Origin of the sequence: Clostridium sp. UBA7503, assembly GCF_002477055.1 — a bacterium.
Lineage (GTDB): Bacteria > Bacillota > Clostridia > Clostridiales > Clostridiaceae > Clostridium_J > Clostridium_J sulfidigenes.
In genome coordinates, this window is sequence record NZ_DLNT01000017.1 from 314 (window position 1) to 115,656 (window position 115,343).

General features: G+C 30.2%; 111 protein-coding genes, 2 pseudogenes, 1 riboswitch and 2 other annotated features (1 of these 116 cut by a window edge). Of the genes and pseudogenes, 7 read left to right on the forward strand and 106 right to left on the reverse strand.

Going from position 1 to position 115,343, the window contains the following annotated elements; translation table 11 throughout:
- Window positions 1-150: 150 nt before the first annotated feature.
- The 4 genes from codY to B3630_RS03970 form a co-directional block, all read right to left on the reverse strand.
- On the reverse strand, window positions 151-924 hold the full coding sequence (gene codY / locus B3630_RS03955) for a GTP-sensing pleiotropic transcriptional regulator CodY (RefSeq protein ID WP_346895722.1): 774 nt from the start codon (window positions 922-924) through the stop codon (window positions 151-153).
- Between the two features lie 236 nt (window positions 925-1,160).
- Entirely contained in the window at window positions 1,161-3,245 is a 2,085-nt protein-coding gene (gene topA, locus B3630_RS03960) for a type I DNA topoisomerase (RefSeq protein WP_346895724.1), read from the reverse strand.
- Between the two features lie 181 nt (window positions 3,246-3,426).
- A complete protein-coding gene (gene dprA / locus B3630_RS03965) occupies window positions 3,427-4,506 on the reverse strand; it encodes a DNA-processing protein DprA (protein WP_346895726.1) in 1,080 nt (359 codons plus the stop codon).
- Between the two features lie 18 nt (window positions 4,507-4,524).
- Entirely contained in the window at window positions 4,525-6,048 is a 1,524-nt protein-coding gene (locus B3630_RS03970; RefSeq protein WP_346895728.1) for a YifB family Mg chelatase-like AAA ATPase, read from the reverse strand.
- Between the two features lie 163 nt (window positions 6,049-6,211).
- On the opposite strand from B3630_RS03970, the gene B3630_RS03975 reads away from it, so the two are divergent.
- Window positions 6,212-6,574, forward strand: coding sequence for a YraN family protein (locus tag B3630_RS03975; RefSeq protein ID WP_346895730.1), 363 nt, complete (start codon window positions 6,212-6,214; stop codon window positions 6,572-6,574).
- A gap of 67 nt (window positions 6,575-6,641) precedes the next feature.
- Here B3630_RS03975 and B3630_RS03980 read toward each other — a convergent pair whose 3' ends face one another.
- The 19 genes from B3630_RS03980 to pta all read right to left on the reverse strand — a co-directional run bounded on the left by B3630_RS03980 (window position 6,642) and on the right by pta (window position 23,978).
- Window positions 6,642-7,388 (reverse strand): ribonuclease HII, encoded by a 747-nt coding sequence (locus tag B3630_RS03980; protein WP_346895954.1) that lies wholly within the window; start codon window positions 7,386-7,388, stop codon window positions 6,642-6,644.
- Between the two features lie 67 nt (window positions 7,389-7,455).
- On the reverse strand, window positions 7,456-8,319 hold the full coding sequence (ylqF, locus tag B3630_RS03985) for a ribosome biogenesis GTPase YlqF (RefSeq protein WP_346895732.1): 864 nt from the start codon (window positions 8,317-8,319) through the stop codon (window positions 7,456-7,458).
- Between the two features lie 122 nt (window positions 8,320-8,441).
- Entirely contained in the window at window positions 8,442-8,786 is a 345-nt protein-coding gene (gene rplS, locus B3630_RS03990) for a 50S ribosomal protein L19 (protein ID WP_035132767.1), read from the reverse strand.
- A gap of 112 nt (window positions 8,787-8,898) precedes the next feature.
- Window positions 8,899-9,624 carry a tRNA (guanosine(37)-N1)-methyltransferase TrmD gene (gene trmD / locus B3630_RS03995; RefSeq protein WP_346895734.1) on the reverse strand — a complete coding sequence of 242 codons (726 nt, stop codon included), beginning with the start codon at window positions 9,622-9,624 and terminating at the stop codon, window positions 8,899-8,901.
- Entirely contained in the window at window positions 9,624-10,121 is a 498-nt protein-coding gene (gene rimM, locus B3630_RS04000) for a ribosome maturation factor RimM (RefSeq protein ID WP_346895956.1), read from the reverse strand. Before rimM ends, trmD begins: the two co-directional genes overlap by 1 nt.
- Before the next feature lie 260 nt (window positions 10,122-10,381).
- Window positions 10,382-10,609, reverse strand: a complete 228-nt coding sequence (locus tag B3630_RS04005) for a KH domain-containing protein (protein WP_035132761.1) — start codon at window positions 10,607-10,609, stop codon at window positions 10,382-10,384.
- 29 nt (window positions 10,610-10,638) lie between these two features.
- Window positions 10,639-10,881 (reverse strand): 30S ribosomal protein S16, encoded by a 243-nt coding sequence (gene rpsP / locus B3630_RS04010; protein WP_035132758.1) that lies wholly within the window; start codon window positions 10,879-10,881, stop codon window positions 10,639-10,641.
- Between the two features lie 39 nt (window positions 10,882-10,920).
- Entirely contained in the window at window positions 10,921-12,282 is a 1,362-nt protein-coding gene (gene ffh, locus B3630_RS04015; RefSeq protein WP_346895736.1) for a signal recognition particle protein, read from the reverse strand.
- A gap of 11 nt (window positions 12,283-12,293) precedes the next feature.
- A complete protein-coding gene (locus tag B3630_RS04020; RefSeq protein WP_346895738.1) occupies window positions 12,294-12,641 on the reverse strand; it encodes a putative DNA-binding protein in 348 nt (115 codons plus the stop codon).
- A 70-nt stretch (window positions 12,642-12,711) separates the two neighbouring features.
- Window positions 12,712-13,623 carry a signal recognition particle-docking protein FtsY gene (gene ftsY / locus B3630_RS04025; protein ID WP_346895740.1) on the reverse strand — a complete coding sequence of 304 codons (912 nt, stop codon included), beginning with the start codon at window positions 13,621-13,623 and terminating at the stop codon, window positions 12,712-12,714.
- Between the two features lie 11 nt (window positions 13,624-13,634).
- Window positions 13,635-17,192 carry a chromosome segregation protein SMC gene (gene smc, locus B3630_RS04030; protein WP_346895742.1) on the reverse strand — a complete coding sequence of 1,186 codons (3,558 nt, stop codon included), beginning with the start codon at window positions 17,190-17,192 and terminating at the stop codon, window positions 13,635-13,637.
- 217 nt (window positions 17,193-17,409) lie between these two features.
- Window positions 17,410-18,495 carry an elongator complex protein 3 gene (locus B3630_RS04035; RefSeq protein WP_346895744.1) on the reverse strand — a complete coding sequence of 362 codons (1,086 nt, stop codon included), beginning with the start codon at window positions 18,493-18,495 and terminating at the stop codon, window positions 17,410-17,412.
- The gene (gene rnc, locus B3630_RS04040; protein WP_346895746.1) at window positions 18,488-19,186 is read right to left on the reverse strand and encodes a ribonuclease III; all 699 of its coding nucleotides are present in this window, start codon (window positions 19,184-19,186) and stop codon (window positions 18,488-18,490) included. Before rnc ends, B3630_RS04035 begins: the two co-directional genes overlap by 8 nt.
- 115 nt (window positions 19,187-19,301) lie before the next feature.
- Window positions 19,302-19,532, reverse strand: coding sequence for an acyl carrier protein (gene acpP / locus B3630_RS04045; RefSeq protein ID WP_346895748.1), 231 nt, complete (start codon window positions 19,530-19,532; stop codon window positions 19,302-19,304).
- 139 nt (window positions 19,533-19,671) lie between these two features.
- On the reverse strand, window positions 19,672-20,664 hold the full coding sequence (gene plsX / locus B3630_RS04050) for a phosphate acyltransferase PlsX (RefSeq protein ID WP_346895958.1): 993 nt from the start codon (window positions 20,662-20,664) through the stop codon (window positions 19,672-19,674).
- A gap of 100 nt (window positions 20,665-20,764) precedes the next feature.
- Window positions 20,765-20,947 (reverse strand): 50S ribosomal protein L32, encoded by a 183-nt coding sequence (gene rpmF / locus B3630_RS04055; protein WP_035132741.1) that lies wholly within the window; start codon window positions 20,945-20,947, stop codon window positions 20,765-20,767.
- A 2-nt stretch (window positions 20,948-20,949) separates the two neighbouring features.
- Window positions 20,950-21,450, reverse strand: a complete 501-nt coding sequence (locus B3630_RS04060; protein WP_346895750.1) for a DUF177 domain-containing protein — start codon at window positions 21,448-21,450, stop codon at window positions 20,950-20,952.
- Between the two features lie 243 nt (window positions 21,451-21,693).
- Window positions 21,694-22,890 carry an acetate kinase gene (locus tag B3630_RS04065; RefSeq protein ID WP_346895752.1) on the reverse strand — a complete coding sequence of 399 codons (1,197 nt, stop codon included), beginning with the start codon at window positions 22,888-22,890 and terminating at the stop codon, window positions 21,694-21,696.
- An 86-nt stretch (window positions 22,891-22,976) separates the two neighbouring features.
- Window positions 22,977-23,978 carry a phosphate acetyltransferase gene (pta, locus tag B3630_RS04070; protein ID WP_346895754.1) on the reverse strand — a complete coding sequence of 334 codons (1,002 nt, stop codon included), beginning with the start codon at window positions 23,976-23,978 and terminating at the stop codon, window positions 22,977-22,979.
- A gap of 176 nt (window positions 23,979-24,154) precedes the next feature.
- Here pta and B3630_RS04075 point away from each other — a divergent pair, with 176 nt between their 5' ends.
- Window positions 24,155-25,375, forward strand: a complete 1,221-nt coding sequence (locus B3630_RS04075; RefSeq protein WP_346895756.1) for a nucleotidyltransferase — start codon at window positions 24,155-24,157, stop codon at window positions 25,373-25,375.
- Between the two features lie 166 nt (window positions 25,376-25,541).
- Window positions 25,542-26,720: a sporulation integral membrane protein YlbJ gene (gene ylbJ, locus B3630_RS04080; RefSeq protein WP_346895758.1), complete on the forward strand. Its 1,179-nt coding sequence runs from the start codon at window positions 25,542-25,544 to the stop codon at window positions 26,718-26,720.
- Here ylbJ and B3630_RS04085 read toward each other — a convergent pair.
- From B3630_RS04085 to B3630_RS04110, 6 genes and pseudogenes are all read right to left on the reverse strand, one after another.
- Complete coding sequence (locus B3630_RS04085; protein WP_346869517.1) at window positions 26,717-27,268, reverse strand: ATP synthase F0 subunit B; 552 nt, start codon at window positions 27,266-27,268, stop codon at window positions 26,717-26,719. The two genes, ylbJ and B3630_RS04085, sit on opposite strands and share 4 nt — an antisense overlap.
- Complete coding sequence (gene coaD, locus B3630_RS04090; RefSeq protein WP_346895760.1) at window positions 27,268-27,762, reverse strand: pantetheine-phosphate adenylyltransferase; 495 nt, start codon at window positions 27,760-27,762, stop codon at window positions 27,268-27,270. The genes B3630_RS04085 and coaD overlap by 1 nt, the downstream gene beginning before the upstream one ends.
- Window positions 27,763-27,765: 3 nt before the next feature.
- Window positions 27,766-28,320 carry a 16S rRNA (guanine(966)-N(2))-methyltransferase RsmD gene (gene rsmD, locus B3630_RS04095; RefSeq protein WP_346895762.1) on the reverse strand — a complete coding sequence of 185 codons (555 nt, stop codon included), beginning with the start codon at window positions 28,318-28,320 and terminating at the stop codon, window positions 27,766-27,768.
- A gap of 17 nt (window positions 28,321-28,337) precedes the next feature.
- Window positions 28,338-30,349 (reverse strand): annotated as a pseudogene (recG, locus tag B3630_RS04100) (ATP-dependent DNA helicase RecG).
- A gap of 46 nt (window positions 30,350-30,395) precedes the next feature.
- Window positions 30,396-32,042, reverse strand: coding sequence for a DAK2 domain-containing protein (locus tag B3630_RS04105; RefSeq protein ID WP_346895764.1), 1,647 nt, complete (start codon window positions 32,040-32,042; stop codon window positions 30,396-30,398).
- Window positions 32,043-32,055: 13 nt separating this feature from the next.
- Complete coding sequence (locus B3630_RS04110; protein WP_147519512.1) at window positions 32,056-32,406, reverse strand: Asp23/Gls24 family envelope stress response protein; 351 nt, start codon at window positions 32,404-32,406, stop codon at window positions 32,056-32,058.
- 221 nt (window positions 32,407-32,627) lie between these two features.
- On the opposite strand from B3630_RS04110, the gene rpmB reads away from it, so the two are divergent.
- Complete coding sequence (gene rpmB, locus B3630_RS04115; RefSeq protein ID WP_035132719.1) at window positions 32,628-32,819, forward strand: 50S ribosomal protein L28; 192 nt, start codon at window positions 32,628-32,630, stop codon at window positions 32,817-32,819.
- A 156-nt stretch (window positions 32,820-32,975) separates the two neighbouring features.
- Here the strand turns inward: rpmB and B3630_RS04120 are convergent, their stop codons facing one another.
- The 61 genes and pseudogenes from B3630_RS04120 to B3630_RS04420 all read right to left on the reverse strand — a co-directional run bounded on the left by B3630_RS04120 (window position 32,976) and on the right by B3630_RS04420 (window position 95,788).
- On the reverse strand, window positions 32,976-33,131 hold the full coding sequence (locus B3630_RS04120) for a hypothetical protein (protein WP_198028577.1): 156 nt from the start codon (window positions 33,129-33,131) through the stop codon (window positions 32,976-32,978).
- 119 nt (window positions 33,132-33,250) lie between these two features.
- Window positions 33,251-33,886, reverse strand: a complete 636-nt coding sequence (locus B3630_RS04125; RefSeq protein ID WP_346895766.1) for a thiamine diphosphokinase — start codon at window positions 33,884-33,886, stop codon at window positions 33,251-33,253.
- Window position 33,887: 1 nt separating this feature from the next.
- On the reverse strand, window positions 33,888-34,538 hold the full coding sequence (gene rpe / locus B3630_RS04130) for a ribulose-phosphate 3-epimerase (protein ID WP_346869523.1): 651 nt from the start codon (window positions 34,536-34,538) through the stop codon (window positions 33,888-33,890).
- Window positions 34,535-35,398, reverse strand: a complete 864-nt coding sequence (rsgA, locus tag B3630_RS04135) for a ribosome small subunit-dependent GTPase A (protein ID WP_346895768.1) — start codon at window positions 35,396-35,398, stop codon at window positions 34,535-34,537. The genes rpe and rsgA overlap by 4 nt, the downstream gene beginning before the upstream one ends.
- A 71-nt stretch (window positions 35,399-35,469) precedes the next feature.
- Window positions 35,470-37,443, reverse strand: a complete 1,974-nt coding sequence (gene pknB, locus B3630_RS04140; protein ID WP_346895960.1) for a Stk1 family PASTA domain-containing Ser/Thr kinase — start codon at window positions 37,441-37,443, stop codon at window positions 35,470-35,472.
- Entirely contained in the window at window positions 37,440-38,171 is a 732-nt protein-coding gene (locus tag B3630_RS04145; RefSeq protein WP_346895770.1) for a Stp1/IreP family PP2C-type Ser/Thr phosphatase, read from the reverse strand. Before B3630_RS04145 ends, pknB begins: the two co-directional genes overlap by 4 nt.
- 6 nt (window positions 38,172-38,177) lie before the next feature.
- Window positions 38,178-39,212: a 23S rRNA (adenine(2503)-C(2))-methyltransferase RlmN gene (rlmN, locus tag B3630_RS04150; RefSeq protein ID WP_346895772.1), complete on the reverse strand. Its 1,035-nt coding sequence runs from the start codon at window positions 39,210-39,212 to the stop codon at window positions 38,178-38,180.
- Window positions 39,213-39,220: 8 nt separating this feature from the next.
- Window positions 39,221-40,552, reverse strand: coding sequence for a 16S rRNA (cytosine(967)-C(5))-methyltransferase RsmB (rsmB, locus tag B3630_RS04155; RefSeq protein ID WP_346895774.1), 1,332 nt, complete (start codon window positions 40,550-40,552; stop codon window positions 39,221-39,223).
- A gap of 45 nt (window positions 40,553-40,597) precedes the next feature.
- A complete protein-coding gene (locus B3630_RS04160; protein ID WP_346895776.1) occupies window positions 40,598-41,293 on the reverse strand; it encodes a zinc metallopeptidase in 696 nt (231 codons plus the stop codon).
- A gap of 32 nt (window positions 41,294-41,325) precedes the next feature.
- The gene (gene fmt, locus B3630_RS04165; RefSeq protein ID WP_346895778.1) at window positions 41,326-42,261 is read right to left on the reverse strand and encodes a methionyl-tRNA formyltransferase; all 936 of its coding nucleotides are present in this window, start codon (window positions 42,259-42,261) and stop codon (window positions 41,326-41,328) included.
- An 11-nt stretch (window positions 42,262-42,272) separates the two neighbouring features.
- On the reverse strand, window positions 42,273-42,713 hold the full coding sequence (gene def, locus B3630_RS04170; protein WP_346895780.1) for a peptide deformylase: 441 nt from the start codon (window positions 42,711-42,713) through the stop codon (window positions 42,273-42,275).
- 12 nt (window positions 42,714-42,725) lie between these two features.
- Complete coding sequence (priA, locus tag B3630_RS04175; protein WP_346895782.1) at window positions 42,726-44,915, reverse strand: primosomal protein N'; 2,190 nt, start codon at window positions 44,913-44,915, stop codon at window positions 42,726-42,728.
- Between the two features lie 125 nt (window positions 44,916-45,040).
- On the reverse strand, window positions 45,041-46,228 hold the full coding sequence (gene coaBC / locus B3630_RS04180; protein ID WP_346895784.1) for a bifunctional phosphopantothenoylcysteine decarboxylase/phosphopantothenate--cysteine ligase CoaBC: 1,188 nt from the start codon (window positions 46,226-46,228) through the stop codon (window positions 45,041-45,043).
- Window positions 46,229-46,289: 61 nt separating this feature from the next.
- Window positions 46,290-46,511 (reverse strand): annotated as a pseudogene (rpoZ, locus tag B3630_RS04185) (DNA-directed RNA polymerase subunit omega); the annotation flags it as partial.
- Between the two features lie 5 nt (window positions 46,512-46,516).
- A complete protein-coding gene (gmk, locus tag B3630_RS04190) occupies window positions 46,517-47,116 on the reverse strand; it encodes a guanylate kinase (protein WP_346895786.1) in 600 nt (199 codons plus the stop codon).
- Window position 47,117: 1 nt separating this feature from the next.
- Window positions 47,118-47,390 carry an extracellular matrix/biofilm regulator RemA gene (gene remA, locus B3630_RS04195; RefSeq protein WP_035132703.1) on the reverse strand — a complete coding sequence of 91 codons (273 nt, stop codon included), beginning with the start codon at window positions 47,388-47,390 and terminating at the stop codon, window positions 47,118-47,120.
- 16 nt (window positions 47,391-47,406) lie between these two features.
- Window positions 47,407-48,285, reverse strand: coding sequence for a YicC/YloC family endoribonuclease (locus B3630_RS04200; RefSeq protein WP_346895788.1), 879 nt, complete (start codon window positions 48,283-48,285; stop codon window positions 47,407-47,409).
- A 257-nt stretch (window positions 48,286-48,542) separates the two neighbouring features.
- Window positions 48,543-49,898 (reverse strand): NCS2 family permease, encoded by a 1,356-nt coding sequence (locus B3630_RS04205; RefSeq protein ID WP_346895790.1) that lies wholly within the window; start codon window positions 49,896-49,898, stop codon window positions 48,543-48,545.
- 70 nt (window positions 49,899-49,968) lie between these two features.
- Window positions 49,969-50,068: riboswitch (purine riboswitch) on the reverse strand.
- 86 nt (window positions 50,069-50,154) lie between these two features.
- Window positions 50,155-51,138: an asparaginase gene (locus tag B3630_RS04210; protein WP_346895792.1), complete on the reverse strand. Its 984-nt coding sequence runs from the start codon at window positions 51,136-51,138 to the stop codon at window positions 50,155-50,157.
- Window positions 51,139-51,404: 266 nt separating this feature from the next.
- A complete protein-coding gene (spoIVA, locus tag B3630_RS04215) occupies window positions 51,405-52,883 on the reverse strand; it encodes a stage IV sporulation protein A (protein ID WP_346895794.1) in 1,479 nt (492 codons plus the stop codon).
- 137 nt (window positions 52,884-53,020) lie between these two features.
- Entirely contained in the window at window positions 53,021-53,971 is a 951-nt protein-coding gene (locus tag B3630_RS04220) for a M15 family metallopeptidase (protein WP_346895796.1), read from the reverse strand.
- A 135-nt stretch (window positions 53,972-54,106) separates the two neighbouring features.
- Window positions 54,107-55,108 carry an NAD(P)H-dependent glycerol-3-phosphate dehydrogenase gene (locus B3630_RS04225; protein WP_346895798.1) on the reverse strand — a complete coding sequence of 334 codons (1,002 nt, stop codon included), beginning with the start codon at window positions 55,106-55,108 and terminating at the stop codon, window positions 54,107-54,109.
- 98 nt (window positions 55,109-55,206) lie between these two features.
- Window positions 55,207-56,526, reverse strand: coding sequence for a ribosome biogenesis GTPase Der (gene der, locus B3630_RS04230; RefSeq protein WP_035132691.1), 1,320 nt, complete (start codon window positions 56,524-56,526; stop codon window positions 55,207-55,209).
- A 1-nt stretch (window position 56,527) separates the two neighbouring features.
- Entirely contained in the window at window positions 56,528-57,862 is a 1,335-nt protein-coding gene (locus B3630_RS04235; protein WP_346895800.1) for a DUF512 domain-containing protein, read from the reverse strand.
- A gap of 208 nt (window positions 57,863-58,070) precedes the next feature.
- Window positions 58,071-58,724, reverse strand: coding sequence for a phosphate signaling complex protein PhoU (gene phoU, locus B3630_RS04240; protein WP_346895802.1), 654 nt, complete (start codon window positions 58,722-58,724; stop codon window positions 58,071-58,073).
- Window positions 58,725-58,784: 60 nt separating this feature from the next.
- Window positions 58,785-59,534, reverse strand: a complete 750-nt coding sequence (pstB, locus tag B3630_RS04245; RefSeq protein WP_346895962.1) for a phosphate ABC transporter ATP-binding protein PstB — start codon at window positions 59,532-59,534, stop codon at window positions 58,785-58,787.
- A gap of 29 nt (window positions 59,535-59,563) precedes the next feature.
- A complete protein-coding gene (pstA, locus tag B3630_RS04250; protein ID WP_346895804.1) occupies window positions 59,564-60,388 on the reverse strand; it encodes a phosphate ABC transporter permease PstA in 825 nt (274 codons plus the stop codon).
- 1 nt (window position 60,389) lies between these two features.
- Entirely contained in the window at window positions 60,390-61,298 is a 909-nt protein-coding gene (gene pstC, locus B3630_RS04255; protein WP_346895806.1) for a phosphate ABC transporter permease subunit PstC, read from the reverse strand.
- Window positions 61,299-61,382: 84 nt separating this feature from the next.
- Window positions 61,383-62,252, reverse strand: a complete 870-nt coding sequence (locus B3630_RS04260; RefSeq protein ID WP_346895808.1) for a phosphate ABC transporter substrate-binding protein — start codon at window positions 62,250-62,252, stop codon at window positions 61,383-61,385.
- Between the two features lie 204 nt (window positions 62,253-62,456).
- Entirely contained in the window at window positions 62,457-64,190 is a 1,734-nt protein-coding gene (locus B3630_RS04265; RefSeq protein WP_346895810.1) for a HAMP domain-containing sensor histidine kinase, read from the reverse strand.
- Entirely contained in the window at window positions 64,180-64,890 is a 711-nt protein-coding gene (locus B3630_RS04270; protein WP_346895812.1) for a response regulator transcription factor, read from the reverse strand. The genes B3630_RS04265 and B3630_RS04270 overlap by 11 nt, the downstream gene beginning before the upstream one ends.
- Complete coding sequence (gene pgeF / locus B3630_RS04275) at window positions 64,890-65,624, reverse strand: peptidoglycan editing factor PgeF (protein WP_346895814.1); 735 nt, start codon at window positions 65,622-65,624, stop codon at window positions 64,890-64,892. Before pgeF ends, B3630_RS04270 begins: the two co-directional genes overlap by 1 nt.
- Before the next feature lies 1 nt (window position 65,625).
- The gene (nrdR, locus tag B3630_RS04280) at window positions 65,626-66,081 is read right to left on the reverse strand and encodes a transcriptional regulator NrdR (protein ID WP_346895816.1); all 456 of its coding nucleotides are present in this window, start codon (window positions 66,079-66,081) and stop codon (window positions 65,626-65,628) included.
- Window positions 66,082-66,166: 85 nt separating this feature from the next.
- On the reverse strand, window positions 66,167-66,424 hold the full coding sequence (locus B3630_RS04285) for a YlmC/YmxH family sporulation protein (RefSeq protein ID WP_346848320.1): 258 nt from the start codon (window positions 66,422-66,424) through the stop codon (window positions 66,167-66,169).
- Between the two features lie 90 nt (window positions 66,425-66,514).
- On the reverse strand, window positions 66,515-68,077 hold the full coding sequence (locus tag B3630_RS04290; protein WP_414632994.1) for a ClC family H(+)/Cl(-) exchange transporter: 1,563 nt from the start codon (window positions 68,075-68,077) through the stop codon (window positions 66,515-66,517).
- Window positions 68,078-68,586: 509 nt separating this feature from the next.
- Entirely contained in the window at window positions 68,587-69,360 is a 774-nt protein-coding gene (gene sigG, locus B3630_RS04295) for an RNA polymerase sporulation sigma factor SigG (protein WP_346869547.1), read from the reverse strand.
- A 73-nt stretch (window positions 69,361-69,433) separates the two neighbouring features.
- Window positions 69,434-70,144, reverse strand: a complete 711-nt coding sequence (gene sigE / locus B3630_RS04300) for an RNA polymerase sporulation sigma factor SigE (RefSeq protein ID WP_346869567.1) — start codon at window positions 70,142-70,144, stop codon at window positions 69,434-69,436.
- A gap of 41 nt (window positions 70,145-70,185) precedes the next feature.
- Window positions 70,186-70,989 carry a sigma-E processing peptidase SpoIIGA gene (spoIIGA, locus tag B3630_RS04305; protein ID WP_346895818.1) on the reverse strand — a complete coding sequence of 268 codons (804 nt, stop codon included), beginning with the start codon at window positions 70,987-70,989 and terminating at the stop codon, window positions 70,186-70,188.
- A 314-nt stretch (window positions 70,990-71,303) separates the two neighbouring features.
- Entirely contained in the window at window positions 71,304-72,416 is a 1,113-nt protein-coding gene (ftsZ, locus tag B3630_RS04310; protein WP_346895820.1) for a cell division protein FtsZ, read from the reverse strand.
- Window positions 72,413-73,672: a cell division protein FtsA gene (ftsA, locus tag B3630_RS04315; protein WP_346895822.1), complete on the reverse strand. Its 1,260-nt coding sequence runs from the start codon at window positions 73,670-73,672 to the stop codon at window positions 72,413-72,415. Before ftsA ends, ftsZ begins: the two co-directional genes overlap by 4 nt.
- A 305-nt stretch (window positions 73,673-73,977) precedes the next feature.
- Window positions 73,978-74,976, reverse strand: a complete 999-nt coding sequence (locus B3630_RS04320) for a type IV pilus twitching motility protein PilT (RefSeq protein WP_346895824.1) — start codon at window positions 74,974-74,976, stop codon at window positions 73,978-73,980.
- A gap of 274 nt (window positions 74,977-75,250) precedes the next feature.
- On the reverse strand, window positions 75,251-75,952 hold the full coding sequence (sigK, locus tag B3630_RS04325; protein ID WP_346895826.1) for an RNA polymerase sporulation sigma factor SigK: 702 nt from the start codon (window positions 75,950-75,952) through the stop codon (window positions 75,251-75,253).
- 128 nt (window positions 75,953-76,080) lie between these two features.
- Window positions 76,081-77,745, reverse strand: a complete 1,665-nt coding sequence (locus B3630_RS04330) for a penicillin-binding transpeptidase domain-containing protein (RefSeq protein ID WP_346895828.1) — start codon at window positions 77,743-77,745, stop codon at window positions 76,081-76,083.
- Window positions 77,746-77,835: 90 nt separating this feature from the next.
- Window positions 77,836-78,462, reverse strand: coding sequence for a uridine kinase (gene udk, locus B3630_RS04335; RefSeq protein ID WP_346895830.1), 627 nt, complete (start codon window positions 78,460-78,462; stop codon window positions 77,836-77,838).
- Window positions 78,462-79,688, reverse strand: coding sequence for a U32 family peptidase (locus tag B3630_RS04340; protein WP_346895832.1), 1,227 nt, complete (start codon window positions 79,686-79,688; stop codon window positions 78,462-78,464). Before B3630_RS04340 ends, udk begins: the two co-directional genes overlap by 1 nt.
- Window positions 79,639-80,337: a class I SAM-dependent methyltransferase gene (locus B3630_RS04345; protein ID WP_150843621.1), complete on the reverse strand. Its 699-nt coding sequence runs from the start codon at window positions 80,335-80,337 to the stop codon at window positions 79,639-79,641. Before B3630_RS04345 ends, B3630_RS04340 begins: the two co-directional genes overlap by 50 nt.
- A gap of 167 nt (window positions 80,338-80,504) precedes the next feature.
- On the reverse strand, window positions 80,505-81,488 hold the full coding sequence (gene mltG / locus B3630_RS04350) for an endolytic transglycosylase MltG (protein WP_346895834.1): 984 nt from the start codon (window positions 81,486-81,488) through the stop codon (window positions 80,505-80,507).
- 24 nt (window positions 81,489-81,512) lie between these two features.
- Complete coding sequence (typA, locus tag B3630_RS04355) at window positions 81,513-83,336, reverse strand: translational GTPase TypA (RefSeq protein WP_346895836.1); 1,824 nt, start codon at window positions 83,334-83,336, stop codon at window positions 81,513-81,515.
- 213 nt (window positions 83,337-83,549) lie between these two features.
- Complete coding sequence (locus B3630_RS04360; protein ID WP_346895838.1) at window positions 83,550-85,217, reverse strand: ribonuclease J; 1,668 nt, start codon at window positions 85,215-85,217, stop codon at window positions 83,550-83,552.
- A gap of 176 nt (window positions 85,218-85,393) precedes the next feature.
- Window positions 85,394-85,837: a Fur family transcriptional regulator gene (locus B3630_RS04365; RefSeq protein ID WP_035133257.1), complete on the reverse strand. Its 444-nt coding sequence runs from the start codon at window positions 85,835-85,837 to the stop codon at window positions 85,394-85,396.
- Window positions 85,838-85,876: 39 nt separating this feature from the next.
- Entirely contained in the window at window positions 85,877-86,140 is a 264-nt protein-coding gene (locus B3630_RS04370) for a DUF1292 domain-containing protein (RefSeq protein ID WP_346895840.1), read from the reverse strand.
- Between the two features lie 123 nt (window positions 86,141-86,263).
- Complete coding sequence (gene ruvX / locus B3630_RS04375) at window positions 86,264-86,677, reverse strand: Holliday junction resolvase RuvX (RefSeq protein ID WP_035133253.1); 414 nt, start codon at window positions 86,675-86,677, stop codon at window positions 86,264-86,266.
- 416 nt (window positions 86,678-87,093) lie between these two features.
- Window positions 87,094-87,345, reverse strand: coding sequence for an IreB family regulatory phosphoprotein (locus B3630_RS04380; protein WP_035133250.1), 252 nt, complete (start codon window positions 87,343-87,345; stop codon window positions 87,094-87,096).
- Window positions 87,346-87,407: 62 nt separating this feature from the next.
- Window positions 87,408-90,053 (reverse strand): alanine--tRNA ligase, encoded by a 2,646-nt coding sequence (alaS, locus tag B3630_RS04385; protein ID WP_346895842.1) that lies wholly within the window; start codon window positions 90,051-90,053, stop codon window positions 87,408-87,410.
- A gap of 88 nt (window positions 90,054-90,141) precedes the next feature.
- Window positions 90,142-90,311 (reverse strand) — a binding site (T-box leader).
- A 123-nt stretch (window positions 90,312-90,434) separates the two neighbouring features.
- On the reverse strand, window positions 90,435-91,469 hold the full coding sequence (locus B3630_RS04390) for an AI-2E family transporter (protein WP_346895844.1): 1,035 nt from the start codon (window positions 91,467-91,469) through the stop codon (window positions 90,435-90,437).
- Window positions 91,456-91,974, reverse strand: a complete 519-nt coding sequence (locus B3630_RS04395; protein WP_346895846.1) for a PRC-barrel domain-containing protein — start codon at window positions 91,972-91,974, stop codon at window positions 91,456-91,458. The genes B3630_RS04390 and B3630_RS04395 overlap by 14 nt, the downstream gene beginning before the upstream one ends.
- Window positions 91,975-92,077: 103 nt before the next feature.
- Complete coding sequence (gene nifU, locus B3630_RS04400; RefSeq protein ID WP_346895848.1) at window positions 92,078-92,482, reverse strand: Fe-S cluster assembly scaffold protein NifU; 405 nt, start codon at window positions 92,480-92,482, stop codon at window positions 92,078-92,080.
- A gap of 140 nt (window positions 92,483-92,622) precedes the next feature.
- On the reverse strand, window positions 92,623-93,702 hold the full coding sequence (gene mnmA, locus B3630_RS04405) for a tRNA 2-thiouridine(34) synthase MnmA (protein WP_346895850.1): 1,080 nt from the start codon (window positions 93,700-93,702) through the stop codon (window positions 92,623-92,625).
- Window positions 93,703-93,715: 13 nt separating this feature from the next.
- Entirely contained in the window at window positions 93,716-94,144 is a 429-nt protein-coding gene (gene nifU, locus B3630_RS04410; RefSeq protein WP_346895852.1) for a Fe-S cluster assembly scaffold protein NifU, read from the reverse strand.
- Between the two features lie 2 nt (window positions 94,145-94,146).
- Complete coding sequence (gene nifS, locus B3630_RS04415) at window positions 94,147-95,355, reverse strand: cysteine desulfurase NifS (protein ID WP_346878606.1); 1,209 nt, start codon at window positions 95,353-95,355, stop codon at window positions 94,147-94,149.
- Window positions 95,348-95,788, reverse strand: a complete 441-nt coding sequence (locus tag B3630_RS04420; protein WP_346895854.1) for an Rrf2 family transcriptional regulator — start codon at window positions 95,786-95,788, stop codon at window positions 95,348-95,350. Before B3630_RS04420 ends, nifS begins: the two co-directional genes overlap by 8 nt.
- A gap of 148 nt (window positions 95,789-95,936) precedes the next feature.
- On the opposite strand from B3630_RS04420, the gene B3630_RS04425 reads away from it, so the two are divergent.
- The gene (locus tag B3630_RS04425) at window positions 95,937-97,280 is read left to right on the forward strand and encodes an aminotransferase class V-fold PLP-dependent enzyme (RefSeq protein WP_346895856.1); all 1,344 of its coding nucleotides are present in this window, start codon (window positions 95,937-95,939) and stop codon (window positions 97,278-97,280) included.
- Between the two features lie 189 nt (window positions 97,281-97,469).
- On the opposite strand, the gene trpB is transcribed toward B3630_RS04425, so the two are convergent.
- A complete protein-coding gene (gene trpB, locus B3630_RS04430; RefSeq protein WP_346895858.1) occupies window positions 97,470-98,636 on the reverse strand; it encodes a tryptophan synthase subunit beta in 1,167 nt (388 codons plus the stop codon).
- A gap of 161 nt (window positions 98,637-98,797) precedes the next feature.
- Window positions 98,798-99,065 (reverse strand) — a binding site (T-box leader).
- A 243-nt stretch (window positions 99,066-99,308) separates the two neighbouring features.
- Here trpB and B3630_RS04435 point away from each other — a divergent pair.
- On the forward strand, window positions 99,309-99,692 hold the full coding sequence (locus B3630_RS04435; protein ID WP_346895860.1) for a DUF5658 family protein: 384 nt from the start codon (window positions 99,309-99,311) through the stop codon (window positions 99,690-99,692).
- A gap of 80 nt (window positions 99,693-99,772) precedes the next feature.
- Here the strand turns inward: B3630_RS04435 and msrA are convergent, their stop codons facing one another.
- The 9 genes from msrA to B3630_RS04480 form a co-directional block, all read right to left on the reverse strand.
- Window positions 99,773-100,246: a peptide-methionine (S)-S-oxide reductase MsrA gene (msrA, locus tag B3630_RS04440; RefSeq protein ID WP_346895862.1), complete on the reverse strand. Its 474-nt coding sequence runs from the start codon at window positions 100,244-100,246 to the stop codon at window positions 99,773-99,775.
- Window positions 100,247-100,294: 48 nt separating this feature from the next.
- Window positions 100,295-102,100, reverse strand: coding sequence for an FUSC family protein (locus B3630_RS04445; RefSeq protein ID WP_346895864.1), 1,806 nt, complete (start codon window positions 102,098-102,100; stop codon window positions 100,295-100,297).
- 117 nt (window positions 102,101-102,217) lie between these two features.
- A complete protein-coding gene (locus tag B3630_RS04450) occupies window positions 102,218-102,553 on the reverse strand; it encodes a DUF2085 domain-containing protein (RefSeq protein ID WP_346895866.1) in 336 nt (111 codons plus the stop codon).
- Window positions 102,554-102,589: 36 nt separating this feature from the next.
- Window positions 102,590-102,892 carry a zinc-ribbon domain-containing protein gene (locus B3630_RS04455; RefSeq protein WP_346895868.1) on the reverse strand — a complete coding sequence of 101 codons (303 nt, stop codon included), beginning with the start codon at window positions 102,890-102,892 and terminating at the stop codon, window positions 102,590-102,592.
- 128 nt (window positions 102,893-103,020) lie between these two features.
- On the reverse strand, window positions 103,021-103,698 hold the full coding sequence (locus tag B3630_RS04460) for a pseudouridine synthase (RefSeq protein WP_346895870.1): 678 nt from the start codon (window positions 103,696-103,698) through the stop codon (window positions 103,021-103,023).
- Window positions 103,699-103,813: 115 nt separating this feature from the next.
- Window positions 103,814-104,653 (reverse strand): carboxylating nicotinate-nucleotide diphosphorylase, encoded by an 840-nt coding sequence (gene nadC, locus B3630_RS04465; RefSeq protein ID WP_346895966.1) that lies wholly within the window; start codon window positions 104,651-104,653, stop codon window positions 103,814-103,816.
- Window positions 104,631-105,953 carry an L-aspartate oxidase gene (locus B3630_RS04470; protein WP_346895872.1) on the reverse strand — a complete coding sequence of 441 codons (1,323 nt, stop codon included), beginning with the start codon at window positions 105,951-105,953 and terminating at the stop codon, window positions 104,631-104,633. Before B3630_RS04470 ends, nadC begins: the two co-directional genes overlap by 23 nt.
- Window position 105,954: 1 nt before the next feature.
- Window positions 105,955-106,863 (reverse strand): quinolinate synthase NadA, encoded by a 909-nt coding sequence (gene nadA, locus B3630_RS04475; protein ID WP_346895874.1) that lies wholly within the window; start codon window positions 106,861-106,863, stop codon window positions 105,955-105,957.
- Between the two features lie 123 nt (window positions 106,864-106,986).
- Entirely contained in the window at window positions 106,987-107,910 is a 924-nt protein-coding gene (locus B3630_RS04480; protein WP_346895876.1) for a serine hydrolase, read from the reverse strand.
- A 223-nt stretch (window positions 107,911-108,133) separates the two neighbouring features.
- Between B3630_RS04480 and B3630_RS04485 the strand changes: the two genes are divergently transcribed.
- The gene (locus tag B3630_RS04485; protein ID WP_346895878.1) at window positions 108,134-108,925 is read left to right on the forward strand and encodes a lipid II flippase Amj family protein; all 792 of its coding nucleotides are present in this window, start codon (window positions 108,134-108,136) and stop codon (window positions 108,923-108,925) included.
- Window positions 108,926-108,997: 72 nt separating this feature from the next.
- Here B3630_RS04485 and B3630_RS04490 read toward each other — a convergent pair whose 3' ends face one another.
- The 6 genes from B3630_RS04490 to B3630_RS04515 all read right to left on the reverse strand — a co-directional run.
- The gene (locus tag B3630_RS04490; protein WP_346895880.1) at window positions 108,998-109,891 is read right to left on the reverse strand and encodes a class I SAM-dependent methyltransferase; all 894 of its coding nucleotides are present in this window, start codon (window positions 109,889-109,891) and stop codon (window positions 108,998-109,000) included.
- Window positions 109,892-110,127: 236 nt separating this feature from the next.
- Window positions 110,128-112,113, reverse strand: coding sequence for an ABC transporter permease (locus B3630_RS04495; RefSeq protein WP_346895882.1), 1,986 nt, complete (start codon window positions 112,111-112,113; stop codon window positions 110,128-110,130).
- Window positions 112,103-112,873, reverse strand: a complete 771-nt coding sequence (locus B3630_RS04500; RefSeq protein WP_346895884.1) for an ABC transporter ATP-binding protein — start codon at window positions 112,871-112,873, stop codon at window positions 112,103-112,105. Before B3630_RS04500 ends, B3630_RS04495 begins: the two co-directional genes overlap by 11 nt.
- A 94-nt stretch (window positions 112,874-112,967) precedes the next feature.
- Window positions 112,968-114,026, reverse strand: coding sequence for a sensor histidine kinase (locus B3630_RS04505; protein WP_346895886.1), 1,059 nt, complete (start codon window positions 114,024-114,026; stop codon window positions 112,968-112,970).
- A gap of 39 nt (window positions 114,027-114,065) precedes the next feature.
- Window positions 114,066-114,737 carry a response regulator transcription factor gene (locus tag B3630_RS04510; protein ID WP_346895888.1) on the reverse strand — a complete coding sequence of 224 codons (672 nt, stop codon included), beginning with the start codon at window positions 114,735-114,737 and terminating at the stop codon, window positions 114,066-114,068.
- An 89-nt stretch (window positions 114,738-114,826) separates the two neighbouring features.
- A protein-coding gene (locus B3630_RS04515) for a histidine phosphatase family protein (protein WP_346895890.1) crosses the window boundary here: on the reverse strand, window positions 114,827-115,343 show its 3' portion. The gene runs 38 nt beyond the window's last position; only the last 517 of its 555 coding nucleotides appear in the window; the start codon falls outside the window, past its right edge; its stop codon occupies window positions 114,827-114,829.

Here is a 115,343-nt window from a genome sequence, read left to right on the forward strand (position 1 = left end):
AAACTCCCTCTGAAGCAAAGACCTTTGATTATATGTTTTCCTAGAAAACTTTTAAAATACATGTGAGCAGTGAAAGAATCTTCTATATTAAAAATAAAAATCCTTTATCAGGACTTTTATTTTTAATATATTTCTACATATTGTATTAAATTATTTAAGCTTATTTAATTCATCTATTAATTTCTCATTTAGAATCTTTATGTGAGTACCCTTCATTCCTAAAGATCTAGATTCTATAACTCCAGCACTTTCAAACTTTCTAAGAGCATTTACTATAACAGATCTAGTTATTCCAACCTTATCTGCTATTTTAGATGCAACTAAAAGTCCCTCACTACCATCAAGTTCGTTAAATATATGTTCTACGGCTTCTAACTCTGAATAAGATAATGTTCCTATTGCTAATTGAACTATAGCTTTTTTTCTTGCTTCTTCTTCTATTTCATCAGTCTTAGCTCTTAACATTTCCATTCCTACAATAGTACCACTATATTCTGCAATAACTAAATCATCTTCAGTAAACTGGTTAGAAAATCTTGATAACAATAAAGTTCCCAATCTCTCTCTATTCCCATTAATAGGAACTATAGTTGATAGCATATCTTTGAAGTCACATTGAACTTCTCCATTAAATACACAAATACCACTGCTTGGCATATTTGCCCTTGTCTCATCTATATTTAGCAGTTTAGCATTATATTGCTCTGGAAATCTTTTATTTTCAACTACTTGTTCTTTAACTTTATCGCATTCAAATCCATAGGAAAGATTATATCCTAAAACTTTCCCCTTTCTACTAATAACATATACATTACAATCTAACACTTCACTTAGAAGTTCACATATATCATCAAAAACTACTGGCTCTGAACCTGACTTTTGTAAAATCTTGTTTAATTTTCTTGTTTTATCTAATAATGACATCTCTATTCCTCCTTTTTTCTTTTTTCATTTTTCATAATGCTATTTATCACTGCAACTTTTTAAATAATTCAAAATATTCTTTTCTTTCACAAATTTTAGAATTGTTTCGTTGCCATATATCATCATAACATATAGAATTTATTCTATCAACATGTTTTTTATTAATTTTCGACATATTTAGCTTATTTTTAAATTAAATTTTACTTCAAGGTAATTTTTAACTAATATAAACCATTTTATTTATTATCTGTTAACTCTTTATGCTTGCATTCTGAGTTAATACACTCTAAATAATCACCTTTTGCTTTGCTATATCTTTTAGCCATTATACTTCCACACTGAGGGCACTTCTTTTCTGTGGGTTCATGCCAACTTACAAAATCGCATTGAGGATAATTTCCACATCCATAAAATATCTTACCTTTTTTGCTTCTTTTTTCTAAAACATTTCCTCCACACTTAGGACACTTTACATCTAATTCTCTAGCCATGGTCTTTGTATTTTTACACTCTGGATATCCTGGACATGCGAGAAACTCACCAAATCTTCCCTGTTTTATCACCATAAGTCTTCCGCATTTATCACATGGTATGTCAGATACCTTATCTTCTATAGTTATCTTAGCTATTTCTTTTTCGGCTATTTCTATAGCTTCCTTTAGTGGTACAAAGAATTCTTCTACTACGGATTTCCAATTTGCATTTCCTTCTTCGATTCTATCTAATTTACTTTCCATTTCTGCAGTAAATTCTACATCAACTATTTGTTTAAAATATTCGCTAACTATATTATTAACTATAAATCCTAATTCTGTAGGAAATAATACCTTCTTTTCTCTATCTACATATTTCCTGCTTAATAAGGTGGTAATTGTAGGTGCATAAGTACTCGGTCTACCTATTCCATTTTCCTCTAAAGTTTTAACTAAGGATGCCTCTGAAAATCTTGCTGGAGGTTGAGTAAAATGTTGCTTACCATCTACAGATTTTTCTATTAACTTTTCATCTGTATTTAATGTTGGTAATTTTGCATTTCCATCCTCATCTTCATTATCTGTAGCATAGATTTTAGTAAACCCATCGAATCTCACCTTAAATCCTGAAGCTTTAAATAAATAATCCCCATTGCTTATTGAAATTGATGTACTATCAATTATTGCAGACTCCATTTGGCTAGCTACGAATCTATTCCAAATTAAAGTGTAGAGTTTTAATTGATCATTGCTTAAGGTTTCCTTAGCAATTTCTGGAGTTATCTCTACATTAGTGGGTCTTATAGCTTCGTGAGCATCTTGTGCTCCCTTCTTACCCTTGTAAGCTCTTTTAACCTTTGGTGCATATTTATCTCCATAGATATTTTTTATAAATTCAAGAGTAGCTCCCTGAGCCTCCTCTGATACTCTTACAGAGTCCGTTCTCATATAAGTTATAAGACCGATAGTTCCATGTCCTTTAACTTCTATACCCTCATACAACTGTTGTGCTGTTGACATGGTTTTTTTAGTTGAAAAGTTTATTTTTCTATAGGCATCTTGTTGAAGAGTACTAGTAGTAAATGGTGGTAGTGGATTTTTAGATTTAGCTGTATCTTTTATATCTTTTACCACAAATTCACCCTGCTGCACAACTTTTATAATATTATTAGCTTCTTCTTCCTTATTTATAATAATTTTTTTTCCTTTTTTACTGTGCAGTTTCACTGTAAAGGTTTTTGTTTCTGCTAATTTAGATATTTTTGCTTCCACAGTCCAATATTCTTCTGGTACAAAAGCTTGAATTTCCTTTTCTCTATCGCATATTATTCTAAGAGCTACAGATTGTACTCTTCCAGCACTTAATCCCCATTTTATTTTTCTCCAAAGTATAGGACTTATCTCATATCCTACTAATCTATCTAATACTCTTCTCGCCTGTTGAGCATCAAATACATTTTCATTTATCTTTCTTGGAGATTTTATGGCATTTTTTACAGCACTTTTTGTAACCTCATTAAACTCTATTCTACATGACTCTTCAGTGTCTATCTTTAATATGTTAGCTAAATGCCACGATATAGCTTCCCCTTCTCTATCAGGGTCCGTAGCAAGATATATTTTTTCACTTTTTTTAGCTTGTTTCTTAATCTTATCTAAAAGTTCTCCTTTACCTCTAATAGTTATGTATTTGGGTTCATAATTTTTTTCTATATCTACCCCTAACTGACTTTTAGGTAAATCTCTTACATGACCCATAGATGCTTCTACTACATAATTTTTTCCTAAATACTTCTTTATGGTTTTCGCTTTTGCTGGCGACTCAACTATGACTAATTTTTGCCCCATTCTAACCCCTCCATTATAGCTTATAATTTTTTACTTTATTACATATTTATAAGCACCATGCAGATTTCTCATAATCTTTTTATTATATATAAAATTCTACATCCTACTATATTTTAAAATATTATTATCTCATTGCAAGTCATAATATACAAACATTATTAAATATTTCATAAATTTTTAACTATTTATTAATTCTAACATAAAAGTTTCCACTTAAACATAAAATCTCCTCTTTTACTTGCAACTCAAATAATAACTTATATAATCGATTAATGTCAACATCAACTAATTTAATTATTTTATCAATGTGTATAGGATTATCATCTATAACTTGATATATTCTTTCCTCTAGTTTGCTTTTTACAGTAGTTATATTTCTATTATCCATGGAAATTCTAGAAATATTCAATAAATTTAACACATCTTCTATGTCTGTATAAACATAAGCACCATCTTTTATTAATTTATTAGTTCCTCTACTTTCACTGGAGAATATACTCCCTGGCACAACAATTATATTTTTCCCTTGCTCTAAAGCTGCTCCTACAGTAATTAGTGTCCCACTTTTCTCTCCGCCTTCAGTGACAACTAACAATTCACACATACCACTAATAATTCTATTTCTCATTGGAAAATTTCTACTTAAAGGCGGTGTTCCCAAGGGAAACTCGCTAATTATACAACCACCTTTTTCTAAAATTTCATGGTATAGTCTATAGTTTTCTTTAGGATATATAACATCAATGCCACTACCTAAAACTGCAATTGTATTAATGTTGTTCTTTATTGCAGCCCTATGAGCGACAGAATCAATACCTTTAGCCATACCACTTACAATATTTATTTCATAAGGGCTTAACTGTTCTACTATACTATTAGTTACGTCTATCCCATACCTAGAACACTTCCTAGAACCCACAATAGAAATATTCTTTTTTTCATTAATCATTGAAATATTCCCCTTGTAAAACATACCAAAAGGTGCATCCTCATACCGCAGTAAACTTATAGGATAATCTATATCATACATAGTACAAATATGTATATCCTTAATGGATTTACATTCTTCAGCAGCTAACTCTTCAATTTTTATATAAGACTTTTGAAACCTTTCTACAATTTTTTTAGGCAATAGTGTCATATTACCATTAATCACAATTTTTCTCAATGTATCAAAATCATGATATTCATCATAAACGTATTTTTTCATATTATTAGATACTTCCGTAATAATAATCCATAATTTAAATAAATCAACCATCTATACTCACCCAATTCTTTATATTATATCTTCTCTTATATACTTCCTATATTGAAGTGCTTCAATAATATGATTTTCTTCTATAGATTTATTTCCATCTAAATCCGCAATAGTTCTAGCTACTTTTAAAATCCTATTATAAACTCTAGTACTAAGTCCATATTTTTTATAGGTATATTCAAGAATCCTATTAGAACTCTCATTAAGCTTACAGTATTTTTTTATATGACTAGAAGACATATTACTATTGTATTTTATATGTTCATTCCTAAATCTTTCACTTTGTATTTCCCTTGCCTTTTCTATCCTAAGGGCCATAACCTCTGATTTTTCTTCTTTTTTATCATTATTTATAGTCTCATAGGATATGGAATTTACTGAAGCAAAAATATCTATTCTCTCTAATAAAGGTCCAGATAATCTAGATAAATATCTTTTCACTTCACTATCGCTACATTTACACAACCTTGTTTCACTTCCATACATCCCACAGTTGCAAGGATTCATAGCTGCCACAAGCATAAAATCTGCTGGATAAGTTATAGTTCCATTTACTCTTGATATTCTTACCCTCTTATTCTCTAAAGGTTGCCTTAGAACTTGAAGAGCTCTTTTATCAAACTCTAATATTTCATCTAGGAATAACACTCCATTATGAGCTAAAGATACTTCTCCTGCTGAGGGGTTTCTACCACCACCAATTAAAGCAGTACTAGTAATAGTATGATGAGGATTTCTAAATGGTCTATTTCCCATTAATCCTTCTTCTTTAAGTTCTCCACTAATACTATATATCTTCGTAACCTCTAGAGCTTCGTCATTAGTAAGAGGTGGCATAATAGAAATAACTCTCTCTGCCAGCATGGTTTTTCCCGATCCTGGAGTTCCATACATAAGTACATTATGATTTCCTGCTACCGCTACCTCCAATGCTCTTTTAGCTGCTTGCTGTCCTATGACATCTTCAAAATCTAATGAACAATTATTATTTTTATTTTTCCCTCTATTGGTAAATGTATAGGGTTTTACATCCTTATAAGTAAAAAGATGAATTACTTCACTCAAATTTTTGATAGGATATATATTGGCTTCTTCAATACAAGCACACTCATCTTTATTTTCCATAGGCACTATATAGTTCTTTACACCATGTTTTATACCTTCAATTACAATAGGAAGAGCACCCTTAATTTTATTTATATTTCCATTTAAGGACAACTCACCCATAAATATAAAATTATCTGGCTCTTCTAAGAAAAGTTGATTAGTTGCTAAAAGAATTCCTACTGCTATAGGTAAATCATAGTGGGAGCCTTCCTTTCGTATATGAGCCGGAGCTAAATTTATAGTTATTCTACTAATTGGAAAATCTAAAGAAGAGTTGGTTATAGCCGATCTAACCCTATCCTTAGATTCTTTTACAGCAGTATCCCCTAAACCTACAATATTAAAATTAGGTAACCCATAGGTAATATCTACCTCTACATTAATTAATATACCTTCTACTCCTGAAAAGGCTGCAGTTTTTATTTGAATTGACATAATTTCACCCTCTAAATATAAATTTCCAACTTTACTAGTGTAAGTATTGACCATTGAATTTAGAATAAATCAACTTTGTAAAAATTTTAATTAAATCAAAGTTTAGCTTTGGATTATATTGTCTAAAATGTAGGCATAGTTCTTTGCATTAAAGGGGTTTTAAATGAAGATTTTAAATAAAACTATAGGTAATTATGGAGAAAATCTAGCTAGAGAATATATTGAGAAAAAGGGATATATAATATTAGAAGAAAATTTTTTATGTAAGTTAGGGGAAATTGATATTATAGCTAAGGATAATAATTATATTTGCTTTATAGAGGTAAAAACTCGATATAGCAAAAGATACGGCACTCCATTAGAAAGTATCACTAATACTAAGAAAAGAAAATTGTATAAAACTGCACAATATTATATTTGTTTAAAAAATATACATAAATCTTATTTTAGATTTGATGCCATAGAGGTAACACTTATTTCTTCTGGTGAACCCCCTAATATTACACTCATTAAAAACGCTTTCTGAAAAGTAAATACCTGAATAAAAAAGTAATTAGATAACTTTTTTATTCAGGTATTTTTTATTTTATTAATTATTTGTTAAGTATATTTTTCAGAAAACTTTCTCTATGAATTGGACAACTACCATGACAAATTATTGCATCTATATGTTCTTTGGTACCATATCCTACATTATTATCAAAGTGGTATTTTGTATATTTCTTACTATACTCTTCCATTAAATTATCTCTATATACTTTAGCTATTATAGAGGCACATGCAATGGCAGCACTTTTAGTGTCTCCTTTAATTACAGCTTCATTTCTAAATTTAAATTCTCTTATAGTATATCCATCAGATAATACTATATCAGGAGTAACTTTTAGTTCTCCCACAGCCATCTTGAAAATTTCATTGTTACAAAACCCTATGCCTTCTTTATCTATTTCTCTGTTGGTTTTTAGGGCTATAGAATAACTTATTGCTTCTTTTTTTATTATATCACTTAACTCTTCTCTTACTTCTTTAGTTAACTTCTTAGAATCATTTATTCTTAATATTAAATCCCTCGAATTATTGTCAAGAACTACTGCAGCAGCAACTATAGGACCTGCTAAGGGGCCTCTTCCAACTTCATCTACACCAGCTACAATATCATGTCCATAGCTTTTATCAAAATTATATAATTTTTCTACTCTAGCATATTCATTTTTATAATGCTCCACATATTTTCTTAGGGTTTCTCCTAAAGCTCTTACATTTTTCCTATGATCATTGTTTAATAATTGATATATAGATTCATAATCTGCTTCATGGCTTCTTACCTCTTTTAATGACATAAACCCACGGACAGAAGATTTTATATCGTTAAATCTCATAGTTTTAATTTCTTTTAAAAAATTTATACTACTCATATTTATTTTCTGTATCAGGTACCTCTAGTGAAATAGGACCTAACTTCCCCCCCCTAAATTCATCTAATAGCATTACAGCTACTCTATTATAATCTATGTTGCCACCTGAAATTATAGCACCTCTTTTTTTACCTATGTTATCCATATTATTAAGAGGATTCTCATCTAATTCTTTAAGCTTATATCTCTCCAACAGCCTTGATCCATGGGTATTTTGAAGTCTTTCTATAAGCTTTAATGCCAGTTCCTCAACATCCATTATTTCATCCTTTATAGCTCCAGTAAATGCTAAATTAAGCCCTACTGTATCATCTTCAAATTTAGGCCATAAAACCCCTGGAGTATCCATAAGTTCTATACCCATTTTTGTTTTTATCCATTGTTTACTCTTTGTAACACCAGGTCTATCTCCAGTTTTAGCAGCACTGTTTTTTGCCATCCTATTTATAAATGTAGATTTTCCTACGTTAGGTATTCCTACAACCATTACTCTGGTAATAATATTTACTACGCCTTTACTTTTAAGTCTATCATGCTTCTCTTTTAAAAGCTCTTCTAGAGTGGGTTTAATCTTGTTAAGCCCTGATCCTGTAAGGCAGTTAACAGACAATACTCTAGTTTTATCGTCTGATAATTTATTTACCCACTTCTTTGTTACATATTCTTCACTAAGATCGCTTTTATTAAATAATATTATTCTAGGTTTCTCACTACAGATATCTTCAATATCTGGATTAGAACTTGAATAAGCTATTCTTGCATCACGAATCTCTATTATTGCATCTACTAACTTTAAGTTTTCCTTTATTTCTCTTCTGGTCTTTGCCATATGTCCAGGAAACCAGTTTATACTCATTTATCTCACTCCTAAGAATTTTATAATTAGATATATTAAATTAACTATTTTAGTATTTACCACATTTACAATAAATACTTCTATATATGTAATAAAAAAAGGGACTATCTAGCCCCATTTTCTTACATTCTCTCTTTTACTTTAGCAGCCTTACCTACTCTATCTCTTAAGTAGAATAATTTAGCTCTTCTTACTTTTCCTCTTCTAACTACGTCAATTTTTTCTATAACAGGCGTATTTATTGGGAAAGTTTTTTCAACTCCAACTCCTGATGCAAATCTTCTTACTGTAAAAGTTTCTCTAGCTCCACCATTTTGTCTTTTAAGAACGGTACCTTCAAATATTTGAACTCTTTCTTTGTTACCTTCTTTAATTCTGATGTGAACTTTAACTGTATCTCCTACATTGAACTCAGGTAAGTCAGTTCTTAATTGTTCTGCTTCTATAGCTTTTATTATATCTAACATTGTGCATTCCCTCCTAAAATTTATTATGACGTTCTTACTCACATTTAGTGACAGAGGACCGCCCGTACTAGCACAATCCTCATTTTATCACATAATATTTCAATGTGCAATATTATTTATCCTTTTTATGATGATTCTCCAGCAGCTTTTTATCTTCTTTAGTCAGTTCTACATTTTTATATAAATCACTTCTTCTCTCCTTTGTAATCAGTAATGATTTAAGCCTTCGCCACTTTCTTACATTTTCGTGATGTCCAGATATTAATACCTCTGGAACTTCATGTCCTTCAAAGGAAAAAGGCCTTGTATATTGAGGATATTCTAATAATCCTTCATAAAAGGATTCTTCTTCATAACTCTCATTACAGGATAAAACTCCTGGTATCATTCTAGCAATGCTATCAACTACAGGTATGCAAGCCATTTCTCCCCCAGTTAAAACAAAATCTCCTAGAGAAATTTCCATATCTATATATTTATATACTCGCTCATCTATACCTTCGTAATGACCACATAAAAATATTAACTCCTCCTCTTTGGCAAGTTTTTTACATAACTCTTGATTTAAAGTCTTACCTCTAGGACCTAAAAATATAACTTTTCCTTTATTATTTTCTCTTAGATGTTTTATGGAGTTTACAATGGGTTCTGGGGTCATTACCATGCCTGCTCCACCTCCATAAGGGTAATCATCAACCTTTTTATGTTTGTTAGTAGAGAAGTCTCTTATATTAGTAGTATTTATAGATAATATTCCTTTTTCCATAGCATTTCCTATGATACTATGATTAAATACCTGAAACATCTCTGGAAATAAAGTTAAAATATCTATCTTCATTATTCAGACCATACCTTCACTGGCTTTATTACAATTTTATTATTTTCTATGTCTACTTCTTCTACAATTGTCTTTAAAGCAGGAACTAGCACGTCTTCTTTTCCTTCCGATTTAACCCAATATACATCATTACTTCCCGTTGCAATAACATCATATACTTTTCCTAACTTTTCTCCATCTGTATCATAAACATAACAATCCATTAAATCTGCAACATAGTAGCTACCCTCTGGTAATTTTATAGCATCTTCTCTTTTTACTTCAAGATATTTATTTCTATAAAGTTCGGCTTCTTCAATAGAGTCAATTCCTTCTATTTTTAATATAGCTCTATCCTTTTGAAGCTTAACTGATGTAATTTTTATTTCTTTATCATCTATATATACCTTATCTAAGCCTCTAAATCTTTCTAAGCTATCTGTTAGTGAAAGCACCTTAACTTCTCCTCTTACTCCATGGGGCTTAGTTATCTGACCAACGCTCATCAATTCCCTCATCATATATCTCCTCACTATTTAATTACTTAATATTATTAGCACAAAATTTTTTCATAAACATTTATTCATCCGATGACTATCAGCTCTANNCTTCTTCAAAGTGGGAGTAAATAGCTACTACATCCCTGGATAACGATTTCTTTGCTTCAGTAGGAGTAAAAACCTCCTCTGAAGCAAAGAACTCTGTTTATTATAATAATTTTTTGTAATTCTTGTCAACTACAATATATAAAAAAATAAGAGCTAGGTATTCCTAACTCTTATATTATTTCTACAACAACTCTTTTATTTTCTTTAATCGCTGCTGCTTTAACAACAGTTCTAATAGACTTAGCTATTCTTCCCTGTTTTCCAATTACTTTCCCCATATCTTCTTCAGCAACCTTTAATTCTAAAATTATAGAATGCTCTCCAGCAATTTCATTTACTTGTACTGAATCAGGGTTATCAACTAATGACCTTGCAATAATTGTAAGTAATTCTTTCATGGATTGCGCCTCCAATCAATTAAACTTTCCTATTTTATTCCTGCATTGTTGAAAAGTCTTTTAACTGTGTCTGTTGGTTGAGCTCCATTTTTTACCCATTTAACTGCTTTCTCTTCATCGATTTTAACAGTTACTGGCTCTGTAGTTGGATTGTAGTATCCAATCTCTTCAACAAATCTTCCATCTCTTGGAGATCTTGAATCAGCAACAACTATTCTGTAGAAAGGAGCTTTTTTAGCACCCATTCTTCTTAATCTTATTTTTACTGCCATTATATTTTCACCTCCTTCAAAGGTTATGTGTATTTGAACTTAGAAAGGTAATTTTCCAAACAAGCCTTTTTTACCAAATTTACCAGCCTTGCCTCCCATGCCCTTCATCTGTTTCATCATTTTTTTCATCATCTCGAAGTCTTTTAAAAGTTTATTCACTGCTTGAATGTTAGAACCTGAACCATCAGCTATTCTCTTCTTTCTAGATGGTGAAGAAGATACTATACTTGGATTTTTTCTTTCCTTAGCCGTCATTGAATGTATTATTGCTTCCATTTTTCCCATGGCCTTTTCACTTTGTGAAAAGTCTACGCCCTTTAATTCTTTTGCATTAAAGCCTGGAATCATTTCAACTAACTTGCCCATAGGTCCTAAATTTTTCATTTGATTCATAGTTTCTAAAAAGTCCTCAAGATTGAATTCTTGATTCATCATTCTGTTACCGAGTTCTGTAGCTCTCTTCTCATCGATAGCTGATTGAGCTTTCTCAATTAAAGAAAGTACATCTCCCATACCAAGGATTCTTGATGCCATTCTCTCTGGGTGGAAGATTTCTAAATCTGTCATCTTCTCTCCCATACCTACATATTTTATAGGCTTTTCAGTGATTGCTTTAATTGATAGTGCAGCACCACCCCTAGTATCACCATCTAACTTGGTAACGATAACTCCTGTAATATCTAGTGTATTATTAAAGATTTCAGCTACATTTACTGCATCTTGACCTGTCATAGCATCTACAACTAATAAAATTTCTGATGGATTTATTGAAGCTTTTATATCTTCAAGTTCTCCCATTAGTGCTTCATCTATATGCAGTCTTCCTGCCGTATCCACGATAACTACATTAGCTCCAATGCTTTGAGCATGTTCAATGGAAGCTTTTGAAATATCCACTGGGCTATTTTTATCTCCCATGGTGAATACAGGTACATCTATTGACTTTCCTACAACTTGTAGTTGTTTTATAGCTGCTGGTCTATAAACGTCACAGGCTACTAATAATGGCTTTTTATTGCCTTTTCTAAGATTTAGAGCCAACTTTCCTGCCATGGTAGTTTTACCTGCGCCTTGGAGACCAACTAACATTATCATTGTTATTCCATTATTGACAAATTCTATTTTCTTTTCAGTGGTTCCCATTAATTCAGTTAATTCTTCATTAACTATTTTAACTACTTGCTGACCTGGTGTTAAACTTTCCATAACTTGATCACCAAGACATTTTTCACTGACAGACTTTACAAAGTTTTTAACAACTTTATAATTTACATCGGCTTCTAAAAGAGCAAGTTTTACTTCTCTCATAGCCTCTTTAATATCTTTCTCTGAAAGCTTACCTTTACCCTTTAGCTTTTTTATGGTCTCTTGTAATTTGGAAGATAGTCCTTCAAAAGCCATATGAAAACCTCCTATACATTCTCTTCTATATCTTTAATTATATGGTCTATTTCTTTTTTTATATTTTCTTCAGAAGTAGTACCTTTTAATCCTTTTAATTTGTTAATAATTTCAGTCTTAGAGTTTTCTATAGCTAAGGTTTTTTTCATTAAGTTAAGTTTACTTTCATACTCTTCTAAAAGATTACCACATCTTTTAATTAAGTCATGAATTGCTTGCCTACTAGTATTATTAACTTCTGCTATTTCTGATAGAGATAAGTCATTATTATAATATAAATCCATAATATCTCTTTGTTTATCAGTAAGTAATGAGTTATAAAAATCTAGTAAAATTGATATTTCAACTCTCTTTTCCATATAATCACCCAACTCACAAAACTTATATTAACAAATTAATTTTAAGCTGTCAAGTATTTTTACTTAACAGTTAAAATAAAGCTTCTACAAAATCTCTAGAATTAAATTCTTGAAGATCATCTATACCTTCCCCTACCCCTATATATCTAACTGGAATATTTAAAGTATGTTTTATAGAAATAACTATACCACCCTTAGCTGTACCATCTAGCTTTGTTAGAATTATACCATCTATAGGACATACTTCCATAAATTGTTTTGCTTGAATAACTGCATTTTGTCCAGTAGTAGCATCTAAAACTAGTAAAGTCTCCTTTTTAGCTTCTCCATACTCTCTATCGATAACTCTATTAATCTTTCCAAGTTCATCCATAAGATTTTTCTTGTTATGAAGTCTACCTGCAGTATCACAAATTAACACATCAACTTTTCTAGCCTTTGCAGCCTGTACTGCATCGTATATAACAGCTGCTGGATCTGAACCTTCTTGATGTTTTATCATATCCACATTAGCTCTATTACTCCAAACTTCTAATTGATCTATAGCTGCCGCTCTAAAAGTATCTGCTGCTGCTAATAAAACCTTATAATTATTATTTTTTATTCTAGAAGCCATTTTTCCAATGGATGTAGTTTTACCTACTCCATTAACACCAATGACTAATCTTACTTCTGGTGTTGATTCAGGTATTATTGAGGTTTCATAGTCTCCTAACATATCCATAATTATAGATTCTATAGCTGGAAGTATCTCTTCAGTATCATTGATTCTTTCAGAAACAACCTTTTTTCTAAGCCTTTCAATAATTTCTACTGAGGTTTCTACCCCTATATCGCTAGTTATTAATACTTCTTCTAGTTCTTCATATAAATCATCATCTATAGTAACTGCAAGCTTTAATACTTGAGTCACTGCATCATTTATAGTATTTCTAGTTTTGCTAAGTCCCTGTTTTAACTTATCCAAAAATCCTCCAAACATATTAAGCCTCCTTATTTCTTATTAAATTCCATAGATACTACCTTAGATACACCCTTTTCTTCCATAGTAACTCCATAAATCATATCACTGGTTTCCATGGTTCCTTTTCTGTGAGTTATTATTACGAATTGTATGTTTTCAGAGAATTTTTTTAAAAATTCTCCATATCTAAGTACATTAGCGTCATCTAACGCTGCCTCAATCTCATCTAGTATACAGAATGGAGTTGGCTTCATCTTTAGTATTGCAAATAGTAGTGCAATGGCTGATAAAACCTTCTCTCCTCCTGAAAGTAGATTTATATTTTGAAGTTTTTTTCCTGGTGGCTCTACATCTATTTCAATCTTACAAGTTAGTTCATCATCCCCTTGAAGATTTAAATCAGCACTTCCCCCCTTAAATAACTCCTTAAAAGTCTCATTGAAGTAAATCCTGAGTTGCTTAAAATTCTCCATAAACACATCTCTCATCTTTTCAGTCATCTCGCCTATGAATTCAATTATTTCTTCCTTAGACTTAACTAAATCTTCCCTCTGTATGCTCATAAAAGTATACTTTTCATTTACTTCTTTAAATTCTTCTATGGCTCCTAGGTTAACTACTCCAAGATCAGTTATTCTCTTTTTCAATTCAGCAACTTCATTCTTTAATATAGCTATATCATAACCCTCTAACTTAAAACTTAATCCTTCTGCAAAGGTAAGATTGTACTCTTCATTAAGCTTCTTCAATAGAGCTTCTTCTTCTGATTCAATTTTAGCCAAAGAAATCTGATTTTTATGAATTTCTTTTTCTAGCTTATCTAATTGTAAATCAATATCTTCAATTTTTGAAGTTATAACTGGAATTTTATCTTTTATCCTTAACTTTTCTACTTGAGTTTCTTCAAAAAACTGCTCTAACTCCTTAAGTAACTTAATAATTTCCTTAGTATTATCAGTACTTTTAGATATATTTATTCTATATTCTTCCTTAGCTAAAGTGGATGTTTCTATATTTTTTAAATTGCTTTCAATTAGCCTTTTCTCTATTTCTACTGCCTGGGTCATCCTATCTAATTCTTGAATATTATTACTTATAACTTCTAAAAGCTTTGCTTTATTTATTTTTATAGAGGTTAATTCATCTTTAATGGTATCTATATATAAATTTTTCCCTTTAGTTTTATTGTTATGCTCATCATATTGACCTTCTAATTCAATTACTTTATCTTTAAGCTGAGTTAATTCCTGCTGTGAAAAAGTTAATTTAGCTTTTAAGGCTTTAATTTTCTCCTCTTCCTTACCCAGATTTTCGCTAGCTTTTTGAAGTTCTCGTTTGTTTCTTAGTTCCTCTTCTGTAACCCTGGATATTTCACCCTTAATCTTTGTTATATTAATACTCTCATAATGTATTTCATCTCTTAAGTTAAGACCTCTATCATCTAGTTCTTTAATCTTAACATTAACTGATGTTATTTCTTCATTTTTATGAGCAACTACTCCGTGACTTTCTTCTAATTCCTCGGTTAATTTTTCAATTTCTCTCTTTCTACCAATTACGTTAGCATTTTTAGAATAACTTCCTCCCGTTAGTGAGCCCCCCGGATTAAAGACTTCTCCATCTAAAGTAACAATTCTATATTTATAGCCACAAACTTTAGATATATGTAGTCCATTATCCATAGTATCACATACAATGGTTTTGCCTAAAACTTGATCAACTACACCCTTAAATTTATCTTGAAATTCTATAAGTTCACTAGCTATGCCTATATATCCCTTAGTATCCCTTACAATTTTATCTATCACTAAGTTCTTACCCTTTACTATATTTATAGGCATAAAGGTTGCTCTTCCTATTTTGCTACTTTTCAAGTAATTAATAAGATTTTTTGCTATGTGTTCATCCTTGGTGACAATATTAGATATGCTAGCTCCCATAGCAATCTCTATTGCTCTTTCAAACCTCTCTGGAACCTTTATTATATCTCCAAGTACATAGCAATCCTCATTTGCTTTATAATCTTTACTATTCTCTATGTGTTGCATTAGAAGTTTTACAGATCTATTATATCCTTCATAGGAATTCTCTAGAGTTACCAAAGCATTTAACCTAGCTTCTTTATTTCCTTGCTCTCTCAATATTTCTTTTAATTTTTTCTCTAAGATTTCTAAGTCATGCTTACACTTAGATAGTTTTTTTCTATTTCCCTTAACTTCCTCTTCATATTTATCAATATTAATACTAGCCTTATTCTCTTCTTCTATTAAATGATTCTTGGTCTTGTTATTTATTAATATAGAATTTTTAAAAGTTTTAACATCTAATATTAAATTTTCTATATTTCCACTACTAATTTCGATATTATTTTTCAAAATATCTATTTCACTAGTTTTAGAATTAATATTATTATAAAACTTAAATTTTATCTCTTCTAATTCCTTCAATTTATTATTATCAGTAGTTACACTATTTAATACATTTGTCAATTCTATTTCTTTTTTTTCTATTTTATTATTTATGTCAAATTCTTCTTCTTTTAAGGCAGCTATACTTTTTCTTTGATTTTCTATTTTTAAATATGCCTCTTCAAGATATTGATTTTTTTGCAGTATTTCACTATTTAATCTATTTATACTGTCTTCTAAATGTAATATTTTTTCTTCAAAGAGCTTAACTTCCCCAATTACTCCTTGATGTTTATTTTGGCTTTCATAATAAATCTTTTTCTTTTCTTCTAGAATATTATTTAAAGCTTCTAGCTCTTCATTATTATTTTCATAAGCTAGCTTTAATTCATATTTTTCTTTCCTCAAGGTTTCTATATCTGTAGTTACAGTATTTATTGTGTTGTTGTATCTATCTATGTTAATTTTAGTTTTTTCCAAAAAATCTATGATTATATTAACTTCCTTTACTTTTATCTCTTCAGAAGCTTCTAAAAATATTTTGGCTTTTTCACAATCTTCTTCTAGAGATGGAATCCTTTCTTCATAGGTAGAAATAATATCGTTTATTCTAATAAGGTTTTGCTCCGTGTTATCAAGTTTCTTCTCAGCCTCTTCTTTTCTTGTTTTATATTTTACTATACCTGCAGCCTCTTCTAATAACTTTCTTCTATCCTCTGACTTAGCACTTAAGATTGCATCAATTTTACCTTGTCCTATTAAGGAATATCCTTCCTTACCTATACCTGTATCCATAAATAAAGCTTGTACATCTTTTAACCTACACACAGTATTATTTATTAAATACTCACTTTCACCCGATCTATATAATCTTCTTGCAACGGTTATCTGAGAATAGGCTATATCTAAGTCAGAATCGCTATTATCTAAAGTAAGAGAAACTTGAGCAAGCCCTACAGGTTTTCTATATTGAGTACCTGCAAAGATTACATCTTCCATTTTGTCTCCTCTAAGATTCCTGATACTTTGTTCACCCAGCACCCACCTTACAGCATCTGAGATATTACTTTTCCCACTTCCATTGGGACCTACAACTACAGTTACACCCTTTTTAAATGTAAGCTCTGTCTTATCTGCAAAGGATTTGAATCCTCTTATTTCGATAGATTTTAAGAACATCTATTCACACTCCTAAGCTCCTAAGATTATAGGTAAAATAAGTACTGCAGCCATAGCAATGCATATACAAGTAGTTATTATTTTTATATACTTTTCTCTTTTCTTCTTAGTCATCCTCATAAAATCCACTCCTAACATTAATTTAAAGAAAATATCCTATAATCTTCCTAGGATACTTTAAAATATATATTTACTTTAACCTATATAATCAAAAGTTTTATTGATATTTAAGTTTTAAATAATCCTTCTGATTAATTATATCTAACTTTGTACCATTATAAAACCCTATGGAAGACTTTCCTATATTTCTTTCTTGAGTTACAAATATTTCTTTACTCTTTAATTTTTTTAGAAGCAGATTAAAATATTGCTTTTTATTAGAATAAAGCTTAGATATATCTTTAGGATTTATATATATTTTATACTTATCCATTTCTTTATCTTTATAATAGTCATAAATCATATCACAGTAGACACTACTCTCCACTAGCTCTCTAAAAGCAGAATGAAAAGGTCCATCTACCACATCTCCATCAGCACTAATCTCTTCTGTAGGTTGAAGGCCAATTCGGATAACCTTTATATCATTACCCTCCATCATTCCATAGACTATCTTACTTATATCTACAGCTTCCGCTAAAGTATATGGCTTATATATGCCTTCCTTTAAGAGCTTTTCCATAGGAGTTTCCTTAATAACTAGGGATGGGTATATCCTACAGATATCTGGATTCATAGAAATACTTTTTCTTGTAGTTTTAATATCCTTCTCTCTTGTATCTCCTGGGAGTCCTAGCATTATTTGATGCCCTAAGGTGAATCCATATTGCTTTATTAAGCTCGACGCCTTCTCCACGTCCTCTGAACTATGCCCTCTTCCTGATTTATGTAAAACTTCTTCATCTAAGGATTGAACTCCTAATTCTATAATATCTACATCAAAACTTTTTAGGTGATCTAAAATCTCTTGATCTATATAATCTGGTCTTGTGGATAATCTTATAAATTTAATCTTTCCTATTTTTTTATAATTTTGAGCTACTGATAATAGTTCTCTTTGTATGCACATATTAATTCCTGTAAAAGTACCACCGAAAAATGATACCTCAATTATAGCATCACTACTATCTATAGTTTTTAAATAGTCCTCTATGGTTTTTTTTACATAATCACCGTCTACATTTCCTGCACTACCTGCTGACCCTGCATCTCCTGTAATACTATCCTGATTACAAAACACACAAGTATGGGGACATCCTATATGAGGCACAAATATAGGTATAATATAATGATTTTTACTCACTAATATCCCCCCTCTTAATTAAAACTTCCCTAGCGGCCATTTGTTCAGCTTCTTTCTTACTATACCCTGAACCACTTCCTTTAGCTTCTCCATTAATTAAAACCTTCACAAAAAATTCTCTTCTATGAGGTGGTCCTTCAAAATTAATAAGAGAATAAGAAATATCTACATCTCCATTCTTTTGTAATATTTCTTGAAGCTTTGTTTTATAGTCTAAAATTATCTCATTTTTAACTGCTTTAATAATAATTGAGTTAAAGTTTTTAAGGACAAACTCCTTAGTTACTAAAAGTCCTTCATCTAAGTATACTGCTGCAATAATAGCTTCTACAGCATCAGCTAAAATTGATACCCTAGTTCTACCACCCGTTAATTCTTCGCCTTTACTCATATAAATGTATTTTCCTAGTTCCCACTTCTTAGCTATTTCAAATAAAGAATTTTCACATACGATTAAAGCTCTTACCTTAGTAAGGTATCCTTCTGTTTCATCTATGTGATTAGTAAATAAATATTCAGATATAATTAATTCTAAAACTGTATCTCCTAAAAATTCTAATCGTTCATTGAATTCAGTGTTTCTTTCATTAGCGTAAGAACTATGAGTTATTGCTGTTTGTAATAAAGTTAAATCTTTAAAGTCAATACCTAATTTATTTTTTAATTCTAATGTACTTTTTAATACTTTCATCTTTTTACCTCTTTCGCCAAGGTTTATTCTTCAATTTATCTAAATAAACTCAAGCGGATAAATTCAAGAATAAATCTAAAAATAAGGTTCCGCATTTCTACGGAACCTGCTGATATTATTCTTCTACTCGTGCTTTTATGTAGTCAACTACATCTCCAACACTAGCTATTTTTTCTGCATCTTCATCAGGGATTTCCATGTCAAATTCCTCTTCAAGGGCCATAATTAACTCAACTAAGTCCAATGAGTCTGCTCCTAAATCATCAACAAATCCAGAGTCCATAGTTATATCATTTTCATCTATGCTTAGTTGCTCCGCGATTTTTGCTCTTATCTTTTCAAACATTTTATATACCTCCTAAAAATTGAATATAATATCACTATTTAATATAATAGCATATTGGATAATAATCAACTGTTTATTTACAAATACTATATTATAATATACTAAACCTACAAAATTTTATTCACTTATTTTAATTTTTTTATTTTTCTTCTTTAAAAGCATCTTTAACTTTATCTAATACTTTTGTATCATAATAGGTTTTAGAAAGTTTAATTGCATTTTTTAAAGCCTTGGCATCGGAGCTTCCATGAGCTTTTATGCAAATGCCATCAACCCCTAAAAATGCAGCTCCACCGTATTCTTTATAGTCATAGTGCTTTTTAAATCTCTTAAATACAGGCTTTAATAATAGTCCGCCTATTTTTGTTGTTGCGGAACTCATTATTTCATTTTTAAGCTCACTTAATATGGTTTCTGCAACGCCTTCATACATCTTTAATACGGTATTACCTACAAAGCCATCACATACAAGGACATTTACTTCTCCTTTAGGAATTTCTCTCGGCTCTACATTGCCTATAAAATTTAAATTCTCTTGTTTTAAAAGTTGATAAGCTTCCTTGGTTAATTCATTTCCCTTTTCTTCCTCTGATCCTATATTTATAAGTCCTACAGTAGGATTTTCAACAGATAATACACTTTCAAAGTATACCTTACCCATTTGAGCAAACTGAGTTAAATAATGGGGTTTACAATCTGCATTAGCTCCTACATCTATTATCATAAATGGACCATTTTTACCTGGCATAACTGGTGCTAGTGCTGGTCTGCTTATCCCTTTAATCCTCTTTACAATAAGAGTACAGCCTGCTAAGAAGGCTCCTGTACTTCCAGCAGATACAATGGCATCTGCTTCCTTATTCTTAACTAACTCTAAAGCTTTAACAAGAGATGAATCTTTCTTAGTCTTTAGAGCTTTTACTGGCGCTTCATTAGTTGAAATAATTTCAGTAGTATTTAAAATAGTTATTCTTCCTTTGGTATATTCATATTTTTCTAATTCTTTTTTTATAAGATCTTCTTGACCTGTAATTATTATATCTATATTATATTCTTTTTGTGCAAGAACACAACCTTCTACTATAGCTTCAGGTGAATTATCTCCACCCATTCCATCAACTACAACCTTCATAGTAACTCCTTTCATGATTTTAAAATATTTAAATACATTATATATTTTTTTCATTTAAATTTCCACATAAAAATAAAAAGAAAGTCTATCGACTTTCTTCTTATTCCTCAGTTGAAACAACTTCTCTATTCTTGTAGTAACCACAGTTCTTACAAACTCTGTGAGCAAGCTTCATTTCGTGGCATTGAGGACACTCTACTATTCCTGGTAAACCAAGTTTAAAAGTTTGAGCTCTTCTTGAATCTCTTCTTGCTTTTGAAAATTTTCTAGCTGGATTTCCCATTATTACACCTCCTTATGGTTAGAAAACATTTGTGATAGCTTTTCAAGTCTAGGGTCTACATAAAAATTAGTACAAGAACATTGTCCTAAATTTAAATCTTTCCCACAAGTCTGGCATAAGCCTTTGCAATCCTCTTTACATAACCTTTTAACAGGTAGTTCAAGGAGAATACTGTTTTCAATAATTTCATAAATATCTATATTCTCAGAATTGGTTGAGATAATCTCACAATCATCAGTGTTTGATATTTCTTCTTCTATGTGCACCTTAACTTCATAAGAAAAAGCTTTTGTACACCTAGAACAATTTAATAATACTTCAGTATCTACGTCACCAATAAGTTCTATAACTTCCTTTTTGCGACGCAAAAACCCATTAAACTTAATAGACTTGGAGTATTTTACCATTTCACTACCATCGTAAAACTTCTCTTTCTCAATTTCGATATCTATATTCTTTCTCTCATAGTTCTTATCATTTAAATCTTTAAAGTTTATAATCATAACAACACTCTAAAAAAACATAATATCCCTGTTTTTTCTCATATAACTAAGACTAGTTATATATAATGCAAAATGCATAGCTTGAGTAAAGCTCCAACTTCCCTCCTTAAGTTAATTAAATATATCATTCAAACACAAGTTATTATATAAATTATACCGATAAAAGTCAAGGTAATTTACACATGTATATTTTTTCCTTAAGATAAAAAGCTAATTTTTTACTCAAGCAGATAAATATTTTTACTATTTTGAAGTAAGTTCTTTAGTATCTCTTGCTATTACTAACTCTTCATTTGTAGGAATAACAAATACTTTTACTTTAGCTCCATCTTTGCTTACTTCTGTAGATTTTCCTCTAACATTATTCTTAGCATCATCTATTTCAACACCTAAGAATTCTAAGCCTTTGCAAATTTCTGCTCTAGTTTCTATAGCATTTTCTCCAAGTCCTGCTGTAAATACAACTGCATCTACTCCGCCCATTGCTGCAGCATAAGCACCGATCATTTCTCTTACTCTGTAGTTATATACATTTAAAGCAAGAATAGCTCTTTCATTTCCTTCTTTAGCAGCATCTTCTATATCTCTAAAGTCACTACTTACTCCCGATAATCCAAGAACTCCTGATTGTTTGTTCATTAAATTATCAACTTCTTTAGCTGTCATTTTTCCTTCATTCATTAAGAATGTAACTATAGCAGGGTCAATGTTTCCACATCTAGTTCCCATTGCTATTCCTTCAAGTGGAGTGAATCCCATGCTTGTATCTACACAATGGCCATCTTTTATAGCAGCTAAGCTAGCTCCGTTTCCAAGATGACAAGTGATGATTTTAACATCTTTTATGTCTTTGCTCATTAATTTAGCACATTCTGCTGATACATATTTATGTGATGTTCCGTGGAACCCATATTTTCTTATTCCATACTTAGTGTATAGCTCATACGGTAGTGGGTACATATACGCAGTTTTTGGCATTGTTTGATGGAATGCTGTATCGAATACTGCAACCATTGGAGTTTTTGACATTAAGCTCTTGCAAGCATTAATTCCAATTATGTTTGCTGGATTATGAAGTGGTGCAAGTTTTACACACTCTTCTAAACTTTCCATAACTGCATCATCAATTACTACAGATTCTGAATATTTTTCTCCACCATGAACAACTCTGTGTCCTACTGCTGATATTTCATCCATTGAAGAAATAACTCCATGGTTACCATCTACTAATGCACCTAAAACTAATTTTATTGCATCTTTATGGTCAGCCATTGGTTGCTCTATTATATATTTATCTCTCCCTGGAACCTTTTGAGTTAAAATTGAACCTTCAATTCCTATTCTTTCAACTAATCCTTGTGCTAAGCTCTCTTCTGTTTCCATGTTTATTAATTGGTACTTTAATGAAGAACTTCCACAGTTTATTACTAATACTTTCATTCTCATTTCCTCCTGACGCATTTGTAATATATTAATATATCATTATATTAGATTACAATATAATTTTAATTAAATCAATATAATATTTATTTGTTATTTTGAGCTTGCACTGCTGTAATTGCTACAACATTTACTATATCATCTACACTACATCCTCTTGAAAGGTCATTTATTGGTTTTGCAAACCCTTGACATACTGGACCTATAGCTTCAGCTCCTGCAAATCTTTGAACTAATTTATATCCAATATTTCCTGCTTGTAAATCTGGGAATATTAAAACATTGGAATTTCCTGCTACTGTACTATTTGGTGCTTTAAGACTTGCTACTTTATCAACTATAGCTGCATCTAATTGTAATTCTCCATCTATTGCAAGATCTGGTCTAGCTTCTTTTGCCATTCTTGTAGCTTCAACAACCTTATTTACATTTTCATGTTTAGCACTTCCCATAGTTGAGAAAGATAACATTGCAACTTTTGGATCTATTCCACATAGAGTCTTTGCATTTTCTGCTGTACTTATAGCTATTGATGCAAGCTCTTCTGATGTTGGATTAGGATTAACTGCACAATCTCCAAATAATAGAGTACCATTATCTCCATATGAAGAATTTTCAAGTTCCATAACGAAGAAACTTGAAACAACTTTTATTCCTGGAGCTGTTTTTATAATTTGAAGTCCTGGACGTAATAAATCCCCTGTGCTATGTACTGCTCCTGAAACTAATCCATGGGCATCTTCTAGTTTAACCATCATTGTTCCATAATAAACTGGGTCTTTAACTATTTGTAATGCTTTTTCCTCTGTAACACCCTTGTTTTTTCTAAGTTCATAAAATGCTTTTGCATACTCTTCAGTCTTAGGTGATACTTCAGGATCTACAATTTCAATTCCCTCAATATTTACCCCGAAATTCTTAGCATTTTCCTTAATCTTATCCTGGCTACCTACTAATATAACTTTAGCTATTTTATTTTTATGGATAATTTCTGAAGCCTTTAAATTTCTTTCTTCTTCACCTTCTGGAAGTACTATTGTCTTCATCTCTTGTTGTGCTAATTTCCATACCTTTTGTGTAAAACTCATTTTTCTTACCCCTTTCAGTAAAAATATTCTAAATATCCCTTATTACTATACCCCTTTTCATATATATTTTTCAACCTCTATATTGAATTTTTTTGACTTAATTTAATAATTAAGCTATCATAATTAACATTTTTTTGATATAATCTATGGTTATATGAGTACAGGAGGTAATTTAAATGAAAATATCAGGAATTATTGTGGAATATAATCCTCTTCACAATGGACATCTTTTTCATATAAATAAAACTAAAGAATTGACTAATAGTGATTTAATTATTGCAGTTATGAGTGGAAACTTTAATCAAAGAGGTATTCCCTCTATAGTAGATAAATGGAAAAAAACATCAATGGCTTTAAATAATGGGGTTGATATTGTTTTAGAACTCCCTGCAATATACAGCCTATCTTCTGCGGAATTCTTTTCTTATGGTTCCATAAGTCTTCTTAATAGTCTAGGGATAGTAGATTCAATTTGCTTTGGAAGTGAATCAGGTGATATAGACTTTCTTAAAGAAATATCTGATCTACTAGTAGAAGAACCCCCTTTATTTAAGTCCTTATTGAAAGAAGAATTAGGTAGAGGATTACCTTTTCCAAAGGCTCGTTCTTCAGCTTTAATTCATTATATAAATAAAAAAAATTATTATAATGAAAAAGACATAGCTGACTATCTAAATTCTTCTAACAATATTTTAGGTATTGAATACCTTAAGAGCTTAAAAAAACTTCATAGTAATATTGTACCCTATACTATAAAAAGGGAAGGTGGGGATTACAATAGTACTAATTTAAATAATATCTTCTCAAGTGCTACTGCTATTAGAAAATCCTTGAAATCAAATACTTCAATGAAAGAATTAATATCTCATATTCCTCCTAGCGTTTACGCGGATATTGTAGAACTTAAAAACAAGAATTATAATTTTCCCTTTGATTACATGATATATCCATATATAAAGTATAAGGCTATAACTAGCAAAAATAACTTTTTCGAATTAATTCCGGATGCTTCTGAAGGTCTCCATAATAAGATATTAGCTACCATAAAAGACGCTAAAGATTACGAACATTGTGTTGAAATGATAAAAAGCAAACGATATACCTACACTAGAATTAGTAGAATATTATGTCAGTATTTTCTAGGCTTTTATGAATACAATACCTTAGAAATGCGTAAAGCCCCTTGTCCATATGCCCGTATTTTGGGCTTCACTAAACATGGAGCTATGGCATTAAAATCAATGAAGAACAATTCTTCTATACCAATATATTCAAAACTACCAAAGGATATAAACCCTACCTTAAAATTAGATTTACAATGCACTAGTGGCTATAGTATTCTAAATCCTTCCATAAGTGCTATGGAAGATTATCTGCAAAGCCCGATTATATTATAAACATAATTCTTCAAGGAACCATACTAAAATAACCTAAATCTTAGATTAATTTTTAGTGAATTGTTTTGTAAGTACCTTGAAGATTTTATTTTACCTATATTTTGTTATCATATATTCCCAAGATAAAAAATATATTTAAGTATATCAATTTAAAAGGATTATTTTAATGAAGGCATTATTTTTTATTGTAATTGCGCTTATTATATTTTTAATATATTTATTATTTAGGAAATCATCAAAAAACCTTCTGCTTACAACAATATTTTCTCTCTTAATTATTTATATCATACTAAATCCTAAAGATTGCATAGCCTTTACTATAAATGGAGCTAAACTGTTTTTTTACTCAGTATTTCCATCACTATTCTCCTTCTTGGTCATAGTTAACTTGATTTTTTCTTTTGGGGGTATAGAAATTTATTCAAAAATTTTAGGTAAATTACTATGTACCCCTTTAAGACTACCAAAGGAGTGTAGTGTAGTTATTTTAGCTAGTTTGTTTTGTGGATATCCTCTTGGTTCCAGATATGCTTGTGAACTCTATGAAAGGAAGGTCATTGATAAACCAACTTTTGAAAGACTTTTAAATATAGCCACCAATGGAAGTCCTCTGTTTATTATAGGCACTGTTGGTACTGCAATGCTTGATAGTACATTTCTAGGTTATATCCTTCTTATTTCTAATGCTTTTTCTTGTATTGTTATGGGGTTAATATTACCTACTAAAAAGACTAATAAATATACTATATATAGCAATTCTTCTGTTGCTGCTACACAGATAAAAGAAAACCTTAACTTCGGGGTGGCTATGAAAAACGCCCTTGAAGATGCTACCAAAACCTGCTTATCAATAGGTAGTTTTGTAGTTATTTTTTCTGTAATTATAAACATAATAAAAAGCAGTGGAGTATATCACACTGCCCTTATTTCTTTATGTAGTTCTGGTATTATTAATTACAATCTACTTGATGGAATCTTCCTTGGATTTATAGAAATTACAAATGGATGTAACATTGTAGCTACAAGCTCCTTAACCCTAAATATTAAAATTCTTATATGTAGCTTTTTAATAGGTTTTAGCGGATTATCTATAACCTTCCAAGTATATTCCTTTGTTTACAAATATAAGGTATCAATGAAAAAATATATATTCCTAAAAGTTGTTCAGGGAATAATATGCACCTTAATAACATTGTTATTTTTAAAGCTACCATTTTCTCTAGTTAATCAGGAAACTTTTTTCATAAACAATACTATTCTATCATCTAAATCAGGGTTTTTGGTCCTACTAATATTTATATTTTCTATTCCTGTCATATTTAAAAAGTTACGAGATTGTTTTTAGTCATTTCCTAATTCTTTAATATTTTCTCTTACCTTAGATGTAGTGGAAGAAATTTCTTTATATAATTTTACAAGCATTTCTTCCATTTCATTTTGTATAACTTTTAAAGACTCTTCTCCTATAATGTCTATATCCTTTTGTAAATTACTTAAAGTGCTATCTGCATAATTCATAACTCCAAATTTTAAATCCTTAGCTTGCTTATTAGCTTCACCTTTAATTTTTTTAGCTTCCTCATTAGCACTTTCTAATATTTCTTCTGCTTCTTTTTTAGCAGTTACTAACACATCACAGTTTTCATATTCTTGTTGTGCTCTTTTTCTACTATCCTCAATAATATGTTCTGCTTCACTTCTTGCTTCATCTAAAATTATTTCTTTACGATTCATTAAATTTTTAGCTTCTTCAAATTCATCTGGTAGTAATTTTCTCATTTCATTAAGAGTTCTTAAGACCTCTTTTTTATTAATAGATACTTTACCGACTAAATTCTTTGGTGACATGTCAATAGTTTGTTGTAGATAATCTAATAGTTCTAATACCTTCACTATAATTCCCCCTCAAAACTTTTAGCTCTCTCTCTAATTTCATTTTCTAACTCCTTTGGAATTAATCCATCCAAGTGTCCCTTAAACAAAGCCACTTGCTTTATAGCTGATGAACTAAGATAAGAGTACTTAGAATTGGTCATCATAAACATAGTTTCTTTTGTTTTATCAAGCTTTTTATTCATTAATGCCATTTGAAACTCATAATCAAAATCTGACATAGATCTAAGTCCCTTAACCATTACATCACTGTCTTCTGCTTCCATAAAATCCACTAAAAGACCTGTAAAACTTTTTACTTTTACATTTGGTAAATCTTTAGCCACTCTCTCAATTTGATCAATTCTTTCTTCAATACTAAACCAGCTACTTTTGTTAGGATTTAGTAATACAGCTACTGTAACCTGATCAAATACGTATGAACATCTTTTTATAATATCTAAGTGACCATTTGTTATTGGGTCAAAACTGCCTGGATAAACTGCTTTAATCATTTTTTACTCCTTAAATTCATAGAAACATACAGTGGTGTTTCCGTATTTTCTTTGGTCTATTAAAACAATGTCTTCATAACCTTCACAAATTTCTTCACCTGAATCTATTTTCGTTACAATTAAGCCACCTCTTTGTAGTAAATTATGTTTTTTTATAAGTTCTAGAGCGGGTGGAATCATATCCTTTGCATAAGGTGGGTCTATAAATATTAAATCAAATACCTTACCTATTCTCCCAAACTCCTCTAAGTATTTGTATGAATCACCTTTATAAGATGTACAGAAATGTTCAAATTTCAAATTTTTAATATTTTCTTTTAAATATTTATAAGTTATGTCTCCCATGTCTATTAAATGACACTCTTTAGCTCCTCTACTTGCAGCCTCTAGACCTAAGCTTCCTGTACCAGAAAACTGATCTAAAACTACACTGCCTCTTACTCTATTTTGTATTATGCTGAAAATTGATTCTTTAACTCTATCAAGAGTAGGTCTAGTGCCCATCCCCTCTGGTGATAGTAACTTTCTTCCTTTAGCTTTTCCTGCAATTACTCTCATTTTTATCTCCTTTGACCTTAGTTAAAGCAAATATAACTAGTGCTTTTTTCTAGGTTAATCATTATTTCTNNTCCTTGTTATTAATAAATTTCTTAGCTTCATGATTTGCTATTTTAAATAGTTGAAAATCCTCTGATAAATCACTAAGAATTAATCCATTTTCACCAGATTGTCTAAGTCCAAACATTTCTCCACTTCCTCTTAATTTTAAATCTTGTTCCGCTATATAAAAACCATCATTGCTATTTTTCATTATGTTCATTCTCTTTTTAGTTGTTTCACTTTTTATATTAGCTACAAGAACACAATAAGATTTATGAGATCCTCTTCCAACTCTTCCTCTTAACTGATGCAATTGAGATAATCCAAACCGCTCTGCATTTTCTATAATTATAACCGTTGCATTAGGTACATTTACACCTACTTCAATAACCGTAGTAGATATTAACACCTCAATATTTCCTTCTTTAAATTCATTCATAATTAAATTTTTGTCTTTATTACTCATTTTACCATGAAGAATGGCGATTTCCATACTTTTAAAGTAAGTTTTTTTTAGCTCTTCATATAATGCTGTTACAGAACTTAATTTCATATCTTCATTTTCTTCAACCAATGGACAAACTACATAAATCTGTCTTCCTTTTTTTATCTCCTCTAAAGCAAAGTTATATATTCTCCCCTTTTCCTGAGTAGATAAATAATAAGTATCAATCGGTTTTCGCCCTGGTGGTAAAGTATCAATTATCGATACTTCTAAATCTCCATAAAGATATAAACATAAAGTCCTTGGAATAGGTGTAGCACTCATTACAAGGACATCAATATCTTCACGCTTATTTCCAAATCTAGTTCTTTGACCAACACCAAATCTATGCTGTTCATCAGTTATTATAAGTCCTAAGTTTTTAAACTGGACATTATCTTCTATCAAAGCATGAGTACCTATTATTAAGTCTATTTCACCTTTTAATAACTTTTCTTTTATAAGGTTTTTATTTTTTTCTGTGGTACTACCTGTTAGTAACTCTATGGTAATATTAAAATCCTTAAAGATTTTTTCTGCCTCGTAGTAATGCTGTTTTGCCAATATTTCTGTAGGCGCCATCATGGCACCTTGATAACCATTCATAATAACATTAAAAAGGGCAATAAAAGCAACTATAGTCTTACCACTACCTACATCTCCTTGAACTAATCTATTCATGGGACTGGGTTTCTTTTGATCTCTTAATATTTCTCTAACAGTTCTAGTTTGTGCATCTGTTAACTGAAAAGGTAACTTATCCTTTAAATCTTTCAGCTCCTTTGATATGGAAAATGAAATTCCCTTAGAATTAATACTTCTATTTTTTAAGGCCATAAGCTTTAAAGAGTATGTAAATAACTCTTGGAACTTTAATCTTCTTCTTGCCTCTTCTAATAACTTTAAACTTTTTGGATTATGTATATTTCTTATAGCACTATCCAAAGACATAAAATCATGTTCATCCAAAATTGACTTTGGTAAATTTTCTTGTATTTTTACTGTGTTTAAAGTTTCTGTAACGATTTTATTTAAAAAAGTATTAGAAATATCGTCCCTTAACGGATATCTTGCCATAATATCTGTACTCTCTGTAGTAGTATTTCTCATTATGGTTCCATTTTTAATTATAAAATCTCTACCTTGTTTCTCTATAATGCCACTTATAACATATCTACTGCCAATTCTAAAACTACTTTTCACATAGGGCTGATTAAACCATATTCCCTTAACTATTCTTCCTTTATGAATAAATCTAATGGTTGTAAGTATTTTTCCTGTTTTTGTCCTTATGTCAGGTAAAATTCTCTCCACTCCAACCTCTAATATTATCTTTCCCTTAGAATCCACTTCATCTAAATCTTCAACAATAAAGATACTCTCATAATCCCTTGGAAAGTATAACAATAAATCTAAAATACTATATATTCCACATTTACTCAATTTCTCAGCCATTTTAGGCCCTACACCTTTAATGGCTGTAACACTACTATAAATATTCACCTTATCAACTCCATATGGCTAACATAGAAAAAAAGCCCTAAGGCTTTTATTCTACTGATGTAATAAAATAGTATAATGGTTGCTCACCATTAAAACATTGAACATCTATGTCTGGATATGCTTCTTCTAATTCTGATACTAACTGGTTAACCTTATCCTCTTCACAGTCCTCACCATAGAATATAGTAATAAGCTCGTTATCTTCATTTACCATGTTTTCTATAAGCTTTTTACATACAGCATATACATCCTGACCTATTTCATTTATTTTTCCTTCTAATAATCCTAGAATATCTCCCTCTTTAATATGTCTACCATTGTCTTCGGTATCCTTAACCGCATAGGTTACTGAACCTGAAGTAACAGTTTCTATAGTTTCATTCATAGCTGATTCATTTTCTTCTGAAGTACCATCTGGATTAAACATAGTTATAGCTGTAATTCCTTGAGGGATAGTTTTTGTAGGAATTACTATAACCTTTTTATCTTCTATTAAATCTACAGCTTGTGTAGCTGCCATTATTATATTTTTATTATTGGGAAGAACAAATACTACCTCAGCATTAATTTTATTGATGCTATTAACTATATCTTCTGTACTAGGATTCATAGTCTGACCACCTTCAATAACCTGATCTACGCCAAGATCTTTAAATATTGAAGAAATCCCATTACCTCTAGCTACAGTTACAAATCCATAAGCTTTAGGATCCTCTTTTAATTCTTCCATTACTGCATCATTGCTACTTTCATCTATGCCTAATAAAGATCTGTGTTGTTCTCTCATATTTTCGATCTTAATTTTTGAAAGATCTCCAAAGGTTACTGCTTTAGATAAAACTGCTCCTGGATCATTAGTATGGACATGAACCTTAGTTATATCCTCTAATCCTACAAGAACTAATGAATCACCTTGAGATTCAAGGAAATCTTTAAATTTTGGTATATCTTTTACTTCATTAAGTATGATAAACTCTGTGCAGTATCCAAATTTAATATCTTCTGGATCCATGTTTAACTCTGGAATATCATAATTATTTTCTGATTCACCTTCTAAATCATTAATTAAAGAAACTTCACTTTTATTTTTTAGAACTTCTAACATACCTCTTAATATTATTAATAATCCCATTCCACCAGCATCTACTACCTTAGCTTGTTTTAACTGTGGTAACATTTCTGGAGTCTTATCAAGCATCTTTTTACTTTCTTCACATACTTCTTCAAATAATTCAACTATATTTTCAGCTTCACTACAGATAGCAGCTTCTCCTGCCGCTCTAATTATAGTTAAAATCGTTCCTTCTGTTGGTCTCATAACTGCTTTATAAGCAAAATTTGAGCCTTCTACAAAAGAATTCTTAACTTCCTCTATAGTTGCCTCCTCTGCATTTTCAAGTCCCTTTGCCATACCTCTTAAAATCTGCGAAAGAATAACTCCAGAGTTTCCTCTAGCCCCCATTAAAGCACCCTTAGCTAACTTCTTAGATACTTCTCCTATACCTTTATTCTCTAAGCCTTCTATTTCTCTAGCTGCAGCCTTAAAGGTTAAAGACATATTTGTTCCTGTATCTCCATCAGGTACTGGGAATACATTCAAGGAGTTTACATATTCTTTCTGCTTCTCTAATGCATTTGAAGCACTTTTTATCATATTTGAAAAATCACGTCCATTAATCTGTGTATATGCCACTTTATGTTCCCCCTTAAACTCTAATGCCTTGAATATTAACAGTAACTTGAGAAACCTTAACACCTGTAAGATTTTCTAAATTGTATCTAACTGTTTGTATTATATTATTAGCGATTACTGCAATTTTAGTTCCATATTCAACAATTATATATAGTTCTATAGCTATAGCATTCTCTTTTTGAGTTATTTTAACTCCTTTTGCTAGGTTTTCAGCTTTTAATAATTCCCATAAACCATCCTTAGCATTCTTTAAAGCCATGCCAACAACTCCATAGCATTCCATGGTTGATACACCTGCTATATTAGCTATTACATCTTCAGAATAGTATATATTTCCTATTTCAGTTGTTATATTAGCTTTCATAATCAATTCCTCCTTAATTATACCTTATAAACATTTTATATTAACTTAAGATTTAATTCAACTAATATAATTATATATCATTGAATTTTATTATAACAATATGTATAATATAATGGTATGTGTTTATTTTTCTTAATACTTGCAACAATCATAGTAATTATGTTAAAATAACTTGTGTTTGATTTATAGCAGTATGTTGAAATTTTGAGGAGGTGTAATATATGTCAAGAAGATGTGAAATATGCGATAAAGGTGTAGTTTCAGGAGTACAATTCTCTCACTCTCACCGTCAATCAAAAAGAAAATGGGCTCCAAACTTAAAAAAAGTTAAAGCTATAGTTAACGGTTCACCTAAGACAGTACACGTTTGTACTAGATGCTTACGTTCTGGTAAGGTTCAACGTGCCGTTTAATTGGTAAAAAAAATGCAACTACCTTTATAGTTGCATTTTTTTATGTGCAAAATTAATAACTATGTTTTTTTCTTACAAAAATTTTAACTATTTTAGATAAAAACTTAGGTAGTTTAATCACTCTTATAGTCACCCTTTAACCTCCTTAACCGATTATTAGCAAAACTTATTCATTATAAACCATCCAGCACATATAATGGCACAACCTATGGCTACCATCCACCCCCAAAATGGAATTAGCATAGCTAATACTATCCCTGCTCCTACAGAACTAACAATAAGTCCCAACCTTTTAGTTGTCCTACTCCTCATACTTACTTCCCCCATAAGCCTTTTTAGTATTATTATATGTATTGACGTAAAAAGTGGTACATAAATAAAAAAATTACAATCATCAATTGTAATAATGACTGTAATCCTATATTTTAAATTTATATTTTATGAACTCTAACTACTATAAGACATCCTTTAGAAAAAGATATGCTAACTTTTTCCTCTTTAAACTCATTAGATACAGTGAGATTGTTTCCTTGTACTAGCTCAAAATTCTTTAATTTATATTTGACTCCCTCTATAGTTAAATCATGAGTATCTTCTAAATAGCTAAATAGAGAAAATATATCACCTTTTTTACCAAAGATATTTGTAGGTTTATCTATAAGATAGATTTCATTATACTCATCTATTATACGACAATTTATTGATTTTTTTAAACCTTCATTGAGAATACATAAATTTGCATAGAAATGGTCAATTCTCTTACCTGTACATCCTAAAAAAATTATTTCTGTAGCTCCTAACTCCACTGCCTTATTAAAAGCTATATGACTATCTGTATAATCCTTCTCCTTTGGAAATCTAATAGTTTTAGAGCTATTACTTATTTCCATATATGTTTTTTCATCAATAGAGTCAAAATCTCCTAACAAATAATTTGGATGTATTTCATTATTTAAAAGAATGTTAGCGCCTCCATCAGCTGCTATAATTATAGACTTTTCATTTATATATTTATCTAAAATCTTTTTACTTGGAGGATCTCCTCCTCCAACTATAACTGCTTGCATACTAAAACCCACTTTTTATATTGCTTATATTTTTTTCTATTTCATTATTTTTAAATACTGCTGAACCCGCTACTATAGAATTAGCTCCACATTTTACAACTTTACTAACATTGGTTGCATCTATGCCACCATCTACCTGTATATATAATTCTTTATTATATTTATCCTTTAACTCTTTGACCTGTGATATTTTATCTACGGAATACTCTATATATTTTTGACCTCCAAATCCCGGATTAACTGACATGATAAGTACCATATCTAAATCTGGAATTAAGTTTTCTATCATAGAAACAGGAGTACCAGGATTTAAGGCTACTCCAGATTTAACTCCTAAGCTTTTAATATATTTTATAGTTCTGTCTATATGTCTATCTGCTTCATAATGAACTGTTATCATGTTAGCTCCTGCATCTACAAAATCTTTTACATATCTAGCTGGATCTTCAATCATTAAATGTACATCAAAAACTAAGGTTGTAAGATTTCTTATGGATTTTATAACAGGCACTCCAAAGGATATGTTAGGTACAAACATCCCGTCCATAACATCAATATGAACCCAATCCGCTCCATGTTTTTCTATTTCTTTGACCTGCTCTCCTAACCTTGAAAAGTCTGCTGACAATATAGATGGTGATAATTTTATCATTTTCTATTCCCCCTATTAATAATTTCTTCTAGTATTTTTATGTAGAATTCATATCTACTTTTATTTATTTTTCCAGATTCTACCTTTTGTTTTACTATACAACCTGGTTCTTTATAATGAACACAATTATTAAACTTACATCCATCTTTAAATTTTTCAAATTCCGGAAACATATGTTGTAGTTCTTCTTTATCTATGAAATCTAATTCCAAGGAAGAAAATCCTGGTGTGTCAACTAAGAATCCATCTTCTATCCTTATGAGCTCACTATGCCTAGTTGTATGTTTACCTCTTTTTAGTTTATCACTAATATCCCCTATTTTCATAGCATCTCTACCTAAAACTTTATTCAATATAGTAGATTTACCAACTCCAGAAGGCCCACAAAATACAGTAATATTTCCCTTTATCTTTTCCTTTAACTGGTCTATTCCAACACTATGTTTTCCTTGTACATACATTATTTCATATCCAGCTTTATTTAACATACTACCTATTTCCTTGCTATAATCACTTTCAATATCCATTTTATTAAAGCAAATAATAGGTACTACATGATTATACTCACATAAAACTAAAAATTTATATAATAAGCTTAAATTCAAATCTGGATTCTTACTAGTAACTACTACAAAAGCTTGAGTTACGTTGGCAACGGCAGGTCTTATAAGTTGATTTCTTCTCTTTAATATTTCTGTTATAACACCCTTCCCATTTTCTTCTTCTATGATTACCTCATCACCAATCATGGGAGTTTCACCCTTATGCCTAAATTTCCCTCTAGCCTTACACTCTATAACTTTTTCTTCAACATCCACATAGTATAATCCACCAATTCCTTTAACTATTACACCTTGCATATATTCCTCCTAAATTTTAACTAATCCTTAGGCAAGTTTATAACTTACCTAAGGATTATTAACTTCATTGGTTAAGGTTCTTCATCTTTGTCATCATCGCCGCCAATATTAGGGGCTTTTATTTGAGCTATAAGATTTATGGTACTTCCTTTATCTAACTTATTACCTTCAGGTACATCTTGACTTATTATAAGACCTTTTCTATCTCCAGTAATAGTTATTCTAAATCCAAGTGAATTAGCTACTGCTTGCGCATCTTCAGTGGTTCTTCCAATGAAATTAGGAACTTCAACCTTGCCTTCATCTGGATCCTTATATTGATAGTAATTAACACTTATCTTTTCATTTTCTTGTACTGAAGTCAGAGCAGGTTCACTTTGGTTGAATATCTTTCCATCCCTACTTATATCATCAGTTATTACTGCAGTAGTAGATCCAAGTTTTAGATTTACTACGGCTAATACTTGCTCTGCTTCTTTTAGTGTTAATCCAATGAGATCTGGTACTTGTGTCTTCTTTATCCTAGAACCTTTACTTATAACTATATCTACTGTATCACCTTTTTTAACCTTAGTCTTTGCTACTGGATTAGTACTTATTACTGCGCCTTGTTCTATTTCTTCAGAATAGTCTTCTGTTATCTTTCCCACCTTAAGCCCTTGAGTAACTATATGATCTTGAGCAACACTTTTACCCAGCTTCACAACATCTGGAACCTCAATCTCTCCTGGTCCTGTACTAATCCTTACTCTAACTTCACTTTCTTTTTTTACTGCAGTACCTTCCGATGGAAATACTGCAATTATAGTTCCAGCTGGCTTATCACTAGATTCCTCTCCTAAGACTACATAAGTCAATCCTAATTTTTCTACAGCATCTTTAGCTTCATCTGCTGTAAGTCCAATTATCTTTGGAACCTTTAATTCGTCTTTTTTAACGTTATCGTTGACTTTATTATATACAGTAGTACCTACAAATACACCTATAAGAATAGTTAATAAAAGAGCCCCTCCAACTATTAGTACCTTTTTCCATGTACTAGTTTTTCTCTTTTCACCATCATAATCTTCATAATCCTCGTTTTCTTCCTCTTCTTCCTCATCATCCATATCTCTATTATCTAATTTCTTTCCAGGATTGCTAGCATACATAGTATTTTGAATTTGGGTTGCATCCATTACTGTAGTATAATCATTATCCATATTGGAAGGTGTTACTATATACTTATTATTATTTTCTATTCTCATTAAATCTATTAACATATCTGTTACATTATTATATCTTTTTATAACTTCCTTCTGAGTAGCCTTAATCACTAAATTATTTAGACTATCTGGTACTTCTGGAACTAAAACCTTAGGAGGCACAATAGTATCTTGTATATGTTTAAGCGCCACTGCTACAGCACTTTCTCCATCAAAGGGAACTCTTCCTGTTAGCATTTCATATATCACAATTCCAAAAGAATAGATATCTGTTCTATTATCAACTATCTTTCCTTTTGCTTGCTCAGGAGAGAAGTAATGTGCAGAACCAATAACTTTATTAGTATGAGTTATTGTATCAGATGACGTAGCTTTGGCTATTCCAAAATCTGTAACTTTAATTATACCTTCTTCATTTATTAATATATTGTGAGGTTTTATATCTCTATGGATAATTTTATTTTTATGAGCACATTCTAAAGCTTTAGCAATTTGTATTGAAATCTTTAAAGTTGAGTCCATGGAAAGAGGTGCATTTTCTCTTATGTATTCTTTTAAAGTTTTTCCATTCACTAATTCCATTACAATATAATTAATATTTCCTTCTGAACCCACATCATAAATATTAACTATATTACTATGAGAAAATGTTGCTGTAGCTAAAGCTTCTCTTCTAAATTTCTCCATAAATTCACTATTATTAGAGTACTCTGGCTTTAGTATTTTTATTGCTACAAATCTATTTAAAATTCTACATTTAGCCTTATATACTACTGCCATACCTCCTTCGCCAATCTTTTCTATGAGCTCATATCTATTTCCTAACATAGTTCCTATCATCTGCACTCCCACTCTCCTTTAAAAATGATGATAGAAATATTATCTCTTCCACCATTTTTCTTACTCATGTTTATTAGTTCCATACATTGATTGCCATCATAACCTTGTAAAACTCTAAAAATATCCTCCTCACTTACTTCATTAGTAAGTCCATCACTACAAAGAAGAATTTTGCAAACCCCTCTTATATCTAAACTGTAGTAATCTGCCGTCACTACTGGATTAGTTCCTAAGGCTCTTGTTATAACATTTTTATTAGGATGATTCTTAGCTTCCTCATTAGTTATTGTTCCATTATCTAATAGTTCTTGTACCAATGAATGATCTTTTGTAACCTTAACAAGCTGTCCATCCTTTAAAATATATCCTCTACTATCTCCTATGTTTACCATAGTTAAGTTATTTCCTCTCACAAAAGCTCCCACAAGAGTAGTTCCCATTCCATTACAGTCTTCGTTTAACAAGCTTTCTCTATATATTTTTCTATTAGCACTTAAGATTGCCTCATTTAAAATTTCCTCTTCTGACCTATCCTTTTGATGATTAATTACATATTCAATAATGGTATCTATAGCAATCTTACTAGCAACTTCACCAGCATTATGCCCTCCCATACCATCGGCTATTACAAAAATACCGAAATCTTCTTCTTCATAGTACCCAACGAAATCTTCATTAAAAGTTCTTTTATTTCCAACATCCGTTTCTATTCCTAACAATCTCCCCATTAAAAACTACAACTCCCTTTTTTCTATATAACTTTTTCTCAACTGACCACAAGCAGCATTTATGTCTAAACCCATTTCTTTTCTAACAGTAGTTTCAATCCCGTGTTTCATTAAAATATCTCTAAAGCCCTTAACTTGCTCTTCATTTGATTTTTTTAAATCATTTTCATCTATTTCATTTATTGGAATTAAATTTACATGACATAACATACCTCTTATTAGTTTTACTAATTGCTCAGCCTGTACTTTAGAGTCGTTTACCCCCTTTACTAATGCATATTCAAAGGTAATTCTTCGTCCCGTTTTATCAATATAATATTTACAACTATCAATAAGATCAGCTATAGAATATACCTTAGCAATAGGCATAGTTTTCACACGCAATTCATCATTAGGAGCATGTAATGAAATTGCTAGTGTTATCTGTAAATCTAAATTTGCTAAGCTCTTTATCTTAGGCACAATTCCACATGTAGAAAGAGTTATATGACGTTGTCCTATATTAAGTCCATACTGAGAATTTACATCCTTAATAAATTTTACAACATTATCATAGTTATCTAACGGTTCTCCACTTCCCATAAGTACAATATTTGAGATTCTCTCCCCAAGTTGTTTTTGTGAAACCATAATCTGACCTAACATTTCTCCACTACTTAAACTTCTAACAGCTCCTCCAATAGTTGAAGCACAAAACTTACAACCCATATTACATCCTACCTGAGTTGATATGCATATAGAATTTCCATGACTATACTGCATAACCACTCCTTCAACTATATTACCATCATGTAAAAGAAATAAATGCTTGCGAGTATCACTATTTTTAGAACTATATGTTTCTACTATTCTAGGTATTCCTATAAAAAAATTTTTTTCTAATTTTTTCAAAGTATCTTTAGATATGTTAGTCATCTCTTGGAAGTCCCAAACTTCATTATAAATCCAAGAGAATACTTGTTTAGCTCTAAATTCTTTTTCACCATTTTCTTTCATCCATGATTTAAGTTCTTCTATATCTAAATCTAATATATTTTTCATTTCTACTCCTATTTATTTCTACGAATTTTTGCTATAAAAAATCCATCCATATATTCATTAGGTAACACTGTTACAGAACCCTTTTCGTCATAGACCAGATTTTCCACCTGTCCAAAGTTTAAAGGCTCTACACTAAAATCTTTAAAATTACTTAAAAACCAATTTATATTTCCTTGATTTTCTACTTTATTTATAGTACAAGTTGAATATAAAATTATTCCATCTGGTTTCACATATTTAGCTGCATTCTTCATTATTTCACGTTGAACTGTTATTAAAGATTTTAATTCTTTCTCTTTTTTTGTATATTTAATTTCTGGTTTTTTTCTTATTATTCCTAAGCCAGAACAAGGTACATCTATAAGCACTCTATCTCCCACATCTAATAATTCTTTGCATTCTTTAGTAGCATCTAATATATCTAATTCAATGTTTGTTAGTCCTAATCTTTCACTATTACTTCTTATAAGTTCTAGCTTATGATCATAAATATCGAAAGCCTTAACTATACCTGTATTATCCATTATTTCAGCTATATGAGTAGTTTTTCCTCCTGGAGCACTACATAAATCTAACACAGTCATATGCTCTTGTAAATCCATACTAGGTGCTACTAGCATAGCACTCTCATCTTGAACTGTAATAGCACCTTTCTTAAACAGTGGATTTTCCTCTACACTCTTTCCTCTTACGATTCTTATAGCTTCAGGACATATAGACCCCTCTTCTACGTTGTAAGCATTTTTTTCCAACTCATGAAAAACCTGTTCAAAATCTCCCTTTGTGGAGTTTACTCTAACTGTAACAGCAGGTCTTTTATTAAGCCCATCTAGTATCTTTTCTCCAACTACCTCTCCATATTGCTCAATAAATAATTTTACCATCCATTGAGGAAAAGAATATGAAAATGCTAATCTTTCATTAATATTTTCTTTATTACAATAATCTTTATTCTTATTTCTTAAATAACTTCTTAATACCCCATTTACTAATTTGGAAGCTCCCACAGATACATTAGTCTTAGCTAAATTAACGCCCTCATTTACTGCTGCAAACTCAGGTATTTTATCTAAATATCTAAGCTGATATATACAAACCCTTAATAAATTTAAAATATATTTATCTGTTTTGTCAAATTTTTTTTCTAAAAAAGTCTTAAGTATTTTATCAATTGCATACCTATATTTTATAGTACCATAAACAAGTTCTGTAGCTAATGCTTTATCTTTATCTCCAAGATTACATTGGCTAAGGTTGTTGTTTAAAACAATATTAGAATAAGCCTTATTTTCAAAGACTTGCATTACTGTATTTACTGCTACTTCTCTAGCACCTATCATTCATATCATCCTATCTACGGTTTCTAGTGTTTATCCATTTTTGTATTAATTATTTCTATTTCTTATAGCAATGAGTCTTAAAAGCTGTGCAATAGCTGTAACTGCTGCTGCTACATAGGTTAATGCTGCTGCAGTCAAAACATTTTTAGCTCCCTTTACTTCATCTTCATAAAGTATATTCCTTGCACTTAATATGGCTACAGCTCTACTGGATGCATTAAACTCTACAGGCAGTGTAACTATCTGAAAAAGAACTGCTGCTGAGAATAATATAATACCAAAGTTAACTAATGGTGTAAAAGACATTACAATTCCAATAAAGAATAATATCCAAGAACCTTGGGAGCCTATATTAGCAATTGGCACTAAAGCTGTTCTTATTTTAATTGGTGCATATCCTTCTTTATGTTGAATAGCATGACCTATCTCATGAGCAGCTACACCTATAGCTGCCAGGGAAGTACCGTTGTATACATCTGTTGATAGTTTTACCACCTTTTCACTAGGGTCATAGTGATCTGTAAGATGCCCCCCTGTAACTAATACTGGAATATCAAAAAGTCCGTAGGCATCTAATATCATTCTAGCCACTTGATTTCCAGTATATCCATTTCTACTATATACTTGTGAATATTTTGCATAACTACTTTTTATTTTCATCTGAGCCCATATTGAAATGATAAGAGCTGGTATAAGAATAATCATTGTTCTGTCAAAAAAACTTCCATAATAATATCCCATATATATTTCTCCTTATTCTATTTAATTAATTTTTACTCTTCTTTTAATAATATATTTTCTTCAATAGAATTTCCTTTTATATATTCTTCTACTCTTAAAGGCTTTTTATTAGGAAATTGAACCTTCGTTATTAATATATTATTATCTTCAGTTGAAACCAACATTCCTTCTTTATCAACTTTTAAAATAGTCCCTGGAATTTTAGAAGACTTCTCGTTAGTAAGTCTAGTTTCAATTACCTTCATAGGCTCATCTTTATAATAAGTATAAGCTATTGGAAAAGAGTAAAGTCCTCTTACAAAATTATGTATATCTTTAGAACTTTGATTCCAATTAATCTTTGCCATCTCTTTATTCAGCATACTGGCATAACAACTTTCACTTTCTCCTTGCTTTATTGGAGTTATCATGTCATTATAAAGACCTTCTACAGTTTCAATTAAAAGCTCAGCTCCACTGTTCATAAGTTTATCATGGAGCTCTGCAGTAGTCATATTTTCTGTAATCTCTACTCTGTTCTTTAACAACATATCTCCTGTATCTAAACCTATATCCATTAGCATGGTGGTATTTCCACTTTCCTTTTCTCCCTTCATAATAGCATAATGAATTGGTGCTGCACCTCTATATTTAGGAAGTAGTGAACCATGAAGGTTTATACATCCATATTTAGGTATATCTAAGACTTCCTTAGATAGGATTTGACCAAATGCTACAACTATTATGAAATCTAAATTCATATTTTTTAATTCTTCTATTAAACTTTTTTCATTTTTTAATTTTTCCGGTTGATATACTTTTATATCATGCTTAAGTGCTACCTTTTTTACTGGTGACATTGCCACAGATCTTCCTCTTCCTTTAGGTCTATCTGGCTGAGTAAGTACTGCCTTAACTCCATATTTTTCAATAATTGCTTCTAAAGATGGTACTGCAAAATCTGGTGTGCCCATAAATACTATATTCATCTTCATACCTCCTATTTCACTATCTTATCAGTATATAATATTCCATTTAAATGATCTATTTCGTGACAAAGAGCCCTTGCTAGAAGATCCTCCCCCTGAATTTCAATAGAATTTCCATCTCTGTCTTCAGCTTTAACTTTTACATATTGGGGTCTTATAACATTTCCTTGTTTAGCTGGCACGCTTAGACATCCTTCTACATCTTTAACTTCACCATTAGCCTCAACAATCTCTGGATTAATAAGTATTATTGGTCCATTACCAATATCTATAATCACCACTCGCTTCAAAATACCTACTTGTGGTGCTGCAAGACCTACTCCATTAGCTTCATACATAGTATCTAGCATATCATCAATTAATATTTGTGTTCTTTCATCAATATTTTTAACCACCTTACTAATCTTCCTTAATATTGGGTCTTCATTAATTCTTATATTTCTTAATGCCATAATCATTCTCCCTTACAGTAAATTATTTGGATTTATATCAATACCAATTCTTATATTTTTATAATTAATCTGTTCATAGACTAAATTTTTTATATCCATAGCATAATTATCATCAAAATCACCTTTGATTATAATCTGCCATCTATACAAACTTTTTATTTTAGAAACCCCACAAGGACATGGTCCTAATAACTCAATTTTATCACTTTCATAGTTTTTTATCCTTACTTTATCTGCTAAACTTTGTATACTTTTTATTAAATGTTCCTCATTTTCACTGCTTAAATTTATACACAAAATCTTAGAAAAAGGTGGATAATCCCTTAGCTTTCTAATAATTATTTCTTCTTCATAAAAACTTCTATAATCATTTACAGCAGCATACACTATACTATAATTATCTGGATTATAAGTCTGAAGTATTACTTTTCCAGCCTTATTACCTCTACCTGCTCTCCCGGCTACTTGAGTAAGTAATTGAAAGGTCTTTTCCGAAGCTCTATAGTCCGGTAGATTTAAAGACAAATCTGCAGCAATTATTCCTACTAGGGTTACTTCTTTAAAATCCAAGCCCTTAGCAATCATTTGAGTACCTATTAACACATTGTACCTTTCTGCAGAAAAGTCTTTATATATTTTTTCATAAGAATCTTTTCCCCTTGTAGTATCAAAATCCATTCTAAGAGGTTTACTATCCAAAAAGGTCTTTCTAACACTATGTTCTAATTGCTCTGTGCCTACTCCAAAATATTTCACATATTTACTTTTACATTTTGGACAAGTTTTTAATGCTCTTTGCTTTGATCCACAATAGTGACAAGTTAAATTGTTATCATTGTGATAGGTAAGAGAAATATCACAATTATCACACTTAAATACGTAACCACACTCTCTGCAAGATACAAAAGTAGAATATCCTCTTCTATTTAAAAACATTATGGCTTGCTCTTTTTTTTCTAAACACGCTGTCATTTCTTCATATAGTCTTCTACTAAACATAGACTTATTTCCTTCTTTTAGCTCATCTCTCATATCAACTATCTCTATAGTTGGAAGATTAGCTCCATCGGCTCTGTGATTTAAAGTAATTATATCATATTCACCTTCCGTAGCCTTATAATAAGTCTCAATGGACGGTGTAGCAGATCCTAAAACCACTTTACATCCTTCAATTTCAGCTTTTAAACTAGCTATATCTCTTGCATGATATTTGGGGTCACTATCTGATTTATAGCTAGTTTCATGTTCCTCATCTATAACAATAAGACCTAATTTAGAAAAAGGAAGAAAAATTGCAGACCTAGCACCTATGGCTACTTTAACATTTCCCGTTTTTACTCTCATCCATTCATCAAATCGCTCACCTGTAGATAACCTACTATGAAATATAGCAATATCTCTTCCAAACCTTCCTTTAAACCTTTCAACCATTTGAGGAGTTAAAGCAATTTCCGGAATTAATATTATAGAATCTTTATTTTTTTTAATCATCTCTTTTACTAGGTTCATATATATCTCAGTTTTTCCACTACCAGTTATACCATGAATAAGAAATTTATTACTACTACCCTTGGATAATATAGTATCAACACATCTTTGTTGAATTGAATTTAATATTTTTTCCTCATATCTTTTATATACATTTTCATTATACCTATTAATTATAGTTTTTTTAATATCTAAGAATCCATTCTTAATTAATGTGTTAATCCTCGATAAGGAAAATTTAAATTCACTAGTAAGTTCTGCCTTATTATAAATTCCATTATGTTCTCCTATAAAACTAACAATATTTATATATTCTTCTTTACTATATTTTTCTGTTAATGGTCTACTAATAATTATACTATTTTTTGTTTTAAAGGTTGTTCCTTTAGTTATTCCACTGGGAATCATAACTTTTATACATTCTAAATAAGTGCATAAATACTTCCTTCTCATTATTTCAATAAGACATATATTATCCTCCGTAAGAAATTCCATACTGTCATCTATATCAACAATTTCTTTCAATTTAGTATTATCATCTATATCATAAAATATATCAACTATAAATCCATATATTTTCTTATTTCCATTTCCAAAGGGAACTGTAACCATTCTACCTTTTTTTACTTTACCATATAAGCTTTCAGGTACCTTATATGTAAATATTTTATCTACTTTTACAGCTTCATTATTTACTATAATTCCTAAATACACTTTTAGTCCCCCTTCTAGAGGTGTCTACCTCCATTCTAAATTAACTATTAACCATATTTTCTTTTTAAACCCATTAGATATATTATATAAATAAATAATAAAAAAAGCGACTTAGTCGCTCTTTTTTATTTATTGTTTAAAATCATATTAAAAAGCTCATGTCCAACTAATCTTTTACTCATATTATCAAGAGATATTTCTTTCCCATCTCTATTTATAACAGTAACCCTATTAGTATCACTTCCAAAGCCTGCATTACTTTCAGTTATATTATTAGCTACAATATAATCAAGATTTTTCTTTTTTAGCTTTATGTGAGCATTTTCTATTACATCGTTACTCTCAGCTGCAAATCCAACTAATATTTGGTGTTTTTTCAGGGTTCCTAGCTCCTTTAGAATATCGTTATCTCTTTCTAGCTCTATATTAAAATTACCTGGTCCCTTTTTTATCTTCTTATCTGAATAAGTCTTAGGTTTGTAATCGCTTACTGCTGCAGATTTAACCACAATATCACTAGTATCAAATTCTGCTTTAACTGCATTTAACATTTCTTCATTAGTTTCTACTTTTATGATTTTAACTCCTAGTGGTACCTTTATACTGGTAGGACCACTGACAAGAACTACTTGTGCTCCCCTATCTCTAGCCTCTTCAGCAATTGCATATCCCATCTTACCAGTAGATCTATTAGTTAAAAACCTTACTGGATCTATATTAGCCCTAGTAGGTCCTGCTGTTACTAGCACTTTTTTACCTAATAAATCCTTTGGTTCATGAAGATATGATAAAATCACTTCTGCAATTTCTTCTGTATCAGCAAGTTTTCCATCTCCTACATCTCCGCAAGCTAATCGCCCACTACTAGGATTTATAAACTCATACCCATAATTTTTTAATTTTTTAATATTTTCTTTAACTATGGGATTGTTATACATATTAGTATTCATAGCTGGTGCAAAGATTACCTTTGCATTAGTAGCCATAATAGTAGTTGATAACATATCATCAGCAATGCCATTTACTACTTTACCTATAATGTTTGCTGTAGCTGGAACTACTACTAGTACATCCGCTTTTTTAGCTAAAGATATGTGCTGAATTTCAAAAACCTTAGGTTCATCAAACATATTTTTTATTACCGCATTTTGACTTAACGATTGAAAACTTAATGGAGTAACAAACTCACAAGCTGACTTTGTCATAATAACATCCACATTTATATCTTTCTTTTTCAATCTGCTTATAACATCTAGAGCCTTATAGACTGCAACTCCACCTGTTACTCCAATAACTACATTTTTCTTACTCATCTAAATTTGAGCCTTCTTCCACTACTTCATTTACTAGTTCAACGTCTTGAACCTTAGTAAACTTATCATCTACATCTCTAATTTCTATAATCCCTTGCTTAACTTCATTAATAGCAATAGTTAATGGCTTTGCACCTACCCCTTGTACTTTTGGCTCTTCACCGTCAATTATTTTTCTTGCTCTTCTTGAAGTAGATACTACTAATGAATATCTATTATCCACTTTTTCTAATAATTCCACAATAGATGGATTAATCATTGAATTGCTCTTTGAATTACTCATATCTTTTAGAACCTCCCTAATAGCTCATCTTTAATTTTAAATACTCTACATTTTTCAGCAACTATTATACTTTCAATTTTTTTAACTGCATCTTCAACCTTATCATTTACAACGGCATAGTCATATTTAGATGCAAAGCTTATTTCATCATAAGCACATTCCATTCTAGTCTTTAAAGACTCTGGAGTTTCGCTTCCTCTATTTGTTATTCTATTTCTAAGTTCTTCCATAGATGGAGGCATAATAAATATAAATATTCCTTTAGGATATGAAGATTTAATTTTTAATGCACCTTGTATATCTATTTCTAATATTACATCCTTACCTTCTTCTAACATCTTTAAAACCTCAGATTTAGGTGTTCCATAAAAATTACCATAAACCTCTGCATATTCCAGAAAATCTTCTTTATCAATCCTATTTAAAAACTCATCTCTCTCTATAAAAAAATAATTTATTCCTTCTACTTCACCTTCTCTTGGCTTACGCGTAGTGCAAGATGTAGAAATCCATATTGGATTTTTTTCAATTAGTGACTTACATACAGTCCCTTTGCCTGCTCCTGATGGTCCAGATATAACTAATAATTGTCCTTTACTTCCCATATTAATCCTCTACCTCATCTATAGCATCATCACCTTTAGATGACAATCTATGTGCTACTGTTTCAGGCTGAACAGCAGATAGTATTACATGGTCACTATCAGTTATTATAACTGCTCTAGTTCTTCTTCCATAGGTAGCATCTATTAGCATACCCCTATCTCTAGCTTCTTGAATTATTCTTTTTATAGGCGCTGATTCTGGACTAACAATAGCTACTAATCTATTTGCTGAAACAATATTTCCAAATCCAATATTTATAAGTTTTATACCCATGCCCTACCTCCTAAATTTATTCTATGTTTTGAACCTGTTCTCTAATCTTTTCTATATCACTTTTTATATTAAGTGCTATATTAGTTAATTCCAAATCGTTAACTTTAGACGCAATTGTATTCGCTTCTCTGTTCATTTCTTGAACAATGAAATCTAGCTTTCTACCTATTGGCTCTCCTAATTTAAAAGTTTTGATGACTTGTGCAACATGGCTTTTAAGTCTAACAATTTCCTCATCAACACAGGATTTATCCGCTTGAAGAACCACTTCCATAGCAATGCGATTTTCATCAATACTTTTTTCTGCTAAAATTTCTTCTACTTTCTTTAGAAGTCTTGCTCTATATGCTTCTGTAACTTCTGGCACCCTTTTACTAATTATATCAACATTACTTGAAATACATTCACATCTCTTTGTAATATCTATCAAAAGTTTTTCACCTTCTTGTTGCCTCATGGATACAAGATTGTGTACTGCCTCTTCTACTGCTGGTAATAATATCTTCCATGTTTTTTCTAAATCTTCTTCCTTTTGTTCTAATTTTAGAACTTCTGGAAACCGTGCTAAGGTTGTAGCAGAAATATCATCCCTTAAATCATACTTATCCCTTAAACTATGTAATACCTCCACATAATTTTCAGCTAAACTCTCATTTACCACTACAGACATATCTTGGTTAGCTCCTTGATTTTGAGTAATAAATATATCTACCTTTCCCCTCTTAATCTTGTCATTTACATATTTTCTTATACCATCTTCTAAAGATATTAAAGTTCTTGGCATTCTAGCATTAATCTCAAAGTATCTGTGATTTACTGTCTTTATTTCCACAATAAAACTAGATGCTTCACTCTCTGATGTACCTCTTCCAAATCCAGTCATGCTTTTTATCATATACAACGCACCCTTCTAGATCTTCTTAAATTCTTTATTTATTATACATAAAGTATGTGGCTTATTTCAACCCATAAACAAAAGAATTTTAAAGAAAAATGAAATATTCTTTAGAAAACCTTAGAAAAACCATTATAATTTAAAATATTCACTCTGTAAATAAGGGACATAAGCTTATATTTTAAGCTTATGTCCCTACTTTATGAATTAGTTCAATAAAATCACCAATATTAATAAATATATATTTAAAACTTTATTTAACCAAAGATTATTTTTAATAAGAATATTATTGCTAGAATATATACAACGAAAGATACTTGTTTTCTATCCTTAGCTTCCTTAGTTGTAATATTAGCTATTAGGTTTAATATAGCATAAGATAACATTCCTATCATTAATCCATCTCCAATACTATATGTCATAGGCATTAATGCTATAGTAAGGAATGCTGGTACACCTTCAGTGAAATCAGAAAAATCTATATTTTTAACTGATTCTATCATGAAGAACCCTACAATAATTAAAGCTGGTGCTGTTGCACAACCTGGTATAGCAACAAATAATGGTGATAAGAACATAGCAAGTAAGAATAATATTCCTGTAACTACTGCTGAAAGACCTGTTCTAGCTCCTGATGCAACTCCAGCAGAACTCTCTACATAAGTTGTAACTGTAGATGTTCCTACAAGAGCTCCAAAAGTTGTCCCAATTGCATCTACTAGTAATGCTTTCCCTGCATTTTTGACTTTACCATCTTTATCTATCATTCCAATCTTTGACGCTACTCCAACTAATGTTCCAGCTGTATCAAAGAAGTCTATAAATAAGAATACAAATATAACTGAAATAAATTCTGATATAGCTCCAGCATTAGCGAATACTGAGAAATCTAATTTACCTGCAATAGGTGCTATAGATTCAAACTTTAAGATACCTTTTGGTAAATATATTCCTGCAGCTGTAGCAGCTTCTGGTGATAAAGCAGCATATATCCATGCAGCTATAGCACTAGCAGCCATTCCCCAAAGTATTGCACCTTTTACATTTTTTTTAGATAAAATTACTATAACCATTACACCCAATATTGTAATTAATGCTGTTGGACTTACTAAACTACCCATGGTTACCTTTGTAGCTTCACTTCCAACCACTATTCCAGCATTACCAAAACCTATAAATGCTATAAACAGTCCAATACCTGCTGTAACTGCATATTTTAAGTTAGTTGGTATACAGTTTACGATAGCTTCCCTAATCTTTGTTAATGATAATAAAATAAATATAATTCCTTCTACAAATACTGCTGTTAAAGCTATTTGCCAAGATATCCCCATTTCCATTACTACTGTATATGCGAAGAACGCATTAAGTCCCATGCCTGAAGCTAATCCTAATGGTAGATTCGCATAGATTCCCATTAAAATAGTAGTAACCCCAGCTGCTAGGCAAGTTGCTGTAACAACTGCTCCTGGATTCATTCCAACACCAGGATCTCCTAATATGTTAGCATTAACGGCTATTATATACGCCATAGTTAAGAAAGTTATTAATCCACCAACAACTTCCCTCTTTACATCGGTACCATTTTCTTTTAACTTGAAAAATTTTTCCATAATACTTGTCCTCCCATTAATATGTATTATTGCAAAAAATAGTCACTGGATAAGAATCCCAGTGACAGTTTTTTAACATAGGAATTCTCATAGTCGGATTTTATCGGTATCCGGTAGAAACATCTAATCCATCGCATTAGACCTATATGAAAATTAGTGGTTATTTCTTTTTACAAGATTATAATATCAACTTTATATACCTATGTCAATGATTTTTACGTATATTAATTTTATTTTTATTTATAATGTTCGTATATTAATAATGCCCTTTCTCAAATACTTCTCTTATTTCATCTAAATTCCTTGTTTTTCCCAGGGCTAAAATCATCTTTATTCTAGCCTTTTGCCCTGGCATGCTATCTCCAAATATGACACCCATATTTCTTAATTGTTTTCCTCCACCTTCATAACCATAACTATCTAGAACTCTCCCCTTATAGCACCTAGAAACTATTACCACTGCCACACCTTTATTTATAGCCTTTTCTACAGAATTAGCCATTAATGGTGGAATATTACCTCTCCCCATAGCTTCAATCACTAATCCCTTAGCACCTTGACTAACACAATAATCTATAAGTGTACCATCCATTCCTGCACAGGATTTAATAAGCTGAACATTATTCTCTATTACATGAGTATTTATATATTCCTTTGTAGTACTTCCTCTATAAAACCTTACTTCATTACTGTCAACAATACCTATTGGCCCAAATTCTGGACTTTGAAACGTATTAAGGTGCATAGAGTGAGACTTTGTAACCTCACTAGCACAATTTAGTTCATTATTTAAACATACAATTACTCCACGATTCCTTGATTCTTTAGATGTAGCAGTACAAATTGATGCTGCTAAGTTAGCAGGTCCATCGTATCCTAGCTCAGAACTATTTCTCATGGAACCTGTAACTACTACTGGCTTTTCACTATTTATAGTGAGCTGTAAAAAATAAGCTGTTTCCTCAAGAGTATCTGTTCCATGGGTAACTACTACTCCATCTACATCTTCTCTTTCTAAAAATTTCTTAACATAATTTGATAATTCCATCATTATATCTGGGGTCATATGAGGGCTTGGAAGACTAGAAAATGTATATGATTCTACTTCTGCATAGGATTCAATACCTGTTACCATGGACATTATTTCTTCACCTGTTAAATTAGGCACCGCTGCTTTTATTTTTTCATCTACCTTCATAGATATAGTTCCACCATTAAATATTACTACAACTTTACTCATACTTTATGTACCTCCAAAATCTTTATTATTTACAATCCAAAATGAAAATTCAATTACACTTAACTTGTTTATAATCAATTTTAATTATATATCTTTATCAAGCGCATTGTAAATGTACCTTATCCATTATAATAATTCCAATGAAATCTTTTACATATTTAAATATATTACAGTGATGAGAATTATACAATAAAAAATATAGTTTTGAAATTAATATTAATTTCAAAACTATATTTTTGAATTTGAAGAAAACGTCTTAACATTCATCAGATAATTATGCAGATAAGTCCACCATTTCCCTCATTAATAATTTTCTGAAGGGTTTTTTGAAGTTTAATTTGCACATCTTCAGGCATTTTATAAAGTTTATTCTGAAGTCCTTCTTTAACTAATTCTTCTAAAGACTTTCCAAACATGTTACTTTGCCAGATTTGTGAAGGATCATTTTCAAATTGCTCTAAAATTGATTTGTAGAACTCTTCACTTTGTTTTTCACTACCCATTATTGGCTGAATTTCAGTTTCAATATCAGCTTTAATTAAATGTAATGATGGAGCTGAAGCTTTTAGTTTTACTCCATATTGATTACCCTTCTTAACAATTTCAGGCTCTTCTAATTTCATTTCAGTAAGCTGTGGTGCAACCAATCCATAGCCAGTCTCATTAACTTCTTTTAATGCCTCCTCAACCTTATCATATTCTATTTTAGCCTTGTAGAAACTCTCCATAATATTTAATAAATCATTTTCATTTTTTATATCAGTATTACAAATCTCTCCGAGGATCTTATAAAATAATTCATGTTTTGGATTAATATCAACACAGGAAGTACCTTCTCCCATATTCATTTCTTTAACTTTTATGTCTGATAAGAATTCGATTCCTTTAAAGGCATCAAGACATCTCTTAACATCTCTAACTTTATAAATATCTTTACACATGGCTTTTAGAATAGTCATTATGTTTACCTTTAACCAATGAGATGAATTTAAACTCTCCATCCACTGAGGCATGTCAATATTTATTTCTTTTACTGGGAACTCTCTTAGAACTGTATCAAATATTTCTGTAATCTCATTGTTTCCTATATTCATTACATCCATAACTTTTACAGGAACATCATACTTTTCTTCCAGGTCTCTTCCTAGGTCTTTACTCTCTTGTGAATTAGGATTTACAGTGTTTAAAACTATTATAAATGGCTTATTTATCTGTTTAAGCTCCTTTATGACTCTCTCCTCAGCATCTACATAGTCCTCCCTATCTAAGCCTGTAATACTTCCGTCTGTAGTTACAACTATACCTATTGTAGAGTGATCTGTTATTACCTTCTTAGTTCCTATTTCTGCCGCTTGCTCAAATGGAATTTCATAATCATGCCATGGAGTAGAAACCATTTTAGGTGCATCAGCCTCTGTATAGCCTAATGCATTCTTTACTATATATCCAACACAATCAACCATTCTAACTTTAAATTTTACTCCGTCCTCAAACTGAATTTCTACAGCCTCATTAGGAACAAATTTAGGTTCTGTAGTGTGAATAGATTTTCCTGATCCACTCTGTGGCAATTCATCTTTTGCTCTGTCCTTCTTATGAGGATTTTCTATGTTAGGTATAACCATTAGTTCCATGAACTTTTTAATAAAAGTAGATTTACCTGTTCTAACTGGCCCAACTACCCCCACATATATATCCCCTTGAGTTCTTTCTGCTATATCTTTATATATATCAAAATTTTCCAAGGCTACCCTCCCGCAACTACATATTAACATTATATATATATTGATGTAGAATTAATATTATGCATTAATAAAATAAAAAGTTCCCCTTTTTATTTTAAAAGGAAAACTTTTAATACCTAATAGGTTTTTAAATTAAATTATTCACTTTTAGCATAACTAAGTAATTCTTCTAATGTTAAGTCCTTGTTGTGACAAAGTTTACTAATTGTTTTATTCCCAACATATCTATAATGCCATGGCTCATATTTATATCCTGTTATATCTTCTTTAGTCTTAGTATACCTTAAAATAAAGCCATACTTATACGCATTTTCTAAAGCCCAAGCACCCTCTTTGGTATTCTCAAAGGATTGATTTAAATCAAAGGACATATCTCTGCTAGTAATATCAATAGCTAATCCAAGTTGATGTTCACTTTCACCAGGTTTTGCTACATATTCACTATGTTCACTATCTTTATTCTGAATATCCTCATTGTAGATATATGTCTGAGAATCATATCCTCTAAATCCATTACTTAAAAATAAATTAATACCTTGTTCTTGAGCATCATAAAACATCTGCTCTAAATCTTCAACCATAGTTCCACTAACTAGGTTTTTTTCATTACTTCTTTCAGATACTAAGTTGATATTAGGAATAACTAAATTACCTGGCATATACTCCTTAGAAAGTAAATTTTCTTTGTTTACCAATGTATATAATCCTGTTGTATCACTATTAATAATATCTTTTATTTCTTTTATCTCATCCTTTGTTAAGGTAGCGCTAACTGCAGAATCACTTAAATCAGGAACTTCTTCTAAATTGTTATATTCATGTTCATTAATACTATTGCCCCTAGAAGGTGTTGTTTTCCCTTGGCTATATTTAGAAGTTTTATTCTCATAATCATTATTGAATATATTAGCAGTATCAAGGACTTTTGAATCTTCCTTTAACACAAGTCCAATCATTATACCCATTAAAAATAATAACCCAATAATTATTGTAGTTCCATTATTAAAACCTGATTTCTTTTTATAGAAAATATCTTTTCTTTTATAAAATGCATTTTTTTTCTTTCTATAATTTTTATTATTCAACATACGTTTTTGTTAGCCTCCTACCTTTATCTTCAATTTTTCATTGAAAATAAAATTAATTCTCATCTATCTAACCTTATATCATTATATCAAATATTAAGATATTATCAAAATAAAATATTTTAATTAAATAAATGTTTACAATTCATTGTTTTCATCTTTATATTTTCTTCCCATTAATTTTATAACACAATCTTTAGCATTCTTGCCTTTAAAAAGAACTTCATACAATGCAGTAGTTATTGGCATATCTACATCAGTTTTAGATTTTAATTCATGAAAGGCTTTAACAGCCTCAATTCCTTCTACAACCATACCTATCTCTTTTATGGCTTCTTCCATTGTCTTTCCACTTCCAATTAATATTCCTGCTCTTCTATTTCTACTATGCATACTAGTGCAAGTGACTATTAAATCACCCATTCCTGTAAGCCCATAGAATGTCTCAGCTTTTCCTGAGAGCTTAGTTCCAACCCTTATTATTTCACTCATTCCTCGAGTCATTAAAGCTGCCTTAGTATTATCTCCATAGCCAATACCATCTGAAATTCCAGCAGCAAGGGCAATGATATTTTTAAACGCTCCCCCTATTTCAACTCCAATAAGATCATCATTGGTATAAACTCTAAAGGTATTATTGCTAAATATATCCTGGATTTTTTTTGCAGATGTCATATCCTTTGATGATACAGTTACAGTAGTAGGTATATCCCTTGCTACTTCTTCAGCATGACTAGGACCTGATAGCACTACTATAGGATTACCTTTTATTTCATCTTCAATTATTTCTGACATTCTTTTTAATGTATGATTTTCTATGCCCTTAGCCACAGTTACAATTATTTCATCACCTTTAAGAAAAGGCTCTATTTTTTTTGAAATCTCTCTAATAGCCTTTGAAGGTACTGCAAGAACTATTATATTACTATTTTCTATAGTTTCTTCAAGATCACAATAGGCAGTAACTTTTTCTGGTATGTCAATTCCCTTAAGATACTTAGTATTTTCTCTTTTTAGATTAATATCATTAACTGTGCTTTCACTATGGCACCATACAGAACATTCTGCCCCTTTCTTAGAAAGTAATACAGCTAAAGCTGTACCAAAACTTCCTCCTCCTATAAAAGAAATCTTATTCACCTTATCCCTACTTTCTTAAATTATATAAAANNATTGTCTCTATTAATTCCTTCTTATTTATTAAAAATCCATTTGTAATAAAAGATATAAAATTTTTATTAATCTTCTTTTCTCTTCCTAAATATAGTCTTTATTCCAGTGCCTTTAAAATCAAAACTTTCCCTTAGCTTATTCTCTAAATATCTCTCATAAGAGAAGTGTAGTAAGGCTGGATCATTTACAAAAAATATAAATGTAGGTGGTTTTATATCCACTTGGGTTACATAATAAATTTTTAGTCTTCTTAATGCAACTACTGGAGGTTCATTCATAAGTACAGCTTTACTTACCACATCATTTAATACCCCTGTAGCTATCCTCTTAGTATAATTATTATAGCACTCTTTAGCTACATTTAAAACTTTGTTTACCCTTTGACCCGTTAAAGCAGATATAAATAGATAATTAGCATATGGCATAAAAGATAATCCTCTACCGATTCTAGCTTTATAATCATTCATAGTCTTATCATCTTTTTCAATTAAATCCCATTTGTTAACTATTACAACTATTGCCTTATTAAGTTCATGGGCATATCCAATAATCTTTTCATCTTGATCACTTAACTCTTCTGTAGCATCAAGAATCAATATACACACATCAGCTCTCTCTATGGCTGTAAGAGTTCTTATAACGCTATATCTTTCTATCTCTTCTTTAATTTTACTTTTTCTTCTTAATCCTGCAGTATCTATTAATATAAATTTACCCTCATCAGTTTCTAATTTACTATCAATAGCATCTCTTGTGGTACCTGGAATATTACTTACTATATTTCTATTTTCACCTAGTAACTTATTTATAAGTGAAGATTTTCCAACATTAGGCTTACCTACCATTGCAATTTTTATGTATTCTTCATCTTCTTCGCTACTTCCTAACTCATCAAAGTGAGCTACAACTTCATCAAGCATATCTCCAAGACCTAATGCTTGAGTCGCTGAAATAGTTACTGGATTACCTATACCTAAGTTATAAAATTCATAGGCATTATCTTCTAATTCTCTTCTATCAATTTTATTTACTACTAATGTTATTGGTTTTCCTGATTTTCTAAGCATTTGCGCCACTTCATAATCTGATGGATGAAGACCGGCTTTACCATCTACTATAAATACAATTACATCTGCTGTTTCAATAGCAATATTTGCTTGCCTTCTCATTTGAACCATTATAATATCTTCATTTTCTGGCTCAATTCCACCAGTATCAATAATTGTAAAGTTATGTCTTAGCCATTCAGCCTCTGCATAAATTCTATCTCTTGTAACTCCTGGTGTATCTTCTACTATAGCTATTCTCTTTCCTGCTAATTTATTAAAAAGTGTAGACTTACCTACATTTGGTCTTCCAACAATAGCAACTACTGGTTTTCCCATATTAATCCTCCCTTAAATGTTTATTTATTATAGTTATTAAATCATCTCCTGTGAAATCACAAATAATAACTTTTCTATTTAGTTCTCTAGATAAATCTTCCACAGTATAATCATCTAACAGTATGGCTTCATCTGAATTAGAAAGTTCATATCCTTTTCTAAGGACGTTATCAGGTATTATTATATAGTCTCCAATTTCTCTTTCTTTAAGTGTGTTTATTATGTCTATTCCTGTTAAAAGCCCTGTTACTGTAATAGTCTCTCCAAAAAACTTATTTGGTATCTCCTCTACGGTAATATTTATATTATTATTTAACCTTTGAATTTTATCTTTTATATGTACTATTTCAGGATAAACTAAAGCACCTGTTACAAATGTAAAAGATCCCACTCCATCTTTCTTTAAATCTGGAAGTGTAGTATCTATGGTATCCTTTAATATAGTTACCATTCCTACACCATCTTCAATTTGCTCAAATCCTTGGTAATGCTCAGAGTCTGGTAGTGGTTCCCCTGATACTATATAAAATTCGTCTGACAATCTAACAAAGGGTGTTCCACTTTCTTCATAGTACTTTTTTTGTAGCTCTTTAACTAAATTAATTTGTTTTAAAGAAGTTTCTTGGGTAAATAAATTTAGTTTTTTTAATCCTTCTCTATGCTTAGTTATACCTAATGGTACTACTGCTACACTATTAACATTAGGATAAAGTCTATATAGATCTTCTATCGTGCTAACTAATTCTTCTCCATCATTAATTCCTGGACAGCAAACAATTTGAGTATTCATCTTTATTCCTGCTGCTGATAACCTCTTAAGTATATCATATATTTTACCCGCAAATCTATTGTTAAGCATTCTAACTCTAAGTTGTGGATTTGTAGTATGTACAGATACATTTATAGGACTTATCCTATATTTTATTATTCTTTCTATATCCTCTTCTTTCATATTAGTTAAAGTTAAAAAATTTCCTTGTAAAAAGGATAGTCTAGAATCATCATCCTTAAAGTATAAAGTTTCTCTCATTCCTTTAGGTAATTGGTCTATAAAGCAAAAAATACAATCATTATGACATGTCATAGGTTTATCAATAATTCCTTCTCTAAATACTATGCCTAAATCTTCATCATAATCCTTCTCAATCTCAATTTCCCAAATCTCTCCTTCTTTCTTCTCCACTTCTAAAAGAAGTACTTCATCAGTAATAAGAAATTTATAATCTATTATATCTTTAACATCATTTTCATTTATCCTTAAAAGTCTATCTCCAATCTCGATATCTACTTCTTCTGCAATAGAATTTGGAATAACCTTACTTATTTCATTTTTCATATTTGTATCTCCTTCATTCCTATAGCATGATTATACCACTATTATGTTATATTATCTTAATTATATTCCCTAGTCAATGCACCTCATTAAGATTACCGCAAAGCTTCCTTTTTTTCAACAAAAATATAAGTTAATTTCTAAGTAAACTAAAAAAGCTGACTATAAATAGCCAACTTCCACTTTGAAGGGGAATTAAAAGGTATTTGTATTAGTTTAATTTTAGTTTTTCTCCACATTCTAAATATATAGTCCATTCGCAAATATTAGTAGCATGATCTGCCATACGTTCTAAAAATTTGCATACAAATAAAAATTCACTAGCTTGATTTATAGTAGCTTGATCATTCCTCATTATTACAAGTAGTTCATCGAATATACTCCTAAATAATATATCTACCTCATCATCCATTTTACTTACTTCTTGAGCTCTATTTATATCTGTAGTTATATATACCTCTAAAGAATCTTTAATCATCTTTTCTACAATTTTAGCCATCCTAGGTATATCTATAAGTTCCTTAATATAAATTCCTCCTACAAGTTTTTTCGCAATCTTAGCTATGTCTACAGCATGATCTCCCATTCTCTCTAAATCAGTTATGATCTTTGTGGTGATAAATATCCTTCTTAAATCACTGGCTAAGGGCTGCTCTGTAGCCATGAGTTTTATACACTTATCCTCTATATCTTCTTCAAAGTCATCTATTACATCATCCTTTTGAATTACTTTTTCTGCTAAGATTTCATCCTGTTTTTTTAGTGCATCAATGCTATCTTCTATTTGTTTGGCTACAGCCTCACCCATAGCCATTAAATCTTCATGAAGTTGTTGCAATTTAAGGTCAAAACTATTTCTTGTCATCTTCTTCACCTACACTTTATAAATTTTAATTATTGATAACTACCTAATTTCATTCTATTATTAACCAAATCTTCCTGTGATATAATCTTCAGTTCTCTTATCCTTTGGCATATGAAACATTTCTTCTGTCCTTCCATACTCAACAATTTCTCCATTTAAGAAGAATGCTGTTTTATCTGATATACGTCCTGCTTGTTGCATATTATGAGTTACTATGACTATAGTATATTTTTCTTTAAGTACGTCCATAAGTTCCTCTATCTTAGAAGTTGATATTGGATCCAATGCAGAAGTAGGTTCATCCATTAGTATGACCTCAGGTTCAACAGCTATAGTTCTAGCAATACAAAGTCTTTGTTGTTGACCTCCTGACAATCCTATAGCGCTTTTTTTAAGCCTATCCTTTACCTCTTTCCAAAGAGCAGCTCCTTGAAGAGATTTCTCTACAATTTCATCTAACTTCTTTTTATCCTTTATTCCATGAATTCTAGGCCCATAGGCAATATTATCATATATAGACATTGGAAATGGATTTGGTTTTTGAAATACCATTCCTATTCTTTTCCTTAATTCTATTTCATTTAGCTCCTTGTAGATATTGTTATCTTCAAAAAAAACTTGCCCTTCTATTTTTACATCATCAATTAAATCATTCATTCTATTTAAAGTTCTAAGAAAAGTAGACTTTCCACACCCTGATGGACCTATTAAGGCTGTAACACTATTCTTATCTATTTCTATATTTATATTTTTAAGAGCATGATTTGTTCCATAGTGTAAATTAAGACCTTTTGCAGATATTATTGACATCATATTTCCTCCTAATTGCATTCTAATGATTAAAATTTTTCTTTATTTATTTTTTTTGTGATTCCCTTGGCTATCAAGCTTAAAGCTAAAATTATAAATATTAGTATAACCCCAATTGCAGAAGCTAGCTCTATATTTCCGGCTTCCTTAGTAACTAGATAAGCATGTACAGTAAGAGTTCTACCACTAGACATAAGGTTTTTCGGCATTGTAGCTACTGTACCAGCTGTTAAAAGAATTGCCGCTGATTCTCCTATAATTCTTCCAATAGATAATATTATTCCTGATAAAATTCCTGGCATTGAACTAGGAACTACTATTTTGTATAAAACTTCAAACTTAGTTGAACCTAAAGCTACTGCACCTTCTTTATAACTTTGAGGAACTGCCTTTAAAGCTTCTTCTGTGGTTCTTATAATTACAGGTAGTACAATAATAGCTAATGTTAAAGAGCCTGATACAATTGAAAATTGCAATTTAAGAGTAGATACAAAGAATACTGTTCCAAATAGTCCATATATTATAGATGGTATGCCTGCAAGACTTTCTGTTGCAAACCTAATTAATTTAACTCCTCTTCCTTGTTTTGCATACTCTTGTAAATATATAGCTCCACAAATCCCTATAGGAATTGATATTAATAAAGATAATATTACTGTTAACAATGTAGTAACAATCATCGGGAATATACCACCACCATTTATGGGAGAATAATCTCCAAAAATAAAGTTAAAATCTACAAGTCCAAAACCTTTTTTAAATATATATCCTACTATAATAGTAATAATTAGCGCTGTAATAGCTGCAGATAACCATAAAATAGTTTTTAATATATTGTCTTTTATTTTTCTCATATTAATTACCCGCCTTTTCTGATATTTTAGCTATTACAAAGTTTAATAATAGAATGAAAGAAAATAATACTACCCCTGTTGCAAAAAGCATTTCTTGATGTGTTCCAAATGCATATCCCATTTCCAATGCTATATTAGTAGTGAGAGGTCTTACACTATCTGTTATATTATTTGGTATTATGGGACTATTCCCAGCAACTAAGATTACTGCCATGGTTTCTCCTATTGCTCTTCCCATTCCTAGTACTATAGCTGTTAAAACTCCAGACTTAGCTGATGGTAAAATTACTTTAAATATAGTTTCAATTTTAGATGCACCTAAAGCTAAAGATGCCTCTTTATATTGTTTGGGTACTGATCTTATAGCTGTTTCTGCCACTGAAATAATAGTTGGTAGCATCATTACTGAAAGAACTATTATAATGGCAAGTAAACTTTGTCCTTTAGGAAGGGATAATTTACTTTGAATAGCTGGTACTATTATTCCAAGGGCAAAGACTCCAAATAATACAGAAGGAATTCCTGCTAATAATTCCACTCCCTGAGACATTATCTTAGCTACTGATTTAGGTGCTATTTCAACAATAAAAATAGCTGTCAATATTCCTATGGGTACCCCTACAACAAGAGAACCTATGGTTCCATATATAGAAGCAATTATCATAGGAAGAATTCCATACTTTTCTGAGCTAGGTACCCACTCTGTTCCTAGTAAAAATTCTCCAAAGGAATATCCTTTAGATATAAATGGTGCCAAGCCCTTATAAAATACAAAACCTATTATTAAAATTAAACTAATTACTGCTATTAACGCACATACTTTAAAAACATTCTCTGATATACCATCAATGATATATTTTATCCCCTTAAGTTTGAGGGGTTTTTCTGTCTTAACTAATTTCACTGACATATATTTGACCTCCAATTTAAATTCAATAGACCTTCAAGATAATTTTTTCTTAAAGGTCTATACCCATTGTGGCATACAAATTATCTATTTTACTTTTATTCCACCAGCTTCTTCAACAATACCTTGACCTTTTTCACTTAAAATATAATCAATAAATTGTTTTCCATCCTTTGTTAATTTATCTTCTTTATATACTACTAAGAAAGGTCTTGATAATTTATACTCTTTGCTTAATACTTTTTCAGGTGTTGCTTCAATTCCCTCTACTTTCAAATCCTTAATTGAATCATCTAATTGTTCAAAAGAAATATATCCTATTGCATTTTCATTTGTTGAAACTGTAGTCTTAACACTTCCATTACCCTCTGCTATAGTTGCATTTTTCTCCAACTCTTCTGAAGTATATCCTACAATTTCTTGGAAAGCATCTCTTGTTCCTGAACCATCTTCCCTTGAAACTACTACTATTGGAGCATCACTTCCACCAACTTCCTTCCAGTTAGTTACAGCCCCTGTATATATGTCCTTTATTTGTTTCATAGTTAAGTTTTGTGCTGTATTTGATGGATGAACTACTAGAGCTATTCCATCATAAGCAATTACCGTTTCAGCAAGCTCTGATTTTTCTTCAGCTTTTAGTTCACGAGAAGCCATACCTATTTCACTAATACCTTCTATAGCATTTTTTATTCCTGCTGAAGATCCTATTTGTTGAACCTCTACAGCAATATTTGGATTTTCACCTTTGTAACTCTCAGCTTCCTTTTCCATTAATGGCCCTACAGAAGTTGAACCTGATATTTTGATAGTTATAGCTTTTGTTGTATTATCACTAGTATTATTACCGCTATTATTTGAATTGGAAGTATCCTTTCCGCCACAACCTACTAATAATCCCATGGTCATTGTTGCAACTATTCCTGCTATTAATATTTTTATTGACTTCTTTTTCATTTAAATTCCCCTCCAATTTGTTTTTTTATTTATCTTACAATATTGATTATATTCTTCATTAGTTAAGCTATTATTATACATATATTAAAAAAACTTTACTTAGGTTAATAATACTTAACATAAACAAGTTCTTTGTATTTCAAACGTGAAAAAGACTAGAGAATTTTCTCTCTAGTCTTTTATGAATTTATTATCTTAATATTTCTATTTTTCTATATGATATGGAATTGTAATAACAAATTTTGTACCAACGCCTAAAGTACTTTCTACATCTATACTACCATTAAAACCAATAATTATATGTTTAACTATAGCAAGACCTAATCCTGTCCCACCTTTTGCCCTAGACCTAGCTTTATCGACCCTATAAAATCTTTCGAAAAGTCTTGGTATATACTCTTTTGCAATTCCCATACCACTATCTTCTACAATAACTTTAAAGTAAGTGTCATAAATTATCTTTGTTATTACTACTGTATCAAATGCTTCACTATATTTTATCGCATTATCTACTAGATTTATAAGCATTTGTTTAAATTTATCCTTATCTCCTAAAATATTAGGTATCTCATCTCCTACTATACTTACATGTACCTGCTTTTGTTCACCAGTATTCTTCATTAAATAAAATACATCCTCTATAGCTTTATTTACATTAAATACTTCTTTCTTAAATTCTTGCTTATGTTCAATCTGCGATAACAATAATATATCTGATATAAGTGTGGTAAGTCTTTCTGCTTCTTCGTTTATTATAGTTAAAAATTTTTTCTTAGTCTCATCATCATCTACCTCTTTTAAAGTTTCGGCAAAACCCCTTATAGATGTAAGAGGAGTTTTAAGTTCATGGGATACATTAGCCACAAATTCGGTTCTCATATTTTCTAACTTTTTCAAGTCCGAAATGTCTTGTATTACTGCTACTGCCCCAATATGTTGATGATTGTGAACTATAATATCTGCGGTTCTAACTCTAAGAAATTTTATAGTAGGAGCACTTAACTTAAACTCTTTAATATCTCTATCTCTCATAGAGAATATAAACTTTAAATTGACTTCTTTGCATATATTTTCAACTGGATTGCCTACTACATCTTCTTTAATATTAAAAATTTTCTTTGCATAGTTGTTTATCATTATTATATTATGACTATTATCTATAGCAATTACGCCACTTTCCATGCTTTGAAGAATAGCTGAAAGTCTATTTTGCTTTTCACTTACCTCATGTAAGCTACTTTCAAGCCTATCTGCCATATGATTAAAGTTTAAAGCTAACTTCCCAAGCTCATCATTGGTGGTAATTTTAATTCTTCTACTTAAATTTCCATTAGTCATCATGGAAGTAATAATATCTAAATCCCTAATTGGTTTAACAATTATATAGGATAACTTATTAGCAATCCAAAGAGATATAAAAATCATTATAATTATAGCACTACCATACCATACCATATATGTACCATTTAATTTATGCGTTGCTTTTACAGGGGTTGAAACTCTAACTACTATTCCATCTTCTATAGCTACAGCATAGTAAATAACATAAGTTCCTTCCCTATCACTATATCTAGTAGTAGTACCGTCTCCTTTAGATTTAGCCATGATAACTTCATCTTCATAATTATAATTTATTAATTTTTCCACATTCCCTAAAGAATCAAATTGGGCAGTTCCATTGCTATTTATAATAGTAATTCTAATATTCAGATTTTTCATTTTATCTACTATATTAGAAAAACTCACCTGATCAATGTTGTGTAACTGCTCACTTATTAAATAAGCATAAACATTTAATTGTTTTTTATAACTTTCTTCACTTTCATAGGTAACTATTGTATAAAATACTGTAGTTAAAAATCCTAGTACAAAAACTAATGCTGCAAAAACACTTAGCATTAGCCTTTTTTTCATAGTTCTTTGTGAATTATCTTTCATAACTTTCCCCAGAATTAAATTTATATCCTATACCTCTAATAGTTTGAATATAAATTGGATTTTTATCATTATCTTCTATCTTTTGTCTTAAATGTCTCACATGAACATCTACAGTTCTAGTTTCTCCTACATATTCGTAGCCCCATATCTTATCTAAAAGAAAATCTCTTGTCATAACTTTTCCTTTGTTTTTTATCAGTATTTCTAAAAGTTCAAACTCTTTTAATGTAAGTTCTATTTTTTCTTTTCCTTTATATACTTCATGTTTTTGATAATCTATACTTATATCTCCAAATTTAAAGCTATTATCTTCTTGTTTAAAACTAGTTCTTCTTAATATAGCTTTAGCTCTAGCTACTAGTTCCCTCACCGAAAATGGTTTTGTTATATAATCATCTGCTCCTAACTCTAAGCCTAAAATCTTGTCTAATTCCTCACCTTTTGCTGTAATCATAATTATTGGTGTAGACTCTATATATGAATTTTTTCTAATAGCCTTGCATACTTCTAATCCATCTATCCCCGGCAACATAAGGTCTAAAAATATTAAATCTGGTTTTTCATCTTCAGCTAGTTTTAACGCATCAATTCCATTATCAGCAGTTATAACCTTGAATCCATTCTTAGTTAAATTAAATTTAATTAGTTCCTGAATATGTGCCTCATCATCAACTACTAATATTGTTTTCTCCATAAACATCACTCCTTAAACTCATGGATAAATACAAATGAAAATAACCTACCATGAGATTCTTCTTCTTTTCTATATGAATATAACTTTTTATCTCTGCTACAGTATGTACATAAATTTAAACACACTATATTATTATTTTTGATACCTTCATTCATTAACTGTATCTCTACACACTTTTGTAAATCTAAATTTCTACCATAACTAATCTGTTGATTTTTAAATAAATCACAATCTCTGAAATCATCTATAAGCTCCTGACTTACCTCATAGCAACAGCTTTTATTATGGGGTCCTATAAAAGCTTTAATATAGTTATGATCACACCCATAATTTTTCTTCATAACTTTAATTCCTTGAGAAACTATATTATTCAAAGTTCCTTTCCAACCACTATGAATGGCTGCTATTACTTTAGTTTTAGTATCTATTAAAATTATTGGTACACAATCCGCTGTAAATACTCCAATAGCAACGTCTTTCTCTTTTGTTACAATACCATCTCCATCATAATTTACTATATCCATATTTTCTTCGTAAGAAAATACTTTGGTTCCATGAACTTGATTTAAATATACGACATGATTTACTTTAAACCACTTTTTTAAATTATTTAAACTAGACTTTCCTTCATTAAATGCTTTATTAAAGTTTAAATTATTTTTTGCTGTAGAAAATCCAATAGTCATATCACATAAATCATAGGTTAGAAATTCATTATTTTCTATATTATATGATCTCATATTAATTATCACCACTTAAACCCTTTATCTCTTCTATAAAACTATTAATATCATCAAACTTTCTATATACAGATGCAAATCTTATATAAGCAACTTCATCCATATACCTTAATTTCTCCAATATTAATTCTCCTATTTCCTCGGATTTTATTTCACTAGTCATGGTATTATTAAGTCTTTTTTCAATAGAATTTACTAAGTTTTCTATCTCTAATCTTGATACAGGTCTTTTCTCACAGGCTCTTATAACACCACTTACGATTTTATCCCTATTAAATAACTCTCTAGTTAAATTTCTTTTTATAACAAATATTTGTATATCCTCTATTTTTTCATAGGTAGTATATCTTTTATTGCAGCTAAGACATTCTCTTCTACGTCTAATTGCACCATCATCTTCTGTTGCTCTAGAGTCTACAACCTTACTTTCTTCTCCATTGCAATAAGGACACTTCACGATAATCACATCCTCTAAGTTTTTCTGTTTATACTACGATTATACACAAAGTATTCACTATTTGTATATAATTAATTATTTTCTCCTAATTATTTTCAACAATTCCCTCTCCATCCACTAAAATAACATCTACTCCAATTTTTTTGATTCTCTCCCAAGGCAATTCTATATCTTCATTTTTTGAAAACCATCCAGATTTCTGTGTTGGAAGTATTATAGCTTCTAATTTATATTCTTCACAATTAACTTTAAAATCTTTTATATACCCAAGTTTAGTACCTGTGTTAATATCTATTATCTCCATAGTTTTCAAACTATTTATCGCAAACATTGAAGTTTCCATAAAAAATTCCCTCCTTAAATTTTATATCATTTAATCTATATTCTCTTTAAAATAATATAGAACATAAAAAAAGAGCCTAGGCTCTCCTTTTTATACTAAAGTAAGTTTATTTATTTCTTCTATTATAAAACATCGTCTATCTACATTTACTAAAACAACTATATAATCTCCACCTATTAATTTTACATTACCTGTGGGTATTATTTCTTTTTCTCCTCTTTTTATAGAGACAAGAAGACATCCCTTCGGCCAATGAACTTCACTTATAAATTTCCCTTCACCTATACTTCCCATTTCAATGCAAAATTCTAATATGGTCTTTTTACTATCACTTTCCTCTTTAGTTAATCCAACCCTTTTTAGCAATCTTTCTAATAGCACTTCATAAATTGGTTCATTTCTTAACAACTCTGAAGTAATGTATGAAATTATAACTACTACTGATAAAGACAACAAATGATTAAAGGAACCTGTCATTTCCATTATAAGCACAATTCCTGTTATAGGAGCTTTGACTACAGATGCAAAATATCCTGCCATACCTAAAGCTATAAAGTTAATAATATATGAACTGTTTATTCCAAAAACATCTATTGAAAAACTTCCAACTATGGCTCCTATAATTGCTCCTAACAATAACATTGGTAAGAATATCCCACCTGGTACCCCAGAGCCAAAACAAATTAAAAGTAATAAAAACTTAATTATGTATATTATTGTTAAAAATAAGATTGATTTTTCTTCTAATGCTAAATGTAATATCAGCTCATGACCTCCACCTAATAACATAGGTGCTGTCAATCCAATAATTGCTGTTAGTACAAAAGGGATCATTATTTTTACTTCTTGAGGTATATTTTTAAATTTAGAATATAAATCTTGAAATAAGTATATTCCTTTTGAAAATATAACTCCCATTATTCCTGTTAAAATACCTAATATAATTAAAATCCAATAATAACTTAATGGCAATGCATCCATTGCACCCACAGTTAAAGCTGGCTCAATGCCTAAAAATCTTTTTGTAACAAAATCTGCAGTTATAGCCGCCGGCATAACCGTCAATAATACTAACGGAGAAAAATTTCTATGAATTTCTTCTAATGCAAAAATTATTCCAGATAAAGGTGAATTAAAAGCAGCAGACAAACCTGCCGATGCTCCAGCTGTTATTAAAAATTCCTTTTTAACTGGCATGTTTTTATAATTTTTTTCTCCAACTCCTTCACCTATTGAAGCTCCAATTTGAACCGAAGGACCTTCTCTACCAACAGAAAGTCCAGCTGACAAAGCTAAAAATCCTCCAATAAACTTATATATTAATATTCTAGACCAATTCATTTTTAATTTATTTATAACTCGTCCTTTTACTTGAGGAATACCGCTTCCTGAAATCATGCCTTCCTGTTTAACCATGATTCCTACTATTATTCCAATAGTTGCTAAAATTCCAATAACTAAAATCGCTTTTAATAAATCCTTATTTCCCCATGAATAAAAATTATTAAAAAGTATCGAGAATTTATTTATTAGTATCCTATTAAGTACTATTACTCCCCCTGTTACTAATCCTACAATAATTCCTTGAAAAACTAACCTATACTTCATATTTTTTCTCTGAATCATCATTTCCTTTATTCTTTCGCCTTCCACTGTTCCATCACCTCAATTTTAAATATATACTTAACTTTATCTAATATTTAAGAATTACTAAAATCTTCTCAAATAATTTATCCTATCACAACTTATTTTGCAAACAAATTATAAAAGCCCTATTTTTATCTATCAATATGATAAATTCAAAAAATTTTAACACATAAGTTAAATAATATCTCTCCTAAAAATAGTTTAACAGAACAACTATCTTTTAATCAAATTTTATTCAATTTGAAATTTTCATAATTTTAAGCTTACCTATTCAATATATTGTATAAGATATAAATATTTATTTTAATACAAAGGCTCGTATCAAATTATCCACATATTCTAAATCTATAATATCTTATAAAACAAAAAGGAGCCAAGGCTCCTTTTTGCTGAGTCATAAATTTTAAATTTTAACTTCATTGCAATGTAAATTTTAATATAATATAATTTCATTACATAAACTATTGCAACTAGTTTTAATTCTAAATTAAGCTACCTACCTGTAAATAAGTATATTACACGTGTTTCCTCATATGTTTAAGTGCTGTCTTTTCCAATCTTGAAACCTGAGCTTGAGATATTCCAATTTCATCAGCAACCTCCATTTGGGTTCTTCCTTGAAAAAATCTTAAGTTTAAGATTAGTTTTTCCCTATCTGTAAGCTTCTTCATACCTTCTTTTATTGATATATTTTCAAGCCATCCATCATCTAAATTCTTGCTATCACTAATTTGATCCATAACAAATATGGCATCTCCACCATCATGGTAAATAGGTTCAAATAATGAAATGGGATCTTGAATTGCATCTAGTGCAAATACTATCTCTTCTTTAGGTATTTCTAGTTCTTTTGCAATTTGAGAGATAGTTGGTTCCTTATTATCTTTGTTAACAAGCTTATCTCTCACTTGTAATGCCTTATAAGCAATATCTCTTAAAGATCTACTTACTCTAATAGAGTTATTATCCCGAAGGTATCTTCTAATTTCTCCAATTATCATCGGTACTGCATAAGTGGAAAATCTAACATTTTGACTTAAATCAAAATTGTCAATAGCCTTCATTAAACCTATGCAACCTACTTGAAATAAGTCATCTACATTTTCCCCTCTGTTATTAAATCTTTGAATTACACTTAACACTAACCTTAGATTTCCTTTTATAAAATCCTCTCTACAGCCCTTATCACCTTGCTTTATCTTGATTAGTAGTTCTCTCATTTCCTTCTCTTTTAATACAGGTAGTTTCGAAGTATTCACTCCACAAATTTCTACTTTATTAATCATCATAAGGTCTCATTCCCTTCAGAATAATTACATTAAAATTATTTCCTGATGTAGTTTTTTTATACTAAAGACAACCTTATAACATTTTATTAATTTCTTTTTTAAGTCTCTTAATTATTCTTTTTTCCAGTCTAGAAATGTAGGATTGAGATATACCAAGCATATCCGCAACTTCCTTCTGGGTTTTTTCTGTAATTCCATTTAGTCCAAATCTCAACTCTATTATTTCTTTCTCCCTACTATTTAATTTATCCATTGCAATTCCAAGAAGTTGCTTATCTACTTCTTCTTCTATATAGTTATATACTACATTACTATCAGTTCCTAATATATCCGATAATAACAGCTCGTTTCCATCCCAATCAATATTTAATGGCTCATAAAAAGATATTTCTGTTTTTATCTTATTATTTCTCCTTAGATACATAAGTATTTCATTTTCTATACATCTAGAAGAATAGGTTGCTAATTTAATCTTCTTTTCTGGCGCAAAGGTGTTTACGGCTTTTATAAGTCCTATAGTCCCTACTGATATTAAATCCTCTACATTTACTCCTGTATTTTCAAATTTTCTTGCTATATAAACTACCAATCTTAAGTTACGTTCAATTAATATGGATCTTATGCTTTCATCTCCCATTTCTAGGTTTTCTACCAATACTTCCTCTTCTTCTTTAGTCAATGGTGGTGGTAATGCATCATTTCCCCCTATGTAGTAAATTGATTTTGCAAAGCCTTTAAACTTACTTAAAAATCTACTTAGTATGCCCTGCAACCCATTTCTCATTTCTAAAATTTTCTTTGATATCTTATTCATAAAAATTCCTCCTATTCTATAATCCCCCTTGGTAAAAGTCCATTATAATCACTATGTTTGCTAAGCTTATTATCACAAAATGCCAATATCAAACTTTCTTCTTTTATATCTCCATTAATGTTTATCTTCACACTATCTGGTCTAATTCCAATAAGTTTTCCATTATATCCACTTACCACAGAGTAAGGAATGTTATATATGCTATGGTTCTTTAAATTTAAATCTTTAAAAAACTTCTTTTCTACAATTATTACAGGCAAATTTGTTGCTGGTTCTCTAAGTTCATTACCTGTATCTAGAAAGGCTTTGATTATAGTCTTCACATTATCAACACATATTTCAGTAGTATATACATAATTAGTTAATGAGCGTCTATCTTTTACATATACAGTCAACTTATAAATTAACATATAAATAATCATTAAAGACAATATAAGGTTTTTATAGGAAAAATTATATATCATAGCACTTGATGATAAAGATGGATTATCTTTTATTGCTATATAAAAAGACATTCCTGCAAGAAGTACAGAATACAATATAAATATTCCAGTAGCTTTTAATACTTCACCCATACATTTACCTTTAATAGATATTATCATCATCAGTAGAGCTACTAATATTTTAAAGGGCGTAGATGTAAAAAACTGTAGTTTAGGAATAACTATAGCAAAAACATATGAAGTACCAATAGCTGAACTTAGAATTAACCTACCCATTGAAACCTTCTTTTTTATAGTTTGCATAGTTATTGTTAGTAAAAATAAATTCACTAAAAAATTTTCTAACAAAAGCATATCTAAGTACACTACCATTTTATTTACCCCCTTAAAGATTATTATATAGGTTACTTAATGTAAAATTTGTAAAATCATATGGTAAAATTTCATATTATTACTAGAAAATTATGTCATTTTACGATTTTTTTTTTAAATTAAGTATCCGTTCAAAAATAAACTGTGTAAATTAAACAAAAGTCCTTGAAATAATAAAAAGGGGAATGTAATACATTTAGTTACATTTCACCCTTTGCATGGAACTTTTAAAATTTAAATAAGAAGAGGCTATTGCAAAATGATTTTTAATCATTTTGCAATAGCCTCTTAATAAAATACATAATAATCTTATATTATCTCATGCTTTTTCTTAGCCATGTAGGAACTGTAAAGTCTTCACTTTCATCTTTTGAAGATGTAGCAGTATCGTTTGATTGAGTTGCTGCTACTTCTGATTTAGAACCTTGACTTTTAATAGTATCAAAACTTACTCCACTTTCCATTTTAACTTTTTCACAATCAAATCCAGTAGCAATAACTGTTATTCTTATCTCATCATTTAAGCTCTCATCAATTACAGCTCCAAATATAATATTTGCATCTGGATCAGCTTCCTCCTGTACTATTTGTGCAGCTTCATTAATTTCTAATAAAGACAAATCAGCCCCCCCAGTAACATTTAAAAGCACTCCAGTTGCTCCTATAATTGAAGTTTCTAAAAGTGGACTTGCTATTGCTTCTCTTGCAGCATCTTGTGCTCTATTATCGCCAGTTCCAACACCTACTCCCATATGAGCAAGTCCTTTATTAACCATAATAGTGCTTATATCTGCAAAGTCCAAGTTAATTAATCCTGGTATAGTTATTAAGTCAGAAATACCTTGTACACCTTGTTTTAAAACATCATCTGCTTTTCTAAAAGATTCTACAAGAGTAGTTTTTTTATCCACAAGAGATAATAATCTTTCATTTGGAATTGTTACTAATGTATCAACTGATTCCTTTAAAGCCTTAATTCCAGCTTCTGCATGAATCATTCTTTTTCTTCCTTCAAAAGGGAAAGGTTTAGTTACAACACCTACAGTTAAAATCCCCATAGATTTAGCTATTTCTGCTACTACTGGTGCAGCTCCTGTACCAGTTCCTCCACCCATTCCACAAGTAACAAATACCATATCTGCACCTTTTAATGCTTCAATTATTTCTTCCTTACTTTCTTCTGCTGCTTTTCTTCCTATTTCAGGATTTGCACCTGCACCTAAGCCTCTAGTAAGCTTGTCTCCTAATTGAATTTTAAACTCAGCCTTAGATAAAACTAATGCTTGTTTATCTGTATTAATACCTATGAATTCAACATTTTTAAGTCCTTCTTCAATCATTCTATTTACAGCGTTGTTTCCACCGCCACCACAACCTACAACTTTAATTTTACATAAATCATCATTTTGAACATCGAAATCAATCACTTTATTACCTCCTCATTAGAGAAACTCTTTAGAATTCCTTTTAGTCTTGTTATAAACTTATTTTCTTTACTTCTATTACTGCTACTACTCAACTTTTCATTACAACTTTCACAGGAACTTTTCTCTTTATTAAATATTTCTTCTTTGCTTAAAACATCTCTTATGATTCCTGTAGCTGTTGAATATATTGGGTTTGCTGCTCCAACATAATTTGGAACACCTATTCTAACTGGCTTTCCTAATATTTCTGAAGCTATAGTCGTAATATCTCTGAATAAAGATATTCCACCTCCAACAATTACGAAACTACCAATTTGATCACTTAATTTCTCTTCTTCAATGCGCTTATTTATTATTTCAAGTAGTTCTTTAACTCTTTCACCTATTATATCTACTAACATTTCATAATTAATTTCCCCTATACTATTTCCACTAGTGTTAATCTTTACTTTATGATTTTCAGTTGAATTATCTTTCAATAAAGTATTACATTTAAATTTTAATCTTTCACTATCTTGTAATGATAACTTTAGACAAATAGAAATATCATTTGTAATATTATTACCACCTAAGGGTACTGAAAAGTAATCTAAGAATCTATTATTTTTAAAAACTGTAATTTCCATATTAGAACTTCCAATATCGATAATTGCTACACCTTTAGCAAGTTCAAGATCTTCAATTATATCCTTGCTTATACCTATGGCATTAACTACCCATCCCTTTATCTCGATTCCAGTTTCTTTTAAACATTTTTTATATCCATCAACATATTTTTTACTTAGTATAAATGCGTTGCCTTCTGATTCTAGCACCTTCCCTTTCATTCCTAATGGATTAGTAATATTCTTCATAGAATCAACTATGTATTCTTCAATATCAACTTGGACAATTTCTTGCTCCTTGCCAACACAAAACTTTGCAACTTCTCCTACATTTAATATATCCTCTTTGCTAATTTCTTTCATTTCTGGGAAAGACAAAACACCTTTAGTCTTTACGATTTCACATAAAGAAATTGGTACAGATAAGTATGCTTCTTCTAATGGTGAATTTACAATTTCCTTTAAACGCTCTACTACATTGCGTAAAATACAAGAAATATCCTCTTCATCCAACATTACATTATCCTTAGCTCCCTCATAATCTGAAGTAGTAATTCCCATAATTTGTATTTTGTTTTCTTGGTCTAATCTTCCAACTACTCCACATACCTTTGAAGAACTTATATCTATTCCAACAATGTAATTATTCATATACATATTCCTCCCACATTCTACTCCCTAAGAAGTTTACAGTGTACAAAGGTATATTCAACATGAAAAATGAAATTCCTTCAAAATAGTAGAATATTTTTAGAATATATTTATACAATGCCTATTCTCTATAATACCTTACTACCATATACAGGTAAATAACAAAATTATCCCAATATATTATAACTACGCCATTTAATCATTTATATTCTATCTATAGTATAAAACTTAATTAAAAAAAACACAATAGTTAAATTCCCTATACCATTGATATTATAGGTTTTCGAAGAAACAAAGAACTCTTTTTATAGTTCTTCTTTATCAATATATCTGATAATTTTACTTATAGCCATTTCCATAGTCTGCATACCATATTTTGATGAAGTTTCCATAGTTGATGGTATTTGATGTATTTTCCCTTCTCTAATTAAATTTTGAACTGCTGGGGTATTAACCATTACTTCAAGAGCTGCAATTCTTCCAATACCATCTACCTTCTTAAATAATCTTTGACATATTATACCTTTTAACACCGTAGAAAGCTGACTTCTTATCCTTAATTGCTGTTCTGACGGAAAATAATTTAAGATTCTATCAATTGTTTTGTAAGCACTTATAGTATGTAATGTAGAAATTACTAGGTGTCCTGTTTCCGCTGCTAGAAGTACTGCTGACATAGTTTCTAAATCTCTTATTTCTCCAACTAAAATTACATCTGGATCTTCTCTAAGTATGGCCCTTAACCCACTATCATAGCTTTCCGTATCCATTCCTATTTCCCGTTGATTAATTAGAGATTTCTTATGATTATGTAAATACTCTATAGGATCCTCCAAAGTTACAATATGGTTTTTTTTATTTGAATTTATCTCATTTATCATAGCTGCCATAGTAGTACTCTTACCACTTCCAGTTGGACCAGTTATAAGAATTAAGCCATCCTTTTTATTTGTAAATTCCTTTATAATTGTAGGCATATTTAAATCTTCTAGAGTTGGAACTTTTACTGGTATTACTCTAATCGCAATAGCATCAAAACTTCTTTCTTTATACACATTAACCCTATATCTGCCTACATCTGGTAGGGTATATAGCATATCTCTCTCCCCTGTTTCATTATATATAAAGTAATCTTCTCCAAGGATTTCCTTACTGTATTTCTTAACTATTTCTTCAGATAAAACTTCTTCTATTACATTTATTAATTCTCCATTTTTTCGTAGAATAGGAGGTGCTCCTACAGACAGATGCAAATCTGAACCTTGATTTTCAATAACATATTTTAAAAGTTCCTTTAGTTCCATTTTTATCTCCTTACATATAATAAAATACATTTCCACCCACATTGTTATATTTATAATTATCTAATTTACATTAAGTTTACTATAATTTTAATTAATATATCAATCTATATATTCGTATTAAATATATTTATATTTATATAATTCTTTAACATTAGTTAAAGTTTCTAAAAAAAAAGATATGTATTGATTTATAAACATATATGAATCAATACATATCAATACCTTTTATAATATAAATATAATTATATAGTAAATATTTAATTAATATATATTATTAGCTTTCTCCATAATTTAACTCCTTAAGTAGTTTCTTCAATGCTCTTTTTTCTATTCTAGATACATAGGATCTTGAAATACCTAATATTGAAGCTATCTCTCTTTGAGTTTTTGGTTTCCCATCTATTAACCCGTACCTCATTTCTATTATTCTTCTCTCTCTTTCTTGAAGACATGTTTCCAGTATACAATATAATTTTTTCACTTGTATCTTATTTTCCACTACCTCCAAAATGGAATCTTTATCACTACTTAATATGTCCATAAGAGATATTTCATTTCCTTCTTTGTCTAGACCTATAGGATCTTGCAAATATACTTCACTTCTAATTTTCTTATTGTTTCTAATGAGCATAAGAATCTCATTTTCTATACATCTTGCAGCATAAGTTGCTAACCTAGTTCCCTTATCCATATCAAATGAATCTATTGCCTTAATTAATCCTACTGTTCCAATTGATATTAAATCATCCACTTCTTTCCCCGGAAATGAATATTTTTTTACTATGTGTGCTACTAATCTTAGATTTCTTTCAACTAAGACACCTTTTGCTTCAGGATCTCCATCTTTTAATCTCTGTAAATATTCTTTTTCTTCTACTTCTGTAAGTGGCTGTGGAAAAGAGTTATTTCCTGAAACATATCCTGTAAGTAAGGCATATTCGCTAATTACATTCAATAACCAACTCAAGCAAAACATTTATGCTCCCCCTAATAGTGCTTATTATTATAATATGTTTACTTTAGAGGAAAAGTGACTATATGGTAATATTTATTTCAAAGAAAAATTTTAAATTTTAGGTATATTATATAATGTAAAATCTAACTTTAATTCAATTTCATAATATCACTCTTAATTAAATTTTCTACTATATCCTTAAATACAGAACATGCAACTTGACTACTACCGCTTTTTTCTTCTATCTGTGGTAAATATATAACCATTGAATAATACTTGTTATCATATTTGAAAAAACCTGCAAACCACCCATCAGAACACTTTTTATCTTTATTCAAATATTCAGTAGTTCCAGTTTTGCCACCAATTTCTATATTATCTATTTTAGAATTGCTTCCTGTACCAAGCTCATCATTTACTACACCTATCATACCTTCTTTAATTATATTAGCAGTACTTTCACTGAATATCTCTATAGATTCACTTTCATACTTCTTTAAAATTTTGCCTTCTTCACTTATTATTTTATTTATAATTTTAGGTTTGATATATTTACCACCATTAACTACTGTATTAGGAATGGATAATGCTGCTAGAGGTGTAGTTCTCACCGTTTGTCCTATAGATGTATTAGTAATAATATCTAAGTTGTGTTCTACCTTATATCCTTCTATAGTTCCACTTTTCTCATCTTGAAGATTTAGCGTCTTGTTGAATAATCCTAATCTATTAGATAATTCATATATTCTATCCATTCCAACCTTCCATCCAATCTGAGCAAAAGTATCATTAGAAGATGCTATGTATGCTTGCTCCATATTATATGCACCTAGCTTTTCAATGCTTTTGGGGAAAATCCCCTTTAAATAGAACTTTTCATCTCTTCCTATTAGTTGATTTTCTAAAGCTGCTTCATATAGTATAGTTTTAAAGGTAGAACCAAGTAAAAAACCATTTCCACTAGGTATTCCGATATTTACATTAGATATATTATCATTTTTCTGTGCCATTGATAATATATCCCCGGTGCTACTTTCCATTAATACTGCTCCAATTTGGCCGTATTCTTCATAATTTTTACTTTTTAGAATCTCTTCTACTTTTTTTTGAATATGATAATCTAGGGTTGTAACTACATTATTATTACCTTTTATGTCGCTAAATACTTTTTTAACAATATTACCACTAACATCCTTTTCAAGCTTTAATTGCTCTTTTTTATTATTCTTAATATATTCATATATTTCTCTTTCTAAGGTTCCCTCATCTTTCAGCTTTGAATTATCAGAATATTTTACTCCACTAGCTAGTATATTCTTTATATTCCAATCATTATACTTTTTATATTCAGTATATTCGTATATATACATTCCTCTTACATCTTCTATATTTTTTAACTTTTCATAGCACTCTTTATCAATTTCATATTGTTTATTTCCATTTTCAATTTCATATTGTAATAAAGAAATATCATAATCTCTATTAAAACTTCGCAGTATATAAGATACATTTTTCATTGAAATAAAAGCTGCTTCCTCGTTTAATGTATAAAAAGTTAATGGATCTATCACTACATAATATTTTAATGTACTTTCAAAAAGGTTATTGTCATTTCGATCAAGCAACTTAAAGTTAATATTATTTATATCTTCTTCATAGTAATATTGCTCATTAGCAGACACTGAAAGTGTAGCACCCTGCATTAATTGAATATGGATAAATCTAATAATTAATCCTATAAACATTAATATCATAATGGATAATAGGTAATAATTTCTCTTTGCTACCTTCCCTTTATTACTTTTTTGAAACAATAAAAACACCTCCCTTAGTATAATCTTTGACTAAAGAAAGGTGTTTAATACCAAATTTTTGAAACTTGTTTATACTGACCTATGTAATAATTACTCTTGTCTTGCTAATATCTGGTGGATATTTCCTTTAATAACTTCTATAGCTACTTTATTATGTCCACCTTCTGGTATAATAATATCTGCATACTTCTTAGTATTCTCTGTAAATTGTTCATGCATCTGCTTAACTACAGTTAAGTATTGGGTTATTACCGAATCTACAGTTCTTCCTCTTTCATTAATATCTCTTACTAGTCTTCTTATGAATCTTACATCCGCATCAGTATCTACATATATTTTTATATCTAACATGTCTCTAAGAGATTCATCCTCAAGAACAAGTATTCCTTCTACTATTACTATTTCTCTTGGTTCAACTAGTATAGTTTCTTTTTTTCTATTATGCACCTCAAAATCATACTGAGGCTTCTCTATAGCTTTACCATCAATTAAAGATTTTAAATGATTTACTAATAAGGCTGTATCGAAGGCATATGGATGATCATAGTTTGTCTTTACTCTGTCCTTCATAGTTAAATGGCTTTGGTCCTTATAATAACAATCCTGTTCTATCATAGCTATGCAATTTCCATCAAAACTTTTGCATATTTCCTTCGCTATAGTACTTTTTCCTGAACCAGTTCCACCTGTTATTCCTATTATAACTGGACGTTTCATCAAACTTCCTCCTTAGCCTTTATTATAATATCATTTTCTTCTAATTCTTCATCAACTTTAGCAGTATATATCATTTTTGAACTAGGTGCTGATTCAATTTTATTTCCTTTTTCATCATGAAGGTCTCTAAGAACAACTTGCTTATTCTCTCCTATTGGTCTTAAAACCTCTACTTGGGCTCCTTCAACTACTTTATTTCTATGCTCAATTGTAACTATTCCTGTTCCTTTATTATAATCCTTAACTATACCTATAATGTCATAATTTCTGACATATGCTGAACTATCTTGAACTTGTTTATTTTCTTCATTTAAATAGAATCCAGTATAGTATTGTCTATGACTAGGTTTATTTAAGTCTTCTAACCATCTTGGATTAAACTTATAGTCTTCTGGGGATTTCATATATTCATCTATAGCTTCTCTATAAGCTTTAACAACACTTGCCACATAGTAAGTACTCTTCATTCTACCCTCTATTTTAAATGACAGTGCTCCAGTTTCCATAAGTTCTGGAATATGCTCAATCATACACAAATCCTTAGAGTTCATTATATATGTTCCCTTATCATCTTCCATGATAGGATAATATTCTCCTTCACGTTTTTCCTCTACTAGATGATATTTATATCTACATGGTTGTGCACAAGACCCTCTATTGGAATCTCGCCCTACCATATAGTTAGATATAAGACATCTTCCTGAATATGCCATACACATAGAACCATGAACAAATATCTCTAAATCCATAGTTTCAGGTATTTTCTCTTGTACCTTTTTTATTTCTTCAAGGGACAGCTCTCTGGCTAAAACAACTCTTTTTACCCCCATCTTATGCCAAAACTCACAAGTCTTCCAGTTAACAGTATTTGCTTGAGTACTTAAATGTAACTCCATATTTGGTACTGTTTCTCTAGCCATCATAATTATACCAGGATCTGATACTATAATTGCATCTACTCTCGCTTCATATAATTCTTTCAGATAATCTTCTAAACCATCCAAATCATCATTATGTGGAAATACATTTAAAGTTACATATACTTTTTTACCTTTTGAATGAGCAAATTCTATACCTTCTAATAATTCTTCATTGCTAAAATTATCTGCAAAGGCCCTAAGGTTTAACTTGCTACCACCTAGATATACTGCATCTGCTCCAAAATTTATTGCTGCTTTAAGCTTCTCCAAGTTCCCTGCTGGAGCTAATAGTTCCGGTGTTTTCATTTTCATTCCTCCTAACTGTCAGTGCTATACCATCTCCCATTGGTATTACTGTTGTAAGTAAATTTTCATCCTTTGAGATTGTTTCCATATATTTCTTCATTCTTTTTACTATAGTAATTTTTCTTCTTATCATCAAGTCTTTACATGCAACCATACCTCTAAACAATACATTATCTGATATAATTATTCCATCCTTTGATAACATTCTTATGCAATGAGGTAAAAATTCACTATAATGACCTTTACCTGCATCCATAAAAATCAGATCATACTCATCATCTAATCCTTCAAGGATTTCCAAACAATCACCTTGTATTATTGATATCTTTTCATCTAAACCTGCTTTTTTTATATTTTCAGTTGCTATGGTTACCATTTTCTCATCTCTTTCAATGGTAGTTATAGTAACATTATTTTCCGATGCTAAGGACATTAAAATGGAGGAGTATCCTATTGCTGTACCAAGCTCAAGTATCTTTTTAGGTTTTTTTAAATTAATCATAAACTCTATTAATCTAGCAGTTTCCTTTTGAACTATAGGTACTGCATTTTCTTCCGCAAAATCTTCTAACTCTTTTAACATCCCTTTAGAATCTCCTATGAGACCTCTTAAGTACTTTTCCATATAATCATATGTAATACCGCTCATTTCTTCCTCCATATAATCCTATATAATTTAATCATTATTTATATACTCTATTTAAAATCTCTTATCTATATAATATATATTTACTATTAAGAATATAATAATTTTATAATACAAAGTTATAAGCTCAAAATTATTGAGCTTACAACTTTGTATTCAATTTTAATATCTTAGTATCCTAATTCTTTTAACTTATTCATAAAGTCTACATCATTATCAGTAAAATAATGATGTGTTTTATCTTTTTCTAAAACGTAAAATAAATAATCAGTACTTTTAGGCTTAGCTGATGCTAAAATTGATGATATTCCTGGACTAGATATAGGCCCCAATGGCAATCCATGATTTTTATAAGTATTATAAGGTGAATCTACCTCTAAATGTTTATTTAAAACAGTATCTACATGCTCACCTAAAGCATAAATAACTGTAGCATCAATCTGTAGCTTCATTTCCTTTTTTAACCTATTGTATATAACTGAGGAAACTAATGGTCTCTCTTCATCTACTCTAGTTTCATTTTCAATAAGAGAAGCTATAGTTATTATATCGTAAATATTAGTTCCTTCAGGAATAATACTATTAATTTTAGAATTAAAAGCATTATTCATAGTAGCTATAACTTCATTAGGTTTAACTCCTGGATTAAAGAAATATGTATCAGGAAATAAAAATCCTTCTAAATCATATCTCCTTCCTTCCTTTGCTGGAATATAATCAGGAGCTGCATATTGCTTTATAGCTTTTAAGAACTCATCCTTAGTAAATAATCCTTTTTCCTCAAATAATATAGCCATTTTTTCTATATCATATCCTTCTGGAATAGTTACAGATATAGAGCCTTCATTATTTTTATTCTCTAAAACAGCAATTATCTCCTGAAAGCTTAAATTACCTGATAACTTAAATGTTCCTGGTACAAGTTCTGCTGAAGTATTATGCAACTTCATATAAATCTTCATCAATGTTTTGCTTTTTATAAAACCTTGATTATCTAACCTATCTAATATGTTGTAAAGAGAATCCCCTTCATTTACAACTACGGTGACTTCCTCACCTTTTAATGGAGACTTTGTCGCATAATTGTAATAAAAACCACTGACTGTTAATATTGCTATTAACACTATTACAATTATACCTACAATTTTCTTCATATTACACCCCCATGAACGGAAATATTATTTCCTTAATGCTGCTCTCTTTCTTAAGGTTGGATCTAGTATTTTCTTTCTTAATCTTATAGTTTTTGGAGTAACCTCTACAAGCTCATCAGAAGCTATAAATTCTATGCATTGCTCTAATGACATATTAGGTACTGGTATTAATTTAAGTGCATCATCTGATCCTGAAGATCTTGTATTTGAAAGATGTTTCTTCTTACATACATTAACTTCTATATCTTCATTTCTTGAACATTCTCCACAAACCATTCCTTGATATACTGGAACACCTGGTCCTATAAATAATCTTCCTCTTTCTTGTGCATTGAATAATCCGTATCCAATAGATTCTCCAGATTCAAACACAACTAGCGATCCTCTATTTCTCTCTATAATATCACCTTTGTATTTTTCATAACCTATTAAAACATGGTTCATTATTCCATTTCCTCTAGTTTCAGTCATAAACTCATTTCTTAATCCAATTATTCCTCTTGATGGAACTTTAAATTCAAGCCTAGTATATCCATTGACAGCACTAGTCATGTTAACCATCTCTGCTTTTCTTGGACCCATCTTTTCCATAACAACTCCCATATACTCTTCTGGTACGTCCATTGTTAAGTTTTCCATAGGCTCTAAAAGTTCTCCATTTTCATGTTTGTATATAACAGATGGCTTAGATACTTGGAATTCATAACCTTCTCTTCTCATAGTTTCAATAAGAATTGAAAGATGAAGTTCTCCTCTTCCACTAACTTTAAATGAGTCTGCTGAATCAGTTTCTTCAACTCTTAAACTTACATTAGTTTCAAGTTCTTTCATAAGTCTATCCCTTAAGTGTCTAGATGTAACAAAATCTCCATCTTGACCTGCGAATGGCGAGTTATTAACTATAAAGTTCATACTAAGAGTTGGCTCATCAATATCAACAAATGGCAATGCTTCTGGGTTTGTAGCATCTGCTATTGTTTCTCCAATATTTATACCAGGAATTCCTGATATAGCTATAATATCACCAAGTTTAGCTTCTTCTACTTCAACTCTTTTTAATCCATCGTAAGTATAAACATTTGATACTTTTACATTTTTCTTTGCTCCATCCTTTGACATTTGAGCTACGGTTTGATTCTTTTTAATGGTTCCTCTTTCAATCTTACCTATTCCAATTTTACCAACATACTCGTTGTAATCTATTGATGTTACTAGCATTTGTAATGGCTCGTCTATGTAACCTTTTGGTGGGTGTACAGTTTCAATAATTGCTTCGAATAATGGAACCATATCTACAGCTTCATCTTCAAGTTCTGATACAGCAACTCCATCTCTAGCAGATGCATATATTATTTTAAAATCTAATTGCTCATCTGTAGCACCTAATTCTACAAATAAGTCAAAGATCTCATCTATAACTGCCTCTGGTCTTGCATCTTTTCTATCAATTTTATTGATAACAACCATTGGATCTAATCCAAGTTCAAGGGCCTTCTTTAGAACGAACTTAGTTTGTGGCATAGCTCCTTCATAAGCATCTACTACAAGTAAAACACTATCTACCATTTTAAGTACACGCTCAACTTCTCCACCAAAATCAGCATGGCCTGGAGTATCTATAATGTTTATTTTAACTCCATTATACATTACTGCAGTATTTTTTGAAAGAATAGTTATTCCTCTTTCTCTCTCTAAATCATTTGAATCCATAACTCTCTCTTGCATTACTTCATTTTCTCTAAATACTTTACTCTGCTTTAAAAGCGCATCCACTAAAGTTGTCTTACCATGGTCAACGTGAGCTATTATAGCGATGTTTCTTATATCTTCTCTTGTATATAAATTCATATTTTTCCTCCAAAATTTTATTTTAATAATAAACTACAAAATAAAATTGGATACTTAAGTATCCAATTTAAATTAACTATTTCAATTCTAATATTATGTGGATAAAAAGTCAATGTTATTAAAACATTATTAAATCCCAATACAGAATAGATTTATCATTAATTACTATTTGTGTAATCTTAACTTATAGCAACTAATGAAAAATGAAGCCTTCTAAACTTCCATAATTATAGGTAAAATCATTGGTCTTCTCTTAGTCTTTTCATAAAGGTACTCTCTAAGAGCTTCTCTAATTGATGCTTTTATAGTAGGCCATTCCGTAATGTGTTTTTCTTCACAATGTGCAAGAGCCTCTTTAACTACCACTCTAGCCTTTTCCATTAAATCCTCAGATTCTCTAACATAGACAAAGCCTCTTGAAATTATATCTGGACCTGCAATAACACTTCCAGTATCTTTACCCATTGTAACTACAACAGTTAGAATACCATCTTGTGATAGATGTTTCCTATCCCTTAGAACAATATTTCCTACATCTCCAACTCCAAGGCCATCTACGAAAACTTGCCCTGAAGCTACCGTACCCGCTTTTCTTATAGATGTTCTACTTACTTCAATAAGATCTCCATTTTCTCCTATATATACATTTTTCTCCATCAAACCTAACTTAACAGCTAGCTCACCATGTTGTTTCAAATGTCTATATTCACCATGAACTGGGATGAAGAATCTAGGTTTTACTAAAGAATGCATAAGTTTTAACTCTTCCTGGCATGCATGACCTGATACGTGAACTTCTGCTAAGGATTCATATACTACTTCTGCCCCTTGTTTAAACAACTGGTTTATTACCTTAGAAACCAATTTCTCATTTCCTGGTATAGGCGATGCAGATAATATTACTAGGTCTCCCTTTTGTATATTTACCTTCTTATGTTCAGAAGCTGCCATTCTTGAAAGAGCTGCCATAGGTTCTCCTTGACTCCCTGTGGTTATCATAACTATTTCATCATCACGATATTTCCCCATAGAATCTATACTTATTAATGCATCTTCTTCTATAGTGATATATCCAAGTTCTATAGCAACTGCGATTATATTTTCCATACTTCTACCAGAAAGTGCAACTTTTCTATTATACTTTCTAGCTGCTGTTATTATCTGTTGAACCCTATGAATATTAGAAGCAAAAGTTGCAACGATAACCCTCCCCTTAGCGCCATGGAAAATTTTCTCGAAACTTTCTCCAACTATGCTTTCAGACATAGTATATCCTGGTCTTTCCACATTAGTACTATCCGCTAAAAGTACAGTTACTCCCTTTTTCCCTAGCTCTGCAAATCTAGTTAAATCTGTAACCTTGCCATCTATAGGTGTAAAGTCAATCTTAAAATCTCCAGTATGAAGTACTACCCCTAATGGTGTGTGTATAGCTATAGCTACCGAATCTGCTATACTGTGATTTGTTTTAATAAATTCTACAGATACACTAGTAAGCTTTATGATATCCTTCGGCTTAACTTCTCTTAAGTCAACCACTCCTAATAATGCATGCTCTCTTAACTTACTTTCCACAATTCCCAGTGTGAGTTTAGTCCCATAAACTGGAACATTAATTTGCTTTAATACATATGGTAAGGCACCAATATGATCTTCATGAGCATGGGTTAAAAATATTCCAGTTACTCTATCAAGATTCTTAACTAGATAAGTAACATCTGGTATAACTACGTCAATTCCCAACATCTCATCATCTGGAAATTTCAATCCGCAATCAATAACAACTATATCATTCTTATATTCTATAGCTGTTAGATTTTTACCAATCTCATTTAATCCCCCTAAAGGAATTATTTTAATCTTTTCTTTTTCTTTTTTCAAAACCTACCCTCCTTTTCTACATAATTTACTTTATGCTCTGCCTAACTTTATTAATATAAAAGATAAGGTTTTTAAGCATCTTAATCTAATCTGCACATATATATATTTAATTTCAAGAGAAATTTTAATATCATATAGTATAGATTTATATAACATCTCTACTAATAATAAAGTTATTATTGTAAAGAACAATTATCACAAATTCCATAAAACTTTAAACTATGATTTTTTATTTTAAAGTTATACTTTTTTTCTATTCCCTGCTCTAACTCCTCTAAAAGATCTCCTTCAACCTCAATGACTTTACCACAATTTTGACAAATCAAATGATGATGTTGATGACTTTCATCTTCATCACAAAGTTCGTATCTACTGCATCCATCATCTAAATCAAGTTTATATAGAACTCCCATTTCTTCTAATAACTGAACAGTTCTATACACAGTTGCAAGTCCAATTTCAGGACAATTAACCTTTACTAAGTCATATATTTCTTCTGTGGTTAAGTGGCTACCTTCATTTTTAATAATTTCATCAAGTATAGACCTTCTTTGAGGTGTCAATTTATAGCCCTTTTCTTTTAGAATAAGTTTTAAATTTTCAATTTTCTCATTAGACATAAATTAACACTACTCCTTTCACCACTAGGTGAAGTATATTTATTCTATAACGCCTTCATCATATAGAGTTTCAAAAGCATCATTAACCATGTTAAACTCTTTTTCATCCTCTACTGTTGCAAAGTATTCTTCTCCATCTTCATCCTTAAGAACCTTCAATGCGATAGCATCCTCATTTTCATCATCAATAGGTGCTACTATAAAATACTCTGTATCTTCTATTTCTAACTTGGTTATAACTTCAAACTCAACGTCATTACCTTCTTCGTCAGTTAATGTTATATTTTCTAAAAAATTTTCCATAAAAATTCCCTCCTTCTACACATTTGTGGTATTTTTCTATATAGAAATTATCTATAATATAATTCTGTAAGATATAGGTACCTATTTAAATTTATACTATATACTATCTTGTTCATGATAATACTATTTACTAAGACTATCTAAATACCCCTGTAAAATATAAGTAGCAGCTATCTTATCAACCAAACCTTTTCTTTTTTTTCTTGACATGTCAGCTTCTAACATAGCCATATGTGCTGCCCTAGTAGTAAGTCTTTCATCCCAAAATTTAATTTCTATGTTTACGTGCTCTCTTAAAGCTTCACAAAATCTTTGTACCTTTTCCGCTTGCTCACCTATAGTGCCATTCATATTCTTAGGTAATCCTGAAATTATAGTATCAACATTATATTCGTTGCATATTTTTATAATTTCTTCTATATCTGCCTCTTCTTTTTTACGTCTTATGGTAGTAATTCCTTGAGCTGTGAAGCCTAGTGGGTCACTTATAGCTACTCCAATAGTTCTATCACCCACATCTAATCCAAGTACTCTCATGCTCTTCTCCTAACTGTATATTACAAATATAGGAGCTCCATTATGATAAACAGAGTTATTTACTCCCTCTGAAGGTTACTAACAGAATTCTTAGTATAAGTATTTTCGATACTTAGAATTCGTTGTCCTTTAGGGGAAATCGTTATCCAGGGTCATAGCCGCTCTTTACTCCAACTTTGAAGACGATGGGAGTATTAGAACGGGTAGTCATCGGATAAACCTCTTCTTTATCCTTATATAGGTGCTCCTTATTCTAATAATTACAAATTAATAATTATATGCTATTATAATTAACACTAATGGATAAAATTAATTTATTATTCCAACACTATATACATCTTTAACGGACCATATTACACTTTTGCCTACTACATATTATGTGTAATTTTAAAATAAAAATGCCTTAAAAGGCATTTTTATTTTATATCTAGATAAGATTTTAAAACTTCTTCTAATATCTCGTCTCTTTCTAGTTTACTTACTAATGCTCTTGCGCCATTATAGTTAGTTATATAAGTTGGGTCGCCAGATATAAGATATCCTACTAACTGGTTAACAGGATTATAGCCCTTCTCAATTAGAGCATCATATACATCAGTTAGTATAACTTTTGTCATATCTTTCTTATCTTTCATTACATCAAACTGAACTGTATGTTGTTTATCCATTATATCACCTTCTCAACCTTACTTTATTTTCTATTATACCATCATTGGATACAAAAAGTATACTATTTTACTAAAGTTTCTACTATTTGACTTACCTTTGAAATTGCTTCATCTAGTTTTTCTGGTTTCTTTCCACCTGCCTGTGCCATGTCAGGTCTTCCACCACCACCACCACCAGCGATGATAGCTACCTCTTTAATAATCTTTCCAGCATGAGCACCTTTTGCAACTGCTTCCTTACTAGCCATTACTACAAATTGAACCTTTCCAGCAACTCTACTCCCAAGAACTACAACTGCATCTGAAACTTTACTTCTAAGTTTATCACATAGGTTTCTAAGTGCATCTCCTTCAATATCATCTAGTGCAGCTGCAATTACATTAATTCCTTTAATATCTTCAGCTTTATTAATTATTTCATCTTCTATACCACTAGCTAATTTTTCCTTCAATCCTTGTATTTCTTTTTCTTTTTCTTTTAAAGTAGTAAGTAATCCATTTAACTTATTTAATAAATCTTTTTCTCCACACTTTAAAGTTGCAGATATTTCTTTTAATAATTCCTCTTTTTCATTTACATAGCTTTCAGATTTAGCACCTGTAACAGCTTCAATTCTTCTGATTCCAGCTGCTACTCCGCTCTCACTTAGAATCTTAAACAGCCCTATTTCTCCAGAATTCTTAACATGAATTCCGCCGCATAGTTCCTTACTATATTCACCTACAGATACAACTCTAACATCCTCTTTATATTTATCATCGAATAAAGCCACAGCTCCCTTTTCTTTAGCTTCATCTATAGTCATAATCTCCGTGTTTACATCATAAGCCTTAAGAATTTCACTATTTAAGCTTTCTTCTACTTCTTTAAGTTGTTCTGAAGTCATAGCTGAGAAATGGGTAAAATCAAATCTTAATCTATCCCCATCTACATAAGATCCTGCTTGATTTACATGATCTCCTAAAACTTCTTTTAAAGCTTCATGAAGCATATGAGTAGCAGTATGATTTTTGCATATATTACTTCTCACAGTGGAATCTACTAACAATTCAACAATATCATCTATCTTAAGTTCTCCTTTAATAGCTTCTACAAAGTGAAGTATATGACCTCTGGTACTCTTTTTACAATCAAAAACTTTTCCTTGGAATTTATCCGTGTATATAGTTCCAACGTCTCCTACTTGCCCCCCCATTTCTGCATAAAATGAAGTTTTTTCAGTAACAACTACAAATTTTTCCCCTTCCCCTACTTTGCTTACAAACTCATTATCTTTTATTATATATAAAACTTTACCTTTACTACTTATATTGCCATAGCCTAAAAACTCAGTAGTTATTTCCATTGGGATATTATTTAAAGCACCTTCATCATTTCCCATATAGTTTGATGTACCTCTTGCAGCTCTTGCTGTATTCCTTTGCTTTTCCATTTGTTTATGGAAAGCATCAAAATCAATTTTCATTCCCTTTTCAGCTAAAATTTCTTCGGTAAGTTCAACTGGGAAACCAAAAGTATCATAAAGTTTAAATGCTTTTTCTCCACTTAATACTTTTATTTTTTCAGCATTCATTTCATTGATATAGGATTTTAATATATCCATACCTTGATCTATAGTTTCTGCAAATCTTTCTTCTTCTAAACTAATGACCTTCTTAATATAGTCTTTTTTCTCTTCTAATTCTTCATAAGCTCCCTTTGAACTATCAATAACTACGTTACAAAGTTCATTTAGGAATGTACCTGTTATTCCCAAAACTCTTCCATGTCTTGCAGCTCTTCTAAGAAGTCTTCTTAATACATATCCTCTACCTTCGTTAGATGGTAATATTCCATCTCCTATCATAAAGGTAATACTTCTTACATGGTCAGTTATTATTCTTATAGACACATTTAAATCTTTATTTTCGCCATAGATTTTTCCGGCTTTTTTACAAACTGCATTTAAAACATCCTTGATTGTATCTACTTCAAAGATATTATCTACACCTTGCATTATGGTAGATATTCTCTCAAGTCCCATTCCTGTATCTATATTAGGATTTGCTAATCTCTCATATCCACCCTTACCATCTCCGTCAAACTGTGTGAAAACTAAATTCCAAAATTCAATTACTCTATCTTCATCACCCGCTTTAATAAATTCTTCAGTAGTTTCTATTTGTGGAAGATCTGATTTTCTATCATAATGAATTTCTGTACATGGACCACATGGACCAGCACCATGTTCCCAGAAGTTATCTTCTTTACCTAATCTAAAGATCCTACTTGGCTCTATATCAGTTTTCTTAGTCCAAATATCAAAAGCCTCATCATCTTCAAGATATATAGTTACATATAATTTATCCTTAGATATTTTTAGAACTTCTGTTATATACTCCCAAGCCCATACTATAATTTCTTCTTTGAAATAATCTCCAAAAGAAAAATTTCCTAACATCTCAAAAAAAGTACCATGTCTTGAGGTTTTTCCTACATTTTCAATATCACCAGTTCTTATACACTTTTGACAAGTTGTTACTCTTTTACTTGGTGGCGTCTGAATACCAGTAAAATATGGCTTCAATGGAGCCATCCCCGCATTTATTAGTAAAAGGCTTTTATCATTCTTAGGCACTAAAGAAAAGCTGTTAAGTCTTAAATGCTCTTTACTTTCAAAGAACTTTAAAAAGCTTTCTCTTATTTCATTTAAACCCATATTATTCATATTACATTCCTCCTAATTCTTTCTAATAACAATGACTTTTATTCAATTTTTCTAAAATAAAATAAAAAAATAAAAACTTCCATCCCTGAAAAGGGACGAAAGTTTTCCGCGTTACCACCCTAATTATACTAGATTAACTAGTATCTCTTAATTAATTATAGCTCCAAGACAGCTTCAATATGTTTCACTAAAAGTTTTCACCTACCACTTTCTCTCTAAAAGCTTCCCATATCTACTAATTCTTATCATAACTTCATATTTAATTGAAACTCGACTCACTGCGTTCGCTGAGTAAATAATTCACACCAAATCATAGATTCTCATTCTCTACTTATATGATAAATTATATTTAGCATTTCAGAAATTGTCAACAATTCTAAACTAAAATAAATAATAATCTATTTCTCCTACAACTATTTTAATCATTACCCATAGTGGAATTACAATAATCATACCTAAAATTCCACCTATACTACCACCTATTATAAGTAATAATAGTATTGTTACTGGATGAGAATCTACAGTTTCACCTAAAATTTTAGGGCATATAATATCTCCTTCTAGCTGTTGAATTACAAACAACCAAAATATAACAACAATAGCTTTCTTGGTAGATGTTAAAAGCGCTATTAAAATTATTGGAATAGCTCCTATAATTGGCCCAAAATATGGTATTATATTAAATACTGCATTTACTAAAGATAATATTAACGCATATTTTATACCACTTAACTTTAGCGCTATAAAGGTTAATATACCAATTATTCCACACAATTCAAACTGAGTTATTATATATCTTTCCATTACCTTATCCATATGATTTAAAGCTCTTCTAATGGCATATTTATTGCTAAAAGGCATATATTTCATGATTCCCTTTGAAATACTATCTCCGTCACTTAAAAAGAAATATACTAAAGTTGGTATTATAAATAACAATAACATATTTTCAGCTATAGAGACAATTTTTGATAAAAAATTCGATACAATTACCATAAAAGCGTCTTTGAATTTTTCATAGGAACTATATAACACTTCCTTAACGAAAGGACTATCAGTTACATATTTAATATCTCCAGTAATTCTTTCATAATAACTTTTCATCTCACCTATTACTTCAGCAAAATTAGAGCTTTCATTATATATCCATGGAACTAAGATAGAAAATATTATAACTACAAATAATATAATAGATAGAATTACTATTAAAGCACTTAACTTTCTATTAAGTCCCCTGTCCATAAAGAATTTATGAAAGGGTCTAATACTATATGAAATTATAAATGATATTATCACTACTCCTAAAACCTCAGTAAAAATAGGAAACTTCCACAATAAAAATATCATTATACTTATAATCAATAGAACTATTGATAACCTACCTAAGATACTCAAATTCCAATCAATCTTTTTCATAATATACATCCTTATTAGTAGCTTTTTTCTTTCCTACATTAGGCATACATTCCAAAGCTATATTAGTGTTTTCATCTGTATATAATATATAATCGTCTCCTAGTATTAAGTATGGTTTTAATAGAATACTTCTACTTTTAAACATGCTGAATATATTATAATCTTTTACTGCAAGTCCTTTTATTTTAAAGTCATCATCACCGAATATAACCTCACTTACTAAACCTAATATATTAGAGCATTTATCTATAACATGCATATTCAGAATACTTGAGAATTCTAAATATTTATCCTTAACTATATTGTTAATTACTAGCTGAGACTTATGATATACTATATTCTCTTTTAGTACGTTAAACTCTTTACCCAATAATCTATATGGACTAATTTTAAATCCTATCACTTCCCCCTTATTAAAATCAACTAATAAATCCTTTATATATCCTATCTTTTTTCCTTGGATATTCATTACATCCATATAGATGTAATCTCTACTCTTAGCCATAAAATAAACTCCCTTCATAGGAAATGATATTTCTATCCTTGCCTATTTAAAGAGAGTTTATACTAATATTAATGTGGACTATGTTGTATAACCAAAATATCATCTATTCATTGTTATACTTATCTTTCCACTTTTCAAGTCCATGAGATTCTCTATAATTATTAATAGCCTTGTGTATAGTTTGTTCAGCAAGTACGGAGCAATGAATTTTAGAAGATGGCAATCCATCTAAGGCTTCTATAACAGATTCATTAGTAAGATTCCAGGCTTCTTCTAGAGTCTTTCCAATAATAAGTTCTGTGGCAATACTGGATGATGCAATAGCAGATCCACAACCAAAGGTCATAAATTTAGCATTTTTAATCATATTATCTTCTATAATTAAATATATCTTCATAACATCTCCACATCTTACATCCCCACATTCACCTATGCCATCAGCATCCGGTAAAGTACCTACATTTCTTGGTGAATAAAAATGTTCTAGAACTTTATCACTGTAATCCATAAAAATCCCTCCTAGAATGACTTCAAGGATTGTCTTAGAGATTACTAAACTTATATCAATAAATCTAGCTAATTCTCTTTAAGACAACCCTAAAATATCATTCAATCTTTTTATTGTACTTTAAAATTATATTTAATTTACTATTTTATAACTCTTTCAATAATTCCTCCACCAACAACAAGGTCACCTTGGTAGCAAACGACAGATTGCCCCTTAGTTATAGCCCGTTGAGGAGTTGCAAAGTCTAACTTAATATGATTTTCATCTAATTGAATTAGTTTTGCAGGAGCTGGTTTAGCTGAATATCTTACCTTAGCCTCAACCATAATCTCTCCTTCTATTTTATCCATAGGAATTAAATTTATGTTTTTAGCAATAAGCGTAGTATTAAAGATTTCTGATTCTTCGCCTAAAACTACTTCATTTCTCTCTGGGATTATGTTAGTTACAAATACAGGCTTTCCAAGAGCAATTCCAAGACCTTTTCTTTGTCCTATAGTATAGTATACTATGCCCTTATGCTTCCCTAAAACTTTTCCAGTACTATCTACAAAATTTCCTGGTACAACTTCTCTTCCACTAAACCTAGAAAGATAATTACCATGATTGTTATCAGGTATAAAGCAAATTTCTTGAGAATCTTTCTTTCTAAATACTTCCAAACCTATTTTTTCAGCTATAGCCCTGATTTCTGTTTTAGAATAAGCTCCACAAGGCATCAAAGTATGTGCCAATTGATCTTGTGTTAGAGTATATAGGGCGTAGGTTTGGTCTTTTCTATCATCTTCTGAACGCTTTAATCTATATCTTCCATCTTTGAAATCTATAGTAGCATAATGTCCAGTAGCAATATAATCAGCGCCTAACCCTTGAACTTTTCTCAAAAATTCTTCAAACTTAATTTTTCTATTACATTCTATACAAGGATTTGGGGTTCTCCCACTAAAATATTCCTCTATAAAATTGTCTACTACATGCTCTTTAAAAGGAGCTTTAAAATTCATAACATAGAAGGGTATATCTAAAACATCTGCTACTCGTCTTGCATCATTAACTGCTGAAAGAGAACAACAACCACCTTCATTTTCTGCATATTCAGGATTATCTGGAGATAACTTCATCATTATTCCAGTGACATCATATCCTTGTTCTTTTAAAAGATATGCTGCTACAGAACTGTCGACGCCTCCACTCATCCCTATTACAACTTTCTTCTTCATCTAAGTATCACACCTATTCTCCATGAACTTGATCATGTATATCATCGTGTTCTTCGTAATCCCAAGGTTGTAATCCTTGTTTCTCTCTGTAATTATTTATAGCTTTATGAATAGCTTCTTCTGCAAGAACTGAGCAATGCATTTTAACTGGTGGAAGTCCATCTAAAGCTTCTGCTACAGCTACATTTGTAAGTGTCCATGCTTCATCTAAGGTTTTTCCTTTTATTAACTCTGTAGCCATACTAGAAGACGCTATGGCAGATCCACATCCAAAAGTCTTAAATTTACAATCTACGATTTTCTCATCTTCAACTTTTAAATAAACTCTCATTATATCTCCACATTTAGCATTTCCAACTTCTCCAATTCCGCTAGCATTTTCTATTTCTCCAACGTTTCTTGGATTGGTAAAATGATCCATTACTTTTTCACTATATATCATAATTATTTATCCTCCTTGTTAAAAAAGCTTTTAATTTTTCCATTTAAGAAACTGTCATATAATGGTGACATATCCCTAAGCCTTTGTACTATTGCAGGTACAGTTTCTATTACATAATCTACTTCTTCTTCAGTTGTTTTAGCACCCATTGTAAGTCTTAACGAGCCATGGGCAACTTCATGAGGAAGTCCTATAGACAATAATACGTGAGATGGATCTAAAGATCCAGATGTACAAGCACTTCCACTTGATGCACATATTCCTTTAGCATCAAGCATTAAAAGTACTGACTCTCCTTCTATAAATTCAAAACTAATATTTACGTTTCCTGGCAGTCTTCTATCTCCTACAGAACCATTAAGTTTAGAATATGGTATCTCTAGTAATCCCTTTATAAGCTTATCTCTTAAATAAGTTAATCTTTCTTTTTCTTCAGTTAAATTTTCCATAGCTAGCTCTATAGCCTTTCCTAATCCAACTATTCCAGCTACATTCTCTGTTCCAGCTCTTCTGTTTCTTTCTTGAGCTCCACCATGAACCAAGTTGTGAATTTTTATGCCTTTTCTTAGGTATAAAACTCCAACACCTTTAGGACCATAAATTTTATGTCCTGATAGAGATAGTGCATCTATATCCATATTTTTAACATCCATATCTATATGACCTATAGCTTGAACTGCATCTGTATGGAAGAAAACTTTTCTTTCTTTACATATAGCGCCTATTTCTTTAATAGGTTGTACAGTTCCAATCTCATTGTTGGCAGTCATTATAGTCACTAATATAGTACTTGGCTTTATAGCATTTTTTAGTTCTTCTAATCTAATAGACCCTTCTTCATCCACATCCAAATAAGTTACTTCAAATCCTTGTTTTTCAAGATATTCACAAGTGTGAAGTACAGCATGATGCTCTATTTTAGTAGTTATAATATGATTTCCTTTATTTTTGTTAGCAAGTGCTATTCCCTTAATCGCCCAGTTATCTGCTTCTGATCCACCACCAGTGAAATATATTTCTGCTGGATCCGCATTAATAGCTTTTGCTATTCTATTTCTTGCTTTATCTATAGCTTTTTTAGTTTCCCTTGAAATCGAATATATAGATGATGGGTTACCATAAAACTCCGTAAAGTAAGGTATCATATCCTCTAATACTTCTGGTTTTGTGTATGTTGTTGCCGCATAATCCATATAAACTGTTTTATTCATTTAGGTTCACTCCTTTAATTTTCAATATGTTAGAATAATCGTCTACAATATCCTGTAAAGTTATTGCCATTGTTACAGAATCAATACTATCCTTAATTTTTTTCCATACTATTCTAGTTGCGCAACAATCAATATTGTTGCAGCCATCACTATCTAAGCAGGTTGAAATTTCAATAGGTCCTTCTAGCACCTCTAATACTTGGTATACTGTAATTTCTTTTGGATCCTTGGCTAAAATATATCCTCCATTGGCTCCTCTTATACTCTTTATTAGCTCTGCTTTTCTTAACACTGAAAATAACTGTTCAAGATAATATTCTGAAATATTTTGTCTACTTGAAATACTCTTAATAGATATAGGGTTTTTTCCGTAATTAATAGCTAGGTCAACCATAGCTTTAACCCCGTATCTGCCCTTAGTTGATAACTTCATAAAAATCATTCCTTAATGTTGAGTACTTTACTATGGTTTAATAATATCAAATCAGAGTATTTATGTCAACTATTCTTTTAATATCTGCACCAATAAAATATATCTTTAATATTATATAATAACAAGTATTTAATTAAGGAGGTAAAAAATGAGTAACTTTGGGGATAATCCATATCGAGACTTAGTTTATGGAGTAGATATTAAAGTCCCATTGATAGATAAATCATATTGCATAGGTATCAATTTCGATAATGCAGCTACAACGCCTCCATTAAAATCTGTAATTGATGAAGTAGTAAATTTTTCTCCTTATTACTCCTCAATACATCGAGGAGATGGATATAAATCGCAGTTATCCACCTATATGTATGAAACTTCAAGGGAAATTGTGAAATTTTTCATTAATGATTATAGTGATATGATGGATGTTATATATGTAAAAAACTGTACTGAAGCTATAAATAAGCTAGCTGGTATATTAGCTAATCAAGATAAGGAATCAATTATTCTGTCCACTTCTATGGAGCATCATTCTAATGATTTACCATGGAGAAAAAATTTTAAAGTGAAATATATAGAAGTAGATGATGAAGGTTATTTAGATATGGATGATTTAAAGTCTAAACTAGAACTATATAATGGAAGAATTTCTTTAGTTGCAATAACCGGAGCTTCAAATGTTACTGGCATTAAAAATCCTATATATACCATAGCGAATTTAGCTCATAGTTATGGAGCTAAAATTTTAGTGGACGGAGCTCAACTGATTCCTCACAGTAAATTTTCTATAGGCCTTCAACTCCCTTTAGGACCTATTGACTTTGTTGCTTTTTCAGCACATAAGATGTATGCACCCTTTGGTTGTGGTGTATTAATTGGGCCTAAAGATTTTTTTAATGAGTATGAACCTGACCATACCGGCGGAGGGACCATTAAATTCGTATCTCACAATAAAGTAATATGGACTACTTCCCCTGATAAGGAAGAAGCTGGATCCCCAAACCTTATAGGCTCAATAACTTTAGGTGCTGCTATAAATGAGCTTTCTCAAATTGGAATGTCTAATATAGATGAATATGAAAAATATTTAACTGTATATACTACAAAACATCTTCAATCTATACATTCAATAAAAATATATAGTAATTATTCTGATTTTCAAAATAAAGTTAGTATTATTCCATTTAATATAGAAGGAATACATCATACTATAGTTGCTAAAATATTAGCCTATGAATTTGGAATTGCTGTAAGAAGTGGATGTTTCTGTGCTCATCCATATCTACAAAGACTTTTAAAAATTCCTAACTCTATGATAGAAGAAATGACTCTTGCATCTAAAGATATTCAACCCGGTATGGTTAGAATTAGTTTTGGTCTTTACAATACAATAGATGAAATTGATAAATTCTTATATGCCATAAAAAAAATTGTAGATAATAAGGGGTATTACACACAAAAATATACCTCAATGAAAGGTAGCTTAATATAATTTATTAATGTTTTCGAAAATCAAACCCCCTTCAAACCCGCATAAATAAAACAACTATTTAAATAGTTTCATATTTACCTAGTTTCCTATATAAATATTTATATAGGAAACTAAGTAAAATTTTCATACTTAAAATAAATGATTTTCAATTTAAATTAGATGATTAAACTTATAATAGTTGAAATCATACTAATTAAGAAGTTTATTTATAGAAGACACATCCTTATCCCCTCGTCCTGAAAGATTTACTACTATTATTTCATTTTTCTGTAGAGTTTTTGCTAATTTAATAGTATAAGCAATGGCATGAGCACTTTCGATGGCTGGTATTATTCCCTCTAACTTTGATAAAAGCATAAATGCTTTTATAGCTTCATCATCTGTAATATATTTATAATTTGCTCTACCAATCTCACTTAAAAATGCATGTTCAGGTCCAACTCCTGGATAGTCAAGTCCAGGGGAAATAGAATAAGCTTCCTTAATATCTCCCATATCATTCTTTAATACAATGGTATTCATACCATGAATAATAGCCTCTTTTCCTTTTGTTATTGTAGCTGCATGCATTTCTGTTTCTACTCCATAACCCGCTGCCTCTACTCCAACAAGATTAACATCTTTATCTTCTAAGAAAGCTGTAAATATTCCAATGGCATTACTTCCTCCTCCAACACATGCAACTACATAATTGGGAAGTTTGTTTTCCTTTTCTAATATTTGTTTTCTAGCCTCTTCACCAATTATTTTCTGAAATTCCTTAACAATTTTTGGATAAGGATGAGGTCCCACCGCGGAACCAAGGACATAAAAAGTATCTGAAATATTATTTACCCATTTTTCTAAAGCTTCATTCACTGCATCATTTAATGTTTTAGTGCCACTAGTTGCTGGAGTAATTTTTGCTCCTAATATTTTCATTCTAAATACATTGAGCTCTTGTCTTTTTATATCTTCCTCCCCCATTACTATTTCACATTCCATTCCAAATTTTGCAGCTAAAGTAGCCGTAGCTACTCCATGCTGCCCAGCTCCCGTTTCTGCAATTACTTTATTTTTTCCCATTCTTTTAGCCAATAGAATTTGTCCTAAAACATTATTTATTTTATGTGCTCCTGTATGATTTAAATCTTCTCTTTTCAAATATACCTTAGAGCCTCCACAAAACTTTGTTAGGTTCTCTGCAAAATATAAGGGTGTTTCTCTGCCACTATAATCCTTTAAATAGTAATTATACTCCCTCATAAAGTCCTTATCTTCAATAGCTTTTTCAAAAGCTTCTTCTAACTCATTTAAAGCTTTTTTCACCTCATTTGAAACAAATGCTCCGCCATACTTACCAAAATATCCTTTCATGATAAAATCTCCTTCTCTCCAAAAATATTTCTATAATTTTCATTAAATATATTAAGCTTTACTTTTAATTCCTCGCACTTTCACTTCATACATACCACCACCTAAAACAATTCAAATACTTCCATACAACAATAAAAAGATAAAAAAACTCCGTCCTATAAAAATAGGACGGAGATACTTCCGTGGTGCCACCTAAATTGCTATTGATAAATACACTAATACAAATTTATCAATATGCCTCTTAATTTCAAGTACTTACATACTCTATCTACTGTAACGTGTAGCCTACGATATCAGGTACTTTCACCAATAATTTCCCCTTATTTCTCAAAGGTCCATTCATCTAATTCCTTCATGCTAGGATTCCACCATCCCCAACTCTCTTTATCAAAGCTAAATTAAACTACTCTTCCTTATCATCAAATTAAATTATATTTATTTTTACCATTGTATGTTTTTACTATTATATATTTTATAAAGTGGATATGTCAACACTATATTTAAAAGATTCTGTTGAAAATTACAGTGATAGAATATACGAGCTATGTTGATACACCTTTATATGATCTCATAAAACTATTTACTTAATTATATCAGTTATTAACATGAATTTTTAACATGATAGCATATTTTAACATAATATGGATATATTTCTTTGTGAGGTGTTATTTTATGAATTTTATTAAATTTACAACTAAATCAAACGTTACAACTTCAAAGCCTATAAGAAAAAAATTACTCTTTATTCTTTTTTTAAATATTAGTGATTTGCTTTTTACTTGGCTCTTTGTAGGTAAGTACAGTGGTATATTTTATGAGGCTAATGCTATTGCAAAAGGCATTGTGACTAATTTCCCTCTATGCTTCTTTTTAAAAATATCTATAGTATTATTAGTTATCCTTTACTGGAACTATAGGCTTAAAGGCGCAACCTTAAAAGGGCTTTTCATTTCAAATATCACTGCTAATTTAGTACTTATAATGTATATATTAATCAATGTTCTTCACCTATTTAATCTCTTAGTTTTATTATATACAAAAGGATTACTATCTTAAATGCACTTATAACTAATTATCCATTCCATCCTTAGTTGGTTTTTACCTGTAGCTTCATTAATTTATGATTAAACCTATTATTAATCTAATCTTATATGGCAATATCCATTAGGATTTTTCTTTAAATACTTTTGATGATATTCTTCCGCTTTATAATAATTTTCTAAAGTTTTTACTTCTGTAACCATTTTCTTTATATAGTTTTTCTGTATTTTTTCTATATTGTTTCGAATTATTTCTTCATCTAATTTATCAACATAATAAACTCCAGTTCTATATTGACTTCCTATATCATTTCCCTGTCTATTAGGTGCGGTTGGGTCTATTATTCCCCAAAATTTATTTAGTATTTCCTCTAAAGAAACTATACTTTCATCATAATCTATAACACATACTTCTGCAAAATTTGTATTCCCATAGCACACATCTTCGTAGGTAGGATTTGTTGTTCTACCATTAGCATATCCTACTTCTGTATTTGTTACACCGTGAATTCTAGAAAAAAACTCTTCTACACCCCAAAAGCATCCTCCCGCTAATACAATCTTTTTCATCTTTTTAACTCCTTTATATTTTTCTTTAATCTATATTTTATATTACCATTACATATGCCGTATATTATTATTAAAGTCTTCATATAGATTCAATATAGATTCTATATTTTCCTTTTTAACATTTTCATTTTTCCCATATACTATTAATACTTTATATCCTACCTGTATCACATATTTATTATTAATAGCTATAAATTTATTAATCTCATCATCATTGTATTGAAGATTTCTCATATATAGTTTTTGACATAAAAGAGTAGAATGGATAATCAAATCTCTTATTTCATGAATCTGCTTATTACTTTTCAAGAATTCCATACTATCTTCTATAAGCTTTTTATTCAACCTAGCAATTTTATCTATAAGTTGTTCCACTCCATCCTTTAGCCTATATTGGAAAACAACTCTATTGGCTATAACCACAATAATTACCCCTATAATCACATATACTATTCTATATAAAATCAATACATTTATATTTTCTGTGAAAGATGCTATACATATGGATGCTATAGCTGTAAATAATGATATTTTATAATATTCTTTAAAAGCATAAATTAAGTAAAGAGAAATAGTTAAAATTCCTAAAGTAACCATCCTAGAATCCACCAGATTAATGAATATTCCTGTAAATAAAATGCCTAATATATTTCCTATAACTCTCTCTCTAGCCTTTTTAATAGTATCTTCATAATAAGGTTGCATAATAGACATTATAGTTATTGCTGCCCATATTACTTTATAAAAACCTAAAAATTCTCCAATAAGTAGTGCTATAGTAAGGGTTATTGCCATTCTAATAGCAAATTTAAATCTTATAGTATTAGGTCTAAAATATTCTTTGAAGGTCACTCTGGTTTTATCTATGTCAGCTCTAGCCCACTCTTTATATACCTTATTAGAACCTGTTTTTTCTATGGAATTCAATTCCTTAATACTACCAAGAAGGTTTTCTAGTATTAGGGATATCTCTAAATGATATTCCTCACCTTTACTCCATTCTCTTATAAAGTCATTAGTAGATTCCTTTATAGTTTGAAACTCTAAATTATCTTTGCATAACTCTATTATAGCTTCTACTATTTCTTTTAACTTTTCTATATATTCCTTGGAAATACTTAGATTTTTAATACCTTCATACAGTTGAATCATATATAAATTAAAGTATTCTACATTAATAAATATTTGAAATTGAACCTTTCCTAAATTAGTGGTCAAATATCTTCTATGCCTTGTTACATATACTTTATAAGCAATATCTCTCATTATTTTAGAACATTTATCTTCTATGGTATGATCATACTCTTCCTTTAAGATATTTTTAAATTGATTATCTATTAAAATAAAAGCCTCTTGCATACTTTTTCCTAAAATGGATTTTTCATTTACTCTATTTATACAACTTGCTCCTACTACTATTAAAACTCCAAATATTACAGATAAAATTCTAAAGGGAAGTTCTCCTAATGATACCTGTGCATATTGAGTAAATACATATAGCATCATAAAGGGTTTATAAAAAGTTAAATCATAGGGCGATACTATAGTATACATTATAAGGAAGATAGCAAAAAAGTTTATAGGTATTCCCCAGAATATATTCATGGATGAAAAATATGCTGTTAAAACAATGATTAAATTAATAAGGATTATTTTAATTGCTTTATTAAAGGTCTTAACCTGAAAATTTTGTCTTCCCATAACCGTTGAAGTAAGGGCTATAGGAAAAGCAATCATTATATTCTTTACTCCAAATAATATACCTACTCCAAACAGAGTTATTACAGCTACAGAGCCATGCTTTATCATGGAATATGTATTTATGTTGAATTTCTTTACTAGTTTATTATACATGACACTAACATCCTTATTATAAATATTTATATACTTATTATTGGCTAATTTAATTTAGGTATTCCATATAATATTGTAATGATTTTAAAAAAGACATCCTAAAATTTAGGATGTCTTCTACGTAATAATTAATTTAAATATGTATCTTCCAGTGTTAAGCCCTAGAACTATAGCAGTTCTGAAAAATCCTATGGTAGCAATACCTGCAAGTATTCCTGTTAATAACCTTCTTATATTATTACTTGTCCAATAACCATAAAATTGACCAATACCGTCAATAGCTAATGGCATGATAAGTAAAATCTCAATTAAAAGATGAGGTTTTTCAGAAAATATAATATATATAATTCCAAATAAATATCCTATAAGTATTCCACTACATCTTGCACATAACGGAAACTGCTTTCCCTTATAAAAAAAAGATCTTTCAGGTATTCTATGACATAAAAACATATAGTGTAGTAATTTATCTATATATTTCATTTAATTTTAATAGTAATACATTGCATCTGATGCAAATCCTATAACAATACATATAATATAGAATACTATCCAAGCGACTAATCCACCTATCATCCAGTAACAAAGCGTTTTAGCTGACTTAGGTTTTTCATCTTTCCATAAAAAATATAAAATTATTCCTACTATCGGAAAACAACATGATGCAACACCTGCTAAATGAGATGGATTATCTACTGCTCCCGATTTAGCTTCCTTTACTCTTACTCCACACAATGGACATATTTCTGCATTATTGTCTATTTCTCTTCCACAATTTTTACAAAACATCATTTTTCCCCCCTAATGTCTAATATTGTTTCATTTTCTACATATTCTATTAATATTATATAAATTTTTTATTAATATTGCAACAAAAATTTCCAAGTTATAGTATATACTCAGGAAATATATTACTTCTTTTATGTCATTAAGTCAGTAACTTCATCTTCAGTAAGATACCTCCACATACCTTCTTCTATTCCTTCTATATTTATAGAACAAATTCTTATTCTTTTTAAATCTACCACATTATATCCTAATGCCTTACTCATTCTCCTAATTTGTCTATTTAGTCCTTGAGTTAATATAATTTTAAATGTACATTCATCTACTTTTATGATGCTACAAGGTCTAGTTTTTTCTCCTAATATATATACTCCTTCAGACATATTCATAAGAAAATTATCATCTATAGGTTTATCTGCTTTTACTTCATATTCCTTTTCGTGGTAATTATCTGAATTTAATATTTTATTCGCTAGTTCACCATCATTAGTCATGAGAATTAGTCCATGAGATTCTTTATCTAATCTTCCTACTGGAAATATATATTCTTCATAGTTTATAAAATCAATGATGTTATTTTCCACATCACTAGCTGCAGTGCATGTAACTCCCATGGGCTTATTAAAAGCTATGTAAATTTTCTTTTTAGCTATGATAGGCTTATCATCAATTAAAATTTCATCCTCTAGTTCTACCCACTGCCCAGGAATAGACAGTTCTCCATTTACTTTTACTCTTCCTTCTTCTATAAGCCTATTAGTCTCTTTTCTTGAGCAAATTCCAAGATTACTAAACAATTTATTAATCCTCATGTATTGTCCTTTCCTTTGTCCTACTAATATTTATTAAATACATTAACTTAAAAAATATGATTACCATATATCTCAACATAGTAATCATATTTAAAACAATTATATCATTTTATATTTATATTTTTCTAAAGTTTTTTAATGAAATATCAAAGGCTTTTACAGAATGCGTTAATTCTCCAGAGGAAATATAATCTACTCCTGTTTTGCCGTAGTCTGTAACAGTATCTAAGGTGATATTTCCTGAGCACTCTGTTAATGCTCTTCCATTAATTAGTTTAACCATATCCCTTGCTAAGTCTGGACTCATATTATCAAGCATAATTATATCGGCCCCTGCTTCTAGAGCCTCCAAAACCTGATCTTTAGTTTCAGTTTCAACTTCTATTTTTCTTACAAAAGAAGAACTCTTTTTAGCAAGCTCAATAGCTTCCTTTATACCACCTGCATATCCAATGTGATTATCTTTAATTAGTATTCCATCGGATAAGGAAAATCTATGATTTACTCCCCCTCCAATATTAACTGCATACTTTTCAAGAGCTCTTAAATTAGGTGTAGTTTTTCTAGTATCTAGTATTTTTGTATTAAGTCCCTCTAGCTTCTTTACATATTTGTTAGTTAAAGTAGCAATACCACTCATTCTTTGAAGTAAATTGAGGGCTATTCTTTCTCCTACTAATATATTGGCAGCATTTCCTGTTAATTTACTGATAACCATAGTATTCTTTACTAAATCTCCATCTTTAACAAACAGATTCACTTCAACTTCTCCTAAGATTTCAAATACCCTTTTAAAAATATCTAATCCACAAATTATCCCTTCCTCTTTAGCTATTAAATCAACTTCAGCCCTTTCTAGAGGAGAAACTATAGCTGATACAGTTACATCACCATAGGGACTATCTTCTTTTAAAGCCCTCTTAATAATATCATCAACAATTAAAAAGTTTAACATATTCACCATTTACCTTTCCCTTCAAATAACTAATAAACTTATACTTATATTCTTCATTTGCATTTTTAACATCACTTATAGCTTTAAGATTAATTCTTTCAACTAATTCTCCACTTAGTTTGTCATCACCTTCATCTACAAGCAAATTAATATGCTGTGCTGCTTTTCTACTGAAAACTAATCCCTCTAATAAAGAATTACTAGCTAGTCTATTGCTACCATGTACCCCAGTACAACTAACTTCTCCTATAGCATATAAATCTTTCATAGATGTTTTTGAATTCAAATCAACCTGAATTCCTCCCATACAATAATGATGAGCTGGAGCAATTGGTAATAAATCCTTCTCCATCCTATAACCACGTTTTAAACATTGCTCATAAATATATGGGAATCTATTTATTAAAAACTCCTTAGATTTATTAGTCATATCTAAAAAAACATAGGGTGTTTGTGGGGTCTTACATATTTCCTTTAAAATCTCTCTTGAAACTATATCCCTAGGTAGTAAAGGGTTTACAAATTTCTCTCCCAATGCATTTCTTATTACTCCCCCTTCTCCTCTAAGAGATTCTGATAGTAATAACTTTCGCCCTCTTACTTCTTCTTCATATAATGCGGTGGGATGAAGTTGAAGATAGGATATATCCTTCATAAGAATATTATTCTTTAATGCTATACTAAGTCCATCCCCTGTGATAGTTTCTATATTTGTTGTAGAATTAAAAATTCCCCCAATGCCACCAGTAGCTAATACTGTAGCCTTAGCATTTATAGTTATAATCTCATTTGAGTGTTCTATAATTCCACCTATACATCTATTTTTATATTGAATTATATCTAGTAATGTAGTGTCTTCCAATATAGTTATATTTTCCTTATTAGAAACATTATTTATTAGTTTTTCAATTACTTCCTTACCTGTTTCATCTTTGGAATGCACTATTCTAAACTTACTATGACCACCTTCTCTAGTATAGTTTAATTCATTAATATCCTTATCAAAATCTACTCCTAGACTCAATAATCTATTAATATTATCAGTAGAATTTTCAACTATCTGAGTAACAGCTTCCACTTTATTTTTATAATTGCCAGCTTTTAAAGTATCCTCTATAAAAGCCTCCTTATCTCCAATATCCCTTAGGGTTGAAATACCACCTTGAGCTAAATAACTGTTGCAATCTCTTAACTTATTTTTAGTTATCATTAAAACTCTAAGATTATCCTTCAAATTACAAGCAGTATAAAGGCCTGCAATACCTGTCCCTATAATTAATACATCATATTTTATATTCATTTTACTTATTAGATAGAAGATGCATATTTTCTAAAGATTTATGAGCTTTCAATCTTAGCTCCTCTTCAATATGCACTTCAAACTCCTCATTAATTAAACAATTATATAAATCCTTCATTGATATTTTTTTCATATTGGGACAAATCATTCCGGTTTCAATAGGGATAAAGGTTTTATTGGGACTTTTTTCTTTCATCTGATAAAGAACGCCTTCCTCTGTTACTACTATAAATCCATTAGTTCCATCTTGAACACTATAATCTATAAGTTCAGAAGTACTTCCTATAAAATCTCCCAAATCTCTTACTTTTTTAGAGCACTCTGGATGAACTAGCACCTTAAAATTTGGATGCCTATTCTTTAAAGTTAAAACCTCTTCCTCTTCAACTCTCTCATGAACTGGACAAAATCCATCATAAAGTATAAACTTCTTGTTCTGTATATTTTCTTGCAAATAACTACCTAGATTTCTATCTGGAAGGAATATTATTTCTTCTTCCTCTATGTTATTTAAAATTGCCTTAGCAGAGGATGATGTAACACAAACATCAGATAATGCTTTAATATCTCCATTTGAATTTATATATGTCACTACCTTTGCTTTAGGATTTCTTAATTTCATAGCTTTTAATTTATCTACTGTAGCCATATCTGCCATTGGACATGTAGTATCATTTACTGGAATTAATATTTTTTTATTAGGTGATAATATTTTGGCACTCTCAGCCATAAATTTTACTCCACAAAATACTATTATATCTTTAGAACTTTCCATAGCTTTCTTGCTTAAAAAATATGAGTCTCCTACTATGTCTGCAACTTCCTGTATTTCTGCTTTTTCATAAAGATGAGATAAAACTAAAGCATTCTTCTCTTTTTTTAGCTTTAATATGTCTTCTTTTAAACCCAAATTTTACACACCTCCGTCATATACTGTACATCTGTATATACACCTAGTATAACACCATCTTGGAGCTTGTCAATAATATGTGAAGTTATATTAGAAAATATTTAAATAAAATTAGAGCTCTTACTATCTTCCAACAAGTTGTGGCCAAATCTCACCCCATAGATTTTCCAAAATACCTCTAACATGATTTGCATGAGAATTTATTGTTATAACTGCATCTTCCTTTTCTAAAACTATACAGTATTGACCATACTTTCCATCAGCTCTATATGAATTATGTTCTCCTCGCCAAAATTGATATCCATAACCTTGTCCCCAATCCCCTCTATTATCTGTATCTATATGCTTTGAAGTAGCATCTTCAACCCACGCTTTTGATAATAACTGAGTTCCTTTCCAATTCCCTTTTTGTAAATATAATTGTCCAAATTTGCTTAGATCCGATATCTTTAATTCAAGTCCACCACCTCCAAAGTTATATCCCATAGGACATTTTTCCCAAATGGGCTTACTTATTCCTAGTGGCTTAAAAAGTCTAAGCATTAGATAATCCTCTAAAAGTTCTCCACTTACCTTTTGGACAATGACTCCAGCTAAATATGCTGCTGCATTATTGTAGATAAATTTATCCCCAGGCTTATATGGGAAATGTTGATTTAAACAATACTTCACCCAATTTTTTTCTAAAACCTCTCCCCTTGGCGTAGTTCCAAAGCTACAATCTGCCATTAAATATCCATTGCCATGACCTACTGCCATTTTTAAAAGGTCTTTAATTTTTAAGTTTATAAGATTATCTGATGGACATATTGGAGCATCTTGAAGAAAGAAATCTAATACCCTATTATCTAAAGATAAAAGTCCCTCATCCACTGCAATTCCAACTGCTGTAGACGTAAAGCTCTTAGTCACAGAATACTGAGGTCTTACTCTTTCTGGCTCCCTATGATATTCTCCTACTTTTTCTCCATGTTGGATTACTATAATACTAAATATATTAAAATCCCTCGTAGTTTCTATGTAATTTGTTAAATCTATTTTTCTCATAATTACTTTTCATCTCCTTAGTACTTCTTATATTAATTATTGTTAAATTTAAATAAAAGATAATTTCCTACCTTAGTTTATAATAAAAATATAATTTATATGAATTTATTATTCTCTTAATTTCACCACCTAGTTTTATTTTTGAATATGTTATATACTATTAATACATTTCTAATTGTTGTAAAAATATAAATATATTTGAAAATGAAACGGAGGAATAACTTTGAGTACTCAAATTATAATTGTTTTAGTTTTGAATTTTATAATTGCTATAATAGGAACATTAGCTTACTCTGTAAGACTTGTAGGTGTTAGAACAGGTAAAATAGCAATAACCTTTGCTGTATTTAATATATTATCTTTAGTATCAAGAACAGCCTTAACTTTTCAAGCCCCTCTACTAACAAAATTCGTTGAAAATAGTACAGGTGGAAGTGATGTATTAAACCTTTTTAAGTTAATTATAATAGTTTCTGGTATAGCTACTATAGTAGGCGCCTTTTTAATTCCTACTTTTCAAAGATTATTTTATAAAGGGGTTATCCGTTTTTCTGTTGATAAATCTATACCTAAGCTAATTATGCACAGTTTTTCAAAGGCAGGTGTCCATTATATGAGGGACTGTATTTCAATTCCAGTGAAAGAAAGTGTAACTAAAATTAATTTTAAAAAGTTACCTTTAAAAATAATAATTTATAATATAATTGCAGTTGCAATATTAACTGTAGGAGCCTTAGCACCAATTTATGCTGGTACCATAGTTCCTGAGTTAAGAGCAACTTGTATAACCCTATCCTCAGTAATAAATGGATTTGCTACAATTCTAATGTCTATTTTTATAGATCCACAACTATCCATTATGACTGATGATGTAATAGACGGTAAGTGTCCTGAAGAAGATTTTCGTAGCTGTGTTATTGCCATGATAGGAAGTAAAACTATTGGAACCTTCGCTGCTCTTCCACTGCTTATACCAGCTTCTTATATAATAGTATTAGTAGCTAAAGTTCTTTAATTTCTCAATGTAAAAATAGCTAGGCTTGTATGAATACAACCCTAGCTACTTTACATCTTTAGAGAATTTATTTTATTTTTTTGTACCATAAGATATAATTGTACATGGCGTTTGAATAATATATGCACTATCTTTATTACTCATAACATATTCACTTATTTTTGACTCACCATCTACGAATATTTTAGCTTCCTGCTCACTTAAACCTCTATCTATAAGAGCGTTTATATAGCCTACCTTCTCATTCTCTGATAGCTGTTTATTCCAATTCCAAGCAGCAGTAATTGCATCAAATTGTTTAGCATGTTCTTCTTTATTACCATGAGGATTAATAAATTTAACCCTATCATTCATTCGCACATCAACATTATGTAACCCTAACTCTTGCATAATTCCAGGAATTTTAACACCAACTCTATAATCTCTACCTCCATTTTCTAATTCTTTCTTATACATTTTTCGATGTAAATGTATAATTCCAAGTTCAGTGTAATCTAATCCACTAAAATATTGACCTGTCTTTTCTATTTCTAGGTCTGCTTCCATACAAACAACTAAACCACCACTTACAACTGATTGTATCATTTTATCAAGAATATTCTTTGTATTTGGAATATGTCTTAATACTGCTTGCGATATAGCTATATCATAATATTCAGTTGGTATATACTCATTCAAGTCTGCCTTTATAAATTTTGTTATATAGCCTGAATTTGCAAAAATGTCTTTTGCATCATCTAAGAGAGTATCACTAATATCAATACCTGTATATGTACTTCCTTTAGGTAATATGGGCAATAATAATAATCCAACATATCCAAAGCCACAACCAAAATCAATGATATTTACAGGCTTACTAATTTTCCAGACCTTCTCTATAAGGAATTCTATATAATCATCATTACACCATCCAGTACGTACGGCTTTTAAAAAATCCAATCTTCCATTCCAATATGACTCATTCATAATTTTACCTCCTTAATACCTTAATATAATAATGATAATGTCAACTATTCTTGCTACTCAATAAAATAACCAAATCTTCTCTTATAAATAAATTTTGCTCTATAAATTCAAATTAATTACTTAAATGGTAACATATTTTATTGTAATTATCTATAAATTAAAAATAAACTACTTCAAAATCTATTTATTTTGAAGTAGTTTACTATATTAATATAGTATAAAATTTAAACTTTTTATTAGTTTCCTTTAATCATTTTTTTACTACCAGAATAGGTTGCTAAGAAGTATCCACCATAAACTATTACTAATACCACCGATGCAACTACTATATGATCCACCATGCTTGCACCTCCAAATATAGCTACTATATCTGAAGCCAATTTTAATCCTACTATAGAGTGAACTATAGCTAAAGATAAGGGCATCATAAAGTAAATTGCTACTTGGGTTAATACAGAGTGATTTATCATAGATTCATCTACTCCAACTTTTCTTAGAAGATTATATCTTTCTGTATTATCTGCAGATTCTGATAACTGTTGAAGGGCTAGTACTGCTGCTGAAGTAATTAGGAATATGATTCCCATGTATATGGCAAGGTATGATGCTAAAGCTCCTAGCCCTGTAGACTGCTCCTTAATCTCTTCCTTAGTAATATATCTAGTATTTAAATCATCATTGCCACTATATTCTCTAATATTAACATCTAAAGCTTCTCTTATCTCACTACCATCCCCACTATAGTTTAAATTTAAATATCCCCTAGTGGGAGTTAGTCCCTCTACTATAGAATCCTCTACTAAAAATACACAAAAATTTTGCTTCATCATAGAAGAATAAGTTACTACCTCTAAAACATTACCATGATATGGTTTTAGTTTATTACCACCTACAGTAATTTCTTTTCCACTATCTACAGTTTCTTGTAAATTTTTAATCATATCACTTATATCTCCAAAGACCGCATATTCTCCAGCCTTAAGTTTTACTTCTTCTCTATTTAACATTTTCATTATTTTATTAAAATCCGATACCTTCATAACACTAATTGGTAAATTCTTAAATACAGGATAATAGTTATTTCCATCTTCTAAGCCTTTTTCACTTAAAAAATCTCTATAGCTAACTCCACTATCATATTCCTTATAGCTTACATAGTTATCTTCATATTTTGATATATCTACATTATATTTTTTTAACACAGTGTCTACATCTTCTCCTTCATTGTCCCAAAAACTCATATCGAATTGAGTTAAGTCCTCAATTTCAGTATTCATAGCTGTACTAATTCCAAGCCCTCCTGAAAGAGTACATATTGCTACAAATAACATTAAACATATAAAGGTCATAGATATAAAGGTAGTGTTAATTTTACTATTTATTTGTCTTAACACAAACATATTTAAATTTCTTAAATAAAACTTCTTACTACTTTGAACTACCTTGAGTAAGAATCCTGCAAGGGAAAAGAAAAATAGAAAAGTTCCTACAGCTCCAAGTGCAATGGCTATTAATATATTTTTATCAAAACTAGCTATTCCATTTTTAAGCACTATGTAATATCCACTGCCTATGGTTATTACACTAATTATAAATACAACTACAGAAGTCCATATGTTTTTTATTTTCATTTTTTCATTAAACTTAGCAGAAGTTAATAGATTTATTAGTTTTACTTTTCTTACTATAATGGAATTAAAAATAAGAATTATAAGGTATATAACACCGAAGCAAAGAATAGTTTTTATAAAAGCATCCATAGAAAATATAAACCTAAACCCTGTTAAATCCACTTTAAAAAGTTTTGCTGTAACTACAGATAGTCCTTGTGATAGAAATATTCCTAATATAAGACCTAATGCTAAAGAAATTACTCCTATCATCATAGTCTCTATAAATAATAAGGAGGATAATCTAGAGTTTTCCATACCTAAGGTCATATAAACTCCAAATTCCTTTTTTCTTCTTTTAATTAAGTAATTATTGGCATAGACTATCAAAAAACCTAATATAAAAGAAATAAATATTGATGCTACACCCATAATTTTACTTATTAAGTGAAACATATTTTTATGCATTTCACTAACTTCCATTAAAATGCTCTGAGCTTCAATGGAGTTAAAGGTGTAAAATATACATACCCCAAATACTAGAGTTAAGAAATATATAGTATAATCCTTAAAACTTCTTTTTAGATTCCTAGCAGCTAATTTAAAATACATCTCTTTGGTCACCTCCAAGCAGAGTTACCACTTCAATTATCTTATTAAAGAATTCCTTCCTTGAATCCTTTCCTCTAATTAACTCATTAAATATCTTACCATCCTTTATAAATAGAATTCTACTAGCATAGCTAGCTGTAAATGCGTCATGAGTTACCATCATAATAGTAGCTCCTAAATTAGTATTAAGCTCCTCTAAGCTTTCTAGTAACATTTTTGCAGATTTAGAATCTAAAGCACCTGTAGGCTCATCTGCAAGAACTAACGATGGATTTGTAATTATAGCTCTAGCTGATGCTACTCTTTGTTTTTGACCACCTGACATTTCATAGGGATATTTATTTAAGACTTCCTCTATATTTAAACTCTTAGCAACCTCTTCAACTCTTCTATTAATGTCTTTATGATTTACCTTTCCAATAGTTAATGCTAATGCAATATTTTCATAAGCAGTTAAGGTATCTAAAAGATTAAAGTCTTGAAATATAAAACCTAAATTTTCTCGTCTAAATCTAGCTAATCCCTTAGAATTTATTGAAGTTACATCCTTTCCTTCAATATGAATATGACCACTCGTTACCTTATCTATGGTGGATATACAGTTTAATAAAGTTGTTTTTCCACTACCGGAAGCACCCATTATTCCTATGAATTCTCCCTCTTCAACAGAGAAACTAATATTATTTATGGCCTTAGTTATATTACCATTACTTCCATAGTACTTTTCTATATTACTCACTTTTAATACTTCTTTTTTCATCTTCTTTCCTCCTGTTCTCTATACCTATATATTACATGTATAGAAAATATCCATCCATAGAAAAACCTAACAGAAAACTTACATTTTTGTTAGGTTAATCTTTTAATATGAACATTTTATTTATAGGAAACAAAATAGATACTGTAGTACCTTTATAAGCTTTAGACCTTATCTTTATACCAAGCCCTAATTTCTCGCAGAGATTTTTACAAAGATATAAGCCTATTCCTGTGGATTTTCCAAAGATTCTTCCATTTTCTCCGGTGTACCCTTTTTCAAATACTTTACCAATAGAGCTTTCGCCAATACCTATACCATTATCTTCTATGTTTAGAATAATGTCCTCTTCCTTTTCTATGCAGTATATTTTAATAGTGTCTTGTTTTTTATGCTCTTCACCTAATGAGTTTTCTCTACTACTCTTAGGGAATTTCATATATTTAATAGAATTTGATATAATCTGATTTAATATAAATTCTACCCATTTACTATCCGCATAAACGATTTTATCTACATTATCAATTTCAATTTTAATTCCATTTTCAATAAGAACTCTAGCATTCCTTTTTATTGTTGCATTAATACAGTTTTTAAGACTTATCTCTCTAACCATATAATCCTTCTCTATATTATTACTTCTAGTATAAAAAAGAGCTTGCTCTATATAATTTTCTACCTTATCTAAATCTTCCTCTATACTCTTTGTAATGGGAGATGGGTTATTTTCTATGGTTAATCTACTAGAGGCAATAGGTGTTTTAATTTCATGAACCCACAACTCTATATAATCTTTATATTCACTATTTTTAATGGTTAATGTAGATATTTCATCATTCATAGCCTTATCTGTCTCTTGAATTACTTCGTATAAAATTATTCCCTCTAAGAAGTTAGGCTCCTCTATAACTTCAGAAATAAAATATTTCTTATCTAGATTATTTAAGCCTTTCAAAAGATTATTATAAAATTTTCTTTTTGTAAAATAATCATATATATAAAATAAGGATGAGCCTATAAAATTCAGAACCTCCACAAAAAAAATGGCATAGATATCTACCTTTAATGCTTTTAACAATATCCCTGTAAATAGAAAAATTATTGCATTTATAATCAAAAAAACAATTTTTTCTTTTATATACTCTTTAAAACTCATTAAAATTTCCTTCCTTTAGTTTTAATTTTTCCTAATGTTTTAACCTAAAATATACCCCTGGCCTCTTTTCGTTTGTAAATAGCCAACAGCTCCTATTTCATCTAATTTTTTTCTTAGCCTATTTATGTTTACAGTTAAAGTATTATCATCTACAAACTCATCAGATTGCCATAGACATTTCATAATTTCATCTCTAGATACTATTTTTTCCTTACTTTTAATTAATGTATATAGAATTTTACTTTCATTTTTAGTTAATTCTTGTTTTTTATCATCAAACTCTATTTCACTAGTAGAAAGATTATATTTAAGTCCTCTACAAGGAAAAATCTCCATATCATTACTTCTATACGTTCTTCTAATAATTGATGCAATTCTAGCTAATAATATTTCAGTATTATATGGTTTAGTAATAAAATCATCAGCCCCTAGATTCATACTCATTAATTCATCCATATCACTATCTCTACTAGTTACAACAATAATAGGCACACTAGAAGTTTTTCTTATTTCTCTACAGATATAGTAGCCATCATAATAAGGTAAATTAATATCTAACAATACTAAATTAGGTTCTGCCTCTAAAGCCTCCTCTACTATGTTCTCAAAATTATCAGAGGTTATAATGTCATACCCATATCTATTTAAAAAAGTACTTAGCTCTCTTCTAATCTTTTCTTCATCTTCAATAATAAAAATCTTTTCTTTCATAAGTTAACCACCTCATCTATGATTATATGTATTTTGGTTTATTTTAACAAAATCTATTATGTTTTTTCAAAGAAAATTTTTATCTTATTCTAAGCTTTCCATACTCTCTTAATATCTATTATACTTTTTATATCATTAGTTTCAAATCTCAATAAATATACATCTGGATTACTTAAATTTTTCCAAAAATCAAAACCTGAAACCTTATCAAAGTACCTCATTATTAAAGAAAATAACTCTCCATGGGTTACTATTGCTACATTTTTCTCTTCCAACTTTAAAGTATCAGTTAAAGCTTCAATGGCCCTTTTAGTAGCTTCATTTGAAGATTCTCCTCCATGAAAGGTTATCTCCATATCTTCATAGGCTGCTAATAAATAAGGTGTGTAATCATCTACTACATAAGGTAGCAATAACTTTTCTCTTACTCTTTCATCAATATTTATTTCTAACCCTAAATGCTTTGCGAAGGGTGTTATTGTCTTTATAGCCCTTACATAGGGACTAGATACTATATAATTAATATTATACTTTAATAAATAGTCCTTTAATTCTAATGCTTGATCTATACCAACCTCTGTTAACTCTGCCTCAGCTGGCTGTCCA

Excerpts from the sequence above, each read along its gene's own strand:
- B3630_RS04505 (WP_346895886.1), bottom strand. The coding sequence starts at position 114,026 with ATGAGTTTTAAAGAGTATATAAAAGAAAAAATTGTTTTTTTGATTATA.
- B3630_RS04060 (WP_346895750.1), bottom strand. The coding sequence starts at position 21,450 with ATGATTATAAACTTTAAAGATTTAAATGATAAGAACTATGAGAGAAAG.
- B3630_RS03970 (WP_346895728.1), bottom strand. The coding sequence starts at position 6,048 with ATGTCAATTCAAATAAAAACTGCAGCCTTTTCAGGAGTAGAAGGTATA.
- ffh (WP_346895736.1), bottom strand. The coding sequence starts at position 12,282 with ATGGCTTTTGAAGGACTATCTTCCAAATTACAAGAGACCATAAAAAAG.
- B3630_RS04120 (WP_198028577.1), bottom strand. The coding sequence starts at position 33,131 with ATGAGGAGTAGGACAACTAAAAGGTTGGGACTTATTGTTAGTTCTGTA.
- rpe (WP_346869523.1), bottom strand. The coding sequence starts at position 34,538 with ATGATAAAATTATCACCATCTATATTGTCAGCAGACTTTTCAAGGTTA.
- B3630_RS04365 (WP_035133257.1), bottom strand. The coding sequence starts at position 85,837 with ATGTCTAATGAGAAAATTGAAAATTTAAAACTTATTCTAAAAGAAAAG.
- B3630_RS04160 (WP_346895776.1), bottom strand. The coding sequence starts at position 41,293 with ATGGGATATTATTATGGAAGTTTTTTTGACAGAACAATGATTATTCTT.
- B3630_RS04495 (WP_346895882.1), bottom strand. The coding sequence starts at position 112,113 with ATGTATTTTAAATTAGCTGCTAGGAATCTAAAAAGAAGTTTTAAGGAT.
- nadC (WP_346895966.1), bottom strand. The coding sequence starts at position 104,653 with ATGTTAAACTTTTTAATTGTTGATGATATTATTAAGAGGGCTTTAAAA.
- B3630_RS04455 (WP_346895868.1), bottom strand. The coding sequence starts at position 102,892 with ATGATGTTTTGTAAAAATTGTGGAAGAGAAATAGACAATAATGCAGAA.
- pta (WP_346895754.1), bottom strand. The coding sequence starts at position 23,978 with ATGAGTTTTACACAAAAGGTATGGAAATTAGCACAACAAGAGATGAAG.
- B3630_RS04020 (WP_346895738.1), bottom strand. The coding sequence starts at position 12,641 with ATGGAAAAGAGAGTTGAAATATCAATTTTACTAGATTTTTATAACTCA.
- B3630_RS04450 (WP_346895866.1), bottom strand. The coding sequence starts at position 102,553 with ATGTTTTTATGTCATAGAATACCTGAAAGATCTTTTTTTTATAAGGGA.
- rpmB (WP_035132719.1), top strand. The coding sequence starts at position 32,628 with ATGTCAAGAAGATGTGAAATATGCGATAAAGGTGTAGTTTCAGGAGTA.
- nifU (WP_346895852.1), bottom strand. The coding sequence starts at position 94,144 with ATGATATATAGTGAAAAAGTAATGGATCATTTTACCAATCCAAGAAAC.
- smc (WP_346895742.1), bottom strand. The coding sequence starts at position 17,192 with ATGTTCTTAAAATCTATCGAAATAAGAGGATTCAAATCCTTTGCAGAT.
- B3630_RS04490 (WP_346895880.1), bottom strand. The coding sequence starts at position 109,891 with ATGAATGAGTCATATTGGAATGGAAGATTGGATTTTTTAAAAGCCGTA.
- trmD (WP_346895734.1), bottom strand. The coding sequence starts at position 9,624 with ATGAAGATAGATATTTTAACTTTATTTCCAGAGATGTTTCAGGTATTT.
- B3630_RS04065 (WP_346895752.1), bottom strand. The coding sequence starts at position 22,890 with ATGAAAGTATTAGTAATAAACTGTGGAAGTTCTTCATTAAAGTACCAA.
- sigE (WP_346869567.1), bottom strand. The coding sequence starts at position 70,144 with ATGAGAAATGGGTTGCAGGGCATACTAAGTAGATTTTTAAGTAAGTTT.
- B3630_RS04075 (WP_346895756.1), top strand. The coding sequence starts at position 24,155 with ATGAAAATATCAGGAATTATTGTGGAATATAATCCTCTTCACAATGGA.
- rsgA (WP_346895768.1), bottom strand. The coding sequence starts at position 35,398 with ATGCAAGGTGTAATAGTTAAAGGAATTGGTGGATTATACTATGTGGAT.
- ftsY (WP_346895740.1), bottom strand. The coding sequence starts at position 13,623 with ATGTTTGGAGGATTTTTGGATAAGTTAAAACAGGGACTTAGCAAAACT.
- B3630_RS04390 (WP_346895844.1), bottom strand. The coding sequence starts at position 91,469 with ATGAAAAAGATTGATTGGAATTTGAGTATCTTAGGTAGGTTATCAATA.
- nifS (WP_346878606.1), bottom strand. The coding sequence starts at position 95,355 with ATGAATAAAACAGTTTATATGGATTATGCGGCAACAACATACACAAAA.
- rplS (WP_035132767.1), bottom strand. The coding sequence starts at position 8,786 with ATGTTAGATATAATAAAAGCTATAGAAGCAGAACAATTAAGAACTGAC.
- rnc (WP_346895746.1), bottom strand. The coding sequence starts at position 19,186 with ATGAAAGTATTAAAAAGTACATTAGAATTAAAAAATAAATTAGGTATT.
- B3630_RS04220 (WP_346895796.1), bottom strand. The coding sequence starts at position 53,971 with ATGTTGAATAATAAAAATTATAGAAAGAAAAAAAATGCATTTTATAAA.
- pstC (WP_346895806.1), bottom strand. The coding sequence starts at position 61,298 with ATGTCAGTGAAATTAGTTAAGACAGAAAAACCCCTCAAACTTAAGGGG.
- rpmF (WP_035132741.1), bottom strand. The coding sequence starts at position 20,947 with ATGGGAAATCCAGCTAGAAAATTTTCAAAAGCAAGAAGAGATTCAAGA.
- fmt (WP_346895778.1), bottom strand. The coding sequence starts at position 42,261 with ATGAATATAGTATTTATGGGCACACCAGATTTTGCAGTACCATCTTTA.
- rlmN (WP_346895772.1), bottom strand. The coding sequence starts at position 39,212 with ATGAAAAATATATTAGATTTAGATATAGAAGAACTTAAATCATGGATG.
- B3630_RS04445 (WP_346895864.1), bottom strand. The coding sequence starts at position 102,100 with ATGTATAATAAACTAGTAAAGAAATTCAACATAAATACATATTCCATG.
- rpsP (WP_035132758.1), bottom strand. The coding sequence starts at position 10,881 with ATGGCAGTAAAAATAAGATTAAGAAGAATGGGTGCTAAAAAAGCTCCT.
- B3630_RS04340 (WP_346895832.1), bottom strand. The coding sequence starts at position 79,688 with ATGAAAACACCGGAACTATTAGCTCCAGCAGGGAACTTGGAGAAGCTT.
- B3630_RS04320 (WP_346895824.1), bottom strand. The coding sequence starts at position 74,976 with ATGGAACTAAAGGAACTTTTAAAATATGTTATTGAAAATCAAGGTTCA.
- coaD (WP_346895760.1), bottom strand. The coding sequence starts at position 27,762 with ATGATTAAAGCAGTTTATCCAGGCAGTTTTGACCCAATAACAAATGGT.
- ylbJ (WP_346895758.1), top strand. The coding sequence starts at position 25,542 with ATGAAGGCATTATTTTTTATTGTAATTGCGCTTATTATATTTTTAATA.
- sigG (WP_346869547.1), bottom strand. The coding sequence starts at position 69,360 with ATGATGATTAATAAAGTAGAAATTTGTGGAGTGAATACTTCGAAACTA.
- ylqF (WP_346895732.1), bottom strand. The coding sequence starts at position 8,319 with ATGAGTATAAACTGGTTTCCTGGACATATGGCAAAGACCAGAAGAGAA.
- nifU (WP_346895848.1), bottom strand. The coding sequence starts at position 92,482 with ATGGATTACAGTGATAAAGTTCTAGAACATTTTTATTCACCAAGAAAT.
- B3630_RS04480 (WP_346895876.1), bottom strand. The coding sequence starts at position 107,910 with ATGAGAAAAATAGATTTAACAAATTACATAGAAACTACGAGGGATTTT.
- B3630_RS04270 (WP_346895812.1), bottom strand. The coding sequence starts at position 64,890 with ATGTTTATGGAGAAAACAATATTAGTAGTTGATGATGAGGCACATATT.
- B3630_RS04110 (WP_147519512.1), bottom strand. The coding sequence starts at position 32,406 with ATGAAAGCTAATATAACAACTGAAATAGGAAATATATACTATTCTGAA.
- B3630_RS04425 (WP_346895856.1), top strand. The coding sequence starts at position 95,937 with ATGAGTAACTTTGGGGATAATCCATATCGAGACTTAGTTTATGGAGTA.
- pgeF (WP_346895814.1), bottom strand. The coding sequence starts at position 65,624 with ATGAGATCATATAATATAGAAAATAATGAATTTCTAACCTATGATTTA.
- B3630_RS04370 (WP_346895840.1), bottom strand. The coding sequence starts at position 86,140 with ATGGAAAATTTTTTAGAAAATATAACATTAACTGACGAAGAAGGTAAT.
- B3630_RS04210 (WP_346895792.1), bottom strand. The coding sequence starts at position 51,138 with ATGAGTAAAGTTGTAGTAATATTTAATGGTGGAACTATATCTATGAAG.
- typA (WP_346895836.1), bottom strand. The coding sequence starts at position 83,336 with ATGAATTTATATACAAGAGAAGATATAAGAAACATCGCTATAATAGCT.
- B3630_RS04500 (WP_346895884.1), bottom strand. The coding sequence starts at position 112,873 with ATGAAAAAAGAAGTATTAAAAGTGAGTAATATAGAAAAGTACTATGGA.
- B3630_RS04285 (WP_346848320.1), bottom strand. The coding sequence starts at position 66,424 with ATGGAAACTTCAATGTTTGCGATAAATAGTTTGAAAACTATGGAGATA.
- ftsA (WP_346895822.1), bottom strand. The coding sequence starts at position 73,672 with ATGAATAATTACATTGTTGGAATAGATATAAGTTCTTCAAAGGTATGT.
- pknB (WP_346895960.1), bottom strand. The coding sequence starts at position 37,443 with ATGATAGGAACTATGTTAGGAAATAGATATGAGCTCATAGAAAAGATT.
- remA (WP_035132703.1), bottom strand. The coding sequence starts at position 47,390 with ATGGGTATAAAACTTATAAATATTGGATTTGGAAATATTGTTTCAGCA.
- B3630_RS04420 (WP_346895854.1), bottom strand. The coding sequence starts at position 95,788 with ATGAAGTTATCAACTAAGGGCAGATACGGGGTTAAAGCTATGGTTGAC.
- B3630_RS04205 (WP_346895790.1), bottom strand. The coding sequence starts at position 49,898 with ATGGAAAAATTTTTCAAGTTAAAAGAAAATGGTACCGATGTAAAGAGG.
- B3630_RS04470 (WP_346895872.1), bottom strand. The coding sequence starts at position 105,953 with ATGAATATAAAATATGATGTATTAATTATAGGGACAGGTATTGCAGGC.
- mltG (WP_346895834.1), bottom strand. The coding sequence starts at position 81,488 with ATGAAGAAAATTGTAGGTATAATTGTAATAGTGTTAATAGCAATATTA.
- B3630_RS04380 (WP_035133250.1), bottom strand. The coding sequence starts at position 87,345 with ATGGATAAACAACATACAGTTCAGTTTGATGTAATGAAAGATAAGAAA.
- dprA (WP_346895726.1), bottom strand. The coding sequence starts at position 4,506 with ATGGTTGATTTATTTAAATTATGGATTATTATTACGGAAGTATCTAAT.
- acpP (WP_346895748.1), bottom strand. The coding sequence starts at position 19,532 with ATGTTTGAAAAGATAAGAGCAAAAATCGCGGAGCAACTAAGCATAGAT.
- udk (WP_346895830.1), bottom strand. The coding sequence starts at position 78,462 with ATGAAACGTCCAGTTATAATAGGAATAACAGGTGGAACTGGTTCAGGA.
- mnmA (WP_346895850.1), bottom strand. The coding sequence starts at position 93,702 with ATGAAGAAGAAAGTTGTAATAGGGATGAGTGGAGGCGTCGACAGTTCT.
- alaS (WP_346895842.1), bottom strand. The coding sequence starts at position 90,053 with ATGAATAATATGGGTTTAAATGAAATAAGAGAAAGCTTTTTAAAGTTC.
- rsmD (WP_346895762.1), bottom strand. The coding sequence starts at position 28,320 with ATGAGAGTAATTGCAGGAAAAGCTAAAGGAAGAAAGTTACTATCACCA.
- B3630_RS04260 (WP_346895808.1), bottom strand. The coding sequence starts at position 62,252 with ATGAAAAAGAAGTCAATAAAAATATTAATAGCAGGAATAGTTGCAACA.
- codY (WP_346895722.1), bottom strand. The coding sequence starts at position 924 with ATGTCATTATTAGATAAAACAAGAAAATTAAACAAGATTTTACAAAAG.
- B3630_RS04395 (WP_346895846.1), bottom strand. The coding sequence starts at position 91,974 with ATGGCTAAGAGTAGAGATTACATCTATATGGATGTAATGAATATCCAA.
- gmk (WP_346895786.1), bottom strand. The coding sequence starts at position 47,116 with ATGGGAAGTAAAGGACAATTATTAGTTATATCTGGACCATCAGGAGCA.
- coaBC (WP_346895784.1), bottom strand. The coding sequence starts at position 46,228 with ATGAGTAAGAAAAATGTAGTTATTGGAGTAACAGGTGGAGTTGCAGTC.
- B3630_RS04345 (WP_150843621.1), bottom strand. The coding sequence starts at position 80,337 with ATGAGCGGTATTACATATGATTATATGGAAAAGTACTTAAGAGGTCTC.
- pstB (WP_346895962.1), bottom strand. The coding sequence starts at position 59,534 with ATGTCAATAATATCTGCAAAAGGTCTTAATTTACACTATGGAACAAAT.
- spoIIGA (WP_346895818.1), bottom strand. The coding sequence starts at position 70,989 with ATGGTAGTGTACTTAGATATGCTTTTGTTAGAAAATTTTTTAGTGAAT.
- B3630_RS04125 (WP_346895766.1), bottom strand. The coding sequence starts at position 33,886 with ATGCAAGCAGTTATAGTTGGAGGAGGAGATCCTCCAAGTAAAAAGATT.
- phoU (WP_346895802.1), bottom strand. The coding sequence starts at position 58,724 with ATGACAAGAAATAGTTTTGACCTTAAATTGCAACAACTTCATGAAGAT.
- plsX (WP_346895958.1), bottom strand. The coding sequence starts at position 20,664 with ATGAAGGTTGTAGTTGATGGAATGGGTGGAGATAATTCACCTGAAGCT.
- trpB (WP_346895858.1), bottom strand. The coding sequence starts at position 98,636 with ATGAAAGGATATTTTGGTAAGTATGGCGGAGCATTTGTTTCAAATGAG.
- B3630_RS04460 (WP_346895870.1), bottom strand. The coding sequence starts at position 103,698 with ATGAGGATTAATAAATTGTTTAGTAATCTTGGAATTTGCTCAAGAAAA.
- B3630_RS04510 (WP_346895888.1), bottom strand. The coding sequence starts at position 114,737 with ATGAAAGAAAAGATTTTTATTATTGAAGATGAAGAAAAGATTAGAAGA.
- B3630_RS03980 (WP_346895954.1), bottom strand. The coding sequence starts at position 7,388 with ATGTCATTAAAAGAGGTAAGAAGCCATGAAGCAGATTATGAATCTATA.
- pstA (WP_346895804.1), bottom strand. The coding sequence starts at position 60,388 with ATGAGAAAAATAAAAGACAATATATTAAAAACTATTTTATGGTTATCT.
- ruvX (WP_035133253.1), bottom strand. The coding sequence starts at position 86,677 with ATGAGAGTACTTGGATTAGATGTGGGTGATAGAACTATTGGAGTAGCT.
- B3630_RS04265 (WP_346895810.1), bottom strand. The coding sequence starts at position 64,190 with ATGAAAGATAATTCACAAAGAACTATGAAAAAAAGGCTAATGCTAAGT.
- def (WP_346895780.1), bottom strand. The coding sequence starts at position 42,713 with ATGGCATTAAGAAATATAAGAATTAATGAAGACCCAATATTAAGGAAG.
- B3630_RS04200 (WP_346895788.1), bottom strand. The coding sequence starts at position 48,285 with ATGATAAAAAGCATGACTGGATTTGGAAGAGGTACATCAGAGAGTGAA.
- msrA (WP_346895862.1), bottom strand. The coding sequence starts at position 100,246 with ATGAAAAAGATTGTATTAGCGGGAGGATGCTTTTGGGGTGTAGAAGAG.
- B3630_RS04435 (WP_346895860.1), top strand. The coding sequence starts at position 99,309 with ATGAATTTTATTAAATTTACAACTAAATCAAACGTTACAACTTCAAAG.
- B3630_RS04145 (WP_346895770.1), bottom strand. The coding sequence starts at position 38,171 with ATGGGGAGATTGTTAGGAATAGAAACGGATGTTGGAAATAAAAGAACT.
- B3630_RS04005 (WP_035132761.1), bottom strand. The coding sequence starts at position 10,609 with ATGAAAGAATTACTTACAATTATTGCAAGGTCATTAGTTGATAACCCT.
- der (WP_035132691.1), bottom strand. The coding sequence starts at position 56,526 with ATGGGAAAACCAGTAGTTGCTATTGTTGGAAGACCAAATGTAGGTAAG.
- sigK (WP_346895826.1), bottom strand. The coding sequence starts at position 75,952 with ATGTTTTGCTTGAGTTGGTTATTGAATGTAATTAGCGAATATGCCTTA.
- rimM (WP_346895956.1), bottom strand. The coding sequence starts at position 10,121 with ATGAGGGAATTGATGAGCGTTGGTCAGATAACTAAGCCCCATGGAGTA.
- B3630_RS03975 (WP_346895730.1), top strand. The coding sequence starts at position 6,212 with ATGAAGATTTTAAATAAAACTATAGGTAATTATGGAGAAAATCTAGCT.
- rsmB (WP_346895774.1), bottom strand. The coding sequence starts at position 40,552 with ATGATAGGTGCTAGAGAAGTAGCAGTAAATACAGTAATGCAAGTCTTT.
- topA (WP_346895724.1), bottom strand. The coding sequence starts at position 3,245 with ATGGGGCAAAAATTAGTCATAGTTGAGTCGCCAGCAAAAGCGAAAACC.
- B3630_RS04235 (WP_346895800.1), bottom strand. The coding sequence starts at position 57,862 with ATGAAAAATGAAATAAGTAAGGTTATTCCAAATTCTATTGCAGAAGAA.